Below are 112,147 nucleotides of genomic sequence, written 5' to 3'. Positions count from 1 at the left end.
ACGGGTTGCCGGTTGAGCAGCGCATCAAGGCTTTTTCAATCAACTACACGCTGGTCAACGTCGGCTGGGCGATCGGTTCTGCGCTCGGCGTTCTGGTGGCCGGGCTTAGCCCGCTGCTGCCGTTTTACCTGTCGGGCGGGTTGGCGCTGGCGACGGTGGCGGCGCTAAGCCTGCGCTTGCGCGGTCGGCAACAGCGCGCAACGCCAGCCGCCGCACCGGCCGCGCTCCCCAACTTCCGCCAGACGCTGACTATCCTGCGGAGCGATCGGCGGCTTATCTACTTCACCCTCGGCAGCACCCTGGGCGCCGTGGTGTTCGGTCAGTTCACCGGCTATCTGTCGCAGTATCTGATCACCGTCTCCAGCGCCGAGTTCGCCTACAAAATCATCGGGCTGGTGATGATCGTCAACGCCAGCATCGTTATCGCCCTGCAATACCTGCTCAGCCGCGGTATGCGCCAGGAAAACATGCTGCGCTGGCTGGTGCTGGGCACGCTGTTTTTCATCGTCGGGCTGCTCGGTTTCATGGCGGCCGGCCAGGCGGTCTGGCTGTGGCTGGCGGCGATGGCGGTGTTTACCCTCGGCGAAATCATCGTGATCCCGGTGGAATACATGTTCATCGACTTTATCGCGCCCCCGCACCTGAAAGGCAGCTACTATGGAGTACAGAATCTCAGCGCGCTGGGCGGTGCCATCAACCCGGTACTGTGCGGAGTGCTGCTCAGCTATGCCGCGCCGCCGTTAATGTTCGTGATGCTGGTCGGCGCCGCGCTGCTCAGCCTGCTGTTTTTCTTCCTCGGCCACCGGCTGGCAGAACACGCGGCGGCAGCGGCCGAAGACACGCGCTGAACCCGCGCGTGGCAGCCATTGCGGGCTGTCAACCCGCCGATCGGGTATGGCACCCATAGCGATAATTCATGGTGCGATCTGTGGCATGGCTCACAGTTTAATTGTATGATGAATGCAGCAATTAAACGGGGAAAGACAATGGCCAACGTGCTCACACTGTGCTGGAAATACCTGAGAGCCCTGCTCCTCATCTACCTGTGTCTGTTCGTCGGCAATGCAGTGGCGGCGCTGCTGCCGTTCGCCATTCCCGGCAGCATTCTCGGCATGCTGCTGCTGTTCGCCCTGCTCTCGACCCAGATTATGCCGGCCAAATGGGTTAAACCCGGCTGCCATTTGCTGATCCGCTATATGGTGCTGCTGTTCGTGCCTATCGGCGTCGGGGTGATGAAATACTACGATCAGATCGTCGCGCATCTGGGCCCGCTGGTCATCTCTTGCCTCATCAGCACGCTGATGGTGCTGGTGGTGGTCGGCTATACCTCACACTATTTTCACCGCGAGCGCCGCATCGCCGGTAAGCCCGACGACACGGAGGGCAACCCATGATCCATGAAATCTGGTGGTCGCTGCCGCTGACGCTGGCGGTCTATTTCGCCGCGCGCTGGCTGGCGCGCAAGCTGAACATGCCGCTGCTCAATCCGCTGCTGGTTTCCATGGCGGTGATCATCCCGCTGCTGCTGCTCACCGGCATCCCCTATGAGCGCTACTTTCAGGGCAGCAAAATCCTCAACGATCTGCTGCAGCCGGCGGTTGTCGCACTGGCCTTCCCGCTGTATGAACAGCTGCACCAGATCCGCGCGCGCTGGAAGTCGATTATCGCGGTGTGCTTCATCGGAAGCCTGACCGCCATGATCAGCGGCGGCGCCATCGCCCTGTGGCTGGGCGCCACGCCGGAAATCGCCGCCTCTATCCTGCCGAAATCGGTCACTACGCCAATCGCCATGGCCGTCGCGGACTCGCTCGGCGGTATTCCGGCGATCAGCGCAGTCTGCGTCATTTTCGTCGGTATCCTCGGCGCCGTGTTCGGCCATACGCTGTTCAACCTGTTGAAAATCACCACCCACTCTGCGCGCGGCCTGGCGATGGGCACCGCATCCCACGCGCTGGGCACCGCACGCTGCGCGGAGATGGACTACCAGGAAGGCGCATTCGGCTCGCTGGCGCTGGTGATCTGCGGCATCATCACCTCACTGCTGGCGCCGTTCCTGTTCCCGGTGCTGCTGCATCTGTTCGGCTGAATACGGCGAAACTTGCGATACATCTCACATTTATTTATTTCATTGCATTAATTTCACCAATTAAGAGACATTAATCACACTTTAATGTCTCTGGCCTGCCTAGAATGTTACCCCGTTAACTCGTAGAGAGACCTTCTATGCATCCGCGTTTTCACACCGCTTTCAGCGCACTGCCCGCGACACTGCAATCCGCCCTGCGGCCCTATCTGGACGCGCCTGACTTTCCGGCGATGTTCACGGCCGAGCAAGCGGCGGCGATCCGCACAGGTTGCGGGCTGGACGATGATGCGCTGGCATTCGCGCTGCTGCCGCTGGCGGCGGCCTGCTCGTTAACCCCGATATCGCATTTCCACGTCGGCGCCATCGCGCGCGGGCAAAGTGGCAACCTCTATTTCGGCGCCAATATGGAATTCAGCGGCGCACCGCTGCAGCAAACCGTGCATGCGGAACAGTGCGCGGTTACCCATGCCTGGCTGCGCGGTGAATCGGCGCTGGCCTCGGTCACCGTCAATTACACGCCGTGCGGTCATTGCCGCCAGTTTATGAATGAGCTGAACAGCGGCGGCGAACTGCAGATCCGTCTGCCGGGCCGCGCGCCGGCTACGCTGGCGGACTATCTGCCGGACGCCTTCGGCCCGAAAGATCTGGATATCGCTTCGCTGCTGATGGACAAGGTCGATCACGGTCACCAGCTGGCGCTGGACGACGCACTGACACAGGCGGCACTGGCGGCGGCCAATCAGAGTCACGCACCGTACAGCAACGCCCACAGCGGCGTAGCGCTGGAAACGGCAGACGGCATCCTCTATGCCGGCCGTTATGCGGAAAACGCCGCCTTCAACCCAAGTCTGCCGCCGCTGCAGGCCGCGCTGATCCTGCTGAACCTCTCCGGCGGCGATTGCCTGAACATTCGCCGCGCCGTACTGGTCGAGCCGCAGGAGGCGATCCTCAGCCAGTGGGACGCCACCCGCGCCACTCTGGCAGCGCTGGGCTGCCAGAACGTCAGCCGCGCCACTTTCTAAGCGCACCGCGGCGGGGCCATCCGGTTCCGCCGTTAACAGCCCCGCCCGCCAAATACAATGCCCCGACGCCGCAAGAAACACTTTCTTTAGTTAAAAAATCATTTGATTGTCGATAATTACGCCAACCTGGTTCATCATCTGGCAACAAATGCTGTACATCTTCTCTTTATCTCTTAGGATCGTCGGCAATAAAGTTATCTGATACGTGAAGAGTAAAACTGATGGAACTAGAATACGAAAGCAAACGCCCGCTCTATATCCCTTACGCCGGCCCGATTCTGCTGGAATTTCCGCTGCTGAACAAAGGCAGCGCTTTCACCGAGGAAGAACGTAGCCACTTCAACCTGCACGGCCTGCTGCCGGAGGCGGTGGAAACCATCGAAGAACAGGTGGAACGCGCCTACCGTCAGTATCAGGATTTCAAGAACGATAACGACAAGCACATCTACCTGCGCAACATCCAGGACACCAACGAAACCCTGTTCTACCGCCTGCTGGACTCGCACCTGAGCGAGATGATGCCGATCATTTACACCCCGACCGTCGGCGAGGCCTGCGAACACTTCTCCGATATCTATCGCCGCGCGCGCGGGCTGTTCATCTCCTACCCGAACCGCGATCGCATCGATGACATGCTGCAAAACGCCACCAAGCAGAACGTCAAGGTGATCGTGGTCACCGACGGCGAGCGTATCCTCGGCCTGGGCGACCAGGGCATCGGCGGCATGGGCATTCCCATCGGCAAGCTGTCGCTGTATACCGCCTGCGGCGGCATCAGCCCGGCCTATACCCTGCCGGTGGTGCTGGACGTCGGCACCAACAACCCGCAGCGCCTCAACGATCCGCTGTACATGGGCTGGCGCCATCCGCGCATCTCCGGCGAGGAGTACCACGCCTTCGTCGAAGAGTTTATTCAGGCGGTCAAACGCCGCTGGCCGAACGTACTGCTGCAGTTCGAAGACTTCGCACAGAACAACGCCACCCCGTTGTTGAACCGCTATCGCGACGAGATCTGCTGCTTCAACGATGACATTCAGGGCACTGCCGCGGTGACCCTCGGCAGCCTGATCGCCGCCAGCCGCGCCGCCGGCAGCCAGCTGCGCGATCAGACCGTCACCTTCCTCGGTGCCGGTTCCGCCGGCTGTGGCATCGCCGAGCAGATCATCGCGCAGATGAAGTCCGAAGGGTTGAGCGAAGACGAAGCGCGCGCCCGCGTATTCATGGTCGACCGCTTCGGCCTGCTGACCGACAAACTGCCGAACCTGCTCGATTTCCAGAGCAAGCTGGTACAGAAGAGCGACAACCTGACCGGTTGGGAAACCGCCAGCGACGCCATCTCGCTGCTGGACGTGGTGCGCAACGCCAAGCCGACCATTCTGATCGGCGTTTCCGGCCAGCCGGGGCTGTTTACCGAAGAGCTGATCCGCGAAATGCACAAACACTGCGAACGCCCTATCGTGATGCCGCTGTCCAACCCGACCTCGCGCGTGGAAGCCCGCCCAGAAGACATCATCAACTGGACCGACGGCGCCGCCCTGGTCGCGACCGGCAGCCCGTTCGCACCGGTGAGCTATAAAGAGCAGCTGTACCCGATCGCCCAGTGCAATAACTCCTACATCTTCCCGGGGATTGGCCTCGGCGTGCTGGCCTCCGGCGCCACCCGCGTCACCGACGCTATGCTGATGGCCGCCAGCCGCGCGCTGGCGGACTGTTCGCCGCTGGCCACCGACGGCCACGGCGCACTGCTGCCGAATATCGACGATATTCAGGGCGTGTCGAAGTGCATCGCCATGGAAGTGGGTAAAGCGGCGCAGCTGCAGGGTGTGGCGATCGTTACCTCCGAAGACGCGCTGTCGAAAGCCATCGAGCACAACTTCTGGCGGCCGCAGTACCGCAGCTACAAGCGCACTTCGTTCTGATTGACGCGCTGAAATGACCCAGCCCGGCTCCGCCGGGCTTTTTTGTGCGGCAAAACCGCCGAAAAATGCGGCGTTGCGCGTGCTTCAGGCGGTTCGCGTCTTGCGTCGATCGGTCAGGTAAAGTAGCCTTGATCCATCTTTTTCAGCCCGGCGCGCGTAAGGCAACAACATGTGGAAACGCCTGATCATCAGCCTGTTCATCATCATTGCGGTGTTGATGGGTTCGGCTATTGCGCTCGATCGCTGGATCAGCTGGAAAACCGCGCCTTACGTCTACGACGAACTGCAGGAGCTGCCGCACCGCCAGGTTGGCGTGGTGCTCGGCACGGCCAAGTATTACCGCACCGGGGTGATCAACCAGTACTACCGTTACCGCATTCAAGGGGCGATCAACGCCTATAACAGCGGCAAGGTGAAATACCTGCTGCTGAGCGGCGACAATGCCCAGCAAAGCTACAACGAACCGATGACCATGCGTCGCGATCTGATCGCCGCCGGCGTGGCGCCGAGCGATATCGTGCTGGACTACGCCGGCTTCCGCACTCTAGACTCCATCGTGCGCACCCGCAAAGTGTTCGACACCAACGATTTCATCATCATCACCCAGCGTTTCCACTGCGAGCGCGCGCTGTTCATCGCCTTGCACATGGGCATTCAGGCGCAGTGCTACGCGGTGCCGTCGCCGAAGGACATGATGACGGTGCGCGCCCGCGAGATCTTCGCTCGCCTGGGCGCGCTGACCGATCTGTACATCCTCAAGCGCGAGCCGCGCTTCCTCGGCCCGCTGATCCCGATCTCCGCCATGCACACCGTGCCGGAAGACGCCCAGGGTTATCCCGCCGTGTCACCGGAACAGTTGGTGGAACTGGAGCACAAGCTGAAAGAAGAGAAGCAAAAAGCCAAACAGCCTTAATCATCCGGCAGAGGGTTTTACACGCGTCCCCAGCAATACGCTAAAAGGGCGTATTATCCGAGAAATACGCAGTGTTAACGAATACCGGATGATTTGCGTAAAGCACTCTCTACGTACGTTGACAGCTTATTGCGACATAGAAAGCGGCGATGCCCTTCTGCCGCCGCCGAATGAACTGTTCAAACGATCCAGTTCAATGAAAAGGACCATCAGATCATTGCTGTCCAGTCCAATCAGGGCGAGTTCCTGTACCAGTGATTGCAAGAGCAATTGTTTGCGGGCATCAGGGGAACCAGAGGAAAGCATGGCTTCAATCAACACGAAGTTAGCGCTGCGGGGGGATTCCAGATCGGGATAAGTGGGGTCCACATATAAATCGTCTTCCCCAAGACGGATAAAGCGCTGGAATTGATCGTTCGCAGGATAGCCGGTTTTTACTACCGCCGCGTGAATAGCTGATGAAATTCTTTTCTTATCAAGCGTATTACGACTTTTCAGCGTAATGGTAAATACAGGCATAGTTTGCTCCCTGAGAACGGTAGATAAAAGCAGTTTACTGGCTTCATGTCATGTGGGTAGCCCGAAAACTGTGTCACGCTGTAACCAACCCAACCTCAAGATCGGGCAATTCCCTTACCCGAAACAACCCAGCCAGCCATTGCCAAATAATGCCTTACTGTTTTGCTGCGCCCTGCCTCCTAGAATGCAACAAGGCCGGCAATAGGCCGGCCTTGTTGTCTGTGCTGCGGTAGCTCTACTTCTTCTTGGCGTATTTCAACGAGTCCAACGCCACGGCGAAGATGATGATGCTGCCCTTGATGATGTACTGCCAGTACGGGTTGATGCCGATATAGGTCAGGCCGTAGTTGATGACGGTAAAGATGATCACCCCGGTCACCACGCCCCACACCGTACCCACCCCGCCGGCAAATGAGACGCCCCCCACCACGCAGGCGGCGATGGCATCCAGCTCATACATAAAGCCGAGGTTATTGGTGGCGCTGCCGATGCGCCCCGCTTCCAGCAAGCCGCCGAAGGCGTAGAACACGCCGGACAGCGCATAGATCATGATCAGGTTCAACGGCACGTTGACGCCGGACACCTTAGCCGCTTCCGGGTTGCCGCCGATGGCGAAGATGTTCTTGCCGAAGCGGGTCTTGGTCCACAGGATCCAGACGAATATGATGGCGATCAGCGCGTAAAAAGTAATGTACGACAGCTTAAAGTCGCCGAAGCGCAAGAAGCCCTGGGCAAAGGTGGAAAACTTCGGATCGAAACCCGCGACCGGCGACGCGCCGACCGAATCGTAATACAGCGAGTTGATGCCGTAGACGATGATCATGGTGCCTAAGGTGGTGATGAACGGCGTCACGTTGAGATAGGCGATAATCAGGCCGTTAACCAGGCCGATCACCGCGCCGACCGCACACACCAGCAAGATGACCAGGGGAATCGACCAGGTTTCCATGTGCGGGAATACCTTGTTGACGTTATCCATCGACTGCAGCAGCGTGGCCGCCACCACCGCCGCCAGCCCCACCTGCCGCCCGGCGGACAGGTCGGTGCCCTGAGTCACGATCAATCCCGCCACGCCCAGCGCGATGATGATGCGCACCGAAGACTGCGTCAGGATGTTGCTCAGGTTCATCAGGCTAAGGAAGGTAGGATCCTGAATGATGATGATGGCCAACAGCACCAGCAACACCACGTAAATGCCGCCTTCCTTGAAATAGGTAAATAAGGTTTTTTTATTTAGCGCGTTCATAATTCCGATCCTTAAAGGTGCAGGGAGGCGAGACGTAAGATTTCATTTTGCGAGGTCTGTTTGGTGTTAACGATGCCCGCAACCTGACCATTGCTCATCACCAAAATACGGTCGGTGATCCCCAAAAGCTCCGGCATTTCGGACGAGACGATAATGATCCCCTTGCCCTTCTTCGCCAGTTCGGTCATCAGCTGATAAATCTCGAACTTGGCGCCCACGTCGATGCCGCGCGTCGGTTCATCCAGCATCAGGATCTCCGGCTGCGTCAGCAGCCAGCGGCCGATGATCACCTTCTGCTGGTTGCCGCCGGACAGCGAGCCGATATGGGTGTGATGCCCCGGCGTTTTCACCCGCATGGCGTCGATCACCCACTGGGTGTCGCTCTTCATCCGCGCGTTATCCAGCAGGCCGAGCTTGTTTTTATAATTGCGGATATTGGAGATCAACGAGTTGAAACCCACATCGAGGTAAGCGTAAATCCCGGTGGATCGGCGCTCTTCGGTCACCAACGCAAACCCGTGGTTGATCGCTTCGTTGGCACTGTGGTTGTCGATCGCCTTGCCGTGCAGCTTTATAGTGCCCGCCACCTTTTCACGAATGCCGAACAGCGTCTCGACGATGTCGGTGCGCTTGGCGCCCACCAGCCCGGCGATGCCGAGGATCTCGCCCTGGTGCAGATCGAAGGAAACATCGCGGATCGAAGGCTGGCGCAGCGATGTCAGGTTCTTCACCTCAAGGATCACCTCACCCGGCGTGTTCTGCCTGTCTGGGAAGCGCTGGCTCAGCGAGCGGCCGACCATCATGGCGATGATCTTGTCCATATCCAGCCCTTCCAGCGGCTGGGTGGCGATCCACTGGCCGTCGCGCAGCACCGTTATCTCGTCGCACAGCTGGAAGATCTCTTCCATCTTGTGCGAGATATAGACGATGCCGCAGCCGCGTTCTTTCAGCTTGCGGATGATGGTGAACAGATGATTGACCTCTTTCTCCGTCAGCGAAGAGGTCGGTTCATCCATGATGACGATCTTGGCGTCGTAGGAAAACGCCTTGGCGATCTCGATCATCTGCATCTGCGACACCGACAGGTTGCCCACCTTTTCGCGCGGGTTGATGTCGATATCCAGCTCGTCAAAGATCGCCTGGGTGTCTTTGAACATCTTGTCCTGATCGACGAACAGGCCTTTGGTCGGATAGCGCCCCAGCCACATGTTGTCCATCACGGTGCGTTGCAGCACCAGGTTCAGCTCCTGATGCACCATCGAAACGCCGTGTTCCAACGCTTCCTTCGAGCTCTTGAAATCGATTTCCCTGCCCTGAAACACAATGCTGCCGCTGTCTTTTTTATAAATGCCGAACAGGCATTTCAGCAACGTCGATTTCCCCGCCCCGTTCTCCCCCATCAGGGCGTGAATCGAGTGCGGACGGACGCGTAAATTGACATTGTCCAAAGCTTTGACGCCGGGAAATGACTTACAGATATCCGTCATTTCCAGCAAAAATTCGCGTGAGCTATCGGCCATAAATACACCTGGCTTAACGATCTTGCAGTCGTAAACATCCCCGCCGGCGGTATCCCTGGTGTTGGCGCCGCAGGCGGGGTCTTAGCGGGATCTCAATTCTTATTTAACGAACTGAGACAGGTTGTCTTTATCTACGCCGACGTAAGGGATACGCACGACTTTATTTTCGACTTTATATTGGGTGCCTTCGGTGGCCGGTTTGCCTGCCGCCAGGTTTTTCGCGAGCTCGAAGGTGGCTTTCGCCTGGTTGTCGGCGTCGTTCAGCACCGTGCCCGCCATCGCGCCGGATTTCACCAGCGACAGCGCTTCAGGCAGCGCATCGACGCCGAACACCGGGATACTGGTCTTGTTGTGCGCTTTCAGCGCTTCCACCGCGCCCATCGCCATGGCGTCGTTGTTGGCGATCACCACTTCAATCTTGTTGGCATTCGGGCCGGAGAGCCAGGCGTCCATCTTGTCTTTCGCCTGCGCGGTATCCCACATCGCGGTATCCATCTGCAGCTGCTGGGTCTTGATGCCTTTTTCGTTCAGCGTCTTCACCACGTAGGTAGTGCGCGCTTCGGCATCCGGGTGGCCCGGTTCACCCTTCAGCAGCACGAACTGGATCTGGCCGTCTTTGTTCAGATCCCAGGCCGGGTTGGCTTGCCAGTGTTTGGCGATCAGCTCGCCCTGGATCACGCCGGACTCTTTGGAGTCGGTGCCGACGTAATATGCCTTGTCATAGCTGTCCAACGCCTTGCGGGAAGGTTCTTTGTTGTAGAACACCACCGGGATATCGTTTGCGCGCGCCTTATCGATAACCACCGGTGCCGCGGCCGGGTCGACCAGGTTGATCGCCAGCGCTTTCACGCCCTTGGCCAGCAGCACGTCGATCTGATCGTTCTGTTTGGACTGGTCGTTCTGCGAGTCATTCATCAGCAGAGTGACGTCCGGCGAAGCCTTGGCATCTTTCTCGATCGCCTTGCGCACCACCGACATGAAGTTGTCGTCGTATTTGTAAATCGTGACGCCAATACGGGTATCAGCATGGGCTGCGGCGCCAAACATCATGGCTGCGGCCATGGCGGCCAGGGTGAAAACCTTCTTATTCATTGTCAGTCTCCGGTTCTGTGTAGGGTATTACTCGTCTTTGAGCCAATGGTCACCGGCAGTGCGCACACCCCAGGCCAGGCGATTTCCACTCAACACCTGTCGTCCGTGGATCTTGTTATTTCCGAGAAATGCTGTGTCAGCGCGAGATAAAGGTTGCAGCGGCAAGGGCCTTTGCGCCGGAAAACGCCTAGAGCATAGACGGCGTGATGTTAATATTCTGTGAATTTTCTCACAGATTGAAAACGGTTACACAGGATTAAATCGTCAGAGAGTGACCGTCGCCTCACTTTGCCAGGGGGCGACAGAATGGCGCCGCACCAGCGTCGGCATGAACAGATGAGCGGCCTGCGGCTCCGCCAGGCCTGCTGCGCCCTGCAATGCTAGCTCGGTGGCCAGCGTGGCCATCGAAACGATCGGGTAACGCACCGTGGTGAGTTTGGGGCTGGTGTAACGCGCGATGGGAATGTCGTCGAAGCCGATCAGCGAGAAATGCTGCGGTACCGTGATACCGTTTTCTTTCAGCACCGCCATGGCGCCGGCGGCCATGGCGTCGTTGTAAGCGAACACCGCGCTCAGCTGTAGATTACGCCCCAGCAGTTCCACCATCGCCGCCTCGCCGCCCTGCAGATCCGGCGAACCGTACGCGCGCCAGTTGTCCGGCGTGGCCAGCCCGGCGGCGGCCATCGCCTGCGCATAGCCCCGCTGGCGCAGCGGCCCGTCTTCTATCGGGTGATTGGAGCCCAGGTAGCCGATGCGCCGATGGCCCTGCGACAGCAAAAGACGCATTGCCATTTCCGCGCCGCAGACGTTATCCAGCCCGACGCAGCGTGGCTCATAGCCGGGGATAATCCGATTGATCAGCACCATGCCCGGCACCTGCTCCAGAAAGCCGATCAGCTCGGCGTCGCTCAGGGCTTTGGCGTGAACAATCAGGGCATTACAGCGCTGACGGATCAGCACTTCGATCGCATGGCGCTCTTTGTCCGCCTGATGATAGCTGTTGCCGATCAGCAGGTATTTGTGGTGTTTCTGCGCCACCGTGTCAACCGCTTTCACCAGCGCGCCGAAGAACGGATCGGAGACGTCCATCACCACCACGCCCAGGGTATCGCTGCTTTGGGTCGCCAGCGCCTGCGCATTGGCGTTGGGGCGATAGCCCAGATCCGCCACCGCCTGCAGCACCTGCTCGCGCGTCTCCTTGCTGGTCAGCGCGCTGTGGTTCAACACGCGGGAGACGGTCGCCACGGAGACCCCGGCGCGTTTCGCCACGTCGCGAATGGTGATCGGATGAACTGGAAGCATGCGGGATCCTGAAATCGGGGTAGTGGCCGGTGGCGCTATCCTACCCCGATTGGCCCGCTGCTCGCGTGAATTACGTCACAGGAAAGAAAACGTTTACATACATTTTTTTAACCTGCCGATGGGCACTCACTTCAGCGTTTTGGGCTCCGCTTCGCCGGCGGCCAGCTGCGTCAGCTTGCGCCACAGCCACTCCATCGGCCCTTGCTCGAAGTAACGCAGCCACAGTACGGAAAACGCCAGGTTGGCCAGCCAGACCAGCGGCACGAACGCCAACAGCTGCAGCCGCTCGAACTGCTCATAGAGACCGAAGCGATAAAACAACGTGGTACAGATCAGCGTTTGCAGCAGGTAGTTGCTCAGCGCCATGCGCCCCACCTGGCTCAGCCAGTGGGCGATGCGCAGGCGCGACAGTGCGGGCCAGAAACCGTAACACAGCGCCAGATAGCCCATCGCCTGCAGCGGGGCGCCCAGCTCACGCGGCACCTGCAGCAGGAAACCGCTCCAGCGATAGTCCCACTGCACCTGCCATTGCAGCGCCACCGCCGGCAGCTGGATCAGCACCGAAAGCGGCAGCAGCCACGCCGCCTGCCTCAGGTAATAGCCGGATGAGTAGCTGCCGCGCAGCCAGCCGCTGCGCATCAGCCCGGCGCCGAATAGCATCAGCCCCGCCAGCTCCCAGCCATACTGCGCGCCGATGGCCAGCAGGCTGGACGAGAGCAGATCAGCGCGGCTGCGCCAGGCTTCGAAACCGCCCTGCAGCTTCCAGAACTTCTCGTACTGCAACTCCGCCACGCCCGGCTGCCAGAAGCTGCCCGGTTCACCGTGCGAGATAAAACCGAGCAGCAGCAGCACCGCCACGCCGATCAGGTAGAGCACCACGCCGGTTTTCAGCAGCTGGAAAGTTTCTTTGGCCTCGCGGATCATGCGCCAGCACACCAGGCCGATCAGCCCGTAGGCCAGCAGAATATCGCCGTCCCACAGGAAGATGGCGTGCGCGAGGCCGAACAGCACCAACCACGACAGCCGCGCGCGGATCCAGCTTTTGCCGCGCCGCAGCAGCATGTGCAACCCGGCGCCGAACAACAGCGCGAACATCGCCAGGAACTTGGCCTGGGCGAAGAGATCCAGCAGCGCCCAGGTCCAGGCATCGCGCGACGACGGCATCCCCAAATAGGCCGGGTTGAGATAGGCGGCCTTCGGCAAGCCGAAGGCGCTGATGTTCAGCAATAAGATGCCGAGGATGGCGATGCCGCGCACGCAGTCCAGCGTAGCGATGCGCGGCAGAGGATGACTGTTCATTTTTTATCGCTGTCTTCCGCTCATGAAAAAGGCGCCCGCAGGCGCCTGTTATGCTATTGCGAGTCGCCCCGCAACGCCATCACCCCTGGTGATGACGCACCGCGCGCAGGAACTCCTGGCGGGTATTCTGGCTGGACTTGAACAGCCCCCCCAACGAGGTGGTGGTGGTGGCGCTGGTCGCGTCGCGAATGCCGCGCGCCTTGACACAATAATGGACCGCGTCGATCGATACCGCCACGTTATTGGTACCGAGCAGGGTCTGCAGCGCGACCAGGATCTGCTGGGTCAGACGCTCTTGCACCTGCGGACGCTGGGAGAAGAACTGCACGATGCGGTTGATCTTCGACAGACCGATCACCGAGTCTTTCGGGATATAGGCCACGGTAGCCTTGCCGTCGATGGTGACGAAGTGGTGCTCGCAGGTGCTGGTCAGCGTGATATCGCGCACCGTCACCATCTCATCCACTTTCATCTTGTTCTCGATGACGGTGATTTTCGGGAAGTTGGCGTAGTCCAGCCCGGAGAAGATCTCGTCGACATACATTTTGGCGATGCGATGCGGCGTTTCCGCCAGGCTGTCGTCAGACAGATCGAGATTCAGCAGCTGCATGATTTCAGTCATGTGCTCTTTGATACGACGCTTGCGCGTTTCGCGATCCAGCACTTCCCCGCGCAGCGGTGTCTCCAGACCACGCTCTTCCAGTGCCGCATGCACCAGCGCGGCTTCTTTACTTAATGATGTCATGTATTTGTTCTCCTGCGGACGGAACCCGCCGGCGGCCTGGTAGGGCGTGCGGCCGGCGAATTGCTTGCTCTCGTGACGGCAGAGTTTTCGTGATGGATAACGTGAACCCGGTCAAGATTTTGCCCCACTGTAGATGAGAGCGCGGCGATTATCCAGTGATTGTGCTTCATCCGCAGGTGAAATATTCGCATTTAGCACAATCAGGCCGGCTGCGGGATCCCGCTTTTTTTGTATGGATTTTAATCAGCGCATCGCCGTTTTTTGCGCCAACCGCCGCGCCGGGGTATTCACTACCAGCGCACCGGCCACCAACAGCGCCGCCACCGCCACGTACAGCGCCGGCTCCAGCCGATGAGTCATGGCGGTCGACAGCGCCGACAGCATCGGCCCGACCAGTTGGCCGATCGCATAACCGGTGGTCAGCAATCCAGCCATGTAGCGCGCATGGCGCGGCGCCAGTTCACGGCCGTGCTGAAGGGCGAGCTGCACCACGCAGAGGAAGCCGCCGCCGGTCAGCACCGCCCCGAGCGCCAGGCCGGCCACGCCCGGCACCGCTTCGGCGCTCAGCACGCCCAACGCCTGTATCCACAGCGTGATCGCCAACCGGGTCTGGGTAGTTAGCCGATGGCGGGTCAGAATGCCGATGACAATCCCCAGCACCGCCGCACCGCCGAACACCGGCCAGACAAACTGCGCGAACAGGCTGGCGGGAAAGCGCGCCGCCGCCATCTGCGACAAAAAGGTCGCCGGCAGGATGTAGCCGAAGCCGGCCAGGCTATAGCTCCACACCAGGCGTTTGAGCGCCGGCGTCAGCAGCAGCGGCTCCGGGGCCACGTCCTGGCGATGCAGCTCGCCGCTGCGCGGCAGAAAGGCGCTAATCCCCCCGACCAGCACCAGCGCCAGCCCGCCATACACCAGCCAGGCCTGCGCCGCCGTCAGCCCCAGCGCGTTGATGCCCACCGCCAGCATGCCGCTAAGGAAGATGCCGGCGCCCGGCCCGGCGAATACCGCCGCGCTCAGCGCCGGCCGGCCGTAGTGCGCCAACCGCTCGTTGGTCCAGGCCGCCACCAGCACCATCGCCCAGCCGCTGGCCCAGCCGATGACGAAGCGCAGCGCGCCGTGCGTCCATGCATCCTGCGCCAGCGCCGACAGCAGCGTCAGCGCCATCGCGCCCCATACGCCCAGCCACAGGCGCCGCTCGACGTGGCGCGTGGCGCGCATCGCGTCGTAGGCGCCGCACAGGTAGCCCAAATAGTTGATCGCCGCCACCAGCCCGGCGCCGGTGAGGCTGAACTGATGTTCCGCGATCATCAGCGGCACCTGCGGGGTGAAAGCGAAGCGGCCAATGCCCATCGCGACGATCAGCGCGGCAAAACCGCTCAAGGCAATACGTAAAGCCATACCGGTATCCAAAAGGTTAAAAGAAAGTTGCCAGTATCATGCCGCAGTATTAAACTCACAAAAACTGAATAATACTAATCAAGTTCATCACGAAACGAGAATATTATGGATCTGACCCAGCTTCGCATGTTCTGCTGCGTAGCGGAAACCGGCTCGGTCGCCCGCGCCGCCGAGCAGCTGCACCGCGTGCCGTCGAACCTGACCACCCGGCTGCGCCAGCTTGAGCAGGAGCTGGGCGCCGATCTGTTTATCCGCGAAAAACAGCGCCTGCGCCTGTCGCCGATGGGCCATAACTTTCTGTGCTACGCCAACCGCATCCTGGCGCTCAGCGACGAGGCGATGAGCATCACCCACGCCGGCGAACCGGCGGGCAACTTCGCCCTCGGCTCGATGGAGAGCACCGCCGCCACCCGCCTGCCCTCGCTGCTGGCGGCTTACCACCAGCGTTTCTCGCAGGTTTCGCTGTCGCTGACCACCGGCACCTCCGGCGAAATCGCCGATCGGGTGCGCGCCGGCACGCTGGCGGCGGCGCTGGTCGACGGCCCAGTGTCCTATGACGAGCTGAACGGCTGCATCGCCTATCCTGAACATATGGTAGTGATCTCCTGTCTCGATCACGCGCCGATCCACAGCGCCAAAGACGTCAACGGCGAAACGCTGTTCGCCTTTCGCGCCAGCTGCTCCTACCGCCTGCGGCTGGAGGCCTGGTTCAAGCGCGAAGGCGCGCGGCCGGGGCAGATCATGGAGATCCAGTCCTATCACGCCATGCTGGCCTGCGTCGCCAGCGGCGCCGGGCTGGCGATGATCCCGCATTCGGTGCTCAGCCTGCTGCCGGGCCATGAGCGGGTTCGAGTTCACACCCTGCCGCCGGACGTGGCCGACACCGCCACCTGGCTGCTGTGGCGCCGCGACGCGTTCGGGCCGAACGTGCGCGCGCTGAAAGAGTTGATTATTGAACAGACGGAAACCGCCGCTGTTGATGAAAGCACCCCCAACGATTTATCAGACGTTTTCGATATCGCCTGATTTAAAAAGAAAACCACTGAGGAGACTATGATGGAGATGATCAAAACCCGCGCCGCCGTTGCCTGGGGCCCGAACCAGCCGCTGAAGATCGAAGAAGTCGAGCTGATGCCACCGCAAAAAGGCGAAGTACTGGTGCGGATCGTCGCCACCGGCGTTTGTCACACCGACGCCTACACCCTGTCCGGCAAAGATCCGGAAGGCGTGTTCCCGGCGATCCTCGGCCACGAGGGCGGCGGCGTGGTGGAAGCGGTCGGTGAAGGCGTCACCAGCGTGGCGGTCGGCGATCACGTGATCCCGCTCTACACCCCGGAGTGCGGCGAGTGCAAATTCTGTAAATCCGGCAAGACCAACCTGTGCCAGGCGATCCGCGCCACCCAGGGTAAAGGCCTGATGCCGGACGGCACCCCCCGCTTCTTCAAGGACGGCAAGCCGATCTTCCACTACATGGGCACTTCCACCTTCTCCGAATACACCGTGGTGCCGGAGATTTCACTGGCGAAAATCAACAAGGAAGCGCCGCTGGAAGAAGTGTGCCTGCTGGGCTGTGGCGTCACCACCGGCATGGGTGCGGTGATGAACACCGCCAAAGTGCAGCCGGGCGACACCGTGGCGATCTTCGGCCTGGGCGGCATCGGCCTGTCGGCGATCATCGGCGCGCAGATGGCCGGCGCGGGCCGCATCATCGGCATCGACATCAACACCAGCAAGTTCGATCTGGCGCGCAAGCTGGGCGCTACCGATCTGATCAACCCGAAAGACTATGACAAACCGATTCAGGACGTGATCGTCGAGCTGACCGACGGCGGCGTCGACTTCTCCTTCGAGTGCATCGGCAACGTCAACGTGATGCGTTCCGCGTTGGAGTGCTGCCACAAGGGCTGGGGTGAATCGGTGATCATCGGCGTCGCGGGCGCCGGCGAAGAAATCTCGACCCGGCCGTTCCAGCTGGTCACCGGCCGCGTCTGGCGCGGCTCGGCATTCGGCGGCGTCAAGGGCCGTTCGCAGCTGCCGGGCATCGTCGAGCGCTATCTGGACGGCGAATTCGCGCTGAACGACTTTATCACCCACACCATGGGGCTGGAGCAGATCAACGAAGCGTTCGATTTGATGCACGAAGGCAAATCGATCCGTTCCGTCATCCACTTCGACAAATAAGCCAGGAGGCAGAGATGACGCTGTCATTGGAACTTCTCGAAGAGCACCGCATGTTCGGCGGCTGGCAACAGCGTTATCGCCACGCGGCGCAGAGCCTGAATTGCAACATGACATTCAGCATCTACCTGCCGCCGCCGCGCGATGACAACCCGCCGCCGGTGCTGTACTGGCTGTCGGGGCTGACCTGCAACGACGAGAACTTCACGTTGAAAGCCGGCGCGCAGCGCATCGCCGCCGAGCTGGGCCTGGTGCTGGTGATGCCGGATACCAGCCCGCGCGGTGACGAGGTGCCGAACGACGAAGGTTACGATCTGGGCCAGGGCGCCGGGTTCTACCTGAACGCCACCCAGGCGCCGTGGGATCGCCACTTCCGCATGTACGACTACATCAGCGCCGAACTGCCGGCGCTGATCGAACAGCACTTCAGCGTCAGCGATCGTCAGTCGATCTTCGGCCACTCGATGGGCGGCCACGGCGCGCTGATGATGGCATTTCGCAATCCGCAGCGCTTCCGCTCGGTATCGGCGTTCGCGCCGATCGTCAACCCGTGCCAGGTGCCGTGGGGCCGCAAGGCGTTCACCGCCTATCTGGGCAGCGACGAGAGCCAGTGGCTGCAGTACGACAGCTGCCATCTGCTGGCCAGCGGCGCGGAAAAAATGCCGGTCCTGATCGACCAGGGCGATGACGACCAGTTCCTGGCCGATCAGCTGCAGCCGGCGCGGCTGGCCGAGCTGGCGCGCCAGCGCGACTGGCCGCTGACGCTGCGCATTCAGCCGGGGTACGATCACAGCTACTTCACCATCGCCACCTTCGTGGAAGATCACCTGCGCTTCCACGCCGAGCACCTGTTCCGCTAATAAAAAAATCCGGGCGGTTATTAACCCGTCCGGATTTATTCAAAAGCCATCAATCAGAAAATCGATAGCGGCTTTAATTTGATTCCTGTGCTCATTGACATTACCAACGGCCTTCCCAATCTGCGAAATACGTACGGCAGCCATCTCATGCGTCATAACAAGAAACTTTTCGCCGTTGACCTCAATCTCCGGGCATAAACGTGCAGAAATTTTAACCCTGACGTTATCCAAAGCATAAAGGGGGATCATTAACCGGGTCGAGAGGACATCAATAAGATCGCTTTGAACGTCCAGTAAGTAGGGATAGGCTGATGCCGGATACGTATTGTCATATACGGTAAATTGCATATTTAAAATGTCCGATATTCATCAGACAACAAACCATTTTCTTCAGTGATACGATTAAGTTCTTCTAACGCCGCGCGATTTTGCTCGCGCCACTGTTGAATCTCAATATCCCTGACGCGGACGCTCAATGCGTCCGTCAATACGGATGACACATTGACGCCCAGGGATTTTGCGCGCTGGAAAAGATCGCGATCGATGGTTACGTTGACTGTCTTTTTCGTCACATTGCTATTTGCCATATCCATACCTCATCCCTGTAATATACACGGGTCAAATTTTCATCAATTATACTCGTAAAACAGGGGTATGCCAATTCAGCGATGCCCTCACCCCTTCAATTTGGGATCGAGCGCGTCGCGCAATCCGTCGCCCAACAGGTTGAACGCCAGCACGGTGATGAATATCGCCAGGCTGGGGAAGATCGCCACGTGCGGCGCGATCACCATATCGGCGCGCGCTTCGTTGAGCATCGCCCCCCACTCCGGCGTCGGCGGCTGGGCGCCCAGGCCCAAAAACGACAGGCTGGCGGCGGTGATGATCGAGGTGCCGATGCGCAGGGTGAAATAGACCACGATCGAAGACAGGGTGCCTGGCAGGATGTGCCGCAGGATGATGGTCCAGTCCGAGGCGCCGATGCTGCGCGCCGACTCGATATAGGTCAGGTGCTTCAGCACCAGCGTATTGCCGCGCACCAGGCGGGCGAAGGCCGGAATGCTAAAGATCGCCACCGCGACGATCACGTTGGCCATGCCGCTGCCCATGATCGCCACCACGCCGATCGCCAGCAAAATGCCGGGAAACGCGAACAGCACGTCGCAGACGCGCATGGTGAGGCGATCCCACCAGCCTTCATAGTAACCGGCCAGCAGCCCCAGCAGGGTGCCGATCGCCCCGCCCGCCAGCACCGAGAACACCCCGGCCGCCAGCGAAATGCGCGCGCCCATCAGGATGCGGCTGAAAATATCGCGTCCGAGGGAATCCACCCCCAGCCAGTGCATCAGCGAAGGCCCTTCGTTCAGCCGGTCGTAATCGAAATAGTTTTCCGCATCGAACGGCGCCAGATAAGGCGCCAGCAGCGCCGCCGCAATCAGCAGCAGCACCAACAGGCCGGCGACCAGCGCCGCCCGCTGGCGGCGAAAACGCCGCCAAAACTCGCCCCACGGCGTGCGTACCGCGTTGGGGTCGATAAGCGGCATCGCCTTCAGTGCGGCGTTGCGCCGCCAATGCTTAATCATGCCGCCTCCTCATTGGTAACGAATCGCCGGGTTGATCGCCGCGTACAACATATCCACCAGCAGGTTGATCAGGATGAACTCCAGCGAGAACAGCAGCACCTCGGCCTGGATCACCGGGTAATCGCGCATCTCCACCGAGTCCACCAGCAAGCGCCCCAGCCCCGGCCAGTTGAACACCTTCTCCACCACGATCGAACCGCCGAGCAGGAAGCCGAACTGCAGCCCCATCATGGTCACTACCGGGATCATCGCGTTGCGCAGGCCGTGCTTCATCACCACCACGCTTTCCCGCACGCCCTTGGCGCGCGCGGTGCGCATGTAGTCCTCCTGCAACACCTCGACGAACGAAGCGCGGGTAAAACGCGCCATCACCGCCGCCACCGCCGCCCCCAAGGTGATAGAAGGCAGAATGTAGTGCCGCCAGCTGTCGGCGCCCACCGTCGGCAGCCACCCCAGCTCGACCGAGAACACCTGCATCAGCAGCATGCCGAGCGCAAAGGCCGGGAACGAGATCCCCGATACCGCCAGCGTCATGCCGAGACGATCCGGCCAACGGTTACGCCACACCGCCGACACCACGCCGATCGCCAGGCCGAACGCTACCGCCCACAGCATGCTGGCGACGGTCAGCCAGAAGGTCGGCATAAAGCGCGAGGCGATCTCTTCGCTCACCGGGCGCTTGGACACCATCGAGATGCCGAAGTCGCCCCGCAGCGCGTTGACGAAAAAGTGCGCGAACTGCTGCGGCAGCGGCTTATCCAACCCCAGATCCTTGCGCACCAGCTGCACCACCGCCTCGTCGGCCTCCGGCCCCGCCGCCAGCCGCGCCGGATCACCCGGCAGCAGGTGGACGAACAGGAACACCAGCACCGCCACGATCAGCAGCGTCGGGATCAGGCCCAGCAGTCGTTTCAGAAAATAATTGAGCATCTCATTCCTTCCCCCACCTGCCGCCGTCTGGCCGCAGGCGGGGATGGGCGCCTTATTTCAGATCGGCGTTATCAAAGTTGAACGAGGTATCCGGCATCACGTAGAAGCCGCTCAGCTGTTTGCTGTTGGCCGACAACAGACGTTCGGTTGCCAGGAAGATCCAGGGCGCGTCGGCCCAGATGCGATCCTGTGCATCCTGATACAGTTTCTGCTTCTCGGCGCGATCGGTGGTCGCCAGCGCGTCGGTCAGATCCTTGTCCACCTGCGGGTTGCTGTAGAACGCGGTGTTGAACTGCTTCGGCGGCGCCGCCTGGGTGGAGAACAGCGGCGACAGCGCCCAGTCCGCTTCCCCGGTCGAGGCCGACCAGCCGGTGTAGAACAGCCGCACGCCGGTGTCTTTCACCCCGACGCTCTCCACCTGCGCCGCGCGCTGCCCGGCATCCATCGCCGTCACCGTCACTTTCACCCCCACCTGCGCCAGCTGCTGTTGGGTGAACTGCAGCACTTTCTGCGCGGTGCTGTGGTTGTGGGACGACCACAGCGTGGTGGTGAAGCCGTTCGGGTAGCCGGCCTCTTTCAACAGCTCGCGCGCCTTGGCCGGATCGTACGGCCACGGCTTGTAGCGGGCGGCGAAATCGATGGCCGGGGGCACCGGCCCTTCCGCCGGCACCGCATAACCGGCGAACGCCACCTTGATCAGCGCGTCCTTGTTAATCGCGTAGTTGAGCGCCTGGCGCACCTTCGGGTTGTCGAACGGCTTTTGAGTGACGTTCATGCTGATGTAACGCTGCAGGATCGACGGCGCAGCCACCACGTCCAGCTTGGCGTTGCCCTCCAGCACCTTGGCCTGCTCGTAAGGGATCGGGAAGGCGAAGGTCGCCTCGCCGGTCTGCAGCATCGCCGCGCGGGTGTTGTTATCCACCACCGGGCGCCAGGTGATGCTGTCGAGCTTCGGCAGTCCCGGCTGCCAGTAGCCGTCGAACTTCTTCACCTTGACGAAATCGGTCTGGTTCCAGGTCACGAACTGATACGGCCCGGTGCCGACCGGGTGGAAACCGATCTCTTTGCCGTATTGCTTCAGCGCCGCCGGGGAGATGATCGCCGCCGCCGGGTGCGCCAGATTGTTGACGAACGCCGAGAACGGCGCCTTCAGCACGATCTTCACCGTATTGGCGTCCACCGCCTCGGTTTTGTCGATCATCTTGAACAGGTTGTAGCGCTTGAGGTGGCTGTCCGGGTTACTGGCGCGATCGAGGTTGGCCTTCACCGCCTCGGCGTTGAACGCGGTGCCGTCGTGGAATTTAATGCCCTGACGCAGTTTGACGGTATAGGTCAGGCCATCTTTGCTGACCTCATAGCTGTCCGCCAGCACGTTCACCAGCTTCATGTCCTTGTCGAAGCCGAACAACCCCTGATAGAAAGACTTGGCCACCGCCTGCGACAACGTGTCGTTGGCGTCGTAAGGATCAAGAGTGGTGAAATTGGACGCCACGGCAATCACCGCGTCCTTCGCCGCCCAAACCGGGCCGGTTCCCGCCGCCAGCAGTATGGCGGCCAACAGCGCATTGCGTTTGAATGTGTGCTTCATGTCGCTTGTCTCTCCTGAGGTCTTTAAAAAGCACCGGCGATCGGGTGGCGGGCGACAAAGTGCCCGGCGCCAACCTGCACCAGCGGTGCGGTAACGGGTTCATCGCCCAGTGCGCGCACTGGGCTCGGGATCTCATCGGCCGGCAGCGGCTGCCGTTTGTGGGCATGAGCGGGATCGGCTACCGGCACCGCCGCCATCAGCTTGCGGGTATAGGGGTGCTGCGGATTGTCGAATACCGCCTGCCGCGGGCCGATCTCGACAATTTGTCCGAGGTACATCACCGCCACCCGGTGGCTGATACGCTCCACCACCGCCATGTCGTGTGAAATGAACAGAAAAGCAATGCCGAACTCGCGCTGCAGATCGAGCAGCAGATTGACGATCTGCGCCTGAATCGACACGTCCAGCGCCGAGACCGCTTCATCGGCGATCACCACTTTCGGGTTCAGCGCCAGCGCGCGCGCGATGCAGATGCGTTGGCGCTGGCCGCCGGAAAATTCGTGCGGATAGCGGCGCGCATGCTCCGGCTGCAGACCGACGCGTTCCAGCAGCCAAGCCACCCGCCGTTCCGCCTCACGGCCGCGCATCACGTTGTGCACCAACAGCGGCTCCATGATGGAGAAACCGACCGTCAGGCGCGGATCGAGCGAGGCGTAAGGATCTTGAAAGATGAACTGAATATCGCGCCGCAGATGCTGCAGCGCCGACCCCTTCAATTGGTCTATCCGCCGCCCGGCGAAGGTGATGGTGCCGCTCTGGCTGTCCACCAGCTTCAGCAAAGCGCGCCCGGTGGTGGACTTACCGCAGCCAGACTCGCCCACCAGCCCCAGCGTCTCGCCAGGGTAAAGATCGAAACTGACGTTTTCTACCGCGTGCACCCGGCGAGTGACCCGATTGAACAACCCGCCGCGCAGATCAAAACGCGTGACCAGATGCTCCACCCGCAGGATCGGCGCAGCGTCTGGCGGCACGGTATCCTGCGGCGCCGTATCCCCCTCGCCATCCGCCAGCAGAAACTTCGCCGGCAGCGGCCGATCGGCCATCTCCCCCAGCTTCGGCACCGCCGCCAGCAGCGCCCGGGTATAGGCCTGTTGCGGCGCGGCGAATAATTCACGCACTCGATTCTGTTCCACCTGCTCGCCGCGGCGCATCACCAGCACCCGGTCGGCTATCTCTGCCACCACGCCCATGTCGTGAGTGATGAAGATCACCCCCATCTGCATCTCCTGTTGCAGCACGCGGATCAGCTGCAGGATCTGCGCCTGAATGGTGACGTCGAGGGCGGTAGTGGGTTCATCGGCAATCAGCAACGCCGGCTTGCAAGAGAGCGCCATAGCGATCATCACCCGCTGGCGCATGCCGCCGGAAAGCTGATGCGGGTAGCGCCCCAGCACCTCTTTGGCCTCCGGAATGCGCACCAGATCGAGCATGCGCAGCGCCTCCTGACGCGCGCTGCGGTGGTCCATGCCCTGATGCAGGCGCAGCGATTCGGCGATCTGCTCGCCGACCGGAAATACCGGGTTGAGCGAGGTCATCGGCTCCTGGAAGATCATCGCCATGTCGGCGCCACGCACCGTGCGCAGCGTGCTCTGCGAGGCATGCGCCAGCTCGAGCAACGCGCCGTCGCGCCGGCGCAGCGTCATGGCGCCGCTGACGATGCGCCCACCGCCCTGCTCCACCAGCCGCATCAGTCCCAGTGAAGTCACCGATTTGCCAGAGCCGGACTCACCGACGATCGCCAGCGTCTCGCCGCGATCGAGATCGAACGACAGGTTGCGCACCGCTTCCACGGCGCCGTCCGCTTGAGGAAAACGGATGCTCAGATCGCGCACCGTCAGCACCCGCTGCGGCGGCAATGACAACCCGTCGCCGGCGGGCCGGAATGAAACGTCGGTCATACACCCTCCCGGTGAACGCTTAGCGATAAATCCCGACGGACGGCGCATCGCCGACATAACCAAAACCACGATACATCCCCTCGCAGTTAAACGGCAGCGCGATATTGCCGTGGCGATCGACGGCGATCATGCCGCCGCTGCCACCCAGTGCAGGCAGCTTCTCCATCACCACCCGATCGCTGGCCGCCTGCAGGCTGAGGCCGCCGTATTCGATCAGGGCGGAGACGTCATAGGCCGCCACGCCGCGCATGAAGATCTCGCCAGTGCCGGTGCTGGAGACCGCCACGGTGGCGTTGTTGGCATAGCAACCGGCGCCGATAATCGGCGTGTCGCCCACTCGCCCTGCCTGCTTGTTGGTCATGCCGCCGGTGGAGGTGGCGGCGGCAAGGTTGCCCAGCGCATCCAGCGCCACCGCGCCGACGGTGCCGAATTTGCGATCGGGATCGAGCGGATCGCCGGCCTGTGCCGCGCCGTCGTGATCGAGCAATACCCGGCCCTGCTCCGCCTGGGCGCGGTGCAGCTGATCAAAGCGTTCTTGGGTAAAGAAGAAGTCGGGGGTAACCATTTCCAGGCCGTGGGCGGCGGCAAACTTCTCGGCGCCTTCGGCGGCAAACAGCACGTGTTCGCTGTTTTCCAGCACCGCGCGCGCCGCCAGCACCGGGTTGCGGATATGGCTGACGCCAGCGACAGCGCCGGCGTCGCAGGTGCGGCCGTCCATCACGCAGGCATCCAGTTCGTGGGTGCCCTGATGGGTAAACACCGAGCCTTTGCCGGCGTTGAACAGCGGGCACTCTTCGAGCAGCCGCACCGCTTCGGTCACCGCATCCAGCGCGCTGCCGCCCTGTGCCAATACCGCCTGCCCGGCGGCCACGATCTCGGACAGCGCCTGGATATACTGCCGTTCTTTTTCCGCACTCAGCGCCGCCCGGGTAATTGCGCCCGCGCCGCCATGAATGGCAATCACTGGTTTGCTCATTTGCCTGACACCCTGTGTTAATCCCGCCGTTGCGCAGCGAATAAGCTGAGCGCGGTATCATTATTATTCAGTCTTTTCGACTCTATTTAGTCCTACAGTGGAAGTACAGCATAACGTCCACGTCCCGCTTTTAGCGTAGCGCGCTTAGACCATTTCGCACCTTGAAATAGCTTATTGGAATAAAAACAGCAGGTTATAAAAAGCAGTAAACCGCTGATAGTGCGGCTGGGATTATTGGTAATTTCGCGAGAGGAAATAGCGGTAGAGCGTAATGAAATAAACGTTCGCGCTGAGTCACGCTTATTGCGGCGCCCGGCCTGCTGTTTTTACCCGGCCGGGCGCAGATAATCCAACGATTAAAAACCCGAGCCGGGCTGCCGTAAAAAGGCCTCTTCTTCCGGCGTGCTGGTGCGCCCCAATATCGCATTGCGATGCGGGTAGCGGCCGAAACGATCGATGATCGCCTTATGCCGCAGCTCGAACTCCAACTGGTCACCGTTATTGAGCTCGGTATACAGCACCAGCGCCTGCTGGTGGATCAGCGGCGATTCCGAATGCATGAACGGTAGATAGAGAAAACCTCGCTGCTCGCGGCTCAGCCGTTCGCACTCCCCGCTGCGGATCGCCTCCTGCGCCAGGACCAGCGCCATGCCGTCGCAGGCGAACGACTGCGGCGTGCCGCGAAACAGGTTGCGGCTGAACTGATCGAGCACGATCACCTCCGCCAGGCGCCCTTCGATGGTGTCGCGCCAGTGCGCCAGCTCTCCCGCCGCCGCCGCCCGCCAGATTTCGCCAAAACGGCTGTGCAGCAGACGATCGAAATCGTCGTCCTTTTTGAACCACATCACCGGTTCGATCTCGTCGAACCAGAACTCGATAACCTGTTTATGCATCATGATTCTCCTCTGTTTTACCCAGTTTATACCCGTTCGCGCTTCCGGCGCAGTGCGAAAGATGGCGGGCATAACCCGTTCTCCCCCCCGGCGTTCTCTGCCATAATACCCGCACTTTGTCGCTATCAATGCGCACCCTGATTACGGAGTTCCCCTTATGGATCATTGCCATACTTCCGATCTCATCTCCCTGGAGCAAGCGCTGGAAAAAATGCTCGGGCAGATCGCCCCGCTGCAGCAGACCGAATCCGTCGCCCTGACCGCCGCCGCCGGCCGCATCACCGCCGCCCCGGTGGTCTCGCCGCTCGACGTGCCGCCGTTCGCTAACTCGGCGATGGACGGCTATGCGGTGCGCCTCGCCGATCTGGCGGCCAATGCGCCGCTGCCGGTCGCCGGGAAAGCCTTCGCCGGCACGCCGTTCGACGGCCAATGGCCGGCCAACAGCTGCGTGCGCATCATGACCGGCGCGCCGATCCCGGCCGGGGCGGACGCGGTGGTCATGCAGGAACAGGCCGAAGTGAGCGACCAGGGCGTGCGTTTTACCGCCCCGGTAGAAGCCGGCCAGAATATCCGTTTGGCGGGTGAAGACATTCGCCAAGGCGCCAGCGTGTTGCCGGCCGGCGTGAAGCTGGGCGCCGCGCAGCTGCCGCTGCTGGCCTCGCTCGGGGTCGCCGAAGTGCAGGTGATGCGTAAGCTGAAGGTCGCGGTGTTCTCCACCGGCGACGAACTGCAGCCGGTCGGCCAGCCGCTGCAGGCGGGCCAGATCTATGATACCAACCGCTTCGCGGTACGCCTGATGCTGGAGCAACTGGGCTGCGACGTGCTCGATCTCGGCATTATCCGCGACGATCGCGATGCGCTGCGCGCCGCCTTCGAACAAGCGGACAGCCAGGCCGACGTGGTGATCAGCAGCGGCGGCGTCTCGGTCGGCGAGGCCGACTATACCAAACAGATGCTGGACGAGCTGGGCCAGGTCAGCTTCTGGAAGCTGGCGATCAAACCCGGCAAACCGTTCGCCTTCGGCAAACTGGGCCACGCCTGGTTCTGCGGCCTGCCGGGCAACCCGGTTTCCGCCGCCCTGACCTTCTACCAACTGGTGCAACCGCTGCTGGCGAAGCTGGCCGGTCACAGTGACTGGCGCCTGCCGCCGCGCCTGCGCGCACGGGCGCTAACCCCGCTGAAGAAATCGCCGGGCCGCCTCGATTTTCAGCGCGGCGTGTTCAGCAGCAACGCCGCGGGTGAACTGGAGGTCAGCACTACCGGCCACCAGGGCTCGCACGTCTTCAGCTCCTACAGCCAGGGCAACTGTTTCATCGTGCTGGAACGCGAACGCGGTTCGGTGGCGGTAGGCGAAACGGTGGAGATCGAGCCGTTCAACGCCCTGCTGAGGAGCTGAACATGCTGCCGGAATTGACCGACGCCGAAGCGCTGCGCTACAACCGCCAGATCGTGCTGCGCGGCTTTGACTTCGACGGCCAGGAGAAGCTGAAGGCCGCCCGCGTGCTGATCGCCGGGCTGGGCGGGCTGGGCTGCGCCGCCGCGCCATATCTGGCGGCGGCCGGCGTCGGCCATCTGGTGCTGGTGGATTTCGACACCGTCTCGCTCTCCAACCTGCAGCGCCAGATCCTGCACCGCGACGATCGCATCGGCCAGAGCAAAGTCGCCTCCGCCAGGCAGGAACTGAGCGCCATCAATCCGCATATTCGCATCGACGCCATCGACGGCCGTCTGGAAGATGACGCGATCGCGGCAGAGATCGCCGCCTGCGATCTGGTGCTCGACTGCACCGACAACGTGGCGGCGCGCGACGCCCTGAATCGCCTGTGCCACGCACAGCGCAAGCCGCTGGTTTCCGGCGCGGCGATCCGTATGGAAGGCCAGCTCAGCGTATTCACCTATCAGCCGGGCGAGCCCTGCTACCGCTGCCTGAGCCGGCTGTTCGGCGACAGCGCCCTCACCTGCGTCGAAGCGGGCGTGATGGCCCCGCTGGTCGGTACTATCGGTACCCTGCAGGCGATGGAAGCCATCAAGCTGCTGGCCGACTATGGTCAGCCGCTGCGCGGCAAGCTGTTGATGTTCGATGCGATGAGCATGCAGTTCCGCGAGATGAAGCTGCCGAAGGATCCACACTGCGAAGTGTGCGGCGGGGCGTGACGGATAAAAAAAGGGCGGGATAATTCCCGCCCTGATGCGTTACCGCGAGGGTTACACGATGCCCTGGCTGCGCAGATAGTCTTCGTAGTTGCCGGTAAAGTCGATCACCTTGTTCGGGGTGATTTCCAGAATCCGGGTCGCCAGCGAGCTGACGAACTCACGGTCGTGGGAGACGAAGATCAGCGTGCCTTCGTACATCTCCAGCGCCATGTTCAGCGATTCGATGGATTCCATATCCAGGTGGTTGGTCGGTTCGTCCATCACCAGAATATTCGGGCGCTGCATCATCAGCTTGCCGAACAGCATGCGGCCCTTCTCGCCACCGGACAGCACCTTCACGCGCTTCTTGATGTCGTCCTGGCTAAACAGCAAACGGCCCAGCACGCTGCGCACCGCCTGCTCGTCGTCTTTTTCCTGCTTCCACTGGCTCATCCAGTCGAACACGGTCAGGGTGTCGTCGAACTCGTATTCGTGATCCTGCGCGTAATAACCGATACGGGCATTTTCCGACCACTTCACGGTGCCGCTGTCCGGCTGCGCGTCGCCCACCAGCGTTTTCAGCAGGGTGGTTTTACCGATGCCGTTGGCACCCAGCACCGCGACCTTCTCGCCCACTTCCACCATCAGGTTCAGCTTGTTGAACAGCGGGCCTTCGTCGAAGCCCTTGGTGAGCGCTTCCACTTCCAATGCGTTACGGAACAGCTTTTTGTCCTGCTCGAAACGGATGAACGGGTTCTGGCGGCTGGAGGCTTTCACCTCTTCCAGCTGGATCTTGTCGATCTGGCGGGCGCGCGACGTGGCCTGCTTGGATTTGGAGGCGTTGGCGCTAAAGCGGCTGACGAACGATTGCAGCTCGCTGATCTGCGCTTTCTTCTTAGCGTTGTCCGCCATCAAACGCTCACGCGCCTGGGTGGCGGCGGTCATGTATTCGTCGTAGTTGCCCGGGTAGACGCGCAGCTCGCCGTAGTCTAGATCCGCCATGTGGGTGCAGACCATGTTCAGGAAGTGACGGTCGTGCGAGATGATGATCATGGTGCTGTTGCGTTCGTTCAGCACCTGCTCCAGCCAACGAATGGTGTCGATGTCCAGGTTGTTGGTTGGTTCGTCGAGCAACAGGATTTCCGGATCGGAGAACAGCGCCTGCGCCAGCAACACGCGCAGCTTGAAGCCCGGCGCGATTTCGCTCATCGGGCCATAGTGCTGTTCCACCGGAATGCCCACGCCAAGCAGCAGTTCACCGGCACGCGCTTCGGCGGTATAACCGTCCATTTCGCCGTAGGCCACTTCCAGGTCGGCTACTTTATAGCCGTCTTCTTCGCTCATCTCCGCCAATGCGTAGATGCGGTCGCGCTCTTCCTTCACCGCCCACAGTTCGGTGTGACCCATGATCACGGTGTCCAGCACGCTGTACTGCTCGAAGGCGAACTGATCCTGACGCAGTTTACCCAGGCGCTCGTTCGGATCGAGGAACACGTTGCCGCCGCTCGGCACCAGATCGCCGCCGAGGATTTTCATAAAGGTGGACTTGCCGCAGCCGTTGGCGCCGATCAGGCCGTAACGGTTGCCGCCGCCGAATTTAACAGAGATGTTTTCAAACAACGGCTTACTGCCGAACTGCATGGTGATGTTGTTAGTGCTTAACACAGCGCTCGCTCTTTATACATAGGGAATGTGATTTGGCGCGCATTATGCCACAACGGGGTGCAGAGATCGCGGGAAGTTTCGGTGACATTTTGAGCGTCAGGCTGGTGCCGTTTGCCGGTGGGCATTGGCTTGCGTAAAAAAAGTCTGCTCGATTCGCGCTTCATATTGAAAAGGATTTCTATGAAAAGCGCAAAGCAGATAGCCAACGACATGGCGGATGCCGTAAACATTGACAGCAATTTAGTGCGCGGGTTTGCACAAGGTTTTATCAGCGTACCGGTCGATTTCTACTACCTGGGCTACGACTATATTGATACTGAAAACATATGGTTAAACTCGCAAGATAAAGAGCGATTTATCAGACTCATCAAGTCAGGCCTGGCCAATAAAGCAAGCATCGAGAAAGTGGCTCATATCTTCATCGAAAACTTCGCCAGTAAGGTCAAGTTTGAAGATGTTAAGGACATGACCATAAGAACATCAGGCAAACTCATCGGCAAATTCGCCTTTAATCAGTTAGCCACCGCAAACATGGGATATATATTCTCTAAACAAATCATCCCACGGCTTGTCTCCGGTGTTGCCGTTGGCTCAATTCTCACCGCTGGGGCAAGCATATCACGCTCTGTCTATACATCACGCGACTTGAGGGCAAGAAACTCACGGATGTATGATCAACTCAGACGCCTGGGAAACCTCGATCTGCTGTACTTTCTGTTAGAAAACAAAGTCCGACCATTCGAGGATGCCGTCTCGGTTTGGGAAAGAGATCGAAAGAAATTCAACCAAATTTGTCAGTACTTTTTTGCAAAGGTTAACGTATGAAGAACTTTATGCTGGCGGCTTTATCCAGAATTATTCAGGGCATTGGGTGCGGCGTTGTGGCCCTCTCGCTGTTAGCCATTGTCTGGTTCATGTTTTATTCCGACGATAGTTTTAAGTATCTGTGGGTTGCGACCTCCATAGCTGGAATTTTCTTAGGGTATTTCATTTTCAGGTTTGCGGTTAAAAAAATACACGACGGAAGCCCTGATTAAATAACATTGTGTTCAATTGAGCAGCAGATCACTCAGTCCAAAGAAACTCGCGTCAATTATTACATAGTTTGTCCTAATACCGACGCTCAGCGCAGCTGCTGCTCCAGCCACGCGCGCATATCCGCCACCACCCGCGTCATTTCACTCTCGCCATTTTCGCGCCGCATCACATGGTCTAAAGCCGGATAATTCAGGTAAGTGATATTCGTTTTGCCGTCGGCCCGCAGCTCGGCGATCATTTTCCCGACCGCCCCCGGCGAAACGGCGCGATCCTGGTCACCCTGCACGATCAGCACCGGCGTCTTGATGCTGCGCAGGGTGGCAAGCTGATCGATGTTCAGCATGCCATGCCACCAGGCATAGCCATGATCGCTGGCGTTCAGGGGGAACGGCGGCGCCGTCAGCACCTGTTGTAAAAATGCGTTCAGCCCGGCTTTCTCTTCTTTTGGCGCGTCGGCCACGCTGTGGCGCACATCGTCAATAAACCAGCGTCCGCCGCCGCTGAACGCGAGGGTGGCGTCAACCAGGCCCGAGGAGGCCGTCACCAGATTGGCGATCACCGCCCCTTCGCTGCCCCCCAACACCGCGACCTTTTGATAGCCGTTGCGCGCAATCACCGCCTGCAGCACCTGGGTGACATCGCTCACCCGCCGCTGCGGCGTATCATGCTGCACGAAAGCATCCGGGCAATCCTGCCGCGGTACTTCTTCGCGGTACGGCAACCGGTCGTCGATGCCGTATTTCTCCACCGTCAGCAGGTCTGCGGCGGGTAACACCTGCCGCATCGGCGTGACCAGGCGGATATGCCGCACGCTGTTGCAATCCGAGCCTTGCAGGATCACCAGCAGCGCCGGCGACGATTGCCCGGGCACCGCAGCGTCCAGATAGTAATGAATACTCGAACCATCCTCCCGCGGCAGCGTCAGCGCTGCAGATTGCGCCATCGCCAACCCGCTCCACAGCGCCAATACGCTCAGCATGCCTGTCGCCACTCTCATCACTTGCTCCTCTTCCCTGTTGCGTTCGGTTAATTCGTCTTTTCTGGTCTACGCTTCATGCCAATCACGTTTCTGACAGGGAAGCCTTACCATGCCACACCTCTATAACACCGCACTGCTGATCGGCGCCGCGCTGAGCACCATCGCCGCCCTGCTGCATATTTGGGTGATCGCCGCCGGGCCGCGCGGCTATCGGCTGTGCGGCGCCGGCGATCGCTTCATTAAGGCGGCGGAAGCGGGTAAAAAGTTCCCGGCTGTCGTCACCGCCGGTATCGCGCTGATGCTGTTTATTTGGGCGCTGTATGCGCTTTCCGGCGCGGGCCTGATCGCGCCGCTGCCACTGCTGCGGCCCGTGCTGTTTATCATTACCTTCATCTACCTGTTGCGCGGCGTCGCCGGCCCCTTCGCCCTGCGCGATACCGGCCGCAGCCAGCGTTTTATCGTCGTCAGCTCACTGATTTGCCTCGGCTTCGGGCTGGTGCATCTGCTGGGGATGACGCAGCGCTGGAGTGCGTTGGCGTAACGCCCTGTTGCTGCAAAACGGCGATAAACGCCTGCGCGGCGGCGCTGCGGTAAGCGCCTTTGCGCTGCAGCCATACCGCCTGTCGCACCGGCATGGCGTTGGCCAACGCCACTTTTTTCAACTGCCGGTTCTCGCGCGCAATGGCGGCTGGCAGCAGCGTGGCAAGCTGCCCGCGCCGCACGATCTCGACGATGGCGCCCAGCGCATTGGCCTCCACCGCCACCTGCGGCCGAAATCCCAACTGTGTGCAGTAGCGATCGATAAACTGCCGCGTGGCGAAGTCGCCACTCAGCAAAGCCAGCGGCAGATGTTGCCACTCCGCCAGCGTCAGCGGACGGCGATGCGCCGCCAGGGGATGATCGGCGCCGACCATCAGCTCCAGCGTCTCGCTGAACAACGGTGTGGCTTCTACCTCCACCGACTGCGCCATCTCGAAGGCGATCCCCAGATCCAGTCGATCCTGCGCCAGCAGCGCCTCGATCCGCTCTTGCGCCATCTCCTCAATGCTCAGCGTAATCCCCGGGTAGCGGCGGTAGAACGCATCGATCGCCGGCCCCACCAGATAGGCGGTGAACGTCGGCGTCATCGCCAGCCGCAAATGGCCGCGCGCCAGCGTCGCCACGTCATGGATCGCCCGCGCGCCGGCGTCCAAATCCTGCAGCGCCAGCCGCGCATAGCGCATCCACGCCTCACCAGCGTCGGTCAGACGCACGGCTCTGCCGCTGCGATCGAACAACGGCGCTCCCAGTGCGTCTTCCAACTGCTTGATCTGCTGGGACAACGTCGGTTGCGAGACGTGCAACGCTTCGGCGGCGCGGGTGAAGTTGCCCTGTTCGGCAACGGCCAGAAAATAACGGATGTGTCGCAGCAGCATAGCGCCCCAGCTATTAGTAAAACCTATAGCCAGCATTATAAATGGGTCTTAGACCCTATAGCCAGAAGCGTTCATCATGCCGCCATCGCATAACGACACCCAATGGAGAAACGGATGAAAGAGGTGATTGAAGGCTTCCTGAAGTTCCAGCGCGAAGCCTTTGTTGAACGCACGGCGCTGTTTCAGCAGTTGGCGACCCGCCAAAACCCGCGCACCCTGTTTATCTCATGTTCCGACAGCCGCCTGGTGCCGGAGCTGGTCACCCAGCGCGAGCCGGGCGATCTGTTCGTGATCCGCAACGCCGGTAACATCGTGCCTTCTTTTGGTCCCGAACCCGGCGGGGTGACCGCCTCGGTCGAGTACGCCGTCGCTGCGCTGGGCGTAGAAGACATCGTGATCTGCGGCCATTCCGACTGCGGCGCGATGACCGCCATCGCCACCTGCCAGTGTCTGGATCACCTGCCGACGGTCGCCGGCTGGCTGCGTTACGCCGATTCCGCCAGGGCGGTCAACCAGGCTTATCCGCACGCCTCCGACGCAGCCCGGGTCGCGTCGATGGTGCGCGAAAACGTCATCGCCCAGCTCAACAACATCAAAACGCACCCTTCCGTCGCCCTGGCGCTGGATCAGGGCCGCCTGGCGCTGCACGGCTGGGTCTATGACATCGCCAGCGGCGCTATCGAGGCGCTGGACGGCGAAACCCGCCGCTTCGTGCCGCTCGCCACCCATCCCGAGGTGACCGCCACCCCGGCGATCGCCCGTTTTTAAGCCCACAAAAGGAGTCAACATGACACACTCTCTGCACAACACCGCCCCGCGCGAAGCGCTCACCGACACCATCATGGCCGCCAAGATCCGCCATAATCTGACGTTCGAAGCGCTGGCCGAGGGCACCGGTCTCAGCCTGGCGTTTGTCACCGCCGCCCTGCTGGGGCAGCATGCGCTGCCGGAACCGGCGGCGCGCACGGTAGCGGCCAAGCTGGGGCTGGACGAAGAAGCGGTGCTGCTGCTGCAAACCATCCCGCTGCGCGGCAGCATTCCCGGCGGCGTGCCAACCGATCCGACCATTTATCGCTTCTATGAAATGCTGCAGGTTTACGGTTCCACGCTGAAAGCGCTGGTGCACGAGCAGTTTGGCGACGGCATCATCAGCGCCATCAACTTCAAGCTGGATATCAAGAAGGTCGCCGATCCGGACGGCGGCGAACGCGCGGTGATCACCCTGGACGGCAAATACCTGCCAACCAAGCCTTTCTAATTGGCCTTTCGCCGGCGGCCCGCGCTGCCGGCAAATTGACAGCCAACCGGCCATTGGCTACATTAACTGCGCTTAAACGCCGCCCTGGCGTTTTTCACTGCCCGAGGCCTGTATGTTGGAGATTGTAACCACCCGATAGTCGCTTCCTTGCCGTATGGCGAGGGACTCTGACGTATCCGACGCGCGTTTGCGCGGGGATGCGCGTATCTGGGGTTATTACAGGATCTCCCAACATGAACATTTCCAAAGCGGAACAACGCGTGCTGCACGTGTTGGCCAAAGGCGGCTATATCGCCTTCACCCGCAACGACGCCGGTCGCGTCACCCACGTCGAATGCTACACCCGCGAAGGGCTCGGCCTGGCCGACTGCTCGCTGGCCGTCTTCACCAAGCTCAAAACCAAACGCCTGATCCTCTCTCGCCAGGGGCGCCCTTATCGCGTCACCTTTGCCGGGCTCAAGGCCGTGCGGGCGCAGCTGGATAACCGTTAATCATCGATACCGGCCGGGCAGGCAGCCCGGTCGGCACAGCCTTATTTAATCAGGATACAACCATGAACATCACGTTACGCCACGAAACGCCGGCCGACGTCGGCGCCATCGCCACCCTGACCGCCGCCGCATTCTTGCATGCCGAGCACAGCAGCCACACCGAGCAGTTTATCGTCAATGCGCTGCGCGCGGCGGGAGCTCTCACCCTGTCGCTGGTCGCCGAGCAAAATGGCACACCGATCGGGCACGCGTCCATCTCGCCGGTCGTACTCAGCAACGGCGCCGCCGGGTGGTACGGGCTGGCGCCGGTGTCGGTGCTGCCGGCCTGTCAGAACCAGGGGATCGGCAGCCGGCTGATCCGCCGGCTGCTGGCCGAGCTGCAGGAACGCGGCGCCGCAGGCTGCGTAGTGCTGGGCGATCCGAACTATTACGGCCGTTTCGGCTTCCAGGCGCAGTGCGCGCTGGCCCTGCCGGGCGTGCCGCAAGACTACTTCCGCGCCATCGCCTTCCAGGGCGCGCTGCCGTGCGCGGAGGTCACCTTCCACAACGCGTTTAACGCCGAAGCCTAACCCTGTTGCCGGCGCCGTCATGGCGCCGGTTTTCAGTCCCGTTCGCCATAACGCAAGACGGTCATCCCTTCCTCTTCCGCCGGGGGAACAAAGTACTGCGCCAGGCGCTCAAACTCCGCTTCGCTCAGGGCAAACGGGTGCTCGCCGCGCGCATTTCTCAGCGTTATCCGGCTCAGGCACTGCGCATGGCTGACATCGAGAAAGTGCAGGCAGTGTGCGACGCCGGCCTCCTCCGCCAAGGCTTTGGCCCAGCGCCGCCTGTCCGGCGTATTCATCGGAAAATCGAGCGCCACGGACCAACCGCCGCGCAGCAGCTGAACGAGGTGCCCGCCCAGCGCCCGCCGCAACCGGTCGGAACAGCGCGCGTAGTCTTGCAGACTGGCCATCTCCTGTTCATACAGCGTCGCCAGCCACGCATCTTCGCTCAGCAACAGCGTTTGCGGTTGTTGCGCCAAACTCTGCGCCAGCGTCGATTTGCCTGCGCCGGCCTTGCCGCACATCAGGTGTAAAACTGCAGGGTAGGTTTGCATGACGTTCTCCGGTCGTTGCCGGAAGGGGATAAAAAAACCCGCCTGCCGGCGGGTTTTTATTGGCGACACACGCGCTATCCCACCCTCTGGAGAAGGGTGATAATAATTTGCGCGAATGGGCGGTAGGATTTTTTCATAGCTAATGAATATGACAACCGTGCACCGTTGTCAATTCGCCGTCATCAATCCCTGTTCTCGCACAAACTCGGTGAATAAACTCACTTTCTGCTGCACATGCCGGCGCGTCGGGTAAACCGCGAAGACCTGATGCACGTCGGCAATCTGTTCAGGGAACAGCTGCACCAGTCTGCCGGCAGCAATCTCGGGATCCGCCACAAACGACGGCAGCGAACCGATGCCCAGTCCCGCCACCAGCATATCTCGCAGCATCAGGCTGTTGTTGGCGATCAGCCGGGGAGTGAACGTCACGCTCAGGCTCTCCTCGCCGGCGGTGAACTGCCACTGCCCCGGTTTTTCCGCCAGGGAATAGGCCAGACAGCTGTGCCGCGGCAATTCATTGGGCGTTTGCGGCACGCCGTGCTGCGCCAAATAGCCGGGCGCGGCGCAAATTCGCTGGTGCACGTCACCCAGCGCCCGGGCGCTGAGGGAAGAATCCGGCAGTCGGCGGCGAATGCGCAAGGAAATATCGAAACCGGCCGCCACCACGTCCAATACCCTGTCGTCCAGCGTCAGTTCCACCTGCAGCTGCGGATAACGTTGCATAAACGGCGGCAGCAGCGGCGACAGCACCGTCAGGCCGAACGAGAGCGGCGCATTGACCCGCAGCGTGCCGGAGACCTGCTGCGCGCTGGCGGCAACCGTCTGCTCCAGCGCGTCGAACTCGCCAAGCAACCGGCAGGCTTCCTGGTAATAGAGCTGCCCGGCTTCGGTCAGGCTCATGCTGCGGGTGGTGCGCACCAGCAACAGCGTCCCCAACCGACTTTCCAACTGCTTAATCTGCTTGCTCAACGCCGCCGGCGTGATCGCCAGATCCTCCGCCGCCTTATAGAAACTGTTGCGCTCAACCACGCGGCGAAAGGCGCGCATCGTCAGTAGCACGTCCATATTACGTCCTTCAGGTTAATTATTAATTCAATAAACCATAGATTATTAACCAAATAAATATCAGTAGACTTCATTCAACCGCTTCCCTGAGTGGGACGTGAATTTAATCTACTGATAATCATGGAGTTAATAATGAAAAAGACCCTAATCGCCCTGATGCTCGGCCTGAGCGCCGCCACCGCCCCCGTCGCCGCGCTGGCGCAATCCCCCGCCGCCGATAGCCGCCAGGCGGGTTATGTGCAACCGCTGACCGCCGACAACAGCCTGTTGCTGCTGGTCGATCTGCAGGACATGTTCGGCATGACCATTTCCTCTATCGATCAAACCAACCTGGTGAATAACGCCGCCGGCATCGCCAAGGCCGCCAAGGTGTTCAACGTGCCGACCATTCTGGCCTCGGCCAACGCCAAAAGCTTCGCCGGGCCGGTATTCCAGCAGGTGACGCAGGCACGCCCGGATCTGCAGGTGTACGATCGCACCGCCATCAACGTCTGGCAGGATCGGCGCGTGGTGGATCTGATCAAACAATCCGGCCGCAAGAAAATCATCATCGGCGGGCTGTGGACCGCCAGCTGCGTGATGCTGCCGGCGCTGTCCGCTCTGGGCGAGGGGTATGAGGTCTACATATTGTCGGACGTCACCGGCGACATTACGCCAGATAGTCAAAACAACGCCATGCAGCGCCTGGTACAAGCAGGCGCCACCCCTATCAACTGGGTGGCGTTGATGCTGGAATGGCAGCAGGACTGGAGCCGCAAGGCCACGGCGGGGGGCGTATTGCAGATCGCCCGCGACCACGGCGCCGCCTGGGGAATGGGCGCCCGCTACGCCGGGGCGATGAAGGTGGGCAGCGAAGCGAAATAAACGGGTGAAAGCCCGCCGTCAGCGGGCTTTTTTCAGGTGCGGTGATAGCAACGGCTATCCTGCGGCGCCTGGTCGCGTCTCTCCAGCCCGTAATCCCGCACCACCTCCGCCACCCGCAACCGGTACTGCGCCAGCACCTCGCCACGGCCGCGCGCCTGTGCCGCGCGATGCTGCTCGAGATTGCGCCACTGCTGCACCGCCGCCTCGTCGCGCCAGAAGGAGAGCGACAGCAGGCGCGCAGGATCGGCCAGGCTTTGAAAGCGCTCGATGGAAATGAATCCGTCGATCTGCGCCAGCAGCGGCTTCAGCTCCGCCGCCAGCGCCAGATAGGTATCACGCTGCCCATCAGCGGCCTGCAGTTCAAAAATCACGGCGATCATTATCGTCTCCTCTCACGGTAAAATTCCGGTACGCGCGCATGGTAAGAATGGCGCCACCGCACCGATTCCAACGCCCGCTCATCAATATCCAGCGAACGCAGACGCACTGCACCAGAGTGCGATAACCACAGGTTAGCGATGGACGCGCAGTCATACTTCGTCTAACCTCGAAGTATGCATAACATCGACATTGAAGATCGTTTAGCGGCGCTGAGCGCCGCCATCGCCGACCGCACCCGGGCGCGCATGCTGTGCCTGTTGATGGACGGGCGCGCCTACACCGCCACCGAGCTCAGCGCGGCGGTCGAGGTTGCCCCGTCCACCGCCAGCGCGCATCTGGCGAAACTGCTGGAGCAGCGGCTGATCGCCTGCGTCAAACAGGGGCGCTACCGCTATTTCCGGCTGGCCGGGCAACCGGTGGCCGACGCGCTGGAAGGCCTGATGGCGCTGGCGGGCGTACCGCGCCCGTCGGTGAAAAGCAGCACGCCCACCACGCTGCAATATGCTCGCACCTGCTACGACCATATGGCGGGCGAGGTAGCGGTGAAGCTGCACGATCGGCTGCATGCGCTGAACTGGCTGGCCGGTGAAGAAGACTACCGATTAAGCGACGCCGGTCAGGCCGCGCTGACGCGGCTGGGCGTCGATTGCTCTCCCGCGCCCACTCGCCGCCGCTTCGCCTGCGGCTGTCTGGACTGGAGCGAGCGCCGATCTCACCTCGGCGGCGCGCTGGGCGCCGCGCTGTTGGCCGCCTTTATCCAACGCGGCTGGATCCTTCGCCGGCTCGACAGCCGCGAGCTGCAGCTGACCCCCGCCGGTAAAAAAGCGCTGGCCGCACATTTTGACCTCACGGTGTAACCCGGCGACAGGGTAGTTTTACTGCAATACTCTAGGGGTACGCTTAAGCGACCCCGCCAACCCGAGGAGTTTCCATGCTCGATTCCACCCAATTCCCGATCGTCAAACGCTGGCCGGCTCAGCATCCGGAATGGCTGCAGCTCTACTCTCTGCCGACGCCGAACGGCGTCAAAGTCTCCATCATGCTGGAAGAGATCGGCCTGCCTTATGAAGCGCACCTAATCGACATCGGCAACAACGAAACCTGGACGCCGGAATTCCTGGCGCTGAATCCGAACGGCAAGATCCCGGCGATCATCGATCCCGACGGCCCCGGCGGCCGGCCGCTGCCGCTGTTCGAATCCGGCGCCATTCTGCTCTACCTGGCGGAAAAGAGCGGCCGCTTCCTGCCGCAGGATCCAGCCCAGCGTTATGAAACCATTCAGTGGGTGTTCTTCCAGATGGCCGCCGTCGGCCCGATGTTCGGCCAGCTCGGTTTCTTCCATAAATTCGCCGGGCGCGAATATGAAGACAAGCGGCCGCTGGAGCGTTACAAAAACGAATCGAAACGCCTGCTTGGTGTGTTGGAAACGCGCCTGGAGGGCCGTGACTGGATCATGGGCGCAGACTACACCATCGCCGATATCTCGCTGCTGGGCTGGGTGCGCAACCTGATCGGCTTCTATGAGGCGCGCGATCTGGTGGAGTTCGACAGTTTCCCGCGCGTCGCGCAGTGGCTGGAGCGCGGTCTGGCGCGCCCGGCGGTGCAGCGTGGGCTCGCTATCCCGGCGCGCGCGGCCTGATTGTCAAACGGGATGGCCGCCGGGCCGTCCCGCCTTCCGCTGTCATAAAATTGTCATCCCTCTGCTCTACTCTCCTTTCGTAACAATTTGATGTTATTTACATTGTTGTATTACGACAAGGAGCTTACCCATGCAACCTGCTGTATCCCTGATCGCCGGCGCCGTGCTGTCCGCCCTGCTCTGTTCCTCCGCCATCGCGGCGGAAACCTCGGCCAATGCCGATGGCCTGACCGAGCGCGCCGCGCGCGGCACCCTCACCGAGCCGGGCGGCGCCCGTCGCCTGGCCGGCGATCAGACCGCCGCGCTGAAAGCGTCGCTGTCGGACAAAACGGTGAAAAACGTGATCCTGCTGATCGGCGACGGCATGGGGGATTCCGAGATCACCGCCGCGCGCAACTACGCTGAAGGCGCAGGCGGTTACTTCAAGGGCATCGACGCCCTGCCGCTGACCGGGCAATACACCCACTACTCGCTGGACAAGAAAACCCACAAGCCGGATTACGTGACCGACTCCGCCGCCTCGGCCACCGCCTGGGCCACCGGGGTGAAAACCTATAACGGTGCGCTCGGCGTGGACGTGAACGGCAAAGACCAGCCAACGCTGCTGGAGATCGCCAAGGCGGCCGGCAAGGCCACCGGCAACGTCTCCACCGCCGAACTGCAGGACGCCACGCCGGCGGCGCTGGTGTCGCACGTCACCTCGCGCAAATGCTACGGCCCGGAAGAAACCAGCGAGAAATGTGCCGCTAACGCGCTGGAAAACGGCGGCCGCGGCTCGATCACCGAGCAACTGCTGAAAACCCGTGCCGACGTCACGCTGGGAGGCGGTGCGAAGTCCTTCAACCAGCTGGCGAAAAGCGGCGAATGGCAAGGAAAATCGCTGAAGGACCAGGCGGCGGCACAGGGTTATCAGTGGGTGATCAACGCAGATGAACTGCAGGCCGTGACCCTGGCCAATCAGCAAAAACCGCTGCTGGGCCTGTTCGCCGACGGCAACATGCCGGTGCGCTGGCTGGGGCCGAAAGCCAGCTATCACGGCAACCTCGACAAGCCGGCGGTAACCTGTGAAAACAACCCGGCGCGCACCGCGGCCACGCCAACGCTGGCGGCGATGACCGACAAAGCGATCGCGCTGCTGAAAGACAACCCGAACGGCTTCTTCCTGCAGGTCGAGGGGGCGTCGATCGATAAGCAGGATCACGCCGCCAATCCGTGCGGGCAGATTGGTGAAACCGTCGATCTGGACGAAGCGGTGCAAAAAGCGCTGGCCTTCGCCCGCGCCGACGGCAACACGCTGGTGATCGTCACCGCCGACCACGCGCACTCCAGCCAGATCGTCGCCGCCGACGCCAAAGCGCCGGGCCTGACCCAGATACTGACCACCAAAGACGGTGCGCCGATGACCCTCAGCTACGGCAACTCGGAAGAAGAGTCGCAGGGGCATACCGGCACTCAGTTGCGCGTCGCGGCCTACGGCCCGCACGCCGCCAACGTGGTGGGATTGACCGATCAGACCGATCTGTTCTTCACCATGCGCGATGCGATGGGCATCAAGTAACCGCCAGCTGAACGATGGCCGCTCGCCACGGCGGCCATTTATTATTGGTTACCGATAGGTATTTGCAATTTAACCGCAATTATTGTGTGATAATGAAATAATGTTTAATTGCGCGACAATTAACCCCTGAAAATAACGCGGTTATACGGCCTTTCTTCCCTCTCTGTTTATTCCTGCGACAGCAACCGCCCTATTTTTGCTTATATTCATTTTTTTTAGTTACAAAAGTAGTTTTTAACATTCTCGCAAACAATAATACCCCGCCAGTAACGTGAACCGATCAATTTGCATCCGGACGGCCTGCAATAGTTCACTTTTCGTTAAATACCCTATTAACAAAAAGGCATTATCGCTGCCTATCGGCTCACGCCGGGCGGTCGGCTTCATTATTTTCCAGGGTAACTCCCGCTAAATTCTTTCACCTGCAATGAGTAGAATTTACACACAAGAGATTTAATTCAATGAGAAAATTACTCGTCCTGATTTTCAGTCTCAGCCTGTTTAGCGTTACGCAGCAGGCGGCGGCTGAAGAGAAGAATAAAACCGTCGACGTGGTGTTGATCGGCGGCGGCATCATGAGCGCCACCTTGGGTACCTATCTGCATGAGCTGGAGCCGACCTGGACCATCGACATGTACGAGCGCATGAACGGCGTGGCGGAAGAGAGCTCCAACGGCTGGAACAACGCCGGTACCGGCCACTCCGCCTTTAGCGAAATGAACTACACGCCGGAAAAAGCCGATGGCACCATCGACATCAGCAAGGCGGTGAAGGTCAACGAGTCTTTCGAAATCTCTCGCCAATTCTGGTCTTATCAGGTGAAAAACGCTGTCCTGAAAGATCCGAAATCCTTCATTAACAGCGTGCCGCACATGAGCTTCGTGTGGGGTGACGACAACGTCAATTTCCTGCGTAAACGCTACGCGGCGCTGCAGCACAGCACCCTGTTCCGCGGCATGGAATATTCCGAAGACCCTGCGCAAATCAAGCAGTGGGCGCCGCTGGTGATGAACGGCCGCGATCCGGCGCAGAAAATCGCCGCGACCCGCATGCCGCTGGGTACCGACGTCAACTTCGGCGTGATCACCCACCAGTTGGTTGACGCGCTGAGCGCCAGCGACAAGTTCAAGCTGAACCTGAGCCACGAAGTGCGCGACATTAAGCGCAACGCCGACCAAACCTGGAGCGTGACCGTTGCCGATCTGAACCGCGACGGTAAAGAAACCACCGTTAACGCCAAGTTCGTGTTCATCGGCGCAGGCGGCGCGTCCCTGACCCTGCTGCAGAAATCCGGCATCCCAGAAGCCGACGGCTACGGCGGCTTCCCGGTCGGCGGCCAGTTCCTGGTCACTACCAACCCGGCGATCGCCAACCAGCACCTGGCCAAAGTGTATGGCCTGGCCAGCGTAGGTTCGCCGCCGATGTCCGTGCCGCACCTGGATACCCGCATGCTGGACGGCAAGCGCGTGCTGCTGTTCGGGCCGTTCGCCACCTTCTCCAGCAAGTTCCTGAAGAACGGTTCGCTGTTCGATCTGATGCACTCGCTGAGCACCTCGAACCTGATGCCGATGACCCACGTCGGTCTGGATAACTTCGATCTGGTGAAATACCTGGTCGGCCAGCTGATGATGAACGACGACGATCGCTTCGCCGCGTTGAAAGAGTACTTCCCGGACGCCAAGCAGGCAGACTGGAAGCTGTGGACCGCAGGCCAGCGCGTACAGATCATCAAGAAAGACGCGGATAAAGGCGGCGTGCTGCAGTTCGGCACCGAAGTCGTCAGCTCTGAAGACGGCAGCATCGCCGCTCTGCTGGGTGCTTCGCCGGGCGCTTCTACCGCTGCGCCGATCATGCTGCATCTGATGGAAACCGTGTTCAAAGACAAAGTGGCGACGCCGGAATGGCAGAGCAAGCTGAAAGAGATCATCCCGTCTTACGGCCACAAGCTGAACGGCGATATCGAGATGACCAACAAGATCCGCGGTTACACCAGCAGCGTGCTGGGTCTGAACTACATTGAAGTGAAACCGGAAACTAACTGATTTTCCATCGCTTCCTACTGATAAGGCCGCTTTATGCGGCCTTTCTTTTATCCCCCTGCCGTTCAAAGAGCATTTTTGGCCACCTTTTTACCCCCGGTTTACCCTTGCGTAACGGCGCACTCACGCCTATTATCAAAGTATATTCTTGGATAATTAAGCTAAGTCACTGTGACCTGAATGTCGTTTTTGCGGGAGAACTAAAACCATGGATCGCGTCAATATCATTCACGATTTACTAGACTGGATTGAAACTCATCTGGACCAACCGCTGCTGCTGGATAACGTCGCCGCCAAGTCGGGCTACTCCAAATGGCACCTGCAGCGCATGTTCCGCAGCACCACCGGCCACGCGCTCGGCAGCTATATCCGCGAGCGGCGCCTGTCGCAGGCGGCGCAGGCGCTGCGCTCCACCCCGCGTCCGATCCTGGATATCGCCCTGCAATACCATTTCGATTCTCAGCCTTCGTTCTCACGCGCCTTCAAGAAACAGTTCGGTAAAACCCCGGCGGTGTATCGCCGTACCACCCGCTGGGATGTTGCGGAGTGGCCGGCACAGCCGATAGAGGCGCAGGCTGAATCGCACCATGATGCCCCCACGCTGCCACGCTGGTACGCCGGCAAACCGCCGGAAGGCGTTTGCACCAGCTGGATGGGGCTGCGTTAATCGATAACGCAAAAAAGCCAATGGATAAAACCCATTGGCTTTTTCGTCGGAACGCGACTTAGTTGTACTCGATGGTAAAGGTGGCGGTCGACTTGATATTGCCGCCTTTAATCGTCGAACCGGTGCGATAGTAGCGTGCCTTCAGCGGCAGCGTTAAGGTATTGGCCTGGTTGGGAATGGTACGTCCGGCATTGACCGCATCGCCATTTTTGATCGGCTGGGTCGTATTGCCGGTCAACAGCTGGACGGCAACACCGGATGCTGTGTTGGCGCCAGGCTCGGATTTGATCACCCCAGGTGCATTGGAAGCATCCTGCGTATAGTCAAAACGCACATTGACGATCCCTTGTCCCGCACTGCCTGGCAACAGATCCTCACCAACGCCGCCAACGCAATTGATATTGATATCAAATGCTTTTTCACCCTGCGTTGAACCTACGCCGCCAAACGAGGCTGCAGTGACAGTATCCAGATTAACCACCTTGTTCTTGGAACCGCTGTCCACGTTGCAAGTCGACGTCACGATCGTCAGGCTGTTGGCATCGACGATCGATTCCAGCATCGGCAATCCCTGACCGGAACCATCCATATAGTAAGTCGTGTACTTGCCTGGGACCAGTTGGCCGGTGCCGGTTTGCGCGGCGGTTTTCACAATGTCGATCTTAAAGTAACCGCCATTCAGGTTGACGGTTGTATTACCCCGTAATGCCAACGTGTGGGGATAATAAGTACTTATTGTCCCCGCTTCACGGTATAAACGAATCCCGATACCTGGAATATTGGTGCTCCATACATTGCTGAAGCTCGTCCGGCTGCCCTGGAGGATCTGCCCAATCGCGCTACCGCCGTTATAACAACGACCATAACCGGAGACCGGGTTAATCGCGAACTGACCGGTGACCAAGGTGTCTCCAACCTGGCTGCTTGGCGTAACCAGCACGCGCCCAAGCTTCATGTTGATCACCTGCGCCTTGTAACCATTATTAACGTAACAGGCGGCGTAAGCGCTCTGGCCGCCCGCCATCAGCAGTCCGAGCAGCATCAGGCATTTCGCTGGCGCTTTATTCAGCGGTGGAACACGCGTAAACTTTATCATTTGCAACTCGCTTCAATAATTTCGTAGTCAGGATTATTGCTTTGCGCCTTGGCGCTATAGCTGACAGAGCACTGCTGCGTTGGCTGTGTGCCCCACTTAATCTGCAACAAACCTTTCTTAGCTTCGGTACGCAAGTAGATGCGACTGCCCTGCCCAACAATGCCGACCACCTGATTACGGGTATCCAGCACTTCAGCGCCAAACGGCAGCGCGTTGCCATCAGGGCCGAGCGCATGAATGATCAATGCCTGGCCTTTCGTTGTTTTGAATTCCAACCGGGCAACCGCGCCGGCATATGGCGCAACCTGTTGGCTGCTGCTTTCCAATTCAACATCGCGTGACATGCCGCTCGGATCGAGCGTTACGCTCGTCATGCGATATGGTGCAACATAAGGAACCACAGCATAACCGTTGTCATCGATACGAACGCCTGGCGAGTTGGTCACAATCGCGCCAGCGGCGTCTGGCGCTTCCACCAGCACCATGGTCTGTCCGCGTTGCGGTGTCAGCGTGACGCCGCCGCTATGGGCAACCACGCTGCCCGATGCACCGATCGACGACTGACGGTAATCTTTACCATAGCTGTAGGACCCGTTCATCGTGGCGAAACGGCTACGGTATTCACCGCTCACGCTGCTGTTGGTGCCGCCTGAACGATCGTTGGCTAACGTAGCGCTATAGCTGATGTTGTTGTCTTCGCCGGTTGAACCATTCATGCCCACACGGCTGCTGTCGTAACCGTTGTCGGTGTAGCCCAGTGAACTGTTCAGGCTCAGGGTTTGCGAACCGACGCTGAATGGAATCGACAGTGTCAGGTAATAACGAGTCTCATCTCGGTTATACATATCCGAGGTGCGCATGGCGGAAAGGCCATAGGTCACGCGACCATAATAGTTGTTATAGCCCACCTGGTACTGCTTGGTGCTCCCGCCACGGTTCCAGTAGTCGCGTACCGAACCGGTGATGTACAAGGAACCGTAATTGTCGCCCAGCCCTTGGTTCAGCGTCAGCTGGTATTCGCTACGCTGGCGGTTAACCGCATCTGCGCTTAAACCCTTGCGCTCATTGTCACGGGAGTAGACGGCATCCTGCAAAGAGAGGTAGCCGGAAGTCGAATAGCGATAAGCAGCGATCGTGAAGTTGGTGTTGGTTTCGGTCATCAACTTGCTATAGCTGAGCTTATAGCTCTGGCCTGATTGGTCGCCCTGCTTCAAGCGGGTATTGGACTGCGTGACGTCCAGCGCAAATGCGCCAACCGGTGTCGCGACCGCGCTGCCCACCAGCACTGCACCATAGCCATCGCTGACGATCCCGCCTGTGTATCCCGTAAGAATGTTGGTAAAACCGCGCTGATAAGTCGCCTGGAACATGTCGGGTTCCTTGCTTAAATTATCATCGCGTACTCGACCCGCAGTGATGGCATAACGCTGAATACCTGGACGAAGCATCTGCGCTACCGAAGCATAGGGAACGCTGAACTGGCGTTTGCTGCCGTCGGCCTCGTTAATGGTGACATTCAGATCGCCGCCGTAACCCGTAGGGTAGAGATCGTTGATGATGAACTCGCCCGGAGCGACGGTAGTTTGGTAGATCAGCTGGTTATTCTGACGTACTTCCACCAGGGCGTTGCTTTGCGCGACCCCACGCACAACCGGCGCATACCCGTTCAATGAATCAGGCAGCATGCGATCGTCCGTGGCGATCTGCACGCCGCGAAAACCGATGGAGTTGAAGAAATCACCGCTGGTGTAACTGTCGCCCAACGTCAGCATGCCGCGGATAGACGGCATTGCCCGCTGCGCGTAAGTCGCGGTGTTTTGCCAATGGGTGCTGTCGTTAGAACGCCAGTTCACGTTGGAATCGTGACGCAGCTGCCAACCCGCCACGTTTAACCCGGCATTCAACGTTAAATATGCATTAGTTGAATCGGAGTTGCTGCCGTTGGCAGAGCTGTGGGTATTGAACGCATTGAAATTATACGACAGGCTGCCGGCGGTAATACCGCGATCCCAGAAGCGCGGATCGACATAACCGCGAGCGCTGCGGCGCAGCGCCGCCTGAGGGATGCTGATATCCATGCGCAGCGTACTGGTGTCCAAGCGGTAATAGGCTTCCGGTACCCATTGAGTCAGCGTTTTGCACGTCTCGGTATTAACGGCAGGATCCCCGCTCATTGTGGCGGTATCCACACCGAACTCATCCAACGACAGTAAGCTAAAACAGGTATCGGCGCTGTTTTTCCCCGGCACGTTTTTAAAGTCGATACTTTTTTTGCCTTTCCACTCGCCGTTCACATACACGTCGAGCGAATATTTTCCCGCCAAGATCGGGTTACCATCACGGAAGCGTGAAAGATCCACGCCCTGCGCTTCCCCAATCAGGAAGCTGCTGTTAAAAGTCGCTTCAACCGGTGCTGCCGGCTTTTTGCTATCGGCAACCCCCTCCGCCCAAGACGTCGCAGGGGCCGCCAGACAGAGCGCGCTACCGGTTAACAGCAGAATCGATTTATAATTGGACAGCGCCATTTTAACAGCTGCAGAGATAGGTAACTCTTTCATATAAAGCATTCCTTTACCAAATTAAGCTCGCCCTCTGAAATAAATTGCTCTGGGCCTGAGGCTCTGTTCCAAGAGTTACTTTTGCTTATTCTTAGTACGGGACACGCGTCCGCCAAAATCATTAATAGTGGTGTAGGCAATGTCAGCAATGCGCGCGCTGTCGCCGGAGAACGACAATGTCTTTTCCTGTCCGGGTGCCAGCATGTCGCCGTGCGGGGCCAACGGCACACGTTTTTGGTTCACGACAGCATTAATCTCGGTAAATGACACATAGTACGGCGTTGGGTTTTTCACGCTGACGCCCCCAGCGCTGAAGCTCCACTGCAGTTTTTCCGGCGCATCATTCGCTTCTCCCGCCAGACCGGTCGGCCGATACAGCAGTTTTACGCGGGTACGGAATGCCACCTGTAAAAAGTTTTCAGGTGCGCCATTGTTTGCCCCGGTTGGTGCTGGCGGGATCTCCAGTACGTTCAACCAAAACAAGGATTCTTTGTCTTGCGGCAAACTCGCCGTGGTCAATGAAACGCGCAGCGCTTGGCCGGTAGCCGGTTCAACACGGCTGATTGGCGGTGAAACGATAAATGGCGCTTTGCTGTTTTCTGGTGTGGTTTTTGCGTCGCCTTCATCAATCCAAGACTGAATAAGTGCCGGTGAAGCACCATTATTTGATAATTGGACGGTAACTTCCCGTTGCTTTCCCGGATAAATAATACGAGTACCGTTAATAATGACACTGGAAAAAACGCTGCTACTGAAAAGCATGGCGCTCAGCAATATGCTGTATTTTTTAAATGAGTTCTTCATTATCTTATCGCTACGGTAAGGGAAAACGGTGGGGGCATAACTCCCCCACCCGAATAAGAATATTACTTAAAGAAATATTACTTACTGGTAAATGATGGTGTACTGAACGCTAGAAGTCACATCACCAGCGCCGGCAGCGTTGGTAGCGTAATATTCAGCGTAGTAGTTCAGGTCAGCAGAGTCGCCTTCGTTAGCAACGGTAACCCACTGGGAGTTATTCTGCGCACCATTAGCACCAGCAGCCAGGATAGGCAGGAATTGGTTGTTGCTGCCCAGAAGCTGGATCTGCACGTTAGTTGCAGCATCAGTCTGCGCCTGGTTGTTCAGACGGCCAGTATTGAAATCAACAGTAGCGCCCGGTTCGAAATAAGTAGCTACCTGGCCTTTAGAGCATTTGGTCAGGTTGATCGCGAACGGAGTACGGCCAGCAGTTGCGCTCTGAGTTGCCAGAGTAGAAGCAGAAACAGTTGGCAGAGTTACGGTGAAATCTTTACCGCCTGGGGTGCTGATAGTACAAGTTTGGTCAGTCACTTTACCGTTGAAAGTAATAGTCCCGTCAGCAGCTTGAGCAGAGAAAGAAGAAATAGCAGCAGTGCTTACAGCCAATGCCAATACAGCAGACAGTTTAGAGATTTTCATATTTAGACTCTCGATGAATTAATACGCTTATAAAGTACATTCAGCGATGCTACTCCTTGTCAGGAATGAAGCCCGATGAATCCATTGCCGGACGAAATATAGACTAAGCATATTCTTAATGTTAAATCGTTTAAAACATTCATAAGGCCCCTCTTGATAGGAATAAACTATCGGAGGATACCTATCGATCGATGTTGACGATTCATATGAATAGGAATAATCTGTGTTTGGGAAAGCTTCAGAGTTCAAGATTTTGCATTAAGGCCTGAAAATCAGAATATTATCCCAAATATTTACATTTAGTAACATATTGCGACGTTTGGAATTTGGCACGAATTACGCGTTCAATGGTCTGTCGACACGCTTCGGCCATCCTGACGTTTTAAATAAGAAATTTACCAATAAACTTGGAGTAACTTTCTTTTTAAGCATTTAAAATCAACAAGTTAAATATCAATCCAAGGATTGGGAAATGAGCGGTTCTTTCAGAGAGAAAAATAACGGCATTAATTATGTTTTTCAGCCAATGTTCGCGAAATCGGGACAATTGCTGGCCGTTGAATGTCTGTCTCGCTTTACGTTTAATAGCGAATACGCCCATTTTTCTCCTGAACAGTTCTTTCGTCACGCCGACAGCGCAACCCGGATTGAGATTTTGATGGATCAGATCAATCTGATCGATAAATACAAACACTGGTTTCATGAAAACCAAGTGATAGCCACTTTGAATGTTGACGATTATTCCCTGCAATCGCTGGCGAATACTCACTTTGCCGAAAGAATTAATGCCCTGCGCTGTATTCATTTTGAGATCAGCGAGAATTCAACCCGGCTGGTGAAAGATCGCGTGCACGGCGATCCGTCATTGAATAGTTATTCATTTTGGCTCGATGATTTTGGTTCTGGCTATGCGGGTTTTTCCGCGTTGTACAACAGCCAGTTCCGCTTCGTTAAGCTCGACCGTTTTCTGCTTTGGGACTTCATGAAAAAGTCCGGCGGCGAGGGCTTGATGCGCGCGTTACTGCGCTTTTTTTACCTTAATCATTACAAGGTAATTATCGAAGGAGTTGAAACTCCCGAACACAAGAAATGGCTGGATGAAATGCCATATTACGCACTGCAGGGAAAGCTGTGGAAGGAATCCAGCATCAAGGATTTGAACTCGCTTCTTACAGCTGAATACTTTTAACTCGGTATTGGTGTTTGCCCTATGTCTAAAAACAACGTTCTTGTGATTAGTGAGTGTAAGTACAGCTATGTTGGCCTGTCGGTGCTGCTAAAGAAACACTACGGCGCGTACGATATCCGCCTGTTTTCCGATTTCATGCACGGCGGCGCCAAAGCAGAGAAGATCACCAAGCACGATATTGCGCTGATTTTCACCTCGCAAAACCTGGAACAGAGCGTCAACGTGATCGAAAGCCTGGTGTCCCTGCATCAGCAGTACAACAGCAAGACGCGCCTGCTGGTGTTTTATGACGACGAGCGGGTAGTGAAACTGTTGTCGATCCTGGGGATTTCCGTCGAGTTGGTCTCCACCCGCATTCCGCTTTATTCGCTGCAGGAAAAAATCCAGCGGCTGCTGGAAAGCAAGGAACCGGGCGGTATCCGGGTGCAGAAAACCCGCGAGCTCAGTCCGGCGGAAAGCGACGTGATCTTCAACCTGCTGCGTGGCGACAGCCTGCTGCACATTGCGGAAAAGCGCGGCACGCACCCGAAAACCATCTTCTCGCAGAAATACAGCGCGATGAAAAAACTGCGGCTGCGCAGCATGAGCACCATCTTCGTCGCCGGCAAATAAATACCCAGGCTTGTTGCGCGGTTCGCCGCGCGGCAACCCGCCCCCCTTCCGTCACGTTAAATTAATGTAACAACTGGCGACAAAGCAGCAACAGACACACAACATCCCCTCCTGTTGGTTACGATTTGCACACGGATTATCCGTGAGTCATGTCGTGTGGATTAAAATAAACATCAGGAGATGTTATGAAGTCGTCCTTATTCAGCCGCTATACCTGCTTTGTGCTGAGCATCTTGCTCACCCTGGTTTTCTTGATCATGATGCACAATCATCCGTGGTTCTGGCTGCCGGCCCTGGCCTGCGGTTGCCTGATGGTGCTGGGTATCTACGATCTCACGCAGCAACGCCACGCCATTTGCCGCAACTACCCGATCATCGGCCGCCTGCGCTTCTTCTTCGAGTTCATCCGCCCGGAACTGCGCCAGTATTTCCTCGAGCAGGACAATGAAGAAATCCCGTTTTCGCGCACCCAGCGCACGCTGGTGTATCGCCGGGCGAAAAACGAGATGGGCGACAAGCCGTTCGGCACCCTGCTGGATGTGTACCAAACCGGCTATGAGTGCATCGGCCATTCCATGCGGCCGGTGAAAGCCGCCGACCCGACCAGTTTTCGCGTCACCATCGGCGGCGCCGACTGCCGCCAGCCCTACTCCGCGTCAATCTTCAACATTTCGGCGATGAGCTTCGGCGCGCTCTCCGCCAACGCCATCCGCGCGCTCAACCTCGGCGCGGCCAAAGGCAACTTCTACCACGACACCGGCGAGGGCAGCATCAGCCGCTATCACCGCGAAAACAACGGCGATTTGGTGTGGGAGCTGGGCAGCGGCTATTTCGGCTGCCGCACCGCCGACGGCCATTTCGATCCGCGCCGCTTTGCCGAACAGGCGCAAAGCCCGCAGGTGAAAATGATTGAAATCAAGCTCAGCCAGGGCGCTAAACCCGGCCACGGCGGCATTCTGCCGGCGAAGAAGGTGGATGCGGAAATCGCCGCCACCCGCGGCGTGCCGGAAGGCGTCGATTGCATCTCGCCGGCTTCGCACAGCGCCTTCACCACCCCGCTGGAAATGATGCAGTTCATCCAACAGCTGCGCGAGCTGTCAGGCGGCAAACCGGTCGGTTTCAAGCTGTGCATCGGCCACCCGTGGGAGTTCGTCGCCATCGTCAAGGCGATGCTGCACACCCGCATTCTGCCAGACTTCATCGTGGTGGACGGCAAGGAAGGCGGCACCGGCGCCGCCCCGCTCGAACTCTCCAACTATATGGGTATGCCGCTGCGCGAAGGGCTGCTGTTCGTGCATAACACGCTGGTGGGCTGCGGCCTGCGCGACCAAATCAAGATTGGCGCCAGCGGCAAGATCATCAGCGCCTTTGATATCGCCAGCGTACTGGTGCTCGGCGCCGACTGGGTGAACTCGGCGCGCGGCTTTATGTTCGCCGTCGGCTGCATCCAGTCGCAAAGCTGCCACACCAACCACTGCCCGACCGGCGTCGCGACGCAAGATCCGCTGCGTCAGAAGGCGTTGGTGGTGCCGAACAAGGCGGAGCGCGTCTATCACTTCCATCAAAATACGGTGAAAGCGCTGGCGGACATGCTGGCGGCGGCCGGCGTCAGCCGCCCGGAGCAGCTGACCTCGCACCATATGCTGCGCCGCATCACGCCGACCGAGATCAAGGTATACGCCGATATCTATTACTACCTGGAGCCGGGCGCGCTGCTGCAGCCGGAGATCAAAAGCGAGTTCTACGCCCGCATGTGGCGCATGGCGACGCCCAACAGTTTCGATCAGGCAATCTCGCTGCCGGCGGCATGATGGGATAAGGAATAAAAAGAGAGTTGCCCCCTCGCCTTGGGGAAGAGCATATGGAGAGGGGTTGCTTGCTACGGCGGCCCTCCCCCTCAACGGCGAGAGGGCGTGTCGGTTACTGCTTGCGCACCGGCGCATCGCCGGCGACGTAGTAGTCGGCGGTGCTGCGCGGCAACGGCGCGCGCTGTCGAATGCGGTCGGCGATCTTTTCGGCGATCATGATGGTGGTGGCGTTCAGGTTGCCGGTAATGATCAGCGGCATAATCGACGCATCCACCACCCGCAATCCTTCCATGCCGTGCACCCGGCCCTGGCCGTCGACCACCGCCATCTCGTCCTCGCCCATCTTGCACGAGCAGGACGGGTGGAAGGCGGTTTCGGCGTGCTCGCGCACGAAGGCGTCCAGCTGCTCGTCGGTCTGCACCTCTGGCCCTGGGCTTATCTCGCGGCCGCGGTATTCGTCCAGGGCCGGCTGCGCCATGATTTCGCGCGTGATGCGGATAGCGTCGCGGAACTCCTGCCAATCCTGTTCAGTCGCCATGTAGTTGAACAGAATGCTCGGGTGCTGACGCGGATCTTTCGATTTCACCTGCACCCGGCCGCGGCTCGGCGAACGCATCGAGCCGACGTGCGCCTGGAAGCCGTGCTCTTTCACCGCGTTGCTGCCGTTATAGTTAATCGCCACCGGCAGGAAGTGATACTGAATGTTCGGCCAGGCGAACTCTGCGCGGCTGCGGATGAAGCCGCCGGCCTCGAACTGGTTGCTGGCGCCGACGCCGGTGCCGTTGAACAGCCACTCCGCGCCGATCTTCGGCTGGTTGAACCATTGCAGCGCCGGGTACAGCGACACCGGTTTCTTGCAGGCGTATTGCAGGTACATCTCCAGGTGGTCCTGCAGGTTTTCCCCGACGCCCGGCAGATCGTGCACCACGTTGATGTCCAGGCTTTTCAGCAGCGCCGCCGGGCCGACGCCCGAACGCTGCAGAATTTGCGGCGAGGCGATGGCGCCGGCGCACAGCAGCACTTCGCGGCGCGCTGTGGCGTGAGTCAGCTGATTGCTGTCGCCCTGCAAATACTTGACGCCCACCGCACGCTTGCCGTCGAACACGATATGGTCGGTCAGCGCATGGGTGACGATTTTCAGGTTCGGCCGCGAACGCGCCTGATCCAGATAACCGCGGGCGGTGCTAGCGCGGCGCCCTTTCGGGGTCACGGTGCGATCCATCGGGCCGAAGCCTTCCTGCTGGTAACCGTTCAGATCGTCGGTGCGCGGATAGCCCGCCTGCACGCCGGCTTCCACCATGGCGTGGAACAGTTCGTTGTTACCGGCCTTCGGCGTGGTGACGCTCACCGGGCCATCGCCGCCGTGGTAATCGTTCGGGCCGATATCGCGCGTTTCCGCCTTGCGGAAATACGGCAGGCAGTCCAGATAGGTCCAGTCTTCCAGACCCGGCGCCTTGGCCCAGTTGTCGAAATCCATCGCGTTGCCGCGAATATAACACATGCCGTTGATCAGGGACGAACCGCCCAGCCCTTTGCCGCGGCCGCATTCCATCCGGCGGTTGTTCATGTGCGGCTCAGGATCGGTTTCATACGCCCAGTTATAGCGGCGGCCCTGCAGCGGAAACGCCAGCGCGGCCGGCATCTGAGTACGGAAATCCATCCGGTAATCCGGGCCGCCGGCTTCCAGCAGCAGCACGCTGACGTCGGCGTCCTCGGTCAATCGGGTGGCTAACACGTTGCCGGCGGAACCGGCACCGATAATGATGTAGTCAAATTCCATTCATTATCTCCTTACTTTATAGGCCTGCACGATGCGAAAACGCGAAGCGCTGATCCGAAGCAGGCGGTGTATTTGGCTCTCGAGGAGTGTCGGCCGCAGCCAACGCGGCTGCGGCTCGAAAGGCGACGGGAAGATCAGAATACCGAGGCGTATTCGCCCAGCTCGACCTGCACCGATTTGATCTGGGTGTAGTGCTCCAGCGTGGTCAGGCCGTTTTCGCGGCCGACGCCGGACTGCTTATAGCCGCCGACCGGCATTTCCGCCGCCGACTCGCCCCAGGTGTTGATCCAGCAAATGCCGGCTTCCAACTGATGAATCACGCGGTGTGCGCGGGCCAGATCGTGGGTCACCACGCCCGCGGCCAGGCCGAAGGTGGTGTCGTTGGCGCGGCGCACCACTTCCTCTTCGCTCTGGTAGCTGAGAATGCTCATCACCGGCCCGAAGATCTCCTCGCGCACGATTTCCATCTCGTCGCGGCAGTCGCTGAATACCGTCGGCGCCACATAAGCGCCCTTGCCGAATTCGCCATGGGTGACGCGTTCGCCGCCGCACAGCAGGCGCGCGCCGCTGTTCTTGCCGCTTTCGATAAAGCGCAGCACCGACTCCATGTGCGCGAAGCTGACCAGCGGCCCGAAGTTGGTCTGCGAATCGGTCGGATCGCCGAGGCGAATGCGCTTCACGCGTTCGAGGATCTTCGCCTCAAACTGCGCCTGCAGCGCCGCCGGCACAAAGACGCGGGTGCCGTTGGTGCACACCTGGCCGGAGCTGTAGAAGTTGGCCATCATGGCGATATCGGCGGCGCGATCCAGATCGGCGTCGTCGAAGATAATCAGCGGCGACTTGCCGCCCAGCTCCATGGTGACTTCCTTCAGCGTCGAACCCGACGCGTTGGCCATCACCTTCTTGCCGGTTTTCACCCCGCCGGTGAAAGAGACTTTGGCAATGCCCGGATGATCGGTCAGGTACTGCCCCACCTCCGCACCGCTGCCGGTCACCACGTTGAACACGCCGTCCGGCAGGCCGGCTTCGGTGTAGATTTCCGCCAGCTTCAACGCCGTCAACGACGTAACTTCACTCGGCTTGAAGATCATCGCGTTACCCGCCGCCAGCGCCGGCGCGGACTTCCACAGCGCGATTTGAATCGGGTAGTTCCAGGCGCCGATGCCGGCCACCACGCCCAGCGGTTCGCGGCGGGTGTAAACGAACGAAGTGTCGCGCAGCGGGATCTGCTCGCCTTCAATGGCCGGGATCAGGCCGGCGTAGTACTCCAGCACGTCAGCGCCAGTGACGATATCCACCGCGGTGGTTTCCGACATCGCTTTGCCGGTATCCAGCGTTTCCAGCGCCGCCAGTTCATCGTTACGCTCGCGCAGAATATCCACCGCGCGACGCAGGATGCGCGAACGCGCCATCGCCGTCATCGCCGCCCACACCTTCTGCCCGCTGGCCGCGCTGGCCACCGCACGATCGACGTCTTCAGCGCCGGCGGACTGGACTTCAGCCAGAACTTCGCCGTTCGCCGGGTTAATGGCGTTGAAGGTTTTTCCAGCGGTGCTGTCTACATAGGCGCCATGAATATAGAGCTTCTGCAAGCCAAAACGGGACATAGGATCTCCTTGAGTTAGCCTCCGGGCGGCGTTTGCCCCCGGAGTTGGAACGTGATGTATTCGGTCGTGAGCGTCAACGCCTGCGACTGATTGAACGCCGAGCCGCGCAGCGCGCTGCGCAGCCACAGCCCATCGATCAGTGCCGCCAGCCCCTTGGCCGCCAACCGCGCCTGCGGCTGCGGCATAACGCGGCGAAACTCGGCGCACAGGTTGGAATAAAGCCGGCGGCCGTTCACCTGTTGCAGCCGGTTGAGCTGCGGCTGGTGCAGGCTGCTGGCCCAAAAGGCCAGCCAGGTCTTCATCGCCGCGCTGTTGATCTGGCTGTCGTCGAAGTTGCCGGCGACGATCGCCTGCAGCCGCGCCGCCGGGCTGTTATCGGTCAGCGCCTGCAACCGCAGCTTCACCGCCTCGCCCAGATGGCTGATCAGATAGCGCATCGTGGCTTCCAGCAGGCCGTTCTTGTCCTTGAAATAATGGCTGATGATGCCGTTGGAAACGCCGGCCCGCCGCGCGATCTGCGCGATGGTGGCGTCATGCATTCCCACTTCGTTTACCGCGGCGAGCGTGGCATCAATCAACTGCTGCCTTCTGATTGGCTGCATTCCTACCTTTGGCATATTTCGACTCTCACAAAACCGACTTCGGCCTTATCTCAGCGGGCAAATTTCACTGCCGTTTCGCCCGTGATTCAGGTCATCATGAGGACTATTAAACTTTTTTTTGATTGAACGTTCAATAAAAATTGCATATATTTTATTGCCGCCTGGTTAAAAATTTGTACTATCTGGTTGTGGAACTGGCTGATTTTTGTGAGGTAATTAACGAATCTGACCAAAATCAGTGGCTGTAAGCGGTTCCCGCCACGAAGCGCTCCGGTGCTTCAGCAACAGGCGAAAGCGGCGTTTTTCAGGCCATTCCCATGGGGATGGTCGCCGCCTTCATTCGCCCGTTTTCCGGCGGCGCCAACGCGCCCCGAAATGCGGAGCGGCACGATTTTACTCAGTTCAGAGGATGACGATGACAACACGCGAAACCTCCTCCAAACCGCAGCAGGACCGCCTCAACCCTGTGGTTTTCTTCACCTCGGCGGGGCTGATCCTGGCCTTCTCGCTGATGACCATCTTTTTCACCGACTTCTCAGGGCAGTGGATCACCCGCACGCTGAATTGGGTGTCGACCACCTTCGGTTGGTACTACCTGCTGGCGGCGACGCTGTACATCGTGTTCGTGGTGTTTATCGCCGCCTCGCGCTTCGGTTCCATCAAGCTCGGGCCGGAACAGTCCAAACCGGAGTTCAGCCTGATGAGTTGGGCGGCGATGCTGTTCGCCGCCGGCATCGGCATCGACCTGATGTTCTTCTCGGTCGCCGAGCCGGTGACCCAGTACATGATGCCGCCGGAAGGCGACGCGCAAACGCTGGAGGCCGCGCGCCAGGCGATGGTCTGGACGCTGTTCCACTACGGCCTGACCGGCTGGTCGATGTATGCGCTGATGGGCATCGCCCTCGGCTACTTCAGCTATCGCTACAATCTGCCGCTGACCATCCGCTCGGCGCTGTACCCGATCTTCGGTAAGCGCATCAACGGCCCGATCGGCCACAGCGTGGACATCGCCGCGGTGCTCGGCACCATCTTCGGCATCGCCACCACGCTGGGCATCGGCGTGGTGCAGCTCAACTACGGCCTCAAGGTGCTGTTCGAGATCCCGGAAAACCTGACGGTGCAGGGCTCGCTGATCCTGCTGTCGGTGATCATGGCCACCATCTCGGTCACCTCGGGCGTCAACAAGGGCATCCGCATCCTGTCCGAGCTGAATGTGCTGCTGGCGCTTGGCCTGATCTTGTTCGTGCTGTTCTTTGGCGACACCGAGTTCCTGCTCAACGCGCTGGTGCTCAACGTCGGCGATTACGTCAACCGTTTTATGGGCATGACGCTCAACAGCTTCGCCTTCGATCGGCCGGTGGAGTGGATGAACAACTGGACGCTGTTCTTCTGGGCCTGGTGGGTGGCGTGGTCACCGTTCGTCGGCCTGTTCCTGGCACGCATCTCGCGTGGGCGCACCATTCGCCAGTTCGTGGTCGGCACGCTGATCATACCGTTCGTGTTTACCCTGCTGTGGCTGTCTATCTTCGGCAACAGCGCGCTGTACCAGATCATCCACGGCAACGCCGAGTTTGCTCAGGAAGTGATGCAGTTCCCGGAACGCGGCTTCTACAGCCTGCTGGCGCAATACCCCGGCTTCACCTTCAGCGCCTCGGTGGCCACCATCACCGGCCTGCTGTTCTACGTCACCTCGGCGGACTCTGGCTCGCTGGTGCTGGGTAACTTCACCTCGCGCCTGGCCGATATCAATAATGATGCACCGAACTGGCTGCGGATTTTCTGGTCGGTGGCCATCGGCCTGCTGACCATCGGCATGCTGATGACCGACGGCGTACCGGCGCTGCAGAAAACCACGGTGATCATGGGCCTGCCGTTCAGCTTCGTGATCTTCTTTGTGATGGCCGGGCTGTATAAATCGCTGCGGGTGGAAGACTACCGCAAGGCCAGCGCGCTCAGCACCCTGGCGCCGGTGCCGGTCTCCAGCCACGATGTGCTCAATTGGAAACAGCGTCTGTCGCGGGTGATGAACTACCCGGGCACGCAGTACACGCAGAAAATGCTGGATAAGGTTTGCCGCCCGGCGATGCAGGACGTGGCGCGCGAGCTGGAGTTGCGCGGCGCGAAAGTGGAGTTCAGCGAAGTGCCGCCGACCGAAGACGAGCGCCTGAACCACCTGGAACTGCTGGTGCACCTGGGCGAGGAACAGAACTTCATCTATCAGATCTGGCCGATGCGCTACTCGGTGCCGGGCTTCACCTACCGCGCCCGCTCCGGTAAATCGCACTACTACCGGCTGGAAACCTTCCTGATGGAAGGCACCCAGGGCAACGACCTGATGGACTACAGCAAGGAACAGGTGATTGGTGACATTCTCGACCAGTACGAGAAGCACCTGAACTTCCTGCACATTCATCGCGAGGCGCCGGGGGGCACCCTGACCTTCCCGGATATGTGATGGCCGAGAAATAACCACAGGGCGTAGCCAGGCTACGCCCTTTTTTATGCCTGCTCGGCCGGTAAATCGGCCTTCAGCAGCACCAGGGAACCGGCCAGCAACACCAGATCCTTAATTAAAAAACTGGTGGCCCCGGCCATGGCGGGAAAACCGCCGGCGGAGGGCTCCCAGGCACCCGGCGTGGAAAAGATCAGCGTCAGCGTGGTCAGGTAGGTCACCGTCGATCCGATCGCCCCCAGCAAACCCAGCCGCCGCGACCAGAACCCCGCCAGCAACAGTAAACCGAAGCTCCATTCGGCGACGCCCAATGCATAACTGGCGCCGCGAATGCCGAACGCCTGATGCATCCAGCTCAGCAGCGGGCTGTTGCCGATCAGAGGCACTAACCCCTGCGCTTCGTAATCAAACCATTTGGCGTAGCCGAAGGCGGCGAAGATCACCACCAACGCCGCACGCATAAAGATAACGTCCCCGTTCGAGCGCCGAAAGCGCCGCAGCCATGTCGCCAGCATCATCCTCTCTCCTTATGTTGCCCGCGGCCGCCGCGGTTTGCCGCTTGCGACCGCGGGGTGCGGCGGCTTAGTGCCCCATCGCGTCCTTTTTCATCTCGTCTTTCTTCATGCCGTCTTTGGCCATACCGTCTTTCGCCATACCATCCTTTTTCATGGCGTCTTTCCCCATCTTGTCTTTCTTCATGCACGCCTTGCCCATGCACTCTTTCTTCATCCCATCTTTCGCCATGCCGTCGTGCGACATCTGGCTCATGCCGTCCTTTTTCATCGCGTCTTTGCTCATGCCGTCCGCGGCATTGGCGCCGGCCACACCCAGCATCAGCGCGCTACACATCATGATTGCGAATAACTTTTTCATGGTATTTCCTTCCGTCATGTCAAAGGCACCGGAGTGCCGGAGAATGGCCGGCGGCCGCCTCAGCTGCCGCCAAACCAGTTGTAACCCTGATCTTCCCAGTAACCGCCCGGGAAGCGGTTGGTGACCTCGATCACCTGAATGTGCTTCGGATTCTTGTAGCCCAGCTTGGTCGGCATGCGCAGCTTCATCGGATAGCCGTACTTGCGCGGCAAGATCTGGCCGTCGTAGGTCAGCGCGATAATCGTCTGCGGATGCAGCGCGGTGGCCATGTCGATGCTGGTGTAGTAGTCATCGGCGCATTTGAAGCTGACGTAGCGGGCGCTCAGATCCGCGCCGATCGCCTTGAGAAAGGTGGCGAACGGCACACCGCCCCACTTGCCGATGGCGCTCCAACCCTCAACGCAAATATGGCGCGTCACCTGGCTGACCTGCGCCATCCGATGCAGCTGCGGCAGGCTCCAGGCGCGCTTGTCCTGCACCAACCCCGCCACTTCCAGCCGGTAGTCGTCGCCGTTGATGTCCGGCGCGTCCTCCTCGGCGTAAAAGGCGTTGAACGGGAACGGCCGGGTGATCATCGATTCCGGGTAGACCGGCGCCAGGCGATCGCCGTTGAACAGCCAGCCCTGCACCCGATCGTTGAGGCGCGAAATGCGGCTTAGCGCCTGCTCGACGTTGGCGTTGTCGCTGAGATCGCAGCCGGTGAGCATGGCGATGCCGCCCAGCGTCAGGCCATTGCGCAAAAAGCGGCGGCGCGAAGGCGCGCTCAACAGCCGCTGCGCTTCTTTGACGATCGCCTGCCCTTCGCCGATCGTCATGATCTGTTTATCCTTTTTCATCGTGAACTCCTTAACGCCCGCGCAGCATGGCCAGCAGCGTCCGCGGCACCAGCGCCACCATCACCAGATGGATCGCGACGAAGACCACCAGCGCCGACATGGCGAAAAAGTGGATATAGCGCGCCGCCTCATAGCCGCCGAGCAGCGTGCGCAGCAGCGGAAACTGCACCGATTTCCACAGCACCAGCCCGGACAGCGCGCTCAGCACGCCGAGGATCATCACCGACAGATAGGCCACGCGCTGCACCATGTTGTAGTGGCGCAGGTCGGCGTGCTGCAGCCTGCCGCGCAGCGCCGCGCCTATATCGGCGAGAAACTGTTTCGGACTGAGCGGCCAATATTTGCGTTTGAAGCGCCCGCTGGCCAGGTTGAGCAGCAGATAGCACAGCCCATTGACGCCGAACAGCCACATGCCGGCGAAGTGCCACTGCAGCGCGCCGCCCAACCAGCCACCGAGCGTCAGCTCGTTGAGAAAGCTGAAGTTGAACAGCGGCGAGGCGTTGTAGATGCGCCAGCCGCTGGTGACCATGATCAGCATCGCCAGCGCATTCAGCCAATGCGTCAACCGCAGCCACAGCGGATGTACGGTCTGTCGTTGTTCCGGAGTGAGAGTGAGGCTCATAACGATTCCTGCCAGCTAACGATGCGATGGGCCGAGTATTCACCGGATTTGTTCCCCAAGACCTCACGCAAAGTTAAATAAAATGTGATAACTCCACCGGTGGGGGTTGTGTAGACTTCAGAGAGGATCGGGCAATCAGCGGTAATGAGAATGGACAAGCCAAAACGAATTTTGATCGTCGAGGACGACGGCGACATCGCCGAGCTGCTGCAGCTGCATCTGCGCGACGAAGGTTACGCCATCAGCCACGCCGCCGACGGCAATCAGGGCATGGCGATGCTGGAACAGGGCGGCTGGGATGCCCTCATCCTCGATCTGATGCTGCCGGGCGTGGACGGATTGGAGATTTGCCGCCGGGCGCGCACCATGACGCGCTACACGCCGATCATCATCACCAGCGCGCGCTCCAGCGAGGTGCACCGCGTGCTGGGGCTGGAGCTGGGCGCCGATGACTATCTGGCCAAACCCTTCTCCATGCTGGAGCTGGTGGCTCGAGTCAAGGCGCTGTTTCGCCGCCAGGAGGCGATGAGCCGCAACCTGCGCATGGACGCCGGCGTGCTCAGCTTCAACGATCTGACCATCGACCCCATCGCCCGCGAAGTGCACCTGCATCAGCAGCCGGTCGAGCTGACGCCGCGCGAATTCGACCTGCTGTACTTTTTCGCCCGCCATCCGGGCCAGGTGTTCTCGCGCCTCAGCCTGTTGAATCAGGTCTGGGGCTATCAGCACGAAGGGTATGAGCACACCGTCAACACCCATATCAACCGGCTGCGCATCAAGATCGAGCGCAACCCGGCGGAACCCGAGCGCATCCTCACGGTGTGGGGCATGGGCTATAAATTCGCGGCCACGCCGCATGAGTGAGCCATGAAAAACCTTACGTTAGCGCAACGCCTCACGCTGATCTTCACGCTGCTGATCGTCATCGGCTGCGCCTTTTCCGGCTGGATGCAGGTACGCAGCAGCACCCAGTACAGCCAGGCAGTGATCCAGCGCCTGTCAGGCAACCTGGCGCAGCATATCGCCGACAGCAATCCGCTGCTGGGAGTGAACGGGCCGGATCCGCAGGCGGTGCATACCCTGTTCGACCAGCTGATGGCGGTGAACCCCAGCGTGGAGGTTTACCTGCTCGACAAACAGGGCGCGATTATCGGCAATGCCGCGCCGGCCGGGCATCTGAAGCGGCAGCGGGTCGCGCTGGCGCCGCTGCAGGCGCTGCTCGATGGCGCGCAGATGCCGGTGTATGGCGACGATCCGCGCAGCGCGGACGGGCGCAAGGTGTTCAGCGTCGCGCCGCTGAAGGTCGACGGCCGGCTCGAAGGCTATCTGTACGTGGTCTTGCTCGGCGAAGAGTACACGGCGCTGGCCAGCAACGCCCAGTTCAACTCGGCGGTCAGGATGGCGCTGTGGACTTCTGGGTTGATGGTGCTGTTCAGCCTGCTGGCCGGCGGTTTCGCGTTTTATTGGGTAACGCGCCCGATCCGTCGCCTGACCCGGCAGGTCAGCGCGCTGGACAGCGGCGGCATCGAAGCGGTGCAGGCCTACGCGGCGCTGCCGGCGGTACGGGCCGGGCGCGACGAAGTCAGCCAGCTGCAACAGGCCTTCCACCGCATGGCGCAGCGCCTGGCCGAACAGTGGCAAACGCTGGCGCAGCAGGATCGGCTGCGGCGTGAATTCATCGCCAACGTCTCGCACGATCTGCGCACCCCGCTCACTTCGCTGCATGGCTATCTGGAGACGCTGTCGGTTAAGGCCGCCACCCTGAGCGAAGCCGATCGGCGGCGCTATCTGGAGATCGCGCTGGCGCAAAGCCGCAAGGTGGGCAAGCTGGCGCAGGAGCTGTTCGAGCTGGCTCGATTAGAGTATGGCGTGGTGAAGCCGCAGAAAGAGCCCTTCTCCCTCAGCGAGCTGTTGCAGGACGTGTTCCAGAAGTTCGAGCTGGCGGCAGAGGCGCGCAACCAGCGGCTGCACGCCGACATCGCTCCCGGCATTCCGCCGGTGTTCGCCGATCTCAGCATGATTGAGCGGGTGCTGACCAACCTGTTGGACAACGCCATTCGCCATACGCCGCCCGGCGGCGACATCGGCGTGCGGCTGTGGCGGCAGGAAGACCAGGTAATGGTGCAGGTCAGCGACAGCGGCCCCGGCATTCCGCAGATGCTGCGCGCCGATCTGTTCGTGCGCCCGTCTGTCCTGAGCGGCGCCCGGCGCCCTTCCGGCGGACTGGGGTTGATGATCGTGCGGCGTATTCTGCAGCTGCACGACAGCGATATTCAGCTGATCGAACAAGCGCAAAGCGGCGCCTGCTTCCGCTTCGCCATTCCGCCGCGTTAACACGGCACAACGGTTATTGTGCGATCGGGAACCGCAGGCTGAAGAGGATGCTGGCGACAGGCGCGCGCCCGATACATTCGGCGCGCACCTCACCGCCGTGCAGCGTCATGATGGCGCGCACGATAGACAGCCCCAGCCCACTGGCATGATTGCCGGCGCTGCGTGCGGGATCGGCGCGATAGAAACGATCGAACAATTTTTCCAACTGTGCCGGCGCGATCGGCTGCCCCTGATTGATGACCTGCACCCACCAGGCATCGGCGCGCCGTTCAGCCCGCAGGACGATCAGGCTGTTTTCGTCGGCATAACGTACCGCGTTGGCCACCAGGTTGCTCAGCGCCCGCTGGAACAACATCGCGTCCGCCTCCAGCGCGCCTTCCCCTTCGCAGCTCAACGCAATGCCGCGCTCTTCCGCCAGCCCTTCGAAATAATCCGCCACCCGCCGCAGCTCCAGCGCCACATCCAGGCGGCTGTAATTCAGCGCAGACTGCGCCTCGCCGGCGCGCGCCAGAAACAGAATGTTTTCCACCATGCGGGAAATGCGCTCCAGCTCATCCATATTGTTCGACAGCAGGGTTTCGTACTCTTCCACGCTGCGGGGCTGGTAAAGCGCCACCTGGCACTGGCCCATCAACGCCCCTACCGGCGTGCGGATCTCATGGGCCAGATCGGCGGAAAACTGCGTCAGCCGCTGATAGCCTTCATTCAACCGATCGAGCATCGCATTGAACGAACGGGTCAGCTGCTGCAACTCCTTCGGCGCCCCCTGCTCGCTGAGGCGTGTCGACAGCGTATTGGGCGCAATCTGCGACGCCTGCGCCGCCATGCGCCATAACGGCTTCAATCCCCGCCGCATGACCCCATAGCCCAGCAGCGCAATCAGCAGGAAAGCCACCGCGACCGCCGCGACGATGCGCCACAGGTAACGCGCCAGCATCTTCTGCTCGTTGGCCATCACATGCGCGGCGGAGATCTGCAACAGGCTGCCGTCTTCCAGACGCACCATCGCCGAAGCGGCGCGCAGCGGCACCCCCTGCGCCGTTTCTCCGCCGCGTATGGCGGCCAACGTCTGCGCCTGTTCAGGCGGCGTCGGCGCGATCGGCGGCAGGGCCACCCTGGCGGAGTTCACGTTGATGAGCGGTTTTTGCCCCGGGATTTGGAAAATCAGCACGTCCTGTTCATTGCCCAGCATGTTTTCAAACAGGCCGTTATTGGCAGTCAGGCGCGCCAAAGGAAAGCGCTGCCCCAGTAAATGGCGGAAATACTCTACGCGCCCGGTCACCTGCAGATCGCTGCGCAGCGTCATTTCCTGGCGCATGGCGCTAAACAGATACCCGCCTGTCCCGCTCACCACCAACGCGGCCACCAGCGCGAACAGCGTAGCGGTGCGCAGCGTCAGCGACACCGGCCGACGTGACGTGCGCCCGCTCACGAGCGTGGCTCGCAGACATAGCCGATGCCGCGCACGCTGTGGATCAGCTTGACGTCGAACGGCCGGTCGATTTTGGCGCGCAGGCGTTTGATCGCCACGTCAACCACATTGGTGTCGCTGTCAAAATTCATGTCCCACACCTGAGAGGCGATCTGCGTACGCGACAGCACTTCGCCCTCGCGCCGCACCAGCAGGTGCAGCAGCATGAATTCCTTGTTGGTCAACGGGATCACCTGATCCTGGCGCACCGCCCGGCGGCGCAGCACGTCCAGCTGCAGATCGGCGATAGCGTAATGATCGGCTTCGCGCGCCGGCCCGCGGCGCAGCAAGGTGCGTAAACGCAGCACCAGCTCGGTAAAGGAAAACGGCTTGATAAGATAGTCGTCCGCGCCCAGCTCCAGGCCGTGGATGCGATCCTGCACGCCATCACGGGCGGTGAGAAACAGGATCGGCACGTCGCTTTTCTTGCGCAATACCTCGATGATCTGCCAACCGTCCAGCCCCGGCAGCATCACATCGAGCACGATCGCATCGTAGTCCTGCTCCAACGCGCGAAACAGCCCGTCGGTGCCGGTGCGCGCCAAATCGACGCCGTAGCCCGCTTCCCCCAGCCCTTTCTTCAGGTAATCCCCTGTGCCGATATCGTCTTCAACTACCAGTATTCGCATGCTCACCACCTCGTTACGTCTGCAAAAATACTAGCAGCTTCGGCGGACAAACTTGATGACATTAATGTCATCAAACGGCCATGGCGCTGACCCAGTAGGTCAACCATGCTTAACCGGCAAACTCATTTCAGGAGAACGTTATGATTACCCGTCATCGTATAGCCGGTTTACTGTTGTCCACGTTACTGCTTTCCAGCGGATTGGCCGCCGCCGCCCAACCGCCGGGCAAGGTGATTGCGCCGCTGCGCGGCACCATCACGCAGGTTGCCGACGGCAATCTGCAGCTGACCGACCGCAAGGGCGAGACACTCAGCGTCAAGCTGAACGATCAGACCAAAGTGCTCAGCGTTTCCAAAGCCACGCTGGACGATATCAAACCGGACAGCTTTATCGGCACCGCCGCCGTGCCGCAGCCGGACGGCACGCTCAAAGCGCTGGAAGTGCACGTGTTCGCCGCCAGCCTGCGCGGCACCGGCGAAGGGCACTCGGCCTGGGAATCCGCCGACGGCAAAGTGGACACCATGACCAACGGCACCGTCGGTAAACTGGTGAAATCCAACGGCCGCACCCTGACCGTCACCTACGGCAACCAGCAGAAAACCGTCGTCGTGCCGGAAGACGTGCCGATCGTGACGCTGGATCCGGGCGATCTGAGCCTGCTGAAACCGGGCGTGCACATCGTGCTGTTCTCCGCCGCCGACGATAAGGGCGAACGCATCGCCACCCGCATTTCCGCCGGCAAAGACGGCACTGTGCCGCCGATGTAACCGGAGGAAAGCCATGAAGACCAACGCGTCGCCGCCGGTGCATCGCTGGCCGGTTCGAATCACTCATTGGATCAACCTGTTCGCCATGGTGTGCATGTTCATGAGCGGTTGGGAAATCTACAACGCCTCGCCGCTGTTCGATTTCCGCTTTCCGCCGCAGATGACGCTGGGCGGTTGGCTGGGCGGCGCGATTGGTTGGCATTTGGCGGTGATGTGGCTATTGGCGCTCAACGCCGTCTGCTATCTGTTGTGGAGCCTGTTCAGCGGTCATTTTCGCCGCGATCTGTTGCCGCTTCGCCTCGGCGCGCTGCGGCAGGATATCTGGCTGGCGTTGACGCTGCGCCTGCGCCACCGGCATGGCCGCTATAACGCCATTCAGAAACTGATGTACCTCGGCGTACTGGCGCTGGGACTATTACTGGTGCTGTCCGGCCTGGCGATTTGGAAGCCGGTTCAGCTGCAGGGATTGGTCGCCCTGTTTGGCGGCTTCGATTTCGCGCGCTACGTGCATTTCTTCGCCATGGCCGGCATTGGCCTGTTTGTGGCGATCCACGTCTTTATGGTGGCTGTCGTGCCCAAAACCCTGTGGGCGATGATAACGGGTGGCAAACATGAATGAGAAAAAACCGCGGGCAACCGCGCCAAAACTGGAACCGGACCAAAAAAAGCAGCTGGTCAATCTGCAGCGCCGCCTGATGTTGCGCTCCGGGTTGACACTGGGCGGCATCGCCATGCTCACCGGTTGCAACCTGCAAGACGGCGATCGGGTGGATAAGGTGCTGTGGGCCATGTCACGCTGGAACGACCGGGTGCAGGCCTGGCTGTTCAGCGGCCAGCGGCTGGCGCAAACTTACCGGCCGGACCAGATCACCCACCCTTTCCCCTTCAACGCGTTTTACCCGGAATACAACGTCCCCGAGATCGATCTCGCCGGCTACCGGCTTGAAGTCGCGGGGAAGGTGGAGAAAAAAGCCCCCTGGACGCTGGAACAGCTGCAGCGGCTGCCGCAGCAAAGCCAGATCACGCGTCTGATCTGCATTGAGGGCTGGAGCGCCATTGGTCAATGGGGAGGCGTGCCGCTGCGCACCTTTCTGCAGCACGTCGGCGCGGATCTGAATGCCGGTTACGTCGGCTTCAAATGCGCCGATCGTTACTACGCCAGCCTCGACATGGCCACCGCGCTGCACCCGCAGACCATCTTGGCGCTGGATTTCGGCGGCAAGGCGCTGCCGGCTGACTATGGCTACCCGTTGCGGCTGCGCGTGCCGACCAAACTGGGGTTCAAAAACGCCAAACATATCGCCGCGATCTTCGTCAGCGACGTCAATCCAGGCGGGTATTGGGAAGATCAGGGCTACAACTGGTTCAGCGGCATTTAGTTTTGCGCGGCGCTGCGCACAACCCTCATCGGCGGCTGGAGGATCTTCTCCGCTGCGATTATTGGTTTTCAGCGTACCGCTCAGGCCAGCATTAGCCAGAATTTACGACTCGCTCTTGAAAAAACACGCGCATCGCGTACATTATTTGTACAACCAAGCGCTTATTGAGGACGGATTATATGTCATCGAAATCCCGCCTGTTAACGGCAGAATCCCACCCAATCCCTATGAGCATGAAGGAACGGCACCAAAAAGAGATGCAAGCCTTCCACGAAGAATGGGCTGAACAAAGGCGCCGCGAATGGCGTGAACGCGGCGGCGTTGAAGCCAGTGAACCACCCGCACGTAGCATCGATACCGAACTTTCATCCTGATTCCGGTTCGTCCTTACTCTTCTTCTCCCGCCGTCAGCAATGCAATCCCCGCTTGCTCAATGGCCTCCCGCGCGGCGGCGGGCAACCCCTCGTCGGTAATGACAGCGTCAAAGGCAGCAATCGGCAGCGCCAGGTAGGTCGCGACCTTGCCGTATTTGGACGTATCGCTGAGCAGAATGCGGCGGCGGCTGGCCTCGACGATGGCCTTCTTCACCATCACCTTGTCTTCGTTCGGCGTCGACAGGCCGCGCATGCTCCACGAAGAGGCGGAGATAAACGCCAGATCGATAAACAGACCGCGCAGCGCCTGCGCCGCCGCTTCGCCAACGCAGGAACGGTTTTCCCGGCACACGGTGCCGCCGGTGTGGATGATTCGGCACTGGCTATGCTCTATCAGGAACCCGGCGATGACAAAGTCGTTGGTCACCACCGTCAAATCTTCACGTTCACCGATCTGTTTCGCCAGCGCCAGCGTGGTGGTACCGGCATCCAGATAAATACAGCTGTTGGCGGGAATTTGCCGCGCCGCCAGCCGGCCAATGGCGATTTTCTTCCGGCTGAACATCCCTTCTTTGGCCTGGTGCGAAGGTTCGCTTGCCACCCGCTCAGGCGCCTGCACGCCGCCCGAGACCGACTGCACCGCGCCCTGTTCCTCCAGCTTTTGCAAATCGCGGCGGATCGTCATGTGCGACACCCCCAGCCGTTCGGTCAGCTCGGCAATGCTGACGACGCCGCGTTCGGATACCAGCGCAAGAATTTGTTGGTGGCGTTCTACAGGTATCACGGTTCCCTCTCGTTGCTGCGGTGATAATAATTGTGATTTTACGTCAATTTTCGTTCGCCGATAGCCCTAATTTTTCGCGGCGTGACGGCGAGCGCAGTTAGGTCAGGTAAACATAATCTTATTTAAAAACATAATAGTAATGTTGATACGGACCAGAAATCACCCGAAAAATTCGTTTCACACATTGTTAATTATTGTGATATCGATCGCGGATAAACGGCCACTAAGCGCTTACATTTAACACAACAAAACAAATTATCACTAAAATTAACAGGAGTGCAGTATGACACACCCAGGGAATTATGCCGTTTGCGTCATCGGGCTGGGGGCGATGGGCATGGGCGCGGCGCGCTCGTGCCTCCGCGCCGGATTGACCACCTACGGGGCGGACCTGAATCCGCAGGCGCTGGCGGCGCTGCAACAGGCCGGCGCGAAGCAAACGTCCCCCAGCGCGTGCGACTTCGCCGCCGAGTTGGACGCCGTGCTGCTGCTGGTGGTGAACGCCGCCCAGGTGAAGCAGATCCTGTTCGGCGAACAAGGCCTGGCGCCAAAGCTCAAGCCAGGCACCGCGGTGATGGTCTGTTCGACCATTTCCGCCGATGACGCCAAACAGATCGAGCAACGGCTGCTGGACTACGGGCTGCCGATGCTGGATGCGCCGGTTTCCGGCGGAGCGGCCAAGGCAGAGGAAGGCCAGATGACGGTGATGGCCGCCGGCGCAGACGCCACCTTCGAGCGCCTGCAACCTGTGCTGGACGCCATCGCCGGCAAGGTTTACCGCATCGGCGAAACGATCGGCCTGGGCGCGACGGTAAAAATCATCCACCAGTTGTTGGCTGGCGTACACATCGCCGCCGGCGCGGAAGCCATGGCGCTGGCCGCCCGCGCCGGCATCCCGCTGGACGTGATGTACGACGTGGTCACCCACGCCGCCGGCAACTCCTGGATGTTCGAAAATCGCATGCGCCACGTGGTCGACGGCGACTATACGCCCAAATCGGCGGTGGATATCTTCGTCAAGGATCTGGGGCTGGTGGCGGATACCGCCAAGGCACTGCATTTCCCGCTGCCGCTGGCCTCCACCGCCTTCACCATGTTTACCGCCGCCAGCAACGCCGGCTACGGTAAAGAAGACGACAGTGCGGTAATCAAAATCTTTGCCGGCATCGATTTGCCTCAAAAAAAGGAGGCGCTCTGATGCTGCTTGGCGTAATCGCGGATGACTTTACCGGCGCGACCGACATCGCCAGTTTTCTGGTGCAAAATGGCCTGCCGACTGTGCAGCTGAATGGCGTGCCGCAAGACGAAGCGCAAATAAACGCACAGGCGGCGGTCATTAGCCTGAAATCGCGTTCCTGCCCGGCAGAGCAGGCGGTCGAACAGTCGTTGCAGGCGCTGGCCTGGCTGCAAGAACAGGGCTGCCGTCAGTTCTACTTCAAGTACTGCTCCACCTTCGACAGCACTGCACAGGGCAATATCGGCCCGGTGACCGATGCTCTGCTCGCCGCGCTGGGAGAAAATTTCACGGTTGTCTCACCGGCGTTGCCGGTAAACGGCCGCACGGTCTATCAGGGCCACCTGTTTGTCGGGGAACAGCTGTTGTCTGAATCCGGCATGCGTCATCACCCTGTCACACCAATGACCGACAGCAACCTGCTTCGCCTGATGGAATCCCAGGCCACCGGACGCTGTGGGTTGGTGACGGCGGCAGAAATGGATCGCGGCGCCGAGGCGGTCAGCGAGAAGCTGCAGCAATTGGCGCAGGACGGCGTGCGCTACGCAGTGCTGGATACGCTCAACGAACGGCATCTGCTCACCCAGGGTGAAGCGTTGAAAACGATGAAGCTGGTGACCGGCGGTTCGGGCCTGGCGATCGGCCTGGCGCGTCAATGGGCGCAGAATGGCGAACGTTCGGCAGAGGCGGCCGGTGCGCCGCAGGGGGAAAAAGCGGCGGTGCTGTCGGGCTCGTGTTCTGTGATGACCAACCGGCAGGTGGCGCACTACCGTGAACGCGCGGCGGCGCAGGCCATCGATATCGGCCGCTGTCTCGATCCGCAGGCGCGAGCGGCCTACGCCGCCGAGTTGGCGCATTGGGCGCAGCGCCATACCGGGGAAGCGCTTGCCCCGCTGATCTACGCCACTGCATCGCCGGAGTCGCTGCAGCAAACGCAACAACGGCATGGCGCCGCCGCCAGCGAAGCGGTAGAAGCCTTGTTCGCCGAACTGGTGGTGCAACTGCATCAGTTGGGGTTCAGCCGCTTTATCGTCGCCGGCGGCGAAACCTCCGGCGTGGTCACGCAGGCGCTGGGCATTCGCGGCTTCCATATCGGCCCCAGCATTTCCCCCGGCGTTCCCTGGGTGCGCGCCAGCGATCGGGCCATTTCCCTGGCGTTGAAATCAGGCAATTTTGGCGATGAAGCCTTCTTCTCACGCGCGCAAACGGAGTTCCCGGTATGAGCATGACGATTGAACAGCAGGCGCGTGAAGAGATGGTGCGCCTGGGCGCCTCGTTTTTCCAACGCGGCTACGCCACCGGCTCCGCCGGCAACCTCTCGCTGTTGCTGCCGGACGGCGCGCTGCTGGCGACGCCGACCGGCTCCTGTCTCGGCGAGCTGCAGGCCGATCGCTTGTCTAAAGTGAGCCTGAACGGCGACTGGCTCTCCGGCGACAAACCGTCGAAAGAGATCAGCTTTCATCGGGCGCTCTATCTGAACAACCCGGAATGCAAAGCGGTCGTGCACTTGCATTGCACCTACCTCACGGCGCTCTCTTGCCTGCAGGGGCTGGACGCCGACAACGCCATCAAACCGTTCACCCCCTATGTGGTGATGCGCGTCGGCAAGGTGCCGGTGGTGCCTTACTACCGGCCCGGCGACGAAAGGCTGGCACAGGATCTGGCCCGCCTGGCGCCGACCCACCGTGCCTTTTTGCTGGCCAACCACGGGCCGGTGGTGACCGGTAAAGACCTGCGAGCGGCGGCGGACAATGCCGAAGAGATGGAAGATGCGGCGCGACTGATCTTCACCCTCGGCGATCGTCCGATCCGCTATTTGACCGATGATGAAATTGCCGAATTACGGAGCTGAACCATGCCTAAATTTGCCGCCAATTTGTCGATGATGTTTACTGAGGTGCCATTCCTCGATCGCTTCGCCGCCGCTGCCGCACAGGGCTTCAACGCGGTGGAATTCCTGTTCCCTTACGAGCATCCCGCGGAGCTGTTGGCCGAGAAGCTGCGCGAACACGGCCTGCAACAAGTGCTGTTCAACACCGCGCCCGGTGATGCCGCCACCGGTGAGTGGGGGCTGGCGGCGCTGCCGGGCCGCGAGCGGGATGCGCGCGCCGATATCGATCGCGCGCTGGCCTACGCCATCGCCCTTTCCTGCCCCTGCGTGCACCTGATGGCCGGCGTAGTGCCCGCGGGCGCTGATCGACAGCGTTATCTCGACACCTTTATCGCCAATGCGCGCTATGCCGCCGACGCCTTCGCCCCGCACGGCGTCAAGGTGCTGATCGAAGCGCTCAGCCCGCCGGTCAAGCCCGACTACCTGTTCGCCAGTCAACATCAGGCGGCGGAAGCGGTGGCGGCGATCGAAAGACCGAACGTGTTCATTCAGTTCGACTTTTTCCACGCGCAGTTGGTGGACGGCAATATCAGCGGGCTGCTGGAGACGCTGGCCGGGCGCTACGCGCATATCCAGATAGCCTCGGTGCCGGATCGCCATGAGCCTGACGAGGGCGAACTGAATTACCCGTGGCTGTTCGACAAGCTGGATGCGCTCGGCTATCAGGGCTGGATCGGTTGCGAATACCGCCCGCGCGGCGACACCGCCGCCGGGCTCGGCTGGCTGAAGCCTTACCGCTAAAGCCGCACGCCGACACCAGGAAATCGATTTTATAACAATGAAACGCACCCGTATCGCCACGCGGCGATCGCGGTGCCAACGCTTACCCAACGAAAGGCTTTTTCATGTCTACCTCTCTGCTGTTGCTGATTGCCGTACTCGGCGTGGTGCTGCTGTTATTGATGGTGATTAAGGCGAAGGTGCAGCCCTTTGTCGCGCTGTTGGTGGTCAGTCTGCTGGTGGCGTTGGCCAGCGGCATTCCGACCGGTGAAGTGATGAAAGTAATGACCGCCGGGATGGGCGGCGTGCTCGGCTCGGTGACCATCATCATCGGTCTGGGGGCGATGCTCGGGCGCATGATCGAACACTCAGGCGGCGCCGAGTCGCTGGCGCAGCGCTTCAGCCAGGGGCTGGGGCCGAAACATACCGTCGCCGCGCTGACCCTCGCTGCATTTATCCTCGGCATTCCAGTGTTCTTCGACGTCGGCTTTATCATTCTGGCGCCGATTATTTACGGCTTCGCCAAGGTCGCCAAAGTGTCACCGCTGAAGTTCGGCCTGCCGATGGCCGGCGTGATGTTGACGGTACACGTCGCGCTACCGCCACACCCCGGCCCGGTCGCCGCCGCCGGCTTGCTCAACGCCGACATCGGTTGGCTGACCATCATCGGCCTCGCGATCTGTATCCCGGTCGGCGTGATCGGCTATTTCGCCGCCAACTACCTCAACCGCAAAACCTATCCATTATCGATAGAGGTGCTGGAACAGCTGCAGCTGGCGGCGCCGGAGCCGCGTCCGGAAGGGCAAGCGCCCCTCAGCGATCGCATCAACCCGCCTGGCGCCGGCCTGGTGGCGGCGCTGATCGTCATCCCGATCGCCATCATCATGCTCGGCACCGTCTCCGCCACGCTGTTGCCGGCTGGTTCGGCGCTGCGCGATGCGCTGTCTCTGCTGGGCTCGCCGGCGGTGGCGCTGATGATAGCCCTGCTGCTGGCCTTCTATTTCCTGGCGCTGCGCCGCGGCTGGAGCCTGCAACACGCCAGCGACGTGATGGGCGCCGCGCTGCCGACCGCCGCGGTGGTGATCCTGGTGACTGGCGCGGGCGGCGTGTTCGGCAAGGTGCTGGTGGAATCCGGCGTCGGCAAGGCGCTGGCCGAAGTACTGACGGCCATCGGCCTGCCGCTGGTACCCGCCGCCTTTATCATTTCGCTGGCGCTGCGCGCTTCACAGGGTTCCGCCACCGTGGCGATCCTGACCACCGGTGGCCTGTTGTCGGAAGCGGTCAGCGGGCTGAATCAGCTGCAGCTGGTGCTGGTGACGTTGGCGACCTGTTTTGGCGGGCTGGGGCTTTCCCACGTCAACGACTCCGGTTTTTGGATCGTCACGCGCTATTTGGGGCTGTCGGTGGCCGATGGCCTGAAGACCTGGACGGTGCTGACCACCCTGCTCGGTCTGAGCGGCTTTCTGTTCACCTGGCTATTGTGGCTGGCGGTGTGATTTCTCTGGCATACTGAACGCCGTTGTTTTTCATCGCCTTTCACCCTGTGCAGGAGCAGCAACATGACCGTAATCAACACCGCGCCAACGCTTGTCACCGAACGCCTGCGGCTGGACGCACACACGCTGGACGACTTCGACTCGCTGGCCGCTCTGTGGGCCGATCCGCTGGTGGTACGCTATATCGGCGGCACCCCGCGCGACCGAGAAGACTCCTGGGGGCGCCTGATGCGCTACGTCGGCCACTGGGCGCTGTTGGGGTACGGGTATTGGGCGGTGCGTGACAAACAGAGCGGCGAGTATCTCGGCAGCATCGGCTTCTCCGACTTCCTGCGCGACATCACCCCAGCGCTCGATGCGCCGGAGATGGGCTGGACGCTGGTGAGTTCGGCGCACGGCAAAGGCTATGCCACCGAGGCGCTGCGGGCGGCGCTGGCCTGGGGGAAAACGCACCTGCCGGGGGAAAAAACCGTCTGCATCATCTCGCCTGAAAACCAGGCTTCGCTGGCGTTGGCGAAAAAGGTCGGCTTCAGCGAAAGCCACCGCAGCGAGTATCACCAGAGCCCGATCGTGGTGATGCATTGCCCGCTTTGAATGCCTAAGCGCGTTGCACCGCCAACGCCGTCTGAATGAAGTTGTCCCGCAGCGCGTCGGTGCGCTGCGGATCCCAGGCGATACCGACCTGCCACTCCGTCTCCTCGCCGCTCAGCGGTAAAATGTCGATGCCGGCCGGCGCGATATGCGTGATGCTGTGCGGCAGCAGCGCGACACCGACGCCGGCGGCGACCAGCGCCAACAACGTTTGGATATCACCGGCCTGCTGCACCACGTTCGGCGTCAACCGGTGAGCGGCGATAAACCGCAGCGACTGATCGCTCAGCCCGCGCCCGCGTTTCGGCGTCAACTGCAACAGCGGCAGCAGATTGAAACGCGCCATCAGGTCGTCGGCACGTAGCGCCAGCGCACCCGGCGCAGCCAGCACCAACCGATCGCTCAACAACGCGACGCCGCACAGCGGCGTATTGACCGGCAAGCGCACGAACCCCGCCTGCAACTCTCCCTGCAGCAACAGCTGATACTGGCGTTCGGACGGCAAGTCTTCCAGGCCGATCGCTACCTCGGGGAACCGTTGGCGAAAGGCGGCCACCAGCTGCGGTGCCAGATGAAAACTGGAAAGGCCAAATCCCAGCGACAGCCGCCCCGCTTCCCCGAGCGCCACCCGCCGAGCGCGCTGCTGAAACTGCTGGTACTGCGCCACCAGCACCTGCGCCTCCGGGTAGAGCCGCTGCCCGCCGGCGGTGAGCACCGCCCCCTGTCGGCCACGCTCGAACAATCGAACGCCGAGCTGGGTTTCCAGCGCCTGAATTTGCTTGCTCAGCGCCGGTTGGCTGATGCATAGCCGGCTCGCCGCCTGACGATAGTTGCCCTGCTCGGCCAGCGCCACCAGGGCGCGCAGTTGTTTTATATCCATTCCATTAAGTTATCAAATAGGGAATTTAATTGATTATACAGTAATCAATTCGCCTGCTGTAATCAACGCAGACCCTAACCGGAGAGACACCATGACCATCTCATTACGCGCCGCCACGGTGCAATTCCAGCATCGCGCCAACGATAAAAATTACAACCTGTCGACCATGGAGCGCTTTATCGCTCAGGCGGCCGAGCAGCAGGTACAGCTGCTGGCCTTCCCGGAAATGTGCGTCACCGGCTATTGGCACGTGCGCCATCTGTCCGACGCCGAAGTGCGGGCGCTGGCGGAGCCGATCGTGAGCAGCCCCTCGCTGGCGCGCATTCGCCCGCTGGCTGAGCGTTACAACATGGCGATTGGCGTCGGGCTGATCGAGCTGGGCGATGATGGCCGGTGTTACAACGCCTATGCCGTTTGTCTGCCGGACGGCGAACTGCATGTGCACCGCAAACTGCACGCCTTCGAGCACCCGGCTATCGCCAGCGGCGACCGCTATACGGTGTTCGATACCCCCTGGGGCGTACGCGTGGGCGTATTGATCTGTTGGGACAACAATCTGGTGGAGAATGTGCGCGCAACGGCGCTGCTGGGCGCGGACGTGCTGATCGCCCCGCACCAGACCGGCGGCACCCATTCGCGCAGCCCGCACGGCATGAAGCCGATCCCGCAGGCGCTGTGGCAGCGGCGGGTGGAAGATCCGCAGGCGATAGAAGCCGCCTTTCGCGGCGAACACGGCCGCGGCTGGCTAATGCGCTGGCTGCCATCGCGCGCTCACGACAACGGGCTGTTCTTGCTGTTCAGCAACGGCGTGGGCCGAGATGACGATGAAATACGCACCGGCAACGCGATGATCCTCGATCCTTACGGCCGCATCGTAGCGGAGACCTGGGCGGCGGAAGACCGGCTGGTCAGCGCCGATCTCGATCTGACGCTGATCCCGCTCAGCACCGGCCGCCGCTGGATTTACGGACGCCGCCCCGAGCTGTACGGGTTGTTGACCGAACCGCAAGGCTATGAACGCGATGCCCGCAGCGCGCGCTTTTCGACACAGCCGACGGGGCGCGGCAGCCGATAACAGATAAAAAAAATCCGCCCGGAGGCGGATTTTTTATCGGTGCGACAAAAGCTGCCGCAGGTTCATGCCCTCAGGCACGAACACACTTAGAAGCGGTAGCCTACGCCAACGTTCCAGGTGCCAACGTCAACGCTACGAATGCGGTTCTGCTCGTAACCGACATCCAGGGCAACGTTCTCGATTGGGTTGAACTGCAGACCGGCACCGTAGGTGAAGCCGTAGTCAGCGGTATCGTGACGAGAAGTACCGTTCTGAGCGTTGGTAGTGAATTTACCGTAACCCAGACCAACCAGACCGTAGATGCTCGCCCAGTCATTGATGCGGTATGCTGGACCGGCAGAGATAGAGTTGTACTGAGCTTTGTTGTAGAAACCGTCCTGAGAACCGTCCTTTTCCAGGTGGGTAAAGGAACCGATTACGCCCAGTGGGTTGTTGTCGAACTCGTAACGGTATTTCAGGTTGAAACCGTCGGCCTTGTTAGCAACGCCTTGGAAATCACCCTGCGCATAGCCAGCGGATACGGTGCTCTGACCAGCGAATGCGGTACCTGCGCTAACTGCTAATACGCAAGCTGCTACTGCGGAAAGACATGCAATTTTTTTCATAACCACCTCAAACGCGTTTTATTATTAAGTACATCCATTTGTTCATGCTTTGAAAATATAACAAAAATTAGCGTGAAACTCTGCCTTGAAATGAGTGTCTAATGCTTTATATCGTGTAACAGAAGATTTCAAGAACAGTGTATCTGCTTCTTTTCGCTCTATTTTCGGCCATATTCTACGGCTTTCTGTGACAAAAATCACCAATTTAATATCCAGATAATTCTTAAGAAAAAGCGCACTTTTTGACCAAATTCACCCCATCTCATCCGAGGATCGGTGGATTTCACCGCGATGCGCGCTTTTCTCAGACAGATTTTCGCCATTTCATTTACACTGCTCGCATCCCCGTTTCGACCGTTTTCTCAAGGCTGAGGAACGGCGCATAAAAGGCCCGTTAAGGATGTCGTTATCTACTTCCGGCAGAGCGCCCTCCGCGCTGCTGCCTATCTGTCTGTTAATCATCGCCATGGTGTCTATCCAGAGCGGTGCCTCGTTGGCCAAAAGCCTGTTCCCGATCGTGGGTGCGGAAGGCATTACGACGCTGCGTCTTTTCATCGGCACCCTGATTCTGTTCATTATCTTCCGCCCATGGCGTATGCGCATCGCCGCCGGTAGCCGCTTGCCGCTACTGATTTACGGCCTGTCGCTCGGCGCGATGAACTACCTGTTCTACCTGTCGCTGCGCACCGTGCCGCTCGGCATCGCCGTGGCGCTGGAGTTTACTGGCCCGCTCGCGGTGGCCATGTTCTCCTCGCGGCGGCCGATCGACTTCCTCTGGGTGGCATTGGCGATCGCCGGATTATGGTTCCTGCTGCCGCTCGGCCACGGCGTGGGCGGGATAGACCCCTTCGGTGCCGCCTGCGCGCTCGGCGCCGGCGCCTGCTGGGCGGTCTATATCATCTTCGGCCAGAAGGCCGGCGGCGATCACGGCCCCGGCACGGTGGCGCTCGGCTCGCTGATCGCCGCGTTGGTGTTCTGCCCGATCGGCGCCTGGCAAACCGGCAGCGTGCTGTTCAACGTTGAGATTCTGCCGATAGCCCTGGCGGTAGCCATCCTCTCCACCGCGCTGCCTTATTCGCTGGAGATCATCGCGCTGCCCAAAATTCCGGCGCGCACCTTCGGCACCTTGATGAGCCTGGAACCGGCGATGGCGGCGTTATCCGGCATGCTGTTCCTCGGCGAACACCTGAGCGGCGTGCAATGGCTGGCGCTGGCGGCGATCATCGCCGCCTCCATGGGCTCCGCCCTCACCATTCGCCCCAAACCTCGCCTCGAAAGCCTTTCCTGATCGCCCGACCCGCCTGCAGACCGCAACGTCGGAATGCAGGCGGGTTAACTGTTTTCCTCGTGACAAGTCGGCATACTTCCCCTTAGCCTGTATCGCAGGCTCTTTGGACTTTCGCTCACATGGAGAATAACAGTGATTCACAACAGCCTGTTCAACCCACGCTTCGGCCGCGGACTCGCGCCGGCGCTGGTTTCAACCCTGACCGAGTTGCGCCGATGCGACCTGCCCGAGCTGGCGCTGGGGCATCACCCGATAGACGGCGACAACATCTTTATGGACGTGATGACGCTGACCACCGCGCCGGCGGCGGAAAAGCGCGCCGAAATGCATCAGGAATACATCGCGCTGCATCTGCTGATCAGCGGTGAAGAGCGAATCGAATACGGCCTGGCGGGCAACGGGCATCGTGAACACCCCCACGCGGAAAATAGCGATCTGCTGCTGCTGGACATTAAACGCCACCCGCAAACGCTGCACATGACGCACGGTATGTTCGCGATCTTTTTCCAGATGGAACCGCACAAGACCGGCTGCCTGTGGCAGCGCCCGCAGCACATTAAGAAAGCGGTGGTGAGGATCCATCACCGCCTGCTGCTGTGACCCTGCGGCAGCGCCCGTAGAAAATCGGCGGCCTGGCGGGGAGAGCGCAAGCGCTTGAAATGGCGCCCTACATCGGTACGGGCCATCTCCGCCAGGTATTTTCGCCGGTTCTTCGAGTAAGTGCGGATCGTCCAGAGCACGATCGACTCACGGCTGAAGAAAGAACGGCGGAAACTTTCACGATTGCCGGTGCCCGGCCACAGCTCACGTTTGCTGGCCGCGCGTCGGCACGCCCGGCGCACGGCCTGCCACAGCGTGCGGCAGAAGCCGTAGTCCAACCACAGGATATAATCGACTTCGCGCCACTTAATCGGTTGCGTGCGGCTGTAGTTGCCGTCCAGCACCCAGCCTCCTCCCGCTTCGGCCAGCGTCTGCTCTAACCGCGCCAGGAACGCGTCATCGGGCGTACCCTGCCACTCGGGCCGCCAATACAGGCTGTCCATCTCGATATAGGGAACGTCAAGCCGTTCCGCCAATTGACGCGCCAGGGTGCTTTTACCGCTGCCGCTGGTGCCGACGACGTTAATTTTCATCACTCGCCAATAAAAACTGGGATAATTCCCTTACTTTAACCGCATCAATTACGGCTATCAATCTGAATAGGCTTACAATTAACAGCACGATAACAATATGGATATTTAGTCGAATCAGCCTATCCGCAGAAAATAAGATAACAGGGATAAATCGTCACTAACCAAAACAATAACAAAAAAATAAAAATAGCAATTAAATTCATTGCATTACATAGAAACACAAACCAAATTAAAATATTGACATTAGACCAAGCCTATTTGTGCAATAGCCATTTTCGTACGGCAAAAATAAATACCCCTGCTATAATTGATCCCGTAACGAAATAGGACAACGACTAATCAAGAGGATATCTGATATGAGTACCGCTAAACTGGTGAAAACGAAATCTTCTGATCTGCTGTATACCCGTAACGATCTGGACGAAAAAGTCAAACTGGCCGCCATCAAGGCGCTGAACCATCAGGTCGTGCAATTTATCGATCTTTCGTTGATCACCAAACAGGCGCACTGGAACATGCGCGGTGCGAACTTCATCGCGGTTCATGAAATGCTGGACGGCTTCCGTACCGCCATCATCGAGCATCAGGACACCTTCGCCGAGCGCGTAGTGCAACTGGGCGGCGTGGCGCTGGGCACCGTACAGGTCGTTAACGATCAGACGCCGCTGAAAAGCTATCCGACCAATATCCACAGCGTGCAAGAACACCTGAAAGCGCTGGCCGATCGCTACGGCGCGGTGGCGAATGACATCCGTAAGGCCATTACCGAAGTGGAAGATGAAGACACCGCCGACATGTTCACCGCCGCATCGCGCGATCTGGACAAGTTCCTGTGGTTCATCGAATCCAATATCGAATAACGCCGCAACGCGTTGCAGACCGCCCGTCGTGCCGGGCAGAACAGGCTGGGCTTCGCCCGGCCTGTTTTCTTTTGCGCGGTCGTTGAATTGTGCAAAAAACGGCCCATATTAAACGGTAGGGTTCCCTTGTTAGGAGGTGATGATGGCCAGCGGCTGGGCGGCAGACGGCGCCGTACAAGATCAGATTGACTCCACCGTCGACGATGCGGTGCAGCGTGCGCGTGATGCGCTCGGGCATGGCGAGAGCGAACGCTATTGCCAGGAATGCGGAGAACCGATCCCCGAGGCGCGCCGCAAGGCGTTAACAGGCGTGCGTTTTTGTCTCGCCTGCCAGGCAGAACAAGACAAAAAACACGCGGCCAATAGCCTGTACAACCGGCGCGGCAGCAAAGACAGCCAGTTGCGTTAGCATTATCTGCTCCCCTTTTTCTCCTCTCGCGGCCCCCGCTTGCACCGTCGGTGCATCATGAAAGTTAGAGTTAGTTATCAATATTGAAGCAAAAACGTTAAAGAACGGTTGTTTCACAGCCAAAATTTGGTTAATGATAGCCCCGTGCACCAAGATAATTCTTGCGCACCATTTCGGTGCCTCATTGTGGTGCACAACCATAACAATTCGCCTTTTCGGCACAACATCACGAAGTAACTCTTTGTTTTTATAGTAGTTGAAAACATGGCACGATTTTTTCATGGCACCAACTGCAATATAAAAAATGGGTAATCCGCAACCTGTACAGGAATTCCTCTCATGAAGTCGATTTTTAAAGTCTCCCTGGCCGCACTCTCTCTGGCCTTTGCCGTAAGTTCCCACGCAGCAGACAAACTGGTGGTTGCCACCGACACCGCTTTCGTTCCTTTTGAGTTCAAACAAGGCGACAAATACGTCGGCTTCGACATCGATCTGTGGGCGGCTGTCGCCAAAGAGCTGAAGCTGGACTACACCCTGAAACCGATGGACTTCGGCGGCATCATTCCGGCGCTGCAGACCAAAAACGTCGATCTGGCGCTGGCCGGCATCACCATCACCGATGAGCGCAAGAAAGCTATCGACTTCTCCGACGGCTACTACAAGAGCGGCCTGCTGGTAATGGTCAACGCCGACAACAACAGCGTGAAAAGCATCGACGATCTAAATGGTAAAGTGGTGGCGGTGAAGAGCGGCACCGGTTCGGTGGATTACGCCAAGCAGCACATCAAAACCAAGGATCTGCGTCAGTTCCCTAACATCGACAACGCCTACATGGAGCTGGGTACCAAGCGCGCCGATGCGGTGCTGCACGACACGCCAAACATCCTATACTTCATCAAGACGGCCGGCGCCGGCAAGTTCAAAACCGTCGGCGATTCGCTGGAAGCGCAGCAGTATGGCATCGCCTTCCCTAAAGGCAGCGACGAGCTGCGCGAGAAGGTGAACGGCGCGCTGAAAACCCTGCGCGAGAACGGCACCTATAACGAAATCTACAAGAAGTGGTTCGGTACCGAACCTAAGTAAGCTGTGAATTTGGCAAGCTATTAACTTAAGCACAGGGGGTCGCTTAACCCCCTGCGCTTCGTTGTATCTGATACCCACGTTTGGGATCACCGGGAGAAATATCATGCAGTTCGACTGGAGCGCCATCTGGCCCGCCATTCCTATCTTGTTAGAGGGCGCCAAAATGACCCTGTGGATTTCGGTCCTCGGTCTGATTGGCGGCCTGATCATCGGCCTCGTCGCCGGCTTTGCCCGCACCTACGGCGGATGGATCGCCAACCACATCGCGTTGGTGTTTATCGAAGTGATCCGCGGCACGCCGATCGTGGTGCAGGTGATGTTCATCTACTTCGCCCTGCCGATGGCATTTAGCGACTTGCGTATCGATCCGTTCACCGCGGCAGTGGTGACCATCATGATCAACTCCGGCGCCTACATCGCGGAAATCACCCGCGGCGCGGTGCTGTCGATTCATAACGGTTTCCGCGAAGCCGGCCTGGCGCTCGGCCTGTCGCGCCGCGAAACCATCCGCTACGTCATTATGCCGCTGGCGCTGCGTCGCATGCTGCCGCCGCTGGGCAACCAGTGGATCATCAGCATCAAAGACACCTCGCTGTTCATCGTGATCGGCGTGGCGGAGCTGACCCGTCAGGGTCAGGAAATTATTGCCGGTAACTTCCGCGCGCTGGAAATCTGGAGCGCCGTGGCGGTTATCTACCTGATTATTACCCTGGTGCTGAGCTTCGTGCTGCGTCGTCTGGAAAGAAGGATGAAAATCCTGTGATTGAATTTAAAAACGTCTCCAAGCATTTTGGCCAAACCCAGGTGCTGCACAACATCGATTTGAAGATCGACAAAGGCGAAGTGGTGGTGATCATCGGGCCATCCGGCTCTGGCAAATCCACCCTGCTGCGCTGCATCAACAAGCTGGAAGAGGTGACCAGCGGCGATCTGATCGTCGATGGCCTAAAAGCCAACGATCCGAAAGTGGACGATCGGTTGATCCGCCAGGAAGCCGGCATGGTATTCCAGCAGTTCTACCTATTCCCGCACCTGACGGCGCTGGAAAACGTCGCCTTTGGCCCGATCCGCGTGCGCGGCGCGAAGAAGTCCGATGCGGAAAAGCTGGCGCGCGAGCTGCTGGCTAAGGTCGGTTTGGCGGAGCGCGCCCACCACTACCCGTCCGAACTGTCGGGCGGCCAGCAGCAGCGCGTGGCCATTGCGCGCGCGCTGGCGGTGAAGCCGAAAATGATGCTGTTCGACGAGCCGACCTCTGCGCTCGATCCGGAGCTGCGCCACGAAGTGCTGAAGGTGATGCAGGATCTGGCCGAGGAAGGCATGACGATGGTCATCGTCACCCACGAAGTCGGCTTTGCCGAAAAAGTGGCGTCGCGCCTGATCTTTATCGATAAGGGCCGGATTGCCGAAGACGGCAACCCGCACGACCTGATCAACCATCCGCCAAGCCCGCGTCTGCAGGAGTTCCTGCAGCACGTTTCCTGATCCTGGCGGTTTAACGGCGGGCGCGCCACGCGCCCGCCGCTTTCATTCCGCACGCGTTCCCACGCCCCATCGCGTTTCCTTTCCTACTATATTCATTGTTTTCATCGTATTGCTCTGACATCCGCCGATCACAGAACGCCAAAGAGAGGAACAATGCCGCCAAACGCATACTCCCGACGAGGTTCTCATCTGCGAGAACACCTGCTTTTCCTGCTGCTGTTGCTGACCTTGAGCGTCTTCGCACCACCGGCGCTGGCGCAAAACGCGCCGCCTGCGCCCGCCGACAAGAGCGAGCAGCAGAAGGCCGCCTACGCCGCGCTGGCCGATCTGCTGCAAGACGACAAAGCGCGCGCGGAACTCATCAATCACCTGAAACAGACCGCCGGCGACGCCCCCGCCGCAGCGCCGGCAACGTCGGAGGAATCGACGCCAGCCACGCTGAGCGACAGCCTGAACTCGCTGGCGCAGGAAGGCATCGGCACCTTTAACCAGAAGCTCGGCGCGCTGCAAAAGCTGATCGACTCCGGCCCGAAGCGCGTTTTCAATCCCGCCGGCTTTTTCCGCGCGCTGGGCTACTTTCTGCTGACGGTGGCGGTCACCTTTGCGCTGTTCCACCTGATCCGGCGGTTGATCGCGCCGCTGTACAAACGCATGGGCAGTTGGGGGCACAATGCGCGGCTGCAGCGCGGCCCGTGGTATAAGCGCCCCGCCGCCATTCTCGGCGCTTTCGCCGTCGATCTGCTGGTGCTGCTGCTGGCGCTGGCGGCGGGCAATCTGTTCGCCCGCCACGTCCACGCCGACAGCGCCACCATTCTGCGGCTGCAGACCCTGTTTCTCAGCGCCTTCGCGGTGATTGAATTTTTCAAGGCGGTGCTGCGGCTGATTTTCGCCCCTAACTTCGACTACCTGCGTCCCTTCCCCTTCAGCGACCGGAGCGCACGCTACTGGAACACGCGCCTCGCCTGGCTCAGCGGCCTGATCGGCTATGGCCTGATGGTGGTGGTGCCGGTGGTGGCGGTACAAATAAGCTACCCGGCCGCCGCCGCCGTCAACCTGGTGGTGATGCTGGCGCTGACGCTGTACGCCATTTGGCTGATCCTGCACAACCGCAAACCGATACAGCAACAGATCAACCTGCTGGCCGAACGGTCGATGGCGTTTTTCAGCGTGATCCTGCGCGGCCTGGGGCATATCTGGCACCTGCTGGCGATCGCCTATTTTCTGGTGTTGTTCGTGCTGTCCCAGTTCGACATCGGCAACAGCCTACGCTTTATGATGAGCGCCACGGTGAAAAGCCTGCTGGTGGTCGGCGTCGGCGCCCTGCTGTCCGGCATGCTGACCCGCTGGATTTTCCGCCGCATTTCGCTGCCGACCGACGTCAATCTGCGCTATCCGATGCTCGAGCGGCGCATCAACTCCTACATCCCCAACGGGTTGAAGATACTGCGGGTGATGGTGGTGCTGGCGGTGACGCTGTTTCTGCTCGACGCCTGGCACCTGATCAACCTGTACCAGTGGGCGGGCAGCGAAAATGGCCAGCGGACGCTCGGCGGGCTGGTGCATATCCTGCTGATCCTGCTGATCGCCGTCTTCAGTTGGACGCTGATGGCCAGCATCATCGAACACCGCCTGGCGCTGGAACTGAGCAACGGCGTGCGGCCGAGCGCGCGTGAACGCACGTTGCTGACGCTGTTTCGCAACGTGCTGGCTATCGTTATCAGCACCATCACCGTGATGATCGTACTGTCGCAGGTCGGGCTGAACATCGCGCCGCTGCTGGCGGGCGCCGGCGCGCTGGGGCTGGCCATCAGCTTCGGTGCCCAGACGCTGGTGAAAGACGTGATCACCGGCGTGTTCATCCAGTTTGAAAACGGCATGAACACCGGCGAATATGTCACCGTCAGCGGCATCACCGGCACCGTGGAGCGCATGACCATCCGCTCGATCGGCCTGCGCGACGACTACGGCGTCTATCACATCGTGCCGTACTCTTCGATCACCACGCTGGCCAACTATGCGCGTGAGTTCGGGGTGTATCGCGCCAACTACACCGTCAGCCGCGACGAGGACATCGATCGGGTCAATGAGGTGCTGCATCAGGCCATCGAGGCGCTGAAGCAGGATGAACAGGTGAAGCATTTCCTGATTGGCGAGCCGGTCTTCAACGGCGTGGTGGCGCTGGGCGATCGCTCGTTCACCACCCGCGTGACGGTGCGCACGCAGGCGCTGAAACAGTGGGTGGTGCAATACGCCCTCGACCGGCTGGTGAAAATCCATTTCGATCGGGCCGGTATCGGCATGCCGCAACAGGCGATGCAGATCTCCCGCGCGCCGCAGCCGCACGAAGAACAGGCGCCGCCCGCGGCGATCTGAGGTTAGCGCCCGCGCCCGCAGGGCTGAGCGGCCAGGAAGGCCGCCACGTCCTGTCGGTAGGCATCGTATTGCACCGAGCGCGGCGCAAACAGGCCCACCACGTTGATCAGCCACGGATGGCGCGCGAACAGCGGTTTGATCATCACGTGGTCGGCTTCGTCGATGCGCGTCACCGTCAACAGCGAGGCCGGGACCGTTTGCCGATAAACGCGCTCAGTTTCGTCCGCGTCCACGTTGACGTCACGCCCGCCCAGTATCAGGTGTACCGGCGTGTTGAAATTTCGTAATCCCGCCGTCGCATCGCTGGCCATGTTGGCGCGAATAAAGCGCCAGCGGTCGGCGCTCAATGCGGCGGTGGCGCCATACTCACGGCGGTACTGCGCGTAGCCGTCCGGTTGTTCGAGCAGCGTTTGAATGTGGCGCCAGTGCGCCTCGCGCGCGGCGATCGACGCTTCATTGTCCCCTGCCGCCACCATCGCTGCCCGGGTGTTATAACGCCCTTGCCGCAGCCAGTTGATCGCCGGCGCCAACGCCAGCGTGAAGGCGATGTCGGGGCGCAAACGCGCCACCTCCGGCATCACCCACCCCGCCTGGCTGGTGCCCCAGAGCCCCACGCAGCGCGCATCGAAGCGCCCGTCCCGCCGGGCCCAGTCGATGATATCGGCGGTTTCCCGTGCGCGATCCGCCATGGTCTGATGCAGCCAGTTGCCGCCGGAGCCGCCAACGCCCGGCTTATCGAAGGATAAAACCGCATAGCCCTGCTGCGCCATCGCCTCCCAAATGCCGTAATAGCCTTCGTCGCGGCTGGCGTTAGCCGGCCCATCGCCGTGCACGAACACCACGATACCGGGCTTGATCGGCGCATGCTGCGGCAACACCAGCGTGCCGGTCAACCGGTTGCCGCCGGCGGTCACCACGACCGGTTCGGTGACAAAGCGAAAGTCGTTGACGTAAATCACCCAGCCAAACGCCGCCAAAACCAGCGCCACGAGGCACAGCCCTATTTTGCGCACGTCGCCTCCCCGTTGCGTTTCTCCATCAATATCCAATCGGCCTGGCCGAACAGTAAGCCCAGCGAGGCGTAATGCTCTTCGCGCCGCACCTGAAAGCCGCAGCGCCGGTACAGACGCTGCGCATCCACGTTGCGCCGGCTGACGTGCAGGCTCAGACGCCGGCCTGTGCCTTGTTCGGCGGCGTAGTCGTTCATCCACTGCAGCAGCCGCCTGCCCACCCCTTTACCGCGCTGGTTCTCGGCCACCGCCAGGTAAGAGAGATACAGCTCACCGGCCGCCGGAGTGTGCTGCAGCACCGCAATTTGCAGATACATGCGCCAAACGTTCAGCCAGCCATAGCGGCGGCACAGCCGCCAAATCGGCAAGGTGCGCGGACGCAGCCCGACGTTGTTCTCGCCAGCGGCCGCATTGAGCGCAAAGGCCGCTACCACCTGTTCATCTTGCTTCACCACGAAGCTGCGCTCCCGGCTGCCGCTTTGCTGCCAACTCCACAGCCGATAGAACAGACGCCACTGAAGGCGGGCGCTGAGACGGCGCGCGCGCTGAAACTTGTCGCTGAACGCGGCGTAGATCAGCGCCGCCGTTTGCAGGCGATCAGCGTCGCGATAAGGATCAATATGCAACATATCAACCTCGTCTAGGGTTGGCGGTAGAGCAGCTGCTCCAACAGCCGCACCGGCGCGGTCTCCTCCGGCGCAGGCGACGCAAAGATCGCCTGCCGCCAGGCCTGGCTTTCGATCACGTCCAGCACCAGCTGCGCGAGCGGTAACGGCGCTATCGCCGCTGCGATCTCACCGGTTTGCTGAGCCTCGGCGATCGTCGTCGCCAGCGCCTCAATCAGTTGCCGCTGGTTGGCGCTGAACGGCTCGGCCAACGCCGGGTTGCGTGCCACCTCCGCCACGATCTCCGCCGACAGTTGCACATTGGCCGGCTCGGCGACAAAGGCGTGATAGGCGGTGAAAAAGGCCGACAGCGCCTGTTTCGGCCGCGTTCTGTCGGCCCGCAATCCGGCGGCGAACTCGGCGAATATGCCGTTTTCCAGCAGCGCAATTTCGCCGATCAACGCCTCCTTGCCGGAAAAATGGTTATAGAGGTTGCCGACGCTGACGCCCGCTGCCTGCGCGATATCTCGCATGCTGGTCTGGTGAAATCCCTTATGGGTAAAGCTGTGCAGCGCGGCCTCGACAATCTTTTCTCGATTTCCCATCGTCAGCTCCCGAAACGGTGAAGGGGCGCCTGGCGCCACAAATTGACATCAACAAATGAACGAACGTTCGTTCATTTTCAAGTCTAGCATAGACCGATAAAATTGAACCGCAGCTCAACGGCGCAGGAATCGGTAGGAAGAGGCAAACGCCGCCCCGCTTTTAGGGGCGGCGCCCGGCACACTCAGTGCAGCGCGTCGCCCTGCTTCACTGACGTAAATGCTTGCATCAGCTTCACGACGTCGTGCATGCCGATGTTGACCTGGTTGATCACTTCTCCGGCGTCATGGGTCAATGCCACGCCGCCGCCAGCCTGTTCCACACAGGTCGCCATGCCGGCGATCGCCGCCGCTACGCCCTGCTGGATAGACTTGGTCATGCGTTCGATCTCGGTCGCCGCCTTGCGCGACTGCTCCGCCAGCGTGCGCACTTCGTTGGCCACCACGGCAAAACCGCGCCCGTGCTCACCGGCGTGGGCGGCTTCGATGGAGGCGTTAATCGCCAGCAGGTTGGTTTGGGAGGCGATTTTACGAATGGCTTCGACGATGGTGCCGATCTGCTGAGAGCACTTACCGAGCTCGGTGACCACGTCCGACGTTTCGCGCGCCGCCGCTTCGACCTGCTGCATGCCCTTCACCGCCTGCTGTACGATGACCGCACCCTGCGCCGCCTGCCGATCGGTGTCAAGCGACAGATGATGCGCGTTACGCACCATCTCTTCTTCGTGCTGCTGCTGTTGCATCAGCCGGGTGATGTCCTGGGCAATCTTCACCACTTTCACCACCTGGCCGTCGTTGTCGAGGATCGGGTTATAGCTGGCCTCCAGCCATACCCGTTCACCGCGCCGGTTGACGCGCTCAAAACGCCCGGTGATGAACTCGCCGCGCGCCAGGCGCTGCCAATGCCGCCGATAATCGTCGGAAGCGGCGAACTCCGGCGGGCACAGCACCGCATGCGACTGCCCACACGCCTCTTCCAGCCGATAGCCCATTAGCGCCAACATATTGTCGTTGGCGCTGACAATGGTGCCCTGCGGCGTGAAAGAAATCATCGCCATCGAGCGATTCAACGCCGCCAGCAGGCTGCGGTGTTCCTGCGCCTGCGTCACTCGCTCGGTCACTTCGCTGGCGATCTTGACGATTTCCACCACCTTACCCTGTTTATTCAGCACCGGCGCATAGGTGCCCTGCAGCCACACCGCCTCGCCGTTTTTCGCGATGCGCTTTATGGTGTCCGTGATGGGTTGGCCTTTATTCAGCGTCTCCCAATGTTTGCGATATAACGGGCTGGCGACATAGTTCGGATCGCAGAAAATACGGTGATGCTGACCTATCACGTCATCGCGTTGAAATCCCAGCGTGCTGAGGAAAAGATCGTTGGCGCGCAAGACCGTGCCGTCGAGCGAAAATACGATCATCGGAACGGCGTGTTCTATCGCGCTCAGCTCGGCGCCTTTGTGGGTAGTTAACTGACTGAATCGTAACAGCATAAGGTGTAGTCCTTGTGGCAGATGATGGCGCTTTTCTTATTTTTCCTGGCCACATGCCGCGCCCACACGCAGACGTGCCATCGCGGAAGGAACGGGCAGCGCCGCTCCTTCTGGTTATTGCTCTTAACCGGATTAAATTTATTTATTCAGTAAAGTAATTATTCGAATTTAAATAAACCAACAACCTAAGATTTTTATTATGAAAACTGTATTGAGAATAACGTAAGTGATGAAAATTGAAAGGTAAAATGCGGATTTTTGTCGGCGCCGGCAGGATAACCGGCGCCGGGAAGATTAACGCCAGCGTTCGGCTGCCCAGGCGGCCTGTTGCTCGGCGTCGTGGAAGGTCCAGGCGACGAAGCGGCTGATCTTCTGCCCTTGCGCCATCTCGATGGTGCGCACCTCGGCCGCGCCCGCCACCTTCAGCGCATGATAAATGGCCGGCAGCGTGGTGTTTTTCGAGATGAGCGAAGTGAACCACAGGCAGTTGTTGGCCTTGCTGACGCTCTCTTCCACCATCTTGCGCACAAAGGCTTCTTCGCCGCCTTCGCACCACAGCTCGTTGTTCTTGCCGCCGAAGTTTTGCACCGGCTTGTCGGCCACTTCCCCTTTGCCCAATTTATGCAGCTTGCGGCGGGTGCTGGCGCGCGCTTCCTGCTCGGACGCGTGGAACGGCGGGTTGCACAGGGTGGCGTCGAATTTCTCGGCCGCGCCGATGATGCCGCTAAAAATCAGCTCAGGCTGTTTTTGCAGCCGCAGACGCACGCTATTGCGCAGCGTCGGGTTCATCTCGACGATCATCTTGGCCGCGTTGAGCGACACCGGATCGATTTCAGACCCGGTGAAACGCCAGCCGTATTCGCGCAGGCCGACGATCGGGTAGATGCAGTTGGCGCCGACGCCGACGTCGAGGATCGCCACGCCCTTGCCGCGCGGGATCTCGCCGCCGTTGCTGGTCGCCAGCAGATCCGCCAGGTGGTGCAGATAGTCGGCGCGGCCGGGGATCGGCGGGCACAGGTAGTCCGCCGGAATATCCCAGTGTTCGATGCCGTAAAAGTGTTGCAGCAACGCACGGTTGAGCATTTTCACCGCCGCCGGATCGGCGAAATCCACCGATACATCGCCCCAGGCGTTCGGTTTCACGAACGGCGCCAGCGCCGGGCAGCTGGCGATCAGCGCCGGGAAGTCGTAGCGCGAACGATGACGGTTGCGCGGATGCAGGCCGCTTTTCTGCTGCGGGAAGGTTTTCTTTTTTTCCACCGTGACGGGCTCTCTTGAAGGGATTTCCGGCGCGTAAGATAACACATCCGGCCCGCAATGGCGCAGCGGCGGGAAACCCGGCACAATGAAAGCTTCATCGATTGCCGCAGGGTCCCCCATGAACCGTGAATCTCGCTATTATTATGAACCCGCCGCCGGCCACGGCCTGCCGCACGATCCGCTGAACGCCATCGTCGGCCCGCGCCCCATCGGCTGGATCTCTTCCCGTAGCGCCGCCGGCTTGCGTAATCTGGCGCCCTACAGCTTTTTCAACTGCTTCAACTACCGTCCACCGATCATCGGTTTCGCCAGCACCGGCTGGAAAGACAGCGTAGCGAATATCGTAGAAACCGGCGAGTTCGTTTGGAACCTGGCGACGCGCCCGTTGGCGGAAGCGATGAACAACAGTTCCATCACCCTGCCGCGCGGTGAGGACGAATTCGCCTTCGCCGGCGTTACGCCGCTGCCCGGGCGCCGGGTCAAAGCCGAGCGCGTGGCCGAAAGCCCGGTGAACTTCGAATGCCGGCTGACCCAATGCATCCAACTGCAAACCGCCGCCGGGGAACAGGTGGAGACCTGGCTGGTGTTGGGCGAGGTGGTGGCGGTGCATCTCGATCCGGCGCTGCTGGATGAACACGGCGTCTACCAGACCGCCGCCGCCGAACCTATCCTGCGCGCCGGCGGCCCGACCGCCTACTACGGCATTTCCGAACAGCACCGTTTCGATCTGACGCGCCCGTCACGCTGATCGTTTCCCCCGTTTATGCAGAAGATAAACGGGGGGAATTAATAATCAAAAATTCTGAATAAAACTATCAACACTCTCCGATTTCATCCCGCCTGTCACTGCGCAATAATCTTCCCATCGAAAGGCAAACCCTTTCTCCCTAATTCACTTTGACAGGAATGACGAACATGAAAACCATCAAAACTTTTGCTGCTGCTATTGCTCTGGCCACCGTTTCTTTCACCACTTTTGCCGCTGAACACGTCAGCGCCCAGGATGCCGCCCAATTCGAAAAAGCCGGCGTGATCGTCGCCAGCGGCGCAACCGACCTGAGCAGCCTGACCTCTCAGCTGGCCGCCAAAGCCGATGCCGTAGGCGCCAAGGCTTTCACCATCACCTCTACCAGCGGCAATAACCTGATGCACGCCACCGCGGTTATCTACAAATAATCGCCGCCCCAGACGTCAAAAAGCCCGCCGGATATCATCCCGGCGGGCTTTTTTTATGTTCGCGTACGTCAGCGCTGAATGGGTACGACAGCAATTTTCCTATCGTCCGCTTTGTCAGCAACCCACGCGTCAACGACCCGGAAAATACCGTCGCCAACAGGCAGAAACCCTTTATTTAATGGGGTTTGCAGGCAGTTAAGCACACATTTTTTTACCACCCCATTGCTGGACTAACGGGAGAGGATGATTATCATGTTACGCAGACTACAGATGCAGAGAGCGTTGTATGCAACATATCATTGAAGGTTTCCTCAGTTTCCAGAAAGAGATTTTCCCGCAGCGTAAGGAACTCTTTCGCAGCCTGGCCTCCAGCCAAAATCCTAAAGCGCTTTTCATCTCCTGTTCTGACAGCCGTCTGGTGCCCGAGCTGGTGACGCAGCAAGAACCTGGGCAGCTTTTCGTTATCCGTAACGCCGGTAACATCGTCCCTTCCTTTGGCCCGGAGCCGGGTGGGGTTTCTGCGACTATCGAATACGCGGTGGTGGCGCTGGGCGTGACTGATATCGTGATTTGTGGCCACTCAAACTGTGGCGCCATGAAGGCTATCGCATCCTGTCAGTGCCTCGATCCCATGCCTGCCGTTGCCCACTGGCTGCACTACGCGGATGCGGCCAAAGCGGTGGTCGAGAAGAAAACCTGGGATAGCGAAACAGACAAAGTGAACGCTATGGTGGAAGAGAACGTTATTGCTCAGCTAAATAATATCAAAACCCACCCTTCTGTGGCGGTGGGTCTGCGCAACAGTGGGCTGCGCCTGCACGGCTGGGTGTACGACATCGAAAGCGGCGAAATTCGCACGCTGGATAGAAACACCAAGAGCTTCGTGTCTCTGGCCGATAATCCCGACGTCTATTTCGAATAAAATAGCGCCCGGTTTTTATCATTAAATAAAATCCACGCCGCGGCGTGGATTTTATTGTCAGCCTTAAGGCAAGCGCGCCTCTATCGCCGCAGCGAAGTCGCGGCACATCCGCTCGTCACCCTCGGCGTTGTCCGCCAATACCGTCTCGCCATCCACCACCCGGATGTGCGCCTGCAAATCGAAATCTGCCGGCGGCTGCGGGCGCTTGGCCGCGGCGGCCATCGTCTGCTGCGCCTCATGCCACGCCTGTGCCACCGTCTGGTTGCAGGCCTGCGCCAGATAGTCAGGATTAAACCCTTCGCCGGTCAGGCTGCGCAGCGTGTCGTCATGGCTGACGCTGTTGCCCGGCAACCAGTAGTGTTGCGCCAGATCCGGGCCAATGGCCGGGTTGTCCGTCAGGTAACCGTCGCGCTGCAGGAAGAAGTGACGGGTTTGCTCTACCGCCATCATCGCCAGCAGATAGCCCTGGTAGGAACAGGCGGATTCTAGCGACAGCAGGTGCGGGATCGCCAACGTCGGACGCGGGCTGCCGCTGATGCCGAGGATCTTTTGCTCGACCTCGCGCGCCAGCGCGGTAATGGCTTCCGGCGTGCGCTGCTCGTCATCCCACTGGTACAGCGCCCACTCGAAGTACGGCACCAGCAGGATGTGGCGTTCGTTGAACGCACGCATCGGCTGGCGCGCCGCGATGCCGGCCTCGATCAGCGCATCAGGCACCGCTTCGCCGGCGGCGTTTTTCGCATAGCGTTTCAGCCAGTCGGCGTCGTCCAGCAGGCTGTCGCAGAACATCGACTGGGTTTCGGCATAGGCCATCGAGGTCGGTGGGAACTCCTGCGAGAAGCACGGCGCATTCTGGCGAATGTTGGCGAAGTGCGCCGCGTGGCCGCCCTCGTGGAACAGGGTGTTGAGCCCGTAAGCGCCGCTGCCCACCTGCCCCGGCTGCGCCAGGCTGGTGAAGTTGATGCGCGCCGGCACCCATTCCCCCTGGCGCACAAACGGCGGCACCGGGCCGTGCATAAAGCCGTTCTCATACTTGCCTTTGCGCACCAGCAGATCGAGGTTCATCTCGGCGCCGCCAAAGCCGATGTGCAGGCGTTTGAAGCTGTCGACCCAGCGTTCCAGCGAACGAGAAAACGGGAAGTAAGGATCCAGTTGACGGGTGACGTCGCCAGCGCTGGCGAAGCGGACGTTCCACGGCTCCAGCGCCTGGCCGCCCTTGTCGGCCGCCAGCTGTTGCAGGCTGCGCGCGTTGGCCTCGCGGGTTTCCCGCTCGAAACGATCCAGAATGGCGAACAGCTGCTCCGGCGTCATGCGCTCGGTTTTGTTCACCTTGTAGTCGAAATAGTTGCGATAGCCCATCTGGCGCGCAAAGCGGTTGCGCAGGCCGATCAGCTCCGGCAGGCCGTTATGCAGCAGCCATTGCTCCAGGTCGCGCAGCGCCTGCTGCGAACTGCGGCGGTAGTCTTCGTTCGGGTTGGTCGCCTGGTTGGTCAGCAGCTCGCCGAGCGAGGCCGCCACCCGCTGGCCGTCGGCGTTCAGGTGTGTGACCTGATAGCCCTTGCGGCGCGAGTAGAGATCGGACTCGGCGTGAATGATCTGATCCAACAGCGCCTGCGCCTGCGGATCTTCAATGGCGTTACAGTCGAAGAAACGCAGCCAGCCTTGCAGGCCGTGGATCAGCGCATCGCGCTGCGCCTCCTGCGGCAGCGTTTCCAATCCGGCCAGCAGATTGCGGATCTCGGCCAGCCGGCGCGGTTCGGCGATAAAGCGCTTATAGGCGCTTTCCGCGGCGGAAAAGCGCGCCGACACGCCTTCATCGCCGGTGCCCATGTAGTTTTGCCAGAACAGCTCTTCTTTGGCGCGGTGAACGTCGAGGTAATCCTGGTTCAATTGATTGAAGTAATCGAGAGCCTGTTGCATAACCGTCCTTCTCAGCCGATGAGGAAATATCCCAGTATAGTCGCGCTTAGGCCTGACGCAGGCGCTGCAGCCCCTGCTCGAGCGTCTCGCTCTCGCCGGCGGCCACCAAGCAACAGGCGACCTGCCGCTGGATGGCCTGCGGGATCGCCACCTCGCCCGCCAGGCAGCGCTCGGTCCAGCGTGCGGTGGTTTCCGCGTCTTTCGCCGCCGGCAATGCCGGCGTTTCATCCTGCAAGGTGCGCTCCAGCAATACGTGCTGTTCGCCGCCGACGATGTGGTGAATTTGCGGGCAGCGCAGCGGGTTGGCGTAGGCTTCACCTTCGGTGCCGTGCATCAGCAGCCCGCGGGCGCCGATTTGGCGGAAAAACGATGCCACCCGGCCAACATACTCCGGGTGAGAGACGCTGGCGAGGCGCAGCGCATCCTGTTCGCCGAACGGCGTCGCCAGCTTGGCCAGCGTATGGGCGCTGTTGCGCACCCCCATGCGCCAACGCAATCCGAGCTGCCGCGCCAACGGCGCCGACAACGTGGAAACCGGCATGAATACCGCCTCGCCGTTATCGAGACGCCGCTGGGCGTGAGCAGCCTGTTCCGACCACGGCAGCCCCAGAGCGCGGAAAATCTCGGCGCTGGTCACGCGGGTGCTGTCGTCCAGCACGCCGTGCACCACCACCGGCAGGCCCACTTTCGCCAGCAGCAGCGCCAGCAGCGACGTCAGGTTGGCCTGCTTGCGCGCGCCGTTGTAGCTCGGCAGCACCACCGGCAATGGCCGCCCCTGCGGCGCCTGCAGCGGCAACACCTGCTGCTGCATCGCCTGATAGAAGCCCAGCATCTCCTCTTCGGCTTCGCCCTTGATGCGCAGTGCGATCAGAATGCCGCCCAGCTCCAGCTCGGGGACCTCCCCGGCCAGCATCGCCTGATACAGCTCAAAGGCGGTCTGCCGGTCCAGGTCGCGCGCATGATTTTTGCCGCGGCCTATTTCTTTGATAATTTTGGTGTAATCCATCCGAAGGTTCCCTCAGCTCACTCTTCGGTTAGCATACCCTATCCGCGCCGCCGCTCAACCTCCGCCGCCAGTCGCCGCTGCGCGTCATCGCCCTCGCGCAGCCCGGCGATCACCCCGCCGGCATCGTCGGCGCTGCGGTTCTGGCTCATTTTCCATTTGCCTTCGCGCCGGGTAACGGCGATCTCGATACCGACGATGCCTTTAAGCTGTGCGGCGATATAGTTGGCCGGCGCGTCGTCGAGCCGCCAGGGCGCCGGGCGGCGCCCTTCCTGTTGTGCCGTCAGGTCGATCAGCTGGCGGCGCAGCCAGGCCGGATCGTCCGTCACCGTCGGCACGCCATACAGCTGCACCATGCTGTAGTTCCAGGTCGGCACCACTTTGCCGGTCTGGCACTTGCTCGGGTACCAGCCGGGCGACACATAGCCCTCCACGCCCTGAAAAATCACCAGGCATTCCGCCGCGTGCTGCAGCCGTCGCCAGTGAGCGTTGGCGCGCGACAGGTGCGCCCGCAGCCGGATCTGCCCCTGTTCGACATCGGCCAGAAACGGCAGCGGATCGGCCGTTAATCCCTGCTCGCCGTGGCTGACCAATAGCCCCAACGGGTGGGCGCGCACCAGCGCCAGTTGGGCATCCAGATTGTCTTCGCGAAATGTGGCGGGTTGAAACATCAGTGTGGCTCCTTATCGCTCTCTCATGATGACAACAGTAAAGCACCCGCCGGCGGCCTACTTAAGATCCGCTTTCTGAGTATTTCGAGTGATCCGGTTTAACAACAGCAGGGCGATGCCCATCGCCAACAGATTAAATACCATGGCGCCGGCAAAGGCCTGGGCATAGCGCTCCGCTGCGCCGCCGCTCGCCAACAGCGGCACAAAAGCGACGCCGCTGACCACGATGCCCAGCGCGCCCCCCACCTGCTGCACGGTGGCAACCAGACCCGCCGCCATGCCCGCCTGCCGCTCCGGCGCCAAACCCAGCACCAGATTCAGCAGCGGCGTCATGCTCAGCGCCTGACCGAATCCCAGCACCACTAACCCCGGCAGCAGCCGCAGAGGGTGCGCCAGCGCCTCACCCCACAGCGCCTGCGCCATCAATAGCGCCAACCCGGCGGCGTAAATCGCCACGCCCACGCTCAGTACGCCATTGCTCCAACGCAGCGCCAGCCGGGGCGCCAACATCGAGGCCAGCATGAAGGCCGCGCTGGCCGGGGCGAACAGACTGCCCGCCTGAAAAGGCGTCAGCCCCGCCCCCGCCTGCAGCAGCAGTGCGAAACACAAGAAAAACGAGGAAGCGGTGGCATAAATCGCCAGCACCACCGCCATACCCGGTGCGAAGCCCGCCTGACGGAACAGCGCCGGATCGAGCACTGCATCGCCGCAGCGCTGCGCCAGACGGCGCTCCCAACGCAGGAAGCCCCACAGCGTCAGCATCGCTAACGCCAACATCGGCGCTATCCACCACGGCCAGCCGCGCGCCGGCCCCTCCAGCAGCGGCAGCAGCAACAGCGACAGGCCGGTCGCCGCCAGCCACAGGCCAACGCCGTCCAACCGCTGCGCCTGCGCCACCCGCGATTCGGGAATGCACCGCGCCGCCCACAGCGCCAGTGCGCCGATCGGCAAATTGATCAAAAAGATCATGCGCCAGCCGCTGCCGAACAGGTTAGCCTCGATGATAAATCCGCCGAGGATCTGGCCGAAGATCGCCGCCAATCCCAGCGTCATGCCCAGCCAAGCGAAGGCGCGCCGCCGCTGTTGCGGCGCGTACAGGACCCGCATCAAGGCGTAAATTTGCGGGAACAACAGCGCCGCCGTCGCCCCCTGCAGAATACGCGCGGCGATCAGCAGGCCGAGCGATCCCGCCAGCCCGCACAACAGGGAGCTCAGCGTGAATCCCAGCATGCCGAGGCTGAACAAGCGCCGACGCCCGAAGCGATCGCCCAGACGCCCACCGGCGATCAACAGCACCCCAAACGCCAACTCATAACCGGCGACGATCAAACCGATCCCGGCGAAATCGGCGGCGAACTGCCGCTGGATCACCGGCGCCGCCACGTTGACCACGAACAGATCGAACACCGTGACGAACCCGCCCAACAGCAGCACCGGCAGGCCGGGCAGCCCTCGCCGCTCACGAGATAATGAATGTTCCATACCACCTCCAGAGATTATGATGGCCGCAGTATGGAACAAGGTTTAAACTGTTACTATATAGCCATTTATACTATTACTGACAGCAACAGGACGGCCGACATGCCCCCACGCACCCTCGAACGCACCCGCCACGAACTGGGGGATTTTCTGCGGCAAAAGCGAGAACAACTGTCACCAGAGTCAGTCGGCTTGCCAAGCGGCAGCCGCCGCCGCACGCCGGGATTGCGGCGCGAGGAGGTGGCGGCGCTGGCCGGCGTCGGCCTCACCTGGTACACCTGGCTGGAGCAAGGCAGGGAAATCAATGCGTCGGTGACGTTTTTGGAAAATCTGGCGCGGGTGCTGCAGCTCGACGCCGCCGGCCGCTACCACCTGTTCTTATTGGCGCATCAGCGCCCGCCGGTGCCGGTTGGGCATCAGTGGTGCCAGGTTTCGCCGTTGGTGCGGCGCCTGCTGGACGATTTGACGCTGCGGCCGGCCTACGTCATGAACCTGAGTTGGGACATCATCGCCTGGAATCCGGCGGCGCAGCAGCTGTTCGCCATCGGCGAGCGCCCGGCGCAAGAGCGCAACATGTTGTGGATGCTGTTTGCCGATCCGCAGCTCAATGCGCGCCTGCTGGAGTGGCGGGCGCAGGCGTCGCAAATCCTGGCCAGCTTCCGCCGCGACTACGCCCGTGCGCCGGAGGATGAGGTGATGCGCCAACGGGTACAGGCGCTGGAGCAGGTATCGCCGCAATTCCGCCAGCTCTGGCGGCAGCATGACATTCACGGACGTTGCCAGGGGCGGCGCAGCTTCATCGTCCCAGCAATCGGCCCGGTCACCTTTGACCACGCCTCTTTCATCGTCGACGAAGAGAACCACCTGCGGCTGGTGATGTACAGCGCGCTGCCGGACGAACCGGCCAGCGCGGCGTTTGAAGCGCTGCTGCGCGAGGGTTAGCGGCGGCTGTCGAAAATGAGTTTGCAGGCCAGCCCGGCGAATACGCCGCTCAGCAGGTAGTTCGGCCAGCGGGCGCTGAAGCGGCGGCCGGCGAAGCGGCTTTTCATGCCGCTGACCGCCAGGATCACCCCGCCGTTAATCAGCAACCCCACCAGATTCAGCACCGTCGCCAGCGCCAGCATCTGTACCACCACCGAGCCGGCACGCGGATCGATAAACTGCGGGAACAGCGCCAGCACGAACAGCGCCATTTTCGGGTTGAGGATGTTGGTGAACAGTCCCTGCCGGAAAATTCGCGCCGTCGGCACGGCCTGCAACCCGGCAGAAGCCTGCAGACTGCTGCCGGATCGCAGCGTTTTCCACGCCAGGTAGAGCAGATAGGCGGCGCCCAACATTCTCACCGCGTCGTAAGCCAGCGGCACCGCGACGAACAGTTGCGACAACCCCAGCGCCGCCGCCAGCGCGTGGCAGTATGTGCCGAGCTGAATGCCCGCCAGCGAAGCGAAACCGGCGCGCCGCCCCTGGCTGACGCTGCGCGAAGCGATCAGCAGCATATCCGGGCCGGGGGTCAGCGCCAGCGCCACACAGGCACCGGAAAACAACAACAACGTTGCGGCATCAATCATGAATCACCTGATAAGAAGACGGACGGGGATGGAGCGTCCATCATAGCGACGCCGACGTGGCTTGTCAGCGCCGCTCACCTCAGATCACCCACAAATCGAGATACTCGTTGACCGGCATCTGCGCCAGCCGCTGGCGGTCCAGCGACACCTCGAGAATGCGCTGCTGCTGCAGGGCTGGGAACTGGCGCGCCAGGTTGATTTTGAACTTCTCGATCAGCAGCGGGATGCCCTCTTCGCGCCGCCGCGCATGGCCGATAGGATACTCCACCGCCACCTCATCCAGACGGCTGCCGTCGGCGAACTCCACCGTCAGCGCATTGGCGATCGAGCGCTTTTCCGGATCGTGATAATCACGCGTGAAAGCGGGATCTTCATGGCAGTGGATCTTGCTACGCAATGCGTCGATACGCGGATCTTCGGCCACCCGGTCTTCGTAATCCGCCGCCGTCAGCCGGCCGAACAGCAACGGGATCGCCACCATATACTGAATGCAGTGATCGCGATCCGCCGGGTTATCCAGCGGCCCCTGCTTGTCGATAATGCGCAGGCAAGCCTCGTGGGTGCGGATGCTCACCCTGGCGATGTCGGCGGCGGTTTTGCCGGCGGCCTGCATCTGGCGGTGCAGCGTCATGGCCGCCTCCACGGCGGTCTGGGCATGGAACTCCGCCGGGAACGAAATTTTAAACAGCACGTTCTCCATCACATACGCGCCGTACGGCCGCTGGAAGCGGAAAGGTTTGCCGTTGAACGAGACGTCGTAGAATCCCCAGGTCGGCGCCGTCAGCGCCGAGGGGTAGCCCATTTCGCCGGTGGCGGCCATCAGCGCCAGCCGCACCGCGCGGGCGGTCGCATCCCCCGCAGCCCAGGATTTGCGGGTGCCGGCGTTCGGCGCGTGGCGATAGGTACGCAGCGACTGCCCGTCCACCCACGCCAGCGACACCGCGTTCAGGATCGCCTCGCGGCTCAGGCCGAGCAGCTGCGCCACCACCGCGGTGGACGCCACCTTCACCAGCAGCACGTGATCCAACCCTACCCGGTTGAAGGCGTTTTCCAGCGCCAGGCAGCCCTGGATCTCATGCGCCTTGATCATGGCGATCAGCACCTGCCGCATGGTCAGCGGCGCCTTGCCCGCCGCCACCGCCTGGCGCGATAGCCAGTCGGCCACCGCCAGGATCCCGCCCAGGTTATCCGACGGATGGCCCCACTCCGCCGCCAGCCAGGTGTCGTTGAAATCGAGCCAGCGGATCATGGCGCCGATATTGAACGCCGCCTGCACCGGATCCAGTTGGAAACGGGTGCCGGGCACCCGGCTGCCGTTCAGCACCTCGGCGCCCGGCACCACCGGCCCCATCAGTTTCTTGCAGGCCGGGTAGCTCAGCGCCTCCAGCCCGCAGCCGAGGGTATCGAGCAGGCAATAGTGAGCGGTGCGGTATGCCGCCGGGATATCGACGGCCTCTTTCATCACATAATCGACGATATCGACCATTTCGCGATCGAACGGCGGACGGCGGGTATTGGCAGACTCAAGCATCATGATTCCCAAAGGCTCCAGAGTGAAAACGACACGATAACGACCGGCGCTCAGCGCTGATCCAGCGGTACGAACGCCCGCGCTTCCGGCCCGGTATAGTTGGCGGACGGGCGAATGATTTTGTTGTCCTGCCGTTGCTCGATGATGTGCGCCGACCAGCCGCTGACGCGCGCCATGACAAACAGCGGCGTGAACATTTCAGTGGGCACCCCCAGCTGGTGGTAAGACACCGCCGAGAACCAGTCGAGGTTGGGGAACATGTTTTTGGTGTCGTGCATCACGCTTTCCAGCCGATCGGCGATGTCATACAGCTTCATCGCGCCCGCTTCCTGCGACAGGCGCAGCGCGATCTCTTTGATCACCTGATGGCGCGGATCGGAGACGGTGTACACCGGGTGCCCAAAGCCAATCACCACCTCTTTGTTGTCGATGCGGCGGCGAATGTCGGCTTCCGCTTCGTCCGGCGTTTCATAGCGTTGCTGGATCTCCAGCGACACCTCGTTGGCGCCGCCGTGCTTCGGCCCGCGCAGCGCGCCAATGGCGCCGACGATCGCCGAATAGACGTCGGATCCGGTGCCGGCGATCACCCGGCCGGCGAAGGTCGAGGCGTTGAACTCATGCTCGGCGTACAGGATCAATGACGCGTGCATCGCCTGCTCCCAGCTGGCAGAAGGCGCCTCGCCGTGCAGCAGGTGCAGAAAGTGGCCGCCGATGGAATCGTCGTCGGTCTCCGGCTGAATGCGCTCGCCGTTGTGGCTGTAGTGATACCAGTAGAGCAGCATCGATCCCAACGACGCCAGCAGCCGATCGGCAATGTCGCGCGCGCCGGCCGCGCCGTGCTGCTCTTTTTCCGGCAGCGTGCAGCCAAGGGCCGAAACGCCGGTGCGCATCACGTCCATCGGATGCGAAGCCGCCGGCAGCGCCTCCAGCACCGTGCGCACGCTGGCGGGCAGGCCGCGCAGCGCTTTGAGACGGTGTTTATAGGCCTGCAGCTCGTCGCGGTTGGGCAACTTGCCGTGGATCAGCAGATGGGCGACCTCTTCAAACTCGCAGTGGCGCGCGAGATCGAGGATATCGTAACCGCGGTAGTGCAGATCGTTGCCGCTGCGCCCTACGGAACACAGCGCGGTATTTCCGGCGGGCACGCCGGATAACGCCACGGATTTTTTCGGCTTAACGCCAGTCGGGCTTTGCGGGGGGATCGCTTGGCTCATACTGTCCTCATTTGGCTTCTGCGTGAATGGCGCTTATTCGTCGCGCTGGCGAGCGAACAAAGCGTCGAGTTTCTCTTCGAACAAATAGTAGTTGATGCTTTCGTACAGCTCGTTGCGGGTCTGCATGGTGTCGATGACGCTTTTCTGCGTGCCCTCCTCGCGCAGGGCGCGGTACACCCGCTCCGCCGCCCGGTTCATCGCCCGAAAGGCCGACAGCGGATACAGCGCCATATCCACCCGAGCGCTGCGCAGCTCGTCGGTGGTGAACAGCGGCGTCGCGCCGAATTCGGTGATGTTGGCGAGGATCGGCACCTGCGTCGCTTCGGCGAAACGGCGGTACATGCCCAGTTCGGTGATCGCTTCCGGGAACAGCATGTCGGCCCCGGCCGCCACGTAAGCCTGAGCGCGCTCGATGGCCGCTTCCAGCCCCTCCACCGCCAGCGCGTCGGTGCGCGCCATGATCACGAAGTCCGGATCGCTGCGCGCATCTACCGCCGCCTTGATGCGATCCACCATCTCTTCGGTGGAGACGATGGCCTTATTGGGCCGATGGCCGCAGCGCTTGGCGCCGACCTGATCTTCGATATGCAGCGCCGCCGCCCCGGCCTTGCTCACCGAGCGCACCGTGCGGGCAACGTTAAACGCCGATGCGCCGAAACCGCTGTCGACATCCACCAGCAGCGGCAGCGGGCAGACGTCGGTGATGCGGCGAATATCGGTCAACACATCGTCCAGCGTCGAAATGCCCAGGTCCGGCAGCCCCAGCGAACCCGCCGCCACGCCGCCGCCGGAAAGATAGATGGCCTGGAACCCGGCCCGCTGGGCCAGCAGCGCATGGTTGGCGTTGATCGCGCCGGCGATTTGCAGGGGTTTCTCTTTATTCAGGGCCTGACGAAAGGCGAGCCCGGGTGAGCGCAGCGTCATGACGTTCTCTCCGATTAGCCAGATGGAACAGACAGAGCAAGAGGCGGGCCAGGTTTCACTTCGGTGAGGGGAAAAATTAAAAACGATAAAAATAAGTGAGTTACAACATATTCAGCGCCATTGGCCTGGCAAAGGGATAAAAAACGTTTCAGTTAACGTTTCAATCGTTGTTTCACACAGTAAATTTGAAACATAACTGAAACCGGGCTACACCTAATGCAGCCACTTCCATTCGGTAACCCACCATGAGCGATCACATCACGCCATCCCGCGCGCCGGACAAACCGGTGATCTGGACTGTCTCCATCACCCGCCTGTTCGATCTGTTCCGGGACATCAGCCTCGAGTTCGACCATCTGGCGACCATCACCCCGATCCGTCTCGGCTTCGAGGAGGCGGTGCAGCACATCCGCGCACGCCTGGCGACCGAACCGTGCGACGCCATCATCGCCGCCGGCTCCAACGGCGCCTACCTGAAAAGTCGCCTGTCGGTGCCGGTCATCCTGGTCAAGCCCGGCGGCTTCGACCTGCTGCAGGCGCTGAGCAAGGCGCGCAGAACCGCCGATCGGATCGGCGTCATCACCTATAAAACGCCTTTGCCCGCACTGATGGAGTTCCAGCAAACCTTCGATCTGCCGCTGGAACAGCGCAGTTACGTCACCGAAGAGGACGCCCGCGGCCAGATCGCCGAGCTGAAAGCCGCCGGTATTCAGGCGGTGGTCGGCGCCGGCCTCATCAGCGATCTGGCGGAAGAGGCCGGGCTCACCGCCATTTTTCTCTATTCCGCCGCCACCCTGCGCGCCGCCTTCAGCGATGCGCTGGACGTAACGCGCCTGATGCTGAGCGGCGGCAAACGCGGCGGCGATTACGCCGCACGCGATACCCTGCAGCCACGCTATGGGCTGGGCGATTTGCAGGGCGACTCCCCGCAGATGGAGCAGACCCGGCGCACCATCATGCTGTACGCCCGCTCGCCGGCGGCGGTATTAATTGAAGGAGAAACCGGCACTGGCAAAGAGCTGGCGGCGCAGGCAATCCACCGCGAATACTTTTCCCGGCGCGGCGCACCGTCCAGGGGGGCGACGCCGCCGTTCGTCGCCATCAACTGCGGCGCCATCGCCGAATCGCTGCTGGAGGCGGAACTGTTCGGCTATGAGGAAGGCGCCTTCACCGGATCACGGCGCGGCGGCCGGCGCGGGCTGCTGGAAACCGCCAACGGCGGCACTCTGTTTCTGGATGAGATCGGCGAAATGCCGCTGCACCTGCAAACGCGACTGCTGCGCGCGCTGGAAGAGAAAACTATCACCCGGGTGGGCGGGCAACAGCCGGTAACGGTCGACTTTCGCGTCATCAGCGCCACCCACACCCGCCTGGAGCAGGCGATTCAACGGGGCGGTTTTCGCGCCGATCTGTTTTATCGCCTGAGCGCCCTGCGGCTGCAGCTGCCGCCATTGCGGGCGCGCGGCGACGATATTGCGATGCTGGCGGAACACTTTCTGAAACAGTCGCTGGCGGCGCTCGATGTGCCGCTGACGGAGCCGCTGCGCACCGCCCTGGCCGGCTGTTACGCCGCGCTAAGCCATTACGCCTGGCCCGGCAACCTGCGCGAACTGCGCAACATGATGGAACGGGTAGCGCTGATGCTGAGCACCGGCGCAGCGCCGAGCGGTGAAACGCTGCAGTGGCTGTTGCCGGAGCTGGCGGCGGTCACGCCGCCCGAGACGCAGGCGGCGCCCATCTCCGCCCACGAAGCCCTGGCGCGGTGCGGAGGCGACCACGCCGCCGCCGCCCGGTTGCTCGGGATCAGCCGCACCACCTTATGGCGCCGGCTGAAAAAACCGAACTGAGCATCAGCCGGCGCGCCGGCCGTCCGAGGCCGGCAGCAGTCGCGCTCGCCGATCGCCCAGCAGGTTCATGCCCGCCGCCGCCAGCAGGATGATCGCCGCACCCAGCAGCTGCCACGCCGACAGGCGGTGGCCAAACGCCAGGCGATCCACCAACATGGCGGCGATCGGGTAGATAAACGACAGCGAGCCGATCAGGTTGGTGGGCAGCTTCTGCAGCGCACCGTACATCAACACGTACATCAGGCCGGTGTGCAGCACGCCGAGCGTCGCCAGCATCCCCCACTGCCCAACGCTGGCCGAAACATGGAAATCCACCAGCGGCAACAGCATCATCGCCCCTACCGTCACCTGGATCAGCGCAATGAGATGCGGCGGCGTGCCCTTCAGCCGCTTGGCCGCCAGCGCCATCAGGGCGTAGAAAAACGCCGCGCCGAGCGCCAGCGCGATGCCCGCCAGATAATGGCTCTGCTCCCCCGCCTGCCGCGGCTGCGCCAGCACCACCAGCATCATGCCGCCGAACGCCAGCCCCAGCCACAGCAGCTTGCGGGCGGTCAGCCGTTCCCCCAAAAACAGCGCCCCCAGCCCCACCAGCATAAACGGCTGGGTGTTATACACCGCGGTGGCGATGGAAATAGAGGCATAGGAATAGGCGGCAAACAGCAGCAGCCAGTTGATCACCAGCGCGACGCCGCCGGCGATCGCCAGCAGCAGCGTGGCGCGCGTCAGCGCATCGCGTCGCAGCTGCCCCAGTACGCCGCACACCGCCAGCAGCACCAGCGCGCCTACCGCGCAGCGCCAAAACACCACGTTGATAACCGGCTGGCCTGACATCAACACAAACCAGCCGATAGAGCCGGAAATCAACATCGCCGCCGCCATCTCCAGCGATCCGCGTTTTATCTCTGCATTCATTCTGCGTTCCTCGAAGCTTGCCCAGAGACATAGCTTGCGGCTTCGCGGGGCGGCTTTCCATAGCATAAAAAAGGCAGATATGCTTAACTGCCTTTTTCTCGCAGCTATAATAAAGAAAATACCTAACGGAGGCGTTATGGATGATATCGATCGCCAAATCCTGACCATTCTGGCGGAAGATGCGCGTGCATCGTTGAAGACGCTGAGCGCGCAGGTGGGGCTGTCGTCGCCGAGCACGTCGGAAAGACTGCGGCGGCTGGAGGAAAGCGGCGTGATCCAGGGTTATACCCTGAACGTCAATCTGCAGGCGGTAGGCTATGCCTTCGAGTCGCTGGTGCGCATCAAGCCGCTGCCGGGCATGCTGAAGAAGGTCGAGCAGCTGATTCAGGCGATCCCGGAAGTGGTCGAATGCGATAAGGTGACCGGCGAAGACTGCTTTATCGTGCGGCTGGTGGCGCACTCGATGGAACAGCTCGACCATACCCTCGATCGGCTGGCCGAGCATGCGCAGAGCAACACCTCGATCGTGAAAACCACGCCGGTCAAGCGCCGCCTGCCGCCGCTGCTCTGATCAACGCCGCCGTTTGCGGGCGAACGGGTTGCCGCGCTTCTTCTCTTTTTTGGCCGCGTCGGCGGCGGATTTCAGCGCCGCCAGATGCGCCTTGTCGGCCTCCGGCACCGCGCGCTGCTCAATCGGGAACACCGGCAGCGATGCCAACAGCCGCGAACCGTAGTTTTTGGTCAACAGCCGGCGATCGTAGATCACGATCTCGCCGTAGCATTGGTTACTGCGGATCAGTCGGCCGACCTGCTGGATCAGGTTGAACGAGGCGCTCGGCAGGCTCTGCACTTCGAACGGATAGCGCTTCAGTGATTTCAGCCACTCGCCTTCGGTGATGATCACCGGGCTGTCGATCGGCGGGAACGCGATTTTGTGAATATGCACCTGGGTCAGCAGTTCGCCTTTCAGATCCAGCCCTTCGGCGAACGATTGCAGCCCCACCAGCACGCTGGCGACGCCCTTCTCCACCCGCTTGCGGTGCTCTTCCACCAGCCGGTAGCGCGGCTGGTCGCCCTGCACCAGCAGCATCAGCCGCAGATCGGTCACGTAGCTGAGGAAAGTCTGCATCGCCCGGTGGCTGCTGAACAGGATCAGCATGCCTTTGTGCTTGCCGCTCGCCTGCTCGGCGCGGAAAAACCGCGCCATCTCCTCGAGGTGCTCCGCCTCGTTGGCGAGCGCCGGTTCATAGCGCATCTGCGGAATGACAATTTTGCCCTGTTCGACGTGATTGAACGGCGAAGAGAGCGTTTCGAAGCGATCGCCGGCCTTCTCGCTCAGCCCGCTCATCTCCTGCAAACGCGCGAAGCTGTTCAGTGAACGCAGCGTGGCCGAGGTGACCACCACGTGCGGCACCTTGCGCCACAGCAGCTTCTCCAGCTGGTCGCTGACGCGGATGCCGACGCAGTGCAAATACAGATGGGTAACGTTATCGCGCAGCTCGCGCGTGACCCATTTGGAGATCGGCGCGTTGGACGACTTGTCGAGCGCCGCCAGCCGCCACAGCTTGCTCATCGCCTCCAGATAGCCCAGCGTGCGGCTCATCTGAATGATCGCGCGATGCAGACGCACGATGTCGTGCTTGCCGGTCTGCTCGGTAAGATCGTTAAGCACGAACTCCGCCAGCCCGCGTAATGCATCGGTCATTTTAAACAGCCGTGCGCAGCTCTCCACCATCTCCGCGGGCAGCTCGCCCATTTCAAAACGGTGCTCGGCCGCCACGCTATCGCCGGGCAGGTAGGCGCTGACCTGATGCTCGAAGATCTGCACCAGCTCGCGCAGCTCCTCGCAATGGTTTTTCAGCCGTTCGCTGTTGGCCAGCCCCGGCGGATTCTTCGGCCGGTACTGCGTCATGCACTGCTCGACCTGGCGCACGATCATGTCCAACTGCAGGTTGGTCGACAGCGCGGTGATTTCCCCGTCGATCTCCAGCGCGTCGCGCGCCACCTCAGGCAAATGATGGCCTTCGTCCAGCACCAGCAGCAGCTCTTTCGGGTTCGGCAGCACCGATTCCGTCTCCAGCGCCGCCATCACCAGCGCGTGATTGGCCACCACCACGTCGGCGCTCTCGATCTCTTTGCGGGCAATATAGAACGGGCATTCGCGAATGTAGTGGCAGTTGCGCCCCAGGCAATTGGCCTTGTCGGTGCTCAGCTTGGCCCACAGCGGATCGTCGATGCTCTGCTGATAGTGATCGCGCAGCCCGTCCCACTCGAAGCGAGCCAACGCCTTGGTCAGTTTCTGGCACAGCGCCTGCTCTTCGCCGCTGGACGGCGCCAGTTCGTCGTCGAGGAACAGCGTCAGATCGCCCTGTTGACTGACGTCGGTGCTCATCGCCGCCAGGTTACGCGGGCAGACGTAACGCCCGCGGCCAAAGGCACCGGTAAATTTCAGATCGGGGATAATCTTCTTCAGCAGCGGCAAATCTTTGCTGTAGATCTGGTCCTGTAGCGCCACGTTGGCGGTGCTCACCACCAGCGGCTTGCTCTCCGCCCGCCCGACGGCGATGCCCGGGATCAGATAAGACAGCGTTTTACCGACGCCGGTCGGCGCCTCGATCGCCAGATGGCGCGGGTAGTCACCGGCCAACGTCTTCGCCACCTCGGCGATCATCTGACGCTGGGGCGCGCGGGAAATGAAATCCGGTATTTGCTGCTGCAGGGCTTTGTACCACTGGCCAATCTGATCTTTAACTGCGGAGGAGAGCGCCATTCAACTCTTATCTAAACGAAATGATAGCGCTATTGTCCCACAGACCGCCGGCGACGTCAGCCCGAGTTACGCCTGCGGCTCGATCATCGAGACGCGACCACCGCCGAACGACCACTCGTCCAACTGGGTGGTGGCGATCACCACCATCACATCCTCGGGGTTCAGCCGCAGCTTTTCCATCAGCAACGCCGCCAGCCGTCGGTAGAAACGCCGCTTGGTGTCGCTGTCGCGCGGCCGCCCGGCGGTGATGTAAAACAGCACGAAATCCGCGCTGCGCGGCCCGCCGAGATAGTCGCGATCGTAGATAAGCTCACCGGGGCGGTATTGATCGATCACCTGAAATTTGTCCGTCGGCGGCACCTCGAACGCCTCTACCAGCGCCTGATGCAGGCTGTCGGACAAGGTTTGCAGGTAGTCAGCGGATTTGCCCTGATGCAGGGCGATGCGGCTAAACGGCATGGGGCGCCTCCGGTTCCAGCTCGCGCAGGCGCGCCACGGCCGATGCCGCTGCAGGCCAGCCGGCGTAGAACGCCAGATGGGTGATGAGCTCGGCCAGTTGCTGACGCGCCACGCCGTTGCGCTGCGCCAGCTGCAGGTGAAACGGCAGCTGTTCCACGCGGTTGAGCGCCACCAGCGCGGCGACGGTGATCAGGCTGCGCTCGCGCGGGCTCAGCTCTGGCCGCTGCCAGACATCGTCAAACAATATGTTGTCGCTGAGCTGCGCCAGCTTGGGGGCAATATCGCCGAACGCCTGTTGCCCGGCCTGGGATTCTGATGGCATCACACTCTCCTGTCAGTTGCGGATAGCCTTACGCTACCCGCCGCCGCAGCGAGTGAAAATCGGGATTTTCGGCAGTCTCGATTCAGAAAAACGGGAGGGTTCCCCGCCGGACGGCGGGGAGGTTTCACGATTCCAGTGGGGCAACGCCGTCGAAATGGGCGCTCAGCAACGCATTCAGCTCCGGCCGCTGCTCTACCCGTTCGGCGATGGCGTACAGCCGCGGGCAGTGCTGCCGGAACCATGCGCGGCCCGGCCGCCAGTTGCACATCACCGCCACGTACAGATCCAACGCGCTGAAGCTCTTGCCGAGAAACCACGGGCCCGCTGCGCCGGCGGCGGCGTTCAGCTGCTGCAATAAACGCTCGCGATAATCCATCACCGCATTTTTCAGCTGCTCCGCCCCCGCCGCCTGCGGCTGCCAGCGCTGCGGATGGTCGGCATAGGTGAAGGTGGGGTAAATCTCCGCGTTAATGAACAGCAGCCAGCGCAGAAAACGAGGCAACAGCGGCGAGCCGCCGGGCGGCGCCAGTTCAGCATGCGGTGCGCGATCGTGCAGCAGCAGGATAATCGCCGCGCTCTCCGTCATCACTTCGTCATTGGGCAACACCAAGGTAGGCACCTGGCCCAGCGGGTTTAGCGCCAGCAGGCGATCGCGCTCCGGGCCGTCCTGCGTGTAGTCCACCTCCTCATAGCCCCAGGGGAACGCGGTCAACGCCAACGCGGCGGCCACGATCGTCGAACCGCAACCCTGCGTGCCGAACAAAGTATAAGTATCGTGCATGATTCCTCCCGCAGCGGAACAAGGTATCGATAACTGTAGACCAGCCGCCGACCGTCGGCTGAAGAAAAAATTCACCCTTTGCGCGACTTTTTTAATCGTTCGACATGAAAATGAATTTTTTGTCATAAATGGATCACATTACTACGGTAAAAATTCTCCGCCGCCAACAATCAGGCGGCACAGTGAAACAGCAATGCAACTGATGATAAGCGTCTTTCAATCGAATAAAGCAGGGTAACCCATGAAACGTAATCTTCTGGCCGTTATTATTCCGGCACTTTTACTTGCGCAAGCGGCACAGGCAGCAGAAATCTACAATAAAGACGGCAACAAGCTCGATTTTTACGGCCGTGTAAAAGCCCTGCATTATTTCTCCGATGATGCCGGCAACGACGGTGATAAAACTTACGTCCGCATCGGCTTTAAAGGCGCGACTCAGATTAACGATATGCTGACCGGCTACGGCCAGTGGGAATATCAGATCGCCGCCAACCATACTGAATCCGACGGCACTAAAGACACCAAAACGCGTCTGGGCTTCGCCGGTCTGAAATATAAGGATCTCGGCTCCTTTGACTACGGCCGCAACTACGGCATCATTTACGACGTCGGCGCCTGGACGGATATGATCCCTGAATTCGGCGACGATGCTTATATCAAGACCGACAACTTCATGAACGGCCGCACCAACGGCGTCGCCACCTACCGTAATAACAACTTCTTCGGTCTGGTTGACGGCCTGAAATTTGCCGTGCAGTACCAGGGCAAGAACGAAAACGACGGCCGCTCCGCCAGCAAGGCGAACGGCGACGGTTGGGGCCTCTCCTCCAGCTACGAAATCATCGACGGTCTGAGCGTGGGTGCCGCCTATGCCTCTTCCAACCGCACCGCCACGCAAAAAGCGGGCACCTTCGGTAAAGGCGACAAGGCCGATATCTGGGCCGGTGGTCTGAAATACGACAACAACAACGTCTACCTGGCCGCGACTTATTCGCAGAGCCGCAATATTGCGCCTATTTCCGGCACCGCCACCATCAATAACAATTCGACCTCCGTTAGCGGCTTCGCCAATAAAGCGGAAGGG

At 60.6% G+C, this 112,147-nt stretch carries 113 protein-coding genes (2 of these 113 only partly in view); 56 read left to right on the top strand and 57 right to left on the bottom strand.

Annotation, left to right across the window (positions count from 1 at the left end; all coding sequences use genetic code 11):
* The 6 genes from ACSJLU_RS07705 to sanA form a co-directional block, all read left to right on the top strand.
* On the top strand, positions 1-848 hold the 3' portion of the coding sequence (locus tag ACSJLU_RS07705) for an MFS transporter (protein ID WP_025302155.1). Its footprint begins 364 nt before the window's first position; only the last 848 of its 1,212 coding nucleotides appear in the window; the start codon falls outside the window, past its left edge; its stop codon occupies positions 846-848.
* A 138-nt stretch (positions 849-986) separates the two neighbouring features.
* Complete coding sequence (locus ACSJLU_RS07700) at positions 987-1,394, top strand: CidA/LrgA family protein (RefSeq protein WP_025302154.1); 408 nt, start codon at positions 987-989, stop codon at positions 1,392-1,394.
* Complete coding sequence (locus ACSJLU_RS07695; RefSeq protein ID WP_019454415.1) at positions 1,391-2,086, top strand: CidB/LrgB family autolysis modulator; 696 nt, start codon at positions 1,391-1,393, stop codon at positions 2,084-2,086. The genes ACSJLU_RS07700 and ACSJLU_RS07695 overlap by 4 nt, the downstream gene beginning before the upstream one ends.
* Before the next feature lie 137 nt (positions 2,087-2,223).
* On the top strand, positions 2,224-3,108 hold the full coding sequence (gene cdd, locus ACSJLU_RS07690) for a cytidine deaminase (RefSeq protein WP_043142432.1): 885 nt from the start codon (positions 2,224-2,226) through the stop codon (positions 3,106-3,108).
* A gap of 221 nt (positions 3,109-3,329) precedes the next feature.
* The gene (locus ACSJLU_RS07685; protein WP_025302151.1) at positions 3,330-5,027 is read left to right on the top strand and encodes an NAD-dependent malic enzyme; all 1,698 of its coding nucleotides are present in this window, start codon (positions 3,330-3,332) and stop codon (positions 5,025-5,027) included.
* A gap of 169 nt (positions 5,028-5,196) precedes the next feature.
* Positions 5,197-5,940, top strand: coding sequence for an outer membrane permeability protein SanA (sanA, locus tag ACSJLU_RS07680; protein WP_004938948.1), 744 nt, complete (start codon positions 5,197-5,199; stop codon positions 5,938-5,940).
* A gap of 126 nt (positions 5,941-6,066) precedes the next feature.
* Here the strand turns inward: sanA and ACSJLU_RS07675 are convergent, their stop codons facing one another.
* The 8 genes from ACSJLU_RS07675 to ACSJLU_RS07640 all read right to left on the bottom strand — a co-directional run bounded on the left by ACSJLU_RS07675 (position 6,067) and on the right by ACSJLU_RS07640 (position 15,064).
* On the bottom strand, positions 6,067-6,459 hold the full coding sequence (locus tag ACSJLU_RS07675) for a tautomerase family protein (protein WP_043142430.1): 393 nt from the start codon (positions 6,457-6,459) through the stop codon (positions 6,067-6,069).
* Between the two features lie 235 nt (positions 6,460-6,694).
* The gene (mglC, locus tag ACSJLU_RS07670; protein ID WP_004938953.1) at positions 6,695-7,705 is read right to left on the bottom strand and encodes a galactose/methyl galactoside ABC transporter permease MglC; all 1,011 of its coding nucleotides are present in this window, start codon (positions 7,703-7,705) and stop codon (positions 6,695-6,697) included.
* An 11-nt stretch (positions 7,706-7,716) separates the two neighbouring features.
* Positions 7,717-9,225, bottom strand: coding sequence for a galactose/methyl galactoside ABC transporter ATP-binding protein MglA (mglA, locus tag ACSJLU_RS07665; RefSeq protein WP_004938959.1), 1,509 nt, complete (start codon positions 9,223-9,225; stop codon positions 7,717-7,719).
* A gap of 99 nt (positions 9,226-9,324) precedes the next feature.
* The gene (mglB, locus tag ACSJLU_RS07660; RefSeq protein ID WP_380825903.1) at positions 9,325-10,317 is read right to left on the bottom strand and encodes a galactose/glucose ABC transporter substrate-binding protein MglB; all 993 of its coding nucleotides are present in this window, start codon (positions 10,315-10,317) and stop codon (positions 9,325-9,327) included.
* Positions 10,318-10,581: 264 nt separating this feature from the next.
* Positions 10,582-11,619, bottom strand: coding sequence for an HTH-type transcriptional regulator GalS (gene galS / locus ACSJLU_RS07655; RefSeq protein WP_049205814.1), 1,038 nt, complete (start codon positions 11,617-11,619; stop codon positions 10,582-10,584).
* Positions 11,620-11,745: 126 nt separating this feature from the next.
* Entirely contained in the window at positions 11,746-12,918 is a 1,173-nt protein-coding gene (gene yeiB, locus ACSJLU_RS07650) for a DUF418 domain-containing protein YeiB (protein ID WP_342093616.1), read from the bottom strand.
* Between the two features lie 79 nt (positions 12,919-12,997).
* On the bottom strand, positions 12,998-13,663 hold the full coding sequence (gene folE / locus ACSJLU_RS07645; RefSeq protein WP_004938969.1) for a GTP cyclohydrolase I FolE: 666 nt from the start codon (positions 13,661-13,663) through the stop codon (positions 12,998-13,000).
* Positions 13,664-13,906: 243 nt separating this feature from the next.
* A complete protein-coding gene (locus tag ACSJLU_RS07640) occupies positions 13,907-15,064 on the bottom strand; it encodes a YbfB/YjiJ family MFS transporter (protein ID WP_025302146.1) in 1,158 nt (385 codons plus the stop codon).
* A gap of 105 nt (positions 15,065-15,169) precedes the next feature.
* On the opposite strand from ACSJLU_RS07640, the gene ptrR reads away from it, so the two are divergent.
* From ptrR to fghA, 3 genes are read left to right on the top strand one after another with little or no spacing between them, the layout of a single operon-like run.
* Positions 15,170-16,090, top strand: a complete 921-nt coding sequence (gene ptrR / locus ACSJLU_RS07635; RefSeq protein WP_261464429.1) for a putrescine utilization regulator PtrR — start codon at positions 15,170-15,172, stop codon at positions 16,088-16,090.
* A gap of 30 nt (positions 16,091-16,120) precedes the next feature.
* Positions 16,121-17,245, top strand: coding sequence for an S-(hydroxymethyl)glutathione dehydrogenase/class III alcohol dehydrogenase (locus tag ACSJLU_RS07630; RefSeq protein WP_380825898.1), 1,125 nt, complete (start codon positions 16,121-16,123; stop codon positions 17,243-17,245).
* 14 nt (positions 17,246-17,259) lie between these two features.
* Entirely contained in the window at positions 17,260-18,102 is an 843-nt protein-coding gene (gene fghA, locus ACSJLU_RS07625) for an S-formylglutathione hydrolase (RefSeq protein WP_015377214.1), read from the top strand.
* A 39-nt stretch (positions 18,103-18,141) separates the two neighbouring features.
* On the opposite strand, the gene ACSJLU_RS07620 is transcribed toward fghA, so the two are convergent.
* The 8 genes from ACSJLU_RS07620 to ACSJLU_RS07585 form a co-directional block, all read right to left on the bottom strand.
* Positions 18,142-18,450 (bottom strand): CcdB family protein, encoded by a 309-nt coding sequence (locus ACSJLU_RS07620; RefSeq protein ID WP_025302144.1) that lies wholly within the window; start codon positions 18,448-18,450, stop codon positions 18,142-18,144.
* 2 nt (positions 18,451-18,452) lie between these two features.
* Entirely contained in the window at positions 18,453-18,695 is a 243-nt protein-coding gene (locus ACSJLU_RS07615) for a type II toxin-antitoxin system CcdA family antitoxin (RefSeq protein ID WP_079449478.1), read from the bottom strand.
* Between the two features lie 81 nt (positions 18,696-18,776).
* On the bottom strand, positions 18,777-19,685 hold the full coding sequence (gsiD, locus tag ACSJLU_RS07610; protein WP_169540348.1) for a glutathione ABC transporter permease GsiD: 909 nt from the start codon (positions 19,683-19,685) through the stop codon (positions 18,777-18,779).
* Between the two features lie 9 nt (positions 19,686-19,694).
* Positions 19,695-20,615 (bottom strand): glutathione ABC transporter permease GsiC, encoded by a 921-nt coding sequence (gene gsiC / locus ACSJLU_RS07605; RefSeq protein WP_025302141.1) that lies wholly within the window; start codon positions 20,613-20,615, stop codon positions 19,695-19,697.
* Positions 20,616-20,667: 52 nt separating this feature from the next.
* Complete coding sequence (gene gsiB / locus ACSJLU_RS07600) at positions 20,668-22,203, bottom strand: glutathione ABC transporter substrate-binding protein GsiB (protein WP_025302140.1); 1,536 nt, start codon at positions 22,201-22,203, stop codon at positions 20,668-20,670.
* Between the two features lie 23 nt (positions 22,204-22,226).
* A complete protein-coding gene (locus ACSJLU_RS07595; RefSeq protein WP_148123262.1) occupies positions 22,227-24,101 on the bottom strand; it encodes a dipeptide ABC transporter ATP-binding protein in 1,875 nt (624 codons plus the stop codon).
* 19 nt (positions 24,102-24,120) lie between these two features.
* The gene (locus ACSJLU_RS07590; RefSeq protein WP_025302138.1) at positions 24,121-25,077 is read right to left on the bottom strand and encodes an isoaspartyl peptidase/L-asparaginase family protein; all 957 of its coding nucleotides are present in this window, start codon (positions 25,075-25,077) and stop codon (positions 24,121-24,123) included.
* A 356-nt stretch (positions 25,078-25,433) separates the two neighbouring features.
* Positions 25,434-25,970 (bottom strand): DUF924 family protein, encoded by a 537-nt coding sequence (locus tag ACSJLU_RS07585; RefSeq protein ID WP_049295271.1) that lies wholly within the window; start codon positions 25,968-25,970, stop codon positions 25,434-25,436.
* 157 nt (positions 25,971-26,127) lie between these two features.
* Between ACSJLU_RS07585 and moeA the strand changes: the two genes are divergently transcribed.
* Positions 26,128-27,366: a molybdopterin molybdotransferase MoeA gene (gene moeA, locus ACSJLU_RS07580; protein ID WP_049295270.1), complete on the top strand. Its 1,239-nt coding sequence runs from the start codon at positions 26,128-26,130 to the stop codon at positions 27,364-27,366.
* Positions 27,367-27,368: 2 nt separating this feature from the next.
* Positions 27,369-28,124 (top strand): molybdopterin-synthase adenylyltransferase MoeB, encoded by a 756-nt coding sequence (moeB, locus tag ACSJLU_RS07575; protein WP_049295269.1) that lies wholly within the window; start codon positions 27,369-27,371, stop codon positions 28,122-28,124.
* Between the two features lie 51 nt (positions 28,125-28,175).
* Here the strand turns inward: moeB and ACSJLU_RS07570 are convergent, their stop codons facing one another.
* Positions 28,176-29,768 (bottom strand): ABC-F family ATPase, encoded by a 1,593-nt coding sequence (locus ACSJLU_RS07570; RefSeq protein ID WP_025302134.1) that lies wholly within the window; start codon positions 29,766-29,768, stop codon positions 28,176-28,178.
* Between the two features lie 180 nt (positions 29,769-29,948).
* On the opposite strand from ACSJLU_RS07570, the gene ACSJLU_RS07565 reads away from it, so the two are divergent.
* Complete coding sequence (locus ACSJLU_RS07565; protein WP_260515310.1) at positions 29,949-30,593, top strand: hypothetical protein; 645 nt, start codon at positions 29,949-29,951, stop codon at positions 30,591-30,593.
* Positions 30,590-30,805 carry a hypothetical protein gene (locus ACSJLU_RS07560; RefSeq protein WP_025302132.1) on the top strand — a complete coding sequence of 72 codons (216 nt, stop codon included), beginning with the start codon at positions 30,590-30,592 and terminating at the stop codon, positions 30,803-30,805. Before ACSJLU_RS07565 ends, ACSJLU_RS07560 begins: the two co-directional genes overlap by 4 nt.
* A gap of 86 nt (positions 30,806-30,891) precedes the next feature.
* Here ACSJLU_RS07560 and ACSJLU_RS07555 read toward each other — a convergent pair whose 3' ends face one another.
* A complete protein-coding gene (locus tag ACSJLU_RS07555; protein WP_380825887.1) occupies positions 30,892-31,803 on the bottom strand; it encodes an alpha/beta hydrolase family protein in 912 nt (303 codons plus the stop codon).
* A gap of 91 nt (positions 31,804-31,894) precedes the next feature.
* Here ACSJLU_RS07555 and ACSJLU_RS07550 point away from each other — a divergent pair, with 91 nt between their 5' ends.
* Positions 31,895-32,326 (top strand): hypothetical protein, encoded by a 432-nt coding sequence (locus ACSJLU_RS07550; RefSeq protein ID WP_025302130.1) that lies wholly within the window; start codon positions 31,895-31,897, stop codon positions 32,324-32,326.
* On the opposite strand, the gene cynR is transcribed toward ACSJLU_RS07550, so the two are convergent.
* Positions 32,250-33,200 (bottom strand): transcriptional regulator CynR, encoded by a 951-nt coding sequence (gene cynR / locus ACSJLU_RS07545; RefSeq protein WP_380825885.1) that lies wholly within the window; start codon positions 33,198-33,200, stop codon positions 32,250-32,252. The genes ACSJLU_RS07550 and cynR overlap by 77 nt on opposite strands.
* A 114-nt stretch (positions 33,201-33,314) precedes the next feature.
* Between cynR and ACSJLU_RS07540 the strand changes: the two genes are divergently transcribed.
* From ACSJLU_RS07540 to ACSJLU_RS07525, 4 genes are all read left to right on the top strand, one after another.
* A complete protein-coding gene (locus ACSJLU_RS07540; RefSeq protein WP_197790531.1) occupies positions 33,315-33,968 on the top strand; it encodes a carbonic anhydrase in 654 nt (217 codons plus the stop codon).
* A gap of 19 nt (positions 33,969-33,987) precedes the next feature.
* Entirely contained in the window at positions 33,988-34,458 is a 471-nt protein-coding gene (gene cynS / locus ACSJLU_RS07535; protein WP_049208879.1) for a cyanase, read from the top strand.
* A 233-nt stretch (positions 34,459-34,691) separates the two neighbouring features.
* The gene (locus ACSJLU_RS07530; RefSeq protein ID WP_004939031.1) at positions 34,692-34,949 is read left to right on the top strand and encodes a YjhX family toxin; all 258 of its coding nucleotides are present in this window, start codon (positions 34,692-34,694) and stop codon (positions 34,947-34,949) included.
* A 62-nt stretch (positions 34,950-35,011) separates the two neighbouring features.
* Positions 35,012-35,518 (top strand): GNAT family N-acetyltransferase, encoded by a 507-nt coding sequence (locus ACSJLU_RS07525; protein ID WP_127146402.1) that lies wholly within the window; start codon positions 35,012-35,014, stop codon positions 35,516-35,518.
* 32 nt (positions 35,519-35,550) lie between these two features.
* On the opposite strand, the gene ACSJLU_RS07520 is transcribed toward ACSJLU_RS07525, so the two are convergent.
* Together ACSJLU_RS07520 and ACSJLU_RS07515 are read right to left on the bottom strand one after the other, a co-directional pair.
* Positions 35,551-36,048, bottom strand: a complete 498-nt coding sequence (locus tag ACSJLU_RS07520; protein ID WP_049295266.1) for an AAA family ATPase — start codon at positions 36,046-36,048, stop codon at positions 35,551-35,553.
* A 168-nt stretch (positions 36,049-36,216) separates the two neighbouring features.
* Positions 36,217-37,113, bottom strand: coding sequence for a LysR family transcriptional regulator (locus ACSJLU_RS07515; RefSeq protein ID WP_025302124.1), 897 nt, complete (start codon positions 37,111-37,113; stop codon positions 36,217-36,219).
* 132 nt (positions 37,114-37,245) lie between these two features.
* Between ACSJLU_RS07515 and ACSJLU_RS07510 the strand changes: the two genes are divergently transcribed.
* Entirely contained in the window at positions 37,246-37,977 is a 732-nt protein-coding gene (locus ACSJLU_RS07510) for an isochorismatase family protein (RefSeq protein ID WP_025302123.1), read from the top strand.
* Positions 37,978-38,009: 32 nt separating this feature from the next.
* Here ACSJLU_RS07510 and ACSJLU_RS07505 read toward each other — a convergent pair whose 3' ends face one another.
* Entirely contained in the window at positions 38,010-38,357 is a 348-nt protein-coding gene (locus tag ACSJLU_RS07505; RefSeq protein WP_025302122.1) for an antibiotic biosynthesis monooxygenase family protein, read from the bottom strand.
* Between the two features lie 174 nt (positions 38,358-38,531).
* On the opposite strand from ACSJLU_RS07505, the gene ACSJLU_RS07500 reads away from it, so the two are divergent.
* The 5 genes from ACSJLU_RS07500 to ACSJLU_RS07480 all read left to right on the top strand — a co-directional run bounded on the left by ACSJLU_RS07500 (position 38,532) and on the right by ACSJLU_RS07480 (position 44,261).
* Positions 38,532-39,215: an ArsR/SmtB family transcription factor gene (locus ACSJLU_RS07500; protein WP_049208883.1), complete on the top strand. Its 684-nt coding sequence runs from the start codon at positions 38,532-38,534 to the stop codon at positions 39,213-39,215.
* 74 nt (positions 39,216-39,289) lie between these two features.
* Positions 39,290-39,997 (top strand): glutathione S-transferase N-terminal domain-containing protein, encoded by a 708-nt coding sequence (locus ACSJLU_RS07495; protein ID WP_025302120.1) that lies wholly within the window; start codon positions 39,290-39,292, stop codon positions 39,995-39,997.
* A 130-nt stretch (positions 39,998-40,127) separates the two neighbouring features.
* Positions 40,128-41,555 (top strand): alkaline phosphatase, encoded by a 1,428-nt coding sequence (phoA, locus tag ACSJLU_RS07490; protein WP_380825882.1) that lies wholly within the window; start codon positions 40,128-40,130, stop codon positions 41,553-41,555.
* Between the two features lie 461 nt (positions 41,556-42,016).
* Positions 42,017-43,597: a malate dehydrogenase (quinone) gene (gene mqo / locus ACSJLU_RS07485; RefSeq protein ID WP_025302118.1), complete on the top strand. Its 1,581-nt coding sequence runs from the start codon at positions 42,017-42,019 to the stop codon at positions 43,595-43,597.
* A gap of 205 nt (positions 43,598-43,802) precedes the next feature.
* On the top strand, positions 43,803-44,261 hold the full coding sequence (locus ACSJLU_RS07480; RefSeq protein ID WP_025302117.1) for a helix-turn-helix domain-containing protein: 459 nt from the start codon (positions 43,803-43,805) through the stop codon (positions 44,259-44,261).
* 58 nt (positions 44,262-44,319) lie between these two features.
* On the opposite strand, the gene ACSJLU_RS07475 is transcribed toward ACSJLU_RS07480, so the two are convergent.
* From ACSJLU_RS07475 to ACSJLU_RS07460, 4 genes are all read right to left on the bottom strand, one after another.
* Positions 44,320-45,357 carry a fimbrial protein gene (locus ACSJLU_RS07475; protein WP_025302116.1) on the bottom strand — a complete coding sequence of 346 codons (1,038 nt, stop codon included), beginning with the start codon at positions 45,355-45,357 and terminating at the stop codon, positions 44,320-44,322.
* Positions 45,354-47,915 (bottom strand): fimbria/pilus outer membrane usher protein, encoded by a 2,562-nt coding sequence (locus tag ACSJLU_RS07470; RefSeq protein WP_025302115.1) that lies wholly within the window; start codon positions 47,913-47,915, stop codon positions 45,354-45,356. The genes ACSJLU_RS07475 and ACSJLU_RS07470 overlap by 4 nt, the downstream gene beginning before the upstream one ends.
* A gap of 75 nt (positions 47,916-47,990) precedes the next feature.
* Entirely contained in the window at positions 47,991-48,719 is a 729-nt protein-coding gene (locus tag ACSJLU_RS07465) for a fimbrial biogenesis chaperone (RefSeq protein WP_025302114.1), read from the bottom strand.
* An 81-nt stretch (positions 48,720-48,800) separates the two neighbouring features.
* Entirely contained in the window at positions 48,801-49,358 is a 558-nt protein-coding gene (locus ACSJLU_RS07460) for a fimbrial protein (RefSeq protein ID WP_041034152.1), read from the bottom strand.
* A gap of 472 nt (positions 49,359-49,830) precedes the next feature.
* Here ACSJLU_RS07460 and ACSJLU_RS07455 point away from each other — a divergent pair, with 472 nt between their 5' ends.
* The 3 genes from ACSJLU_RS07455 (at position 49,831) to ACSJLU_RS07445 (ending at position 52,970) form a co-directional block, all read left to right on the top strand.
* The gene (locus tag ACSJLU_RS07455; protein ID WP_016928483.1) at positions 49,831-50,547 is read left to right on the top strand and encodes an EAL domain-containing protein; all 717 of its coding nucleotides are present in this window, start codon (positions 49,831-49,833) and stop codon (positions 50,545-50,547) included.
* Positions 50,548-50,568: 21 nt separating this feature from the next.
* The gene (locus tag ACSJLU_RS07450; protein WP_004939094.1) at positions 50,569-51,159 is read left to right on the top strand and encodes a LuxR family transcriptional regulator; all 591 of its coding nucleotides are present in this window, start codon (positions 50,569-50,571) and stop codon (positions 51,157-51,159) included.
* A 185-nt stretch (positions 51,160-51,344) separates the two neighbouring features.
* Positions 51,345-52,970: an FMN-binding glutamate synthase family protein gene (locus ACSJLU_RS07445; protein ID WP_311271890.1), complete on the top strand. Its 1,626-nt coding sequence runs from the start codon at positions 51,345-51,347 to the stop codon at positions 52,968-52,970.
* A gap of 109 nt (positions 52,971-53,079) precedes the next feature.
* Here the strand turns inward: ACSJLU_RS07445 and betA are convergent, their stop codons facing one another.
* The 3 genes from betA to betI all read right to left on the bottom strand — a co-directional run bounded on the left by betA (position 53,080) and on the right by betI (position 56,971).
* A complete protein-coding gene (gene betA, locus ACSJLU_RS07440) occupies positions 53,080-54,747 on the bottom strand; it encodes a choline dehydrogenase (protein WP_043137153.1) in 1,668 nt (555 codons plus the stop codon).
* A gap of 134 nt (positions 54,748-54,881) precedes the next feature.
* Positions 54,882-56,354, bottom strand: coding sequence for a betaine-aldehyde dehydrogenase (gene betB, locus ACSJLU_RS07435; RefSeq protein WP_439041071.1), 1,473 nt, complete (start codon positions 56,352-56,354; stop codon positions 54,882-54,884).
* Positions 56,355-56,368: 14 nt separating this feature from the next.
* Positions 56,369-56,971: a transcriptional regulator BetI gene (gene betI, locus ACSJLU_RS07430; RefSeq protein WP_025302109.1), complete on the bottom strand. Its 603-nt coding sequence runs from the start codon at positions 56,969-56,971 to the stop codon at positions 56,369-56,371.
* 400 nt (positions 56,972-57,371) lie between these two features.
* On the opposite strand from betI, the gene ACSJLU_RS07425 reads away from it, so the two are divergent.
* Positions 57,372-59,411 (top strand): choline transporter, encoded by a 2,040-nt coding sequence (locus tag ACSJLU_RS07425; RefSeq protein ID WP_004939112.1) that lies wholly within the window; start codon positions 57,372-57,374, stop codon positions 59,409-59,411.
* A gap of 44 nt (positions 59,412-59,455) precedes the next feature.
* Here the strand turns inward: ACSJLU_RS07425 and ACSJLU_RS07420 are convergent, their stop codons facing one another.
* From ACSJLU_RS07420 to ACSJLU_RS07405, 4 genes are all read right to left on the bottom strand, one after another.
* Positions 59,456-59,926 (bottom strand): YkgB family protein, encoded by a 471-nt coding sequence (locus ACSJLU_RS07420; protein ID WP_004939115.1) that lies wholly within the window; start codon positions 59,924-59,926, stop codon positions 59,456-59,458.
* A 64-nt stretch (positions 59,927-59,990) separates the two neighbouring features.
* The gene (locus tag ACSJLU_RS07415) at positions 59,991-60,281 is read right to left on the bottom strand and encodes a pentapeptide MXKDX repeat protein (protein ID WP_141997592.1); all 291 of its coding nucleotides are present in this window, start codon (positions 60,279-60,281) and stop codon (positions 59,991-59,993) included.
* A 59-nt stretch (positions 60,282-60,340) separates the two neighbouring features.
* Positions 60,341-61,117, bottom strand: coding sequence for a molybdopterin-dependent oxidoreductase (locus ACSJLU_RS07410; RefSeq protein WP_049208887.1), 777 nt, complete (start codon positions 61,115-61,117; stop codon positions 60,341-60,343).
* Between the two features lie 10 nt (positions 61,118-61,127).
* Positions 61,128-61,739: a cytochrome b/b6 domain-containing protein gene (locus ACSJLU_RS07405; protein ID WP_380825864.1), complete on the bottom strand. Its 612-nt coding sequence runs from the start codon at positions 61,737-61,739 to the stop codon at positions 61,128-61,130.
* 150 nt (positions 61,740-61,889) lie between these two features.
* On the opposite strand from ACSJLU_RS07405, the gene ACSJLU_RS07400 reads away from it, so the two are divergent.
* Together ACSJLU_RS07400 and ACSJLU_RS07395 are read left to right on the top strand one after the other, a co-directional pair.
* A complete protein-coding gene (locus ACSJLU_RS07400) occupies positions 61,890-62,603 on the top strand; it encodes a response regulator transcription factor (protein ID WP_043137136.1) in 714 nt (237 codons plus the stop codon).
* 3 nt (positions 62,604-62,606) lie between these two features.
* Entirely contained in the window at positions 62,607-64,073 is a 1,467-nt protein-coding gene (locus ACSJLU_RS07395) for a sensor histidine kinase (RefSeq protein WP_380825860.1), read from the top strand.
* Between the two features lie 13 nt (positions 64,074-64,086).
* Here ACSJLU_RS07395 and ACSJLU_RS07390 read toward each other — a convergent pair whose 3' ends face one another.
* Together ACSJLU_RS07390 and ACSJLU_RS07385 are read right to left on the bottom strand one after the other, a co-directional pair.
* Positions 64,087-65,505, bottom strand: coding sequence for a heavy metal sensor histidine kinase (locus ACSJLU_RS07390; protein ID WP_197835299.1), 1,419 nt, complete (start codon positions 65,503-65,505; stop codon positions 64,087-64,089).
* Positions 65,502-66,173 carry a heavy metal response regulator transcription factor gene (locus ACSJLU_RS07385; protein ID WP_021504273.1) on the bottom strand — a complete coding sequence of 224 codons (672 nt, stop codon included), beginning with the start codon at positions 66,171-66,173 and terminating at the stop codon, positions 65,502-65,504. The genes ACSJLU_RS07390 and ACSJLU_RS07385 overlap by 4 nt, the downstream gene beginning before the upstream one ends.
* A 140-nt stretch (positions 66,174-66,313) precedes the next feature.
* On the opposite strand from ACSJLU_RS07385, the gene ACSJLU_RS07380 reads away from it, so the two are divergent.
* The 4 genes from ACSJLU_RS07380 to ACSJLU_RS07365 all read left to right on the top strand — a co-directional run bounded on the left by ACSJLU_RS07380 (position 66,314) and on the right by ACSJLU_RS07365 (position 68,693).
* On the top strand, positions 66,314-66,940 hold the full coding sequence (locus ACSJLU_RS07380; protein ID WP_025302101.1) for a hypothetical protein: 627 nt from the start codon (positions 66,314-66,316) through the stop codon (positions 66,938-66,940).
* Positions 66,941-66,953: 13 nt separating this feature from the next.
* Entirely contained in the window at positions 66,954-67,559 is a 606-nt protein-coding gene (locus tag ACSJLU_RS07375) for a cytochrome b/b6 domain-containing protein (RefSeq protein ID WP_049203409.1), read from the top strand.
* Complete coding sequence (locus ACSJLU_RS07370; RefSeq protein WP_025302099.1) at positions 67,552-68,319, top strand: molybdopterin-dependent oxidoreductase; 768 nt, start codon at positions 67,552-67,554, stop codon at positions 68,317-68,319. The genes ACSJLU_RS07375 and ACSJLU_RS07370 overlap by 8 nt, the downstream gene beginning before the upstream one ends.
* Before the next feature lie 179 nt (positions 68,320-68,498).
* Positions 68,499-68,693, top strand: a complete 195-nt coding sequence (locus ACSJLU_RS07365; RefSeq protein WP_154219752.1) for a hypothetical protein — start codon at positions 68,499-68,501, stop codon at positions 68,691-68,693.
* A gap of 13 nt (positions 68,694-68,706) precedes the next feature.
* Here the strand turns inward: ACSJLU_RS07365 and ygbI are convergent, their stop codons facing one another.
* Positions 68,707-69,477, bottom strand: coding sequence for a DNA-binding transcriptional repressor YgbI (gene ygbI, locus ACSJLU_RS07360; RefSeq protein WP_127146405.1), 771 nt, complete (start codon positions 69,475-69,477; stop codon positions 68,707-68,709).
* 283 nt (positions 69,478-69,760) lie between these two features.
* On the opposite strand from ygbI, the gene ltnD reads away from it, so the two are divergent.
* From ltnD to ACSJLU_RS07330, 6 genes are all read left to right on the top strand, one after another.
* Positions 69,761-70,675, top strand: coding sequence for an L-threonate dehydrogenase (gene ltnD, locus ACSJLU_RS07355; RefSeq protein ID WP_049203403.1), 915 nt, complete (start codon positions 69,761-69,763; stop codon positions 70,673-70,675).
* The gene (gene otnK / locus ACSJLU_RS07350; RefSeq protein ID WP_127146406.1) at positions 70,675-71,934 is read left to right on the top strand and encodes a 3-oxo-tetronate kinase; all 1,260 of its coding nucleotides are present in this window, start codon (positions 70,675-70,677) and stop codon (positions 71,932-71,934) included. Before ltnD ends, otnK begins: the two co-directional genes overlap by 1 nt.
* The gene (gene otnC, locus ACSJLU_RS07345; protein ID WP_373276029.1) at positions 71,931-72,563 is read left to right on the top strand and encodes a 3-oxo-tetronate 4-phosphate decarboxylase; all 633 of its coding nucleotides are present in this window, start codon (positions 71,931-71,933) and stop codon (positions 72,561-72,563) included. The genes otnK and otnC overlap by 4 nt, the downstream gene beginning before the upstream one ends.
* Before the next feature lie 3 nt (positions 72,564-72,566).
* Positions 72,567-73,343: a 2-oxo-tetronate isomerase gene (otnI, locus tag ACSJLU_RS07340; RefSeq protein ID WP_025302094.1), complete on the top strand. Its 777-nt coding sequence runs from the start codon at positions 72,567-72,569 to the stop codon at positions 73,341-73,343.
* 104 nt (positions 73,344-73,447) lie between these two features.
* The gene (locus ACSJLU_RS07335; RefSeq protein WP_048795956.1) at positions 73,448-74,818 is read left to right on the top strand and encodes a GntP family transporter; all 1,371 of its coding nucleotides are present in this window, start codon (positions 73,448-73,450) and stop codon (positions 74,816-74,818) included.
* Between the two features lie 63 nt (positions 74,819-74,881).
* On the top strand, positions 74,882-75,412 hold the full coding sequence (locus ACSJLU_RS07330; protein ID WP_025302092.1) for a GNAT family N-acetyltransferase: 531 nt from the start codon (positions 74,882-74,884) through the stop codon (positions 75,410-75,412).
* Between the two features lie 4 nt (positions 75,413-75,416).
* Here the strand turns inward: ACSJLU_RS07330 and ACSJLU_RS07325 are convergent, their stop codons facing one another.
* Positions 75,417-76,289 (bottom strand): LysR family transcriptional regulator, encoded by an 873-nt coding sequence (locus ACSJLU_RS07325; protein ID WP_127146407.1) that lies wholly within the window; start codon positions 76,287-76,289, stop codon positions 75,417-75,419.
* 91 nt (positions 76,290-76,380) lie between these two features.
* On the opposite strand from ACSJLU_RS07325, the gene ACSJLU_RS07320 reads away from it, so the two are divergent.
* Positions 76,381-77,364: a nitrilase family protein gene (locus tag ACSJLU_RS07320; protein ID WP_025302090.1), complete on the top strand. Its 984-nt coding sequence runs from the start codon at positions 76,381-76,383 to the stop codon at positions 77,362-77,364.
* Positions 77,365-77,450: 86 nt separating this feature from the next.
* Here the strand turns inward: ACSJLU_RS07320 and ompX are convergent, their stop codons facing one another.
* Entirely contained in the window at positions 77,451-77,969 is a 519-nt protein-coding gene (gene ompX / locus ACSJLU_RS07315; RefSeq protein WP_019454480.1) for an outer membrane protein OmpX, read from the bottom strand.
* A gap of 400 nt (positions 77,970-78,369) precedes the next feature.
* Between ompX and rhtA the strand changes: the two genes are divergently transcribed.
* On the top strand, positions 78,370-79,257 hold the full coding sequence (gene rhtA, locus ACSJLU_RS07310) for a threonine/homoserine exporter RhtA (protein WP_025302089.1): 888 nt from the start codon (positions 78,370-78,372) through the stop codon (positions 79,255-79,257).
* A gap of 132 nt (positions 79,258-79,389) precedes the next feature.
* Positions 79,390-79,857, top strand: coding sequence for an N-acetylneuraminate anomerase (gene nanQ / locus ACSJLU_RS07305; RefSeq protein WP_060432710.1), 468 nt, complete (start codon positions 79,390-79,392; stop codon positions 79,855-79,857).
* On the opposite strand, the gene ACSJLU_RS07300 is transcribed toward nanQ, so the two are convergent.
* Positions 79,839-80,390: an AAA family ATPase gene (locus tag ACSJLU_RS07300; RefSeq protein WP_025302087.1), complete on the bottom strand. Its 552-nt coding sequence runs from the start codon at positions 80,388-80,390 to the stop codon at positions 79,839-79,841. The two genes, nanQ and ACSJLU_RS07300, sit on opposite strands and share 19 nt — an antisense overlap.
* 356 nt (positions 80,391-80,746) lie before the next feature.
* Between ACSJLU_RS07300 and dps the strand changes: the two genes are divergently transcribed.
* The 6 genes from dps to ybiO all read left to right on the top strand — a co-directional run bounded on the left by dps (position 80,747) and on the right by ybiO (position 86,597).
* Positions 80,747-81,250, top strand: a complete 504-nt coding sequence (gene dps / locus ACSJLU_RS07295) for a DNA starvation/stationary phase protection protein Dps (protein WP_025302086.1) — start codon at positions 80,747-80,749, stop codon at positions 81,248-81,250.
* Positions 81,251-81,392: 142 nt separating this feature from the next.
* Positions 81,393-81,659 carry a DksA/TraR family C4-type zinc finger protein gene (locus ACSJLU_RS07290; protein ID WP_049208895.1) on the top strand — a complete coding sequence of 89 codons (267 nt, stop codon included), beginning with the start codon at positions 81,393-81,395 and terminating at the stop codon, positions 81,657-81,659.
* Positions 81,660-81,998: 339 nt separating this feature from the next.
* On the top strand, positions 81,999-82,742 hold the full coding sequence (glnH, locus tag ACSJLU_RS07285; protein ID WP_004939223.1) for a glutamine ABC transporter substrate-binding protein GlnH: 744 nt from the start codon (positions 81,999-82,001) through the stop codon (positions 82,740-82,742).
* A 103-nt stretch (positions 82,743-82,845) separates the two neighbouring features.
* Complete coding sequence (gene glnP, locus ACSJLU_RS07280) at positions 82,846-83,505, top strand: glutamine ABC transporter permease GlnP (protein WP_019454487.1); 660 nt, start codon at positions 82,846-82,848, stop codon at positions 83,503-83,505.
* Entirely contained in the window at positions 83,502-84,224 is a 723-nt protein-coding gene (gene glnQ, locus ACSJLU_RS07275; RefSeq protein ID WP_004939230.1) for a glutamine ABC transporter ATP-binding protein GlnQ, read from the top strand. Before glnP ends, glnQ begins: the two co-directional genes overlap by 4 nt.
* A 153-nt stretch (positions 84,225-84,377) precedes the next feature.
* Entirely contained in the window at positions 84,378-86,597 is a 2,220-nt protein-coding gene (gene ybiO / locus ACSJLU_RS07270; RefSeq protein WP_053085973.1) for a mechanosensitive channel protein, read from the top strand.
* 2 nt (positions 86,598-86,599) lie between these two features.
* On the opposite strand, the gene ACSJLU_RS07265 is transcribed toward ybiO, so the two are convergent.
* From ACSJLU_RS07265 to rlmF, 5 genes are all read right to left on the bottom strand, one after another.
* Positions 86,600-87,610, bottom strand: a complete 1,011-nt coding sequence (locus ACSJLU_RS07265) for an alpha/beta hydrolase family protein (RefSeq protein WP_025302083.1) — start codon at positions 87,608-87,610, stop codon at positions 86,600-86,602.
* Entirely contained in the window at positions 87,598-88,236 is a 639-nt protein-coding gene (locus ACSJLU_RS07260) for a GNAT family N-acetyltransferase (RefSeq protein WP_025302082.1), read from the bottom strand. The genes ACSJLU_RS07265 and ACSJLU_RS07260 overlap by 13 nt, the downstream gene beginning before the upstream one ends.
* 11 nt (positions 88,237-88,247) lie before the next feature.
* Positions 88,248-88,817 (bottom strand): TetR/AcrR family transcriptional regulator, encoded by a 570-nt coding sequence (locus tag ACSJLU_RS07255; protein ID WP_025302081.1) that lies wholly within the window; start codon positions 88,815-88,817, stop codon positions 88,248-88,250.
* A gap of 182 nt (positions 88,818-88,999) precedes the next feature.
* Positions 89,000-90,304 (bottom strand): methyl-accepting chemotaxis protein, encoded by a 1,305-nt coding sequence (locus ACSJLU_RS07250; protein WP_060432706.1) that lies wholly within the window; start codon positions 90,302-90,304, stop codon positions 89,000-89,002.
* 294 nt (positions 90,305-90,598) lie between these two features.
* Positions 90,599-91,564: a 23S rRNA (adenine(1618)-N(6))-methyltransferase RlmF gene (gene rlmF / locus ACSJLU_RS07245; protein WP_167325058.1), complete on the bottom strand. Its 966-nt coding sequence runs from the start codon at positions 91,562-91,564 to the stop codon at positions 90,599-90,601.
* Between the two features lie 118 nt (positions 91,565-91,682).
* Between rlmF and ACSJLU_RS07240 the strand changes: the two genes are divergently transcribed.
* The 3 genes from ACSJLU_RS07240 (at position 91,683) to ACSJLU_RS07230 (ending at position 93,662) form a co-directional block, all read left to right on the top strand.
* Entirely contained in the window at positions 91,683-92,312 is a 630-nt protein-coding gene (locus ACSJLU_RS07240; protein WP_043137081.1) for a flavin reductase family protein, read from the top strand.
* A 167-nt stretch (positions 92,313-92,479) separates the two neighbouring features.
* A complete protein-coding gene (bhsA, locus tag ACSJLU_RS07235) occupies positions 92,480-92,740 on the top strand; it encodes a multiple stress resistance protein BhsA (protein ID WP_025302077.1) in 261 nt (86 codons plus the stop codon).
* Between the two features lie 286 nt (positions 92,741-93,026).
* The gene (locus ACSJLU_RS07230) at positions 93,027-93,662 is read left to right on the top strand and encodes a carbonic anhydrase (RefSeq protein WP_025302076.1); all 636 of its coding nucleotides are present in this window, start codon (positions 93,027-93,029) and stop codon (positions 93,660-93,662) included.
* A gap of 63 nt (positions 93,663-93,725) precedes the next feature.
* Here the strand turns inward: ACSJLU_RS07230 and ACSJLU_RS07225 are convergent, their stop codons facing one another.
* From ACSJLU_RS07225 to ACSJLU_RS07210, 4 genes are read right to left on the bottom strand one after another with little or no spacing between them, the layout of a single operon-like run.
* Positions 93,726-95,582 carry a M3 family metallopeptidase gene (locus ACSJLU_RS07225; protein ID WP_025302075.1) on the bottom strand — a complete coding sequence of 619 codons (1,857 nt, stop codon included), beginning with the start codon at positions 95,580-95,582 and terminating at the stop codon, positions 93,726-93,728.
* Between the two features lie 46 nt (positions 95,583-95,628).
* The gene (ybiB, locus tag ACSJLU_RS07220; protein ID WP_380825833.1) at positions 95,629-96,588 is read right to left on the bottom strand and encodes a DNA-binding protein YbiB; all 960 of its coding nucleotides are present in this window, start codon (positions 96,586-96,588) and stop codon (positions 95,629-95,631) included.
* Positions 96,589-96,626: 38 nt separating this feature from the next.
* Complete coding sequence (locus tag ACSJLU_RS07215; RefSeq protein WP_301479809.1) at positions 96,627-97,256, bottom strand: FMN-binding negative transcriptional regulator; 630 nt, start codon at positions 97,254-97,256, stop codon at positions 96,627-96,629.
* A gap of 57 nt (positions 97,257-97,313) precedes the next feature.
* Positions 97,314-98,738, bottom strand: coding sequence for an MFS transporter (locus ACSJLU_RS07210; RefSeq protein WP_380825830.1), 1,425 nt, complete (start codon positions 98,736-98,738; stop codon positions 97,314-97,316).
* 99 nt (positions 98,739-98,837) lie between these two features.
* Here ACSJLU_RS07210 and ACSJLU_RS07205 point away from each other — a divergent pair, with 99 nt between their 5' ends.
* The gene (locus ACSJLU_RS07205; protein WP_025302071.1) at positions 98,838-99,677 is read left to right on the top strand and encodes a helix-turn-helix transcriptional regulator; all 840 of its coding nucleotides are present in this window, start codon (positions 98,838-98,840) and stop codon (positions 99,675-99,677) included.
* On the opposite strand, the gene ACSJLU_RS07200 is transcribed toward ACSJLU_RS07205, so the two are convergent.
* From ACSJLU_RS07200 to prpB, 4 genes are all read right to left on the bottom strand, one after another.
* A complete protein-coding gene (locus tag ACSJLU_RS07200; protein WP_025302070.1) occupies positions 99,674-100,303 on the bottom strand; it encodes a LysE family translocator in 630 nt (209 codons plus the stop codon). The genes ACSJLU_RS07205 and ACSJLU_RS07200 overlap by 4 nt on opposite strands.
* Before the next feature lie 79 nt (positions 100,304-100,382).
* Positions 100,383-101,834, bottom strand: a complete 1,452-nt coding sequence (locus ACSJLU_RS07195) for a bifunctional 2-methylcitrate dehydratase/aconitate hydratase (protein ID WP_380825948.1) — start codon at positions 101,832-101,834, stop codon at positions 100,383-100,385.
* Positions 101,835-101,884: 50 nt separating this feature from the next.
* Positions 101,885-103,048, bottom strand: a complete 1,164-nt coding sequence (prpC, locus tag ACSJLU_RS07190) for a bifunctional 2-methylcitrate synthase/citrate synthase (RefSeq protein ID WP_089180679.1) — start codon at positions 103,046-103,048, stop codon at positions 101,885-101,887.
* A 33-nt stretch (positions 103,049-103,081) separates the two neighbouring features.
* A complete protein-coding gene (gene prpB / locus ACSJLU_RS07185; protein WP_049203922.1) occupies positions 103,082-103,972 on the bottom strand; it encodes a methylisocitrate lyase in 891 nt (296 codons plus the stop codon).
* Positions 103,973-104,217: 245 nt separating this feature from the next.
* Between prpB and prpR the strand changes: the two genes are divergently transcribed.
* Entirely contained in the window at positions 104,218-105,819 is a 1,602-nt protein-coding gene (gene prpR, locus ACSJLU_RS07180; protein WP_025302066.1) for a propionate catabolism operon regulatory protein PrpR, read from the top strand.
* Positions 105,820-105,822: 3 nt separating this feature from the next.
* Here the strand turns inward: prpR and ACSJLU_RS07175 are convergent, their stop codons facing one another.
* A complete protein-coding gene (locus tag ACSJLU_RS07175) occupies positions 105,823-106,731 on the bottom strand; it encodes a DMT family transporter (protein ID WP_147822961.1) in 909 nt (302 codons plus the stop codon).
* A gap of 136 nt (positions 106,732-106,867) precedes the next feature.
* On the opposite strand from ACSJLU_RS07175, the gene ACSJLU_RS07170 reads away from it, so the two are divergent.
* Positions 106,868-107,302: an Lrp/AsnC family transcriptional regulator gene (locus ACSJLU_RS07170; RefSeq protein ID WP_025302064.1), complete on the top strand. Its 435-nt coding sequence runs from the start codon at positions 106,868-106,870 to the stop codon at positions 107,300-107,302.
* Here the strand turns inward: ACSJLU_RS07170 and dinG are convergent, their stop codons facing one another.
* The 4 genes from dinG to ACSJLU_RS07150 form a co-directional block, all read right to left on the bottom strand.
* Entirely contained in the window at positions 107,303-109,501 is a 2,199-nt protein-coding gene (gene dinG, locus ACSJLU_RS07165; protein WP_380825824.1) for an ATP-dependent DNA helicase DinG, read from the bottom strand. It lies immediately after the preceding gene.
* A gap of 66 nt (positions 109,502-109,567) precedes the next feature.
* Positions 109,568-109,960 (bottom strand): tautomerase family protein, encoded by a 393-nt coding sequence (locus ACSJLU_RS07160; RefSeq protein ID WP_089195663.1) that lies wholly within the window; start codon positions 109,958-109,960, stop codon positions 109,568-109,570.
* Positions 109,950-110,282, bottom strand: a complete 333-nt coding sequence (locus ACSJLU_RS07155) for a carboxymuconolactone decarboxylase family protein (protein WP_025302061.1) — start codon at positions 110,280-110,282, stop codon at positions 109,950-109,952. The genes ACSJLU_RS07160 and ACSJLU_RS07155 overlap by 11 nt, the downstream gene beginning before the upstream one ends.
* A gap of 124 nt (positions 110,283-110,406) precedes the next feature.
* Positions 110,407-111,063, bottom strand: coding sequence for a glutathione S-transferase family protein (locus ACSJLU_RS07150; protein WP_025302060.1), 657 nt, complete (start codon positions 111,061-111,063; stop codon positions 110,407-110,409).
* A 241-nt stretch (positions 111,064-111,304) separates the two neighbouring features.
* Here ACSJLU_RS07150 and ompC point away from each other — a divergent pair, with 241 nt between their 5' ends.
* A protein-coding gene (gene ompC / locus ACSJLU_RS07145; protein ID WP_025302059.1) for a porin OmpC crosses the window boundary here: on the top strand, positions 111,305-112,147 show its 5' portion. Its footprint extends 255 nt past the window's final position; the window shows 843 of its 1,098 coding nt (coding positions 1-843); the start codon lies at positions 111,305-111,307; its stop codon lies off the right edge, out of view.

It is taken from the genome of Serratia bockelmannii, assembly GCF_051803255.1.
Taxonomy (GTDB): domain Bacteria; phylum Pseudomonadota; class Gammaproteobacteria; order Enterobacterales; family Enterobacteriaceae; genus Serratia; species Serratia bockelmannii.
This window is presented reverse-complemented; position numbering and strand designations above follow the sequence as displayed.

Bases quoted from the DNA above. Each gene is read 5' to 3' on its own strand.
- yeiB (WP_342093616.1), bottom strand. From the start codon at position 12,918: ATGAACAGTCATCCTCTGCCGCGCATCGCTACGCTGGACTGCGTGCGC.
- glnH (WP_004939223.1), top strand. From the start codon at position 81,999: ATGAAGTCGATTTTTAAAGTCTCCCTGGCCGCACTCTCTCTGGCCTTT.
- ltnD (WP_049203403.1), top strand. From the start codon at position 69,761: ATGACACACCCAGGGAATTATGCCGTTTGCGTCATCGGGCTGGGGGCG.
- ACSJLU_RS07565 (WP_260515310.1), top strand. From the start codon at position 29,949: ATGAAAAGCGCAAAGCAGATAGCCAACGACATGGCGGATGCCGTAAAC.
- ompX (WP_019454480.1), bottom strand. From the start codon at position 77,969: ATGAAAAAAATTGCATGTCTTTCCGCAGTAGCAGCTTGCGTATTAGCA.
- ACSJLU_RS07540 (WP_197790531.1), top strand. From the start codon at position 33,315: ATGAAAGAGGTGATTGAAGGCTTCCTGAAGTTCCAGCGCGAAGCCTTT.
- dps (WP_025302086.1), top strand. From the start codon at position 80,747: ATGAGTACCGCTAAACTGGTGAAAACGAAATCTTCTGATCTGCTGTAT.
- ACSJLU_RS07410 (WP_049208887.1), bottom strand. From the start codon at position 61,117: ATGAAAAAGGATAAACAGATCATGACGATCGGCGAAGGGCAGGCGATC.
- moeB (WP_049295269.1), top strand. From the start codon at position 27,369: ATGCTGCCGGAATTGACCGACGCCGAAGCGCTGCGCTACAACCGCCAG.
- prpB (WP_049203922.1), bottom strand. From the start codon at position 103,972: ATGACGCTGCGCTCACCCGGGCTCGCCTTTCGTCAGGCCCTGAATAAA.
- ACSJLU_RS07365 (WP_154219752.1), top strand. From the start codon at position 68,499: ATGTCATCGAAATCCCGCCTGTTAACGGCAGAATCCCACCCAATCCCT.
- ACSJLU_RS07450 (WP_004939094.1), top strand. From the start codon at position 50,569: ATGTCTAAAAACAACGTTCTTGTGATTAGTGAGTGTAAGTACAGCTAT.
- mglC (WP_004938953.1), bottom strand. From the start codon at position 7,705: ATGAACGCGCTAAATAAAAAAACCTTATTTACCTATTTCAAGGAAGGC.
- galS (WP_049205814.1), bottom strand. From the start codon at position 11,619: ATGCTTCCAGTTCATCCGATCACCATTCGCGACGTGGCGAAACGCGCC.
- ACSJLU_RS07520 (WP_049295266.1), bottom strand. From the start codon at position 36,048: ATGCAAACCTACCCTGCAGTTTTACACCTGATGTGCGGCAAGGCCGGC.
- ACSJLU_RS07685 (WP_025302151.1), top strand. From the start codon at position 3,330: ATGGAACTAGAATACGAAAGCAAACGCCCGCTCTATATCCCTTACGCC.
- ACSJLU_RS07420 (WP_004939115.1), bottom strand. From the start codon at position 59,926: ATGATGCTGGCGACATGGCTGCGGCGCTTTCGGCGCTCGAACGGGGAC.
- ACSJLU_RS07225 (WP_025302075.1), bottom strand. From the start codon at position 95,582: ATGCAACAGGCTCTCGATTACTTCAATCAATTGAACCAGGATTACCTC.
- ACSJLU_RS07320 (WP_025302090.1), top strand. From the start codon at position 76,381: ATGACCATCTCATTACGCGCCGCCACGGTGCAATTCCAGCATCGCGCC.
- ACSJLU_RS07160 (WP_089195663.1), bottom strand. From the start codon at position 109,960: ATGCCGTTTAGCCGCATCGCCCTGCATCAGGGCAAATCCGCTGACTAC.
- ACSJLU_RS07675 (WP_043142430.1), bottom strand. From the start codon at position 6,459: ATGCCTGTATTTACCATTACGCTGAAAAGTCGTAATACGCTTGATAAG.
- ACSJLU_RS07700 (WP_025302154.1), top strand. From the start codon at position 987: ATGGCCAACGTGCTCACACTGTGCTGGAAATACCTGAGAGCCCTGCTC.
- ACSJLU_RS07505 (WP_025302122.1), bottom strand. From the start codon at position 38,357: ATGATCGCCGTGATTTTTGAACTGCAGGCCGCTGATGGGCAGCGTGAT.
- gsiD (WP_169540348.1), bottom strand. From the start codon at position 19,685: ATGATTAAGCATTGGCGGCGCAACGCCGCACTGAAGGCGATGCCGCTT.
- ACSJLU_RS07595 (WP_148123262.1), bottom strand. From the start codon at position 24,101: ATGACCGACGTTTCATTCCGGCCCGCCGGCGACGGGTTGTCATTGCCG.
- ACSJLU_RS07195 (WP_380825948.1), bottom strand. From the start codon at position 101,834: ATGCTTGAGTCTGCCAATACCCGCCGTCCGCCGTTCGATCGCGAAATG.
- folE (WP_004938969.1), bottom strand. From the start codon at position 13,663: ATGACATCATTAAGTAAAGAAGCCGCGCTGGTGCATGCGGCACTGGAA.
- ACSJLU_RS07300 (WP_025302087.1), bottom strand. From the start codon at position 80,390: ATGAAAATTAACGTCGTCGGCACCAGCGGCAGCGGTAAAAGCACCCTG.
- glnP (WP_019454487.1), top strand. From the start codon at position 82,846: ATGCAGTTCGACTGGAGCGCCATCTGGCCCGCCATTCCTATCTTGTTA.
- moeA (WP_049295270.1), top strand. From the start codon at position 26,128: ATGGATCATTGCCATACTTCCGATCTCATCTCCCTGGAGCAAGCGCTG.
- ACSJLU_RS07425 (WP_004939112.1), top strand. From the start codon at position 57,372: ATGACAACACGCGAAACCTCCTCCAAACCGCAGCAGGACCGCCTCAAC.
- ACSJLU_RS07240 (WP_043137081.1), top strand. From the start codon at position 91,683: ATGAACCGTGAATCTCGCTATTATTATGAACCCGCCGCCGGCCACGGC.
- ACSJLU_RS07175 (WP_147822961.1), bottom strand. From the start codon at position 106,731: ATGAATGCAGAGATAAAACGCGGATCGCTGGAGATGGCGGCGGCGATG.
- mglA (WP_004938959.1), bottom strand. From the start codon at position 9,225: ATGGCCGATAGCTCACGCGAATTTTTGCTGGAAATGACGGATATCTGT.
- ACSJLU_RS07455 (WP_016928483.1), top strand. From the start codon at position 49,831: ATGAGCGGTTCTTTCAGAGAGAAAAATAACGGCATTAATTATGTTTTT.
- ACSJLU_RS07375 (WP_049203409.1), top strand. From the start codon at position 66,954: ATGAAGACCAACGCGTCGCCGCCGGTGCATCGCTGGCCGGTTCGAATC.
- ACSJLU_RS07495 (WP_025302120.1), top strand. From the start codon at position 39,290: ATGCTCGATTCCACCCAATTCCCGATCGTCAAACGCTGGCCGGCTCAG.
- ACSJLU_RS07585 (WP_049295271.1), bottom strand. From the start codon at position 25,970: ATGCATAAACAGGTTATCGAGTTCTGGTTCGACGAGATCGAACCGGTG.
- ACSJLU_RS07230 (WP_025302076.1), top strand. From the start codon at position 93,027: ATGCAACATATCATTGAAGGTTTCCTCAGTTTCCAGAAAGAGATTTTC.
- ACSJLU_RS07560 (WP_025302132.1), top strand. From the start codon at position 30,590: ATGAAGAACTTTATGCTGGCGGCTTTATCCAGAATTATTCAGGGCATT.
- dinG (WP_380825824.1), bottom strand. From the start codon at position 109,501: ATGGCGCTCTCCTCCGCAGTTAAAGATCAGATTGGCCAGTGGTACAAA.
- betA (WP_043137153.1), bottom strand. From the start codon at position 54,747: ATGGAATTTGACTACATCATTATCGGTGCCGGTTCCGCCGGCAACGTG.
- ACSJLU_RS07385 (WP_021504273.1), bottom strand. From the start codon at position 66,173: ATGCGAATACTGGTAGTTGAAGACGATATCGGCACAGGGGATTACCTG.
- ACSJLU_RS07215 (WP_301479809.1), bottom strand. From the start codon at position 97,256: ATGTTTCAACCCGCCACATTTCGCGAAGACAATCTGGATGCCCAACTG.
- ACSJLU_RS07370 (WP_025302099.1), top strand. From the start codon at position 67,552: ATGAATGAGAAAAAACCGCGGGCAACCGCGCCAAAACTGGAACCGGAC.
- ACSJLU_RS07550 (WP_025302130.1), top strand. From the start codon at position 31,895: ATGCCACACCTCTATAACACCGCACTGCTGATCGGCGCCGCGCTGAGC.
- gsiB (WP_025302140.1), bottom strand. From the start codon at position 22,203: ATGAAGCACACATTCAAACGCAATGCGCTGTTGGCCGCCATACTGCTG.
- sanA (WP_004938948.1), top strand. From the start codon at position 5,197: ATGTGGAAACGCCTGATCATCAGCCTGTTCATCATCATTGCGGTGTTG.
- prpR (WP_025302066.1), top strand. From the start codon at position 104,218: ATGAGCGATCACATCACGCCATCCCGCGCGCCGGACAAACCGGTGATC.
- ACSJLU_RS07590 (WP_025302138.1), bottom strand. From the start codon at position 25,077: ATGAGCAAACCAGTGATTGCCATTCATGGCGGCGCGGGCGCAATTACC.
- ptrR (WP_261464429.1), top strand. From the start codon at position 15,170: ATGGATCTGACCCAGCTTCGCATGTTCTGCTGCGTAGCGGAAACCGGC.
- betB (WP_439041071.1), bottom strand. From the start codon at position 56,354: ATGTCCCGTTTTGGCTTGCAGAAGCTCTATATTCATGGCGCCTATGTA.
- betI (WP_025302109.1), bottom strand. From the start codon at position 56,971: ATGCCAAAGGTAGGAATGCAGCCAATCAGAAGGCAGCAGTTGATTGAT.
- ACSJLU_RS07400 (WP_043137136.1), top strand. From the start codon at position 61,890: ATGGACAAGCCAAAACGAATTTTGATCGTCGAGGACGACGGCGACATC.
- ACSJLU_RS07480 (WP_025302117.1), top strand. From the start codon at position 43,803: ATGGATCGCGTCAATATCATTCACGATTTACTAGACTGGATTGAAACT.
- ACSJLU_RS07555 (WP_380825887.1), bottom strand. From the start codon at position 31,803: ATGAGAGTGGCGACAGGCATGCTGAGCGTATTGGCGCTGTGGAGCGGG.
- mglB (WP_380825903.1), bottom strand. From the start codon at position 10,317: ATGAATAAGAAGGTTTTCACCCTGGCCGCCATGGCCGCAGCCATGATG.
- ACSJLU_RS07615 (WP_079449478.1), bottom strand. From the start codon at position 18,695: ATGGATATGGCAAATAGCAATGTGACGAAAAAGACAGTCAACGTAACC.
- ACSJLU_RS07325 (WP_127146407.1), bottom strand. From the start codon at position 76,289: ATGGATATAAAACAACTGCGCGCCCTGGTGGCGCTGGCCGAGCAGGGC.
- ACSJLU_RS07445 (WP_311271890.1), top strand. From the start codon at position 51,345: ATGAAGTCGTCCTTATTCAGCCGCTATACCTGCTTTGTGCTGAGCATC.
- ACSJLU_RS07525 (WP_127146402.1), top strand. From the start codon at position 35,012: ATGAACATCACGTTACGCCACGAAACGCCGGCCGACGTCGGCGCCATC.
- ACSJLU_RS07395 (WP_380825860.1), top strand. From the start codon at position 62,607: ATGAAAAACCTTACGTTAGCGCAACGCCTCACGCTGATCTTCACGCTG.
- ACSJLU_RS07380 (WP_025302101.1), top strand. From the start codon at position 66,314: ATGATTACCCGTCATCGTATAGCCGGTTTACTGTTGTCCACGTTACTG.
- otnC (WP_373276029.1), top strand. From the start codon at position 71,931: ATGAGCATGACGATTGAACAGCAGGCGCGTGAAGAGATGGTGCGCCTG.
- ACSJLU_RS07695 (WP_019454415.1), top strand. From the start codon at position 1,391: ATGATCCATGAAATCTGGTGGTCGCTGCCGCTGACGCTGGCGGTCTAT.
- ACSJLU_RS07465 (WP_025302114.1), bottom strand. From the start codon at position 48,719: ATGAAGAACTCATTTAAAAAATACAGCATATTGCTGAGCGCCATGCTT.
- gsiC (WP_025302141.1), bottom strand. From the start codon at position 20,615: ATGCTCAATTATTTTCTGAAACGACTGCTGGGCCTGATCCCGACGCTG.
- prpC (WP_089180679.1), bottom strand. From the start codon at position 103,048: ATGAGCCAAGCGATCCCCCCGCAAAGCCCGACTGGCGTTAAGCCGAAA.
- ACSJLU_RS07415 (WP_141997592.1), bottom strand. From the start codon at position 60,281: ATGAAAAAGTTATTCGCAATCATGATGTGTAGCGCGCTGATGCTGGGT.
- otnI (WP_025302094.1), top strand. From the start codon at position 72,567: ATGCCTAAATTTGCCGCCAATTTGTCGATGATGTTTACTGAGGTGCCA.
- ACSJLU_RS07150 (WP_025302060.1), bottom strand. From the start codon at position 111,063: ATGCACGATACTTATACTTTGTTCGGCACGCAGGGTTGCGGTTCGACG.
- ybiB (WP_380825833.1), bottom strand. From the start codon at position 96,588: ATGGATTACACCAAAATTATCAAAGAAATAGGCCGCGGCAAAAATCAT.
- ACSJLU_RS07630 (WP_380825898.1), top strand. From the start codon at position 16,121: ATGGAGATGATCAAAACCCGCGCCGCCGTTGCCTGGGGCCCGAACCAG.
- bhsA (WP_025302077.1), top strand. From the start codon at position 92,480: ATGAAAACCATCAAAACTTTTGCTGCTGCTATTGCTCTGGCCACCGTT.
- otnK (WP_127146406.1), top strand. From the start codon at position 70,675: ATGCTGCTTGGCGTAATCGCGGATGACTTTACCGGCGCGACCGACATC.
- ACSJLU_RS07460 (WP_041034152.1), bottom strand. From the start codon at position 49,358: ATGAAAATCTCTAAACTGTCTGCTGTATTGGCATTGGCTGTAAGCACT.
- mqo (WP_025302118.1), top strand. From the start codon at position 42,017: ATGAGAAAATTACTCGTCCTGATTTTCAGTCTCAGCCTGTTTAGCGTT.
- cynR (WP_380825885.1), bottom strand. From the start codon at position 33,200: ATGCTGCTGCGACACATCCGTTATTTTCTGGCCGTTGCCGAACAGGGC.
- cynS (WP_049208879.1), top strand. From the start codon at position 33,988: ATGACACACTCTCTGCACAACACCGCCCCGCGCGAAGCGCTCACCGAC.
- phoA (WP_380825882.1), top strand. From the start codon at position 40,128: ATGCAACCTGCTGTATCCCTGATCGCCGGCGCCGTGCTGTCCGCCCTG.
- ACSJLU_RS07640 (WP_025302146.1), bottom strand. From the start codon at position 15,064: ATGGCTTTACGTATTGCCTTGAGCGGTTTTGCCGCGCTGATCGTCGCG.
- ACSJLU_RS07475 (WP_025302116.1), bottom strand. From the start codon at position 45,357: ATGATAAAGTTTACGCGTGTTCCACCGCTGAATAAAGCGCCAGCGAAA.
- ACSJLU_RS07290 (WP_049208895.1), top strand. From the start codon at position 81,393: ATGGCCAGCGGCTGGGCGGCAGACGGCGCCGTACAAGATCAGATTGAC.
- ACSJLU_RS07330 (WP_025302092.1), top strand. From the start codon at position 74,882: ATGACCGTAATCAACACCGCGCCAACGCTTGTCACCGAACGCCTGCGG.
- ACSJLU_RS07620 (WP_025302144.1), bottom strand. From the start codon at position 18,450: ATGCAATTTACCGTATATGACAATACGTATCCGGCATCAGCCTATCCC.
- ACSJLU_RS07405 (WP_380825864.1), bottom strand. From the start codon at position 61,739: ATGAGCCTCACTCTCACTCCGGAACAACGACAGACCGTACATCCGCTG.
- fghA (WP_015377214.1), top strand. From the start codon at position 17,260: ATGACGCTGTCATTGGAACTTCTCGAAGAGCACCGCATGTTCGGCGGC.
- ACSJLU_RS07470 (WP_025302115.1), bottom strand. From the start codon at position 47,915: ATGAAAGAGTTACCTATCTCTGCAGCTGTTAAAATGGCGCTGTCCAAT.
- cdd (WP_043142432.1), top strand. From the start codon at position 2,224: ATGCATCCGCGTTTTCACACCGCTTTCAGCGCACTGCCCGCGACACTG.
- ACSJLU_RS07255 (WP_025302081.1), bottom strand. From the start codon at position 88,817: ATGGGAAATCGAGAAAAGATTGTCGAGGCCGCGCTGCACAGCTTTACC.
- ACSJLU_RS07335 (WP_048795956.1), top strand. From the start codon at position 73,448: ATGTCTACCTCTCTGCTGTTGCTGATTGCCGTACTCGGCGTGGTGCTG.
- ACSJLU_RS07250 (WP_060432706.1), bottom strand. From the start codon at position 90,304: ATGCTGTTACGATTCAGTCAGTTAACTACCCACAAAGGCGCCGAGCTG.
- ACSJLU_RS07500 (WP_049208883.1), top strand. From the start codon at position 38,532: ATGCATAACATCGACATTGAAGATCGTTTAGCGGCGCTGAGCGCCGCC.
- ACSJLU_RS07200 (WP_025302070.1), bottom strand. From the start codon at position 100,303: ATGATTGATGCCGCAACGTTGTTGTTGTTTTCCGGTGCCTGTGTGGCG.
- ACSJLU_RS07210 (WP_380825830.1), bottom strand. From the start codon at position 98,738: ATGGAACATTCATTATCTCGTGAGCGGCGAGGGCTGCCCGGCCTGCCG.
- ACSJLU_RS07170 (WP_025302064.1), top strand. From the start codon at position 106,868: ATGGATGATATCGATCGCCAAATCCTGACCATTCTGGCGGAAGATGCG.
- ACSJLU_RS07530 (WP_004939031.1), top strand. From the start codon at position 34,692: ATGAACATTTCCAAAGCGGAACAACGCGTGCTGCACGTGTTGGCCAAA.
- ACSJLU_RS07515 (WP_025302124.1), bottom strand. From the start codon at position 37,113: ATGGACGTGCTACTGACGATGCGCGCCTTTCGCCGCGTGGTTGAGCGC.
- ACSJLU_RS07510 (WP_025302123.1), top strand. From the start codon at position 37,246: ATGAAAAAGACCCTAATCGCCCTGATGCTCGGCCTGAGCGCCGCCACC.
- ybiO (WP_053085973.1), top strand. From the start codon at position 84,378: ATGCCGCCAAACGCATACTCCCGACGAGGTTCTCATCTGCGAGAACAC.
- ACSJLU_RS07155 (WP_025302061.1), bottom strand. From the start codon at position 110,282: ATGCCATCAGAATCCCAGGCCGGGCAACAGGCGTTCGGCGATATTGCC.
- ACSJLU_RS07260 (WP_025302082.1), bottom strand. From the start codon at position 88,236: ATGTTGCATATTGATCCTTATCGCGACGCTGATCGCCTGCAAACGGCG.
- rhtA (WP_025302089.1), top strand. From the start codon at position 78,370: ATGTCGTTATCTACTTCCGGCAGAGCGCCCTCCGCGCTGCTGCCTATC.
- ACSJLU_RS07205 (WP_025302071.1), top strand. From the start codon at position 98,838: ATGCCCCCACGCACCCTCGAACGCACCCGCCACGAACTGGGGGATTTT.